We start from the raw sequence: 115343 nt of genomic DNA, 5'->3' as shown, positions 1-115343 counted from the left end.
CAGGCACTGGCACTGGTCAACGGCGCCCTCGCCGTCGTACAGCCGATCTTCGTCCTGGAGCTTCCCTTCGCCCTGCTGATCGGCGGCCTGGTGCTGCGCCGGCGGGTGACCCGGCGCGGCTGGACGGCGGTGGCGTGCATCGCCGCCGGGCTGGGCGTCGCCCTGGGCGCGGCGGCCCCCTCGCCCGGCACCGACCAGCCCTCCGCGGGCGGCTGGGCGATGGCCGTCGCCGGCTGCGTCGGCGTCATGGCGGTCGCCGTCCGGATCGCGCTGCGCTGGCCCGCCGGACGGGCCCGCGCGGCCTGCTTCGGCAGCGCCGCGGCCATCGGCTACGCGCTCACCGCGGCCCTGATCAAGGACGCCACCCACGCCTGGCAGACCGGCGGAGTCACCGGCTTCTTCCTCGCCTGGCAGACCTACGCCTTCGCCGCCGCCGGGGTCTGCGCGCTGTTCCTGCTGCAGAACGCCGTCCAGTCCGGCCCCCTGGTCGCCTCCCAGCCCGCCCTCACCCTCGGCGACGCGCTGGTCAGCCTCACCCTGGGCGTCACCCTGTACGCGGAGCAGATCCGCACCGGCTGGTGGCTGGTCCCCGAGATCGCCGGGGCCGGCCTGATCCTGTACGGGGCGGTCCTGCTGGCCCGCATCCCCCTCGCCCAGACCCTGGTCGCCGTACCTCCGGCCCACCGCCGCGGCCGGACCTGATCCGCCCCGCCGTCCCGGGGTCCCGCTTCCTCCCCAAGCCCCGGCCCCGGGGACTCGCTAGCCTGGAGGGGCACAGGGGGGTGGCCAGGCCGACAGCCCGAGGAGGCTGACGTGGCTGAAGCGACGACCGACACCGGAGCGGCGAAGGGGCCGCGCCGCGGTCCCGGTGCCCCCGGCCCCCGCGGCACCCCCACCCCCCGCTATCTGCCGATCGCCGAACACGGCCTGATCGGCGACCTGCGCAGCGCGGCCCTGGTCGGCACTAACGGCACCATCGACTGGTACTGCTGCGCACGCTTCGACGCGCCCAGCGTCTTCGCCTCGATCCTCGACGCGGACCGCGGCGGGTGCTTCGAACTGGCCGCGGACGTCCCCACCCGCACGAAGCAGTTCTACTTCCCCGACACCAATGTGCTCATCACCCGCTTCTTCGCGGAGGACGGGGTCGGTGAGATCCAGGACTTCATGCCGGTCGTCGACGACTCGCGCGAGGCCGACCGGCACCGGCTGATCCGCCGGGTGGTGTGCGTACGCGGAACACTGCCCTTCCGCGCGCGCGTCGCCCCCCGCTTCGAGTACGGCAGCGTGCCGCACACCGTGCACGCCTACGACGGCCAGGCGGTCTTCGAGTCGGCCTCCCTCCACCTCGCGCTGACCTCCACGGTGCCCTTCGAGGTCGCGGGCCCCGACGTGTGGTCCCTGTTCAAACTTCACGAGGGCGAGGCCGCCGTCTTCACCATCGACCGGATCGGCGGCGACGTGGGCCCCCGGTTCTGCGCCGTGGCCGAGGCGGAGCGCGAGTTCAACGCGACCGTGCGCTACTGGCGGCACTGGTTGTCCCAGTCGCGCTACCGCGGCCGCTGGCGGGAGATGGTGCACCGCTCCGCCCTGACCCTGAAACTGCTCACCTACGCCCCGACCGGCGCCATCATCGCCGCGCCGACCACCAGCCTGCCCGAGCAGATCGGCGGCGAACGCAACTGGGACTACCGCTACGTGTGGGTCCGCGACGCCGCGTTCTGCGTCTACGCGCTGCTCAGGCTCGGGTTCATCGACGAGGCCGAGTCCTTCATGGGCTTCCTCACCGAGAACGTCGGCCTCGAATCGGTGCGGGCCTCCCAGGCCGAGGGCCCCCTGCAGATCATGTACGGCATCGACGGCCGCCTCGACCTGTCCGAACGTGAACTGCCCCACCTGGAGGGCTACCGCGGATCGGCCCCCGTACGCGTCGGCAACGCCGCCGTCGGCCAGTTGCAACTGGACATCTACGGGGCACTGCTCGACTCGTTCTACCTCTACGACAAGTGGGGCAAGCCCATCTCCAGCGGGCACTGGGACAGCATCTGCGAACTCGTGGACTGGGTGTGCGACCACTGGGACCAGCCCGACGAGGGGGTGTGGGAGACCCGCGGCGGACGCAAACCGTTCCTGTACTCGCGGCTGATGTGCTGGGTGGCGATCGAACGGGCGATGCGGCTGGCCCAGCACCGCGGCCTGCCCAGCGACATGGTGCGCTGGGGCAGGGCGCGGGACGCGATCTACCGGCGGATCATGAGCCACGGCTGGTCCGCCGAACGTCACGCCTTCGTCCAGTACGAGAACAGCTCCATCCTCGACGCGTCGCTGCTGATGATGCCGCTGGCGAAGTTCATCTCCCCGACCGACCCGAAGTGGCTCGCCACCTTGGACGCGCTGGGCGAGGACCTGGTGTCCGACTCGCTGGTCTACCGCTACGACCCCCAGGCCAGCCCCGACGGCCTCCAGGGCGAGGAGGGCACGTTCTCGATCTGCTCGTTCTGGTACGTCGAGGCGCTCACCCGCGCGGGCCGGCTGGACGAGGCCCGGCTCGCGTTCGAGAAGATGCTCACCTACGCCAACCACCTCGGCCTGTACGCGGAGGAGATCGGCCACACGGGCGAACAGCAGGGGAACTTCCCCCAGGCGTTCACCCACCTCGCCCTGATCAGCGCGGCCTTCAACCTCGACCGCAGACTCGGCTAGCAGCCGGTCCCCTCTCCCGGCCCTCTCCCGGTCCGCCGCCACGACCGCCACGCCCTTGGGCCGGGGCGCGGGCCGGGCGGGATCTCAGCGTGCGCCCGGCAGCCCGTCGATCATCAGGCCGATGGTGAAGTCGAAGCGGTCGTGCACGCTCCCGGCGGTGAGCTCGGCGGCGTAGCGCTTGGTCCGCGGGAAGGTGTCGTCCGGCAGGGCGGCGAACCGGCGCAGCAGTTCGTCGCGGCTGACGACCCACTCGTCGTCGCCGCGCCCCAGCCGGCTGTTCACCAGGGAGACCTCCAGGCTGTAGGCGTTGACGTACAGCGACAGCGAGTCGAGCGCCCAGGCCGCGACCTGCGGGGCGATGCCCCCGGCGAGCAGGAGGGCGAGCATGCCCTCGGCGACCCGCAGCGTCTCCAGATGGGAGGGGGCCGCCGCGATGGCCGCCCGGGAGATGCCCGGGAAGCGCAGGTACTGGTCGCGCAGCTGGGTGCAGACATCGGTGAGCTGCTGCCGCCACAGCGCGGGGTCCGGCTCGGGCAGCTCGATCTCGGCGCACAGCCGGCCGATGAGCAGCTCGTCCAGGTCCTCCTTGTTGACCACGTGGGCGTAGAGCGAGGACGGTCCCGTCTCCAGCGCGGTGGCCACCCGCCGCATCGTCAGGGCGTCGTACCCCTCCGCCTCCACGATGGCGAACGCGGTGCTGATGATGGCGTCGACCGTGATCGGCTTCTTGCGCCCGCCGGACGGTCCGCGCCGGGCCGCGGGTGCGCTCGAACCGGTGCCGAGCTGGTGCCGCGCCGCGCGCCGCTGTTCCGGGGTCGGTGACATACGGGCAGTCTAACCACAATCGGCGAACAGTGTTCCACGCAACTCCGAACAGTGTTCGTATTGTTCAGAACGGCGATCTAATGTAGAACGGTGTTCGTGTCCATCGACCAGCGCTCCTCCCAAGCGCCTCCCACCAGCACACCGCCGTCGCGGACCGCGTGGCTCGTCCTGACCGTCGTGGTCATGGCCGACGTCATGGATCTGATCGACTCCAGCATCGCGAGCCTCGCCGGCCCGTCCATCCACGCCGACCTCGGCGGCGGCCAGGTCACCGTCCAGTGGGTGGTGAGCGCCTACACCGCCGCCTTCGCGCTCGGTCTCGTCACCTCGGGACGGCTCGGGGACCTGCTCGGGCGGCGCCGGCTCTTCCTGCTCGGCATGGCCGGCTTCACCCTGACCTCACTGGCCTGCGGTCTCGCCCCCGACCCGCTCTTCCTGATAGTCGCCCGCACCCTGCAGGGCCTGTGCGGGTCGGTGATGATCCCGCAGGGCCTGGCCCTGGTGAAGGTCGTCTTCCCGCCCCAGCACCTGCGCAGGGCGCTGACCCCGGTCGGCCCGCTGATGGGTCTGACCATGGTCGGCGGGCCCGTCCTGGCGGGCTGGCTGCTCCACCTGGACCTCTTCGGCAGCCAGTGGCGCTCCATCTTCCTGATCAACGTGCCGCTCGGTGTCGTGGCCGGCGCCCTCGCCCGGCGGGTCCTGCCGCACCACGGCGGCGAGGACCCCACCGCCCGCCTCGACCTCACCGGCGTCGGCCTGCTCACCGCGGCCTCGGCCCTGCTGATCGTCCCGCTCATCCAGGGACGCGACCTCGGCTGGCCCGTCTGGACCTACGTCATGACGGCCGCCTCCGTCGTCCTGCTCGCCCTGTTCGTTCTCTCCCAGCGGCGCAGCCGCCACCCTGTCATCGCGCCCTCGCTGTTCCGCAGGCGCAGCTTCGTCGTCGGCCTGGTGATCGTGGCCGGGTTCTACGCGTCACTGAGCGCGTTCGTCCTCGTCATCAACCTGCTGCTGCAGCAGGGCCTGCACTGGACGCCGCTGCACACCGGCCTGACCCTGATCCCCTGGGCCCTCGGCACGGCCGTCGCCGTCCTGCTCGCGGGCGCCGTGCTCACCGAGAAGCTGGGACGCGCGACCCTGCACCTGGGGCTGGCCGTCGCCGTCGTGGGCCTGCTGGCCCTGTGCTGGTCCCTCGACCGCTTCGGGACCGGCATCACCGTCTGGAAGCTGGCGCCCGCGCTGCTGTGCACCGGTTTCGGCTCCGGCCTGGTGTTCGTCCCGCTGGTCGACTTCATCATCGGCGACGCCACCGCCGAGGAGGTCGGCACCGGCGCGGGCCTGCTCAACGCCGTCCAGCAGTTCGCCGGCGCCCTCGGCGTCGCCGCCCTCGGCACGGTCTTCTTCGCCCGGGCCGGGCACCCGTCCCCGTCCTCCTGCCTCGCCGCCGCCGAACTCGTCCTCGCCGTCGCCGCGGGCCTGAACCTCCTGACACTGCTGCTGGTGGGCCTGCTGCCCAGGCGCGCCCAACAGGCCCATTGAGCCCCATCCTGACCCAGGGCCGCCCACGCCCCTGACTCCGGGGCGCCCCATCCTGCTTCCGCGCGCCCGCTCCTGCCCCGGGCGGCGCCCCTCGCGTCCGGGTCCGGGGGGGCAGCCCCCGGGCGGCGACCGTCACGCTCGGCGCCGGGCAGGGGGCAGCCCCGGGCGGCGGACCGTCCCGGACCGTGCCCGGGGCGCGGCGGGCAACCTCACACCCCGGTCTGTGACCCACGTCCTGTCGCCGTCGCGACGGCGGCCCTTACGTTTGACCGCCACGCGCCTGCTCCTCCGGTGCGCGAGCGCCCGTGACCTGGCCGGGCACGGCCACGGCGGGTACCTGCGAAGGACGGTCACCATGCCCAGCGAACTCTCACCCGTCATCAGCGCCTCCGCGCGCTGGCTGCTGTCGGCGTTCCCGCCGGCGGCCGGCTCGCTGAACCATGCCCTGGCCGAGGCCCAGGCGCAGCACGCGGTCACCATCGCCGCCGCGCTGCGCTACCCCACCCCGCTGGACGCCGAACTGCTCGGCCTGCTCGGCCCCGGCGGTTCGGGCCGCCTGGACTACGTGACCGGCGCCGACGCGCCCCCGCCGGCCGGAGCCGACCACCTCTGGCGCACCTGGGTCGACGAGACCGTCGTCAGCTGGGCGGCCTGCCTGCTGGCCGACGCCGATCTCGCCGCCGTCGCGACGGCCTGCCTGGCCGCCACCCACCACGGCACCCGCGGCATCGGCAGCGCACGCCGTCTCACCGTGCCCAGCCCCCGCGACCACCGGGCGGCACCCCTGCTGCGGCACCCGGACCTCCTGGACCCGATCGCCGACCTGCACCGCGGGACCCTGCTCGGCCTGCTGGTCACCACTCCCGCGGCCGGCGCGCCCGGCCCGAGGTAGACCGTCCCGGCCGCACCCGCCGCGGTCAGGGCGCCTTGAACAGGCCGGGGAAGCGGGGCGCGAGCCAGGGCCTGCGGCCCCAGACGGTGATGCCGCCCCGCCCCAGGGCGTTCCACTGGCCCCGCCGGCCGAGCGCCATCAGCAGGAAGGTGACCGGTTCGGTCAGGATGGTGCAGTCCGGCCGGGCCGGCGGCCGCGGGTCGACCCGCACGGCACCGTCGGCCACCGTCACCCCGAACCGGCCGCCGCCCCGCAGCCGGATCGTGTAGCGCGCGCTCAGCCCGGCGGCCCGGGCCGGGTCGGTCACCCGCGGCATGGCCGTGAGCAGGAACGGCACGGTCAGTCCGACCCGGGCACGGTCGATCATGTGCGGCCGGCCCAGCGCGCGGGCCAGGTCGTACCCGTGGCCCAGCATGTGGGTCAGCAGATAGGAGCCCAGCACGTCGGCGGTCATCGGGCCCAGCGGAGTGAGGAGCGTTCCCCGCGCGGCGGCACCCGTGTCCCACGCCTTCAGGTACGCCTCGGCCTGTGTCTCGATCATCTCGGCCAGCGGCTGTGCCCGGCGCTCGCCGAACGCGGCGAGTGCCCGCTCGTTGGCCGCGGCCAGGCTCTGCGGTGTCCCGTCCCCGTAAGCGCGCGGCTGTCCCGCCGCGAGCTGGGCCATCAGTTCGTTGGCCTGTGCCAGATGCGCGGCCGCCTCCCCGACGCTCCACCGCGACCCGGGTACCGCGCGCTCCATGTCCGCGTCCCGGCTCAGCAGCGCGGCGATCTCCCGGGCGGTTTCACGGACGGCCGCCTCCAGCCCCTCGGGCAGAGCGCCCCGTACGTCCTGCCCGGCCACCGATTCCACGCCTCGCCCACCCCAGATCCCGTGTCCCACACCGGACACAGGACGGCCCGGTGGTCCGGCGGGCGGGATGCCTGCCGGACGACCGGGGTACAGAAGACCAGGTGAAGCGGCCCGCGACAACCCCTCCCGGGCGCGGCCACCGCCGCCGTCAGTTCGACAAGGGGTAGGTGGCCGTCTGTCCGTATCCGGCGGGCTCGGTGTCGGTGTACAGGAGCGTCAGCCGGGTGTAGTGCGTGGACTGGGGGTTGTTCTTCGAGGCTTGCGGGCGGTCGAGCCGCACGGTGACGGGGTAGTCACGGAAGGTTCCCGCGGCGCAGTACGGCTTGCAGTCGTTGACCATGTTGATGCCGGTGGCCACCGCGGAGTTGGCGCCCCAGCGCGACCACTGCAGCGAGGTGAGACGGCTGTTGCCGTCACCGCAGGCGAGCACGAAGTCGCCGGGCTCGACCTGCGGCTGCGAGAAGCAGTCGAGGACGACAGTCCGCGTCGGCACCTGGCGGGGCGCCGACTCCTGCGCGACGGTGTGCGCGGACCGCGGCGACGCCACGGGAGCGGCGTCCGCCGTTCCCATGACCGTGGCCAGCGATACCGCGGCACAGAACGTGACTGCCGCCCTGACGGTGAGTTTTCGCATGTCCGCTCCCGGCCGCGTTCTCCTTGGATTCACTGGCCCCCGCACTGGTCCGGCCGGTCCGCCGGGGCCCCGCCTGACGGCGGACGACGGCCGACTGCCTTCCCACACGGAGGTTGGCTCCTCCCACCGACGCTACGACCCCACCGGGAGATCCACCACTCGCACGGACCACCACCAGGCGTGGAACGGTTCGCCCCGCGCACCGGCCCCCGCCACGGCGCCGCGGGACACCCCGCGACGGCCACGGCGGGGATGATGGCCGGCATGCACATCCGTATCGACGCCGTCGACCTGCCGGGCCGCACCTGCCCGGCACCCGCAGACGCCGCGTTCCCCGCGTACCGCAACATCCATGTCGCCGTGCAACGCCGTGACCGGCCCGCCGAACTCCTCGACCCGCAGCCCGGTGACGCCCCGTCCGCGACCTGGACCCTGCCGTGCACGGCGACCGCCTCGCCGGCCGGCACCCATGTCCAAGGCCCCTACGTCCAGGACCGCCTGGGCCGCCGGTTCGTCTACCTGTCGTGGGGCACCGTCGACGAGCCGGGCGTCTTCACGATGTTCCGCCGCGCCAAGCTGATGCTCGACGCCGTACCCCCGGAGGTGCTCGCGGCCGCCGCGCGCGAAGGCCTCCTCGTCGGACGCCTCGGCCTCAGCGACGCGCACGGCCACCCCTTGTGCGCACGTGTCGAACCTCCGCACATCACCTGGACCGCCGGCCCCGCCCAACCCGCGGAAGAAGAGCGGCACATGAGGGCCCCGGGCGCCACGACCGGGTGACGGCGCCGCCGCGGCGGCACCGGAGGCAGCGGCCCGCTCATGACATGGGTGTCGACGGGTCCGGGCCCGGCGCGGGCAGGACGATGCCGACCGGCGCGGACCGGCCGCGCGGGCAGGGCTGCGCATGCCTTCGTGTCAGTCGGTGGCCGGGGTCTTCTGCTCCGCGGCGGGCTGCTTCGCGGAGCCGTCGACCGCACCGGTCCCGGCCGCCGTGTAGTACACCGACGTGCCCTGCTTGCTGCGCTGGGCGCGGCCCTTGGCGACCAGCCCCTCCACCGTGGTGCGCACGACCGTGGCCTTGATGCCGCGCTCGGGGTGGGACTCGGAGAGCGTGGTGGTGATCTCCGCGGCGGACCGCGGCTCGGACTGCCGGCTCAGGTGGTCGTGGATGAGCTCGACCAGGGTGGGCTTGCCCGCGGCTTCCGGCGCCTTCGCGGCGGCCTTCGGTGTCGCGGCCTTGGCCGGGGTGGCCTTGGACGAGGCGGCCTTCACCGGGGTCGCCTTGGACGAAGCCGCCTTGGCCGGGGCGTCCTTGACCGGGGTGGCCTTGGCCGAGACGGTCTTGGCCGGGGCGGTCTTGGTGGACGCCGCCTTGGCGGGGGCGGCCTTGGCCGGTGCGGCCTGCTGCTTGGCGGGCTTGGCCTTGGACTTGGGCCCGGCGGTGGTCTGCCGCGGCACCGAGGGCACCGCCGCGGCGGGCCCGGCCGCCTTCTCCCCGGCGCCGGGCGCGTCGTCACCCAGGGTCCGCTGCAGGTTGACCAGCAGGGCCTGGTCGCGCCGCAGCGCCTCCAACAGCTCCTGCAAAGACGTCACCTCGGCGCTGATACGTTCCTGTTCCTTGGTGTTGCGCTCGAGGTCCGCGGTGAGCTGGGCCGAGTACTGCGACTGAAGTCCGGTGGTCTCCGAGTGGACTTGGGCCATGACAGTTCCTTCTTTCCGTGATGTCTGAATCGGTCCTGAGGGCGGATGGTACCTGCATCATCTGGCCATGATCCTGTGCGTGTTCGGGCTCCCACGCACCGGCCGCCTTCCAAGGATGCCTGCTCGGGGCCCACATGACATCAAGGACGACCACATGTGAGTGGCACCACCGGCCCACATCGAAGGTGTCTCATTCCCCTCATCAGTACGAGACATCCCCCGCGGAACCAGCCCCGCGCGGACCATGGCCGATACCGGCCGCAGCGATGTGCGGCAGGCGGACACACCAATTCCCCTCCGTTCCGGGGCCGCTGAGATCGGCCACGTCGTAGGAGGCACAGTCCCAGACAACAGGGCACGACAACGGGGAGAACAGCGGAACTCACCCGAACGGCACCCCGCCCGTGGACCGGCCCGCCGAGGTCACCCGCCGCCGCGACCCACCACCGTCCCCGCCGCGACCCACCACCGTCCCGGCCGCGCCCGTCACACGGCGGACTGAAAACCGGCGCCCCACACCTGCCGCAGTGTGTCGCAGACCTCACCCACGGAGGCTCCGCACGCCAGCGCCCGCTTCATCGGGTGCAGGACGTTGTCACCGCCCTCCGCCGCCTTGCGCACCGCGATGAGCGCGTCGTCGACCCGGTCCGCGCACCGCCATGCGCGCAGTTTGGCCAGCCGCTCGGTCTGCCGCTGTTCGGCGACCGGGTCGAGCCGGACCGTCTCGTACGGCCCGTCCCCCTCGAGGCGGCGCCGGCCATGGTGGGCGACGCGCTCGATCTCGTCCTTCTGGAAGCCCTGGCCGAGGGCGGCGACCGCACCGCCCAGCTCCTCCACCCGCAGCATCAGTTCCAGCGCCGCGGCCTCCACGGCCTCGACGGTCCTCGCCCCGGCCCGGCCGCCCGCGATCGCGCGCACGCCGGGAGCGGGCCCGTACCCGAGTCCGCCGCCGAGCACCGCGGCCAGACCCCGCACGGCCCTGCGCACCGGCATGCGCGACGAGGGACCGCGCGCCCCGAACCGCTCACCCAGCACCCGCGACCAGAGGCGCCGGGCCGCACGCAGGACGGCGAGCTCCTCCAGGAGCGTGGCCCGCGCGCCGAAGAGGAACGACAGCCGCGGCGCGAAGTCGTCCACGTCCATCCCGTACGCGACCGCCGTCCGCACGTACTCGACACCCTCGGCGAGAGTGAAGGCGACCTCCTGGGCGGGCGTGGCTCCCGCCTCCGCCAGCGCGCGCCCCGAGACGGAGAGCGTGTGCCACCCGGGCAACTGCGCACGGCAGTAGGCGAAAAGGTCCCCGGCCAGCCGCAGTGAGGCCTCCGGCGGGAAGACATGCCGGTCCCGCACGGCGTACTCCGTCACCACGTCGTGGTGGAGTGTGCCGGTCAACCGGTCGGCGCGCAGGCCCTGTTCCTCGGCGACCAGCTGGTACAGCAGCAGGAGCACGGCGGCCGGCGCGCCGGCCGCCATCGACGTCGACACCCGCTCCAGGGGGACCCCGGTGAACAGCACCCGCATGTCGTCGAGGGAGTCGACCGCCACGCCCGCCCGGCCGACCTCCCCGCTCGCGAGCGGGGAGTCCGAGTCCAGCCCCAGCCGCGTGGGTACGTCGAAGACGACCGACAGCTCCGTCGTGCCGTGCGCGACCAGCCGCCGGAAGTAGGCGTTGGACTCACCCGCGCCACGCAGACCGGCGGACCGCTGCGTCGTCCAGGGGCAGACGGTGAACATCGATGTGCGTCCCTCCGAAAGGCCCGTCGTACCGCGGGAGCGCCGCGGGTCGTCATGGTGGGGGCAGCGGCTAAAGCCGGGGCAGGGCGCCCGCCACCGCGAGGACCTGCCGAAACCCGCCGACGGCGTGACAGGGACGGCATCCCGGTACTTCCTGCCGTGCAGTCACTGGCCATCGCGCGCCGGACTCGTGCGGGGCATATGCGTTCCTAGACTGCGGGAACGTGGAGGGAATGCGACCGGGAGGGCGGGCCCATGATGCTCCTGCACCGCGACGACGAACGCGCACGACTCGACAAGGCACTGCGCGCCTGCAGCGACGGCACCGCCCAGCTGGTGCTGGTGGAGGGGGCGCCCGGCTGCGGCAAGACACGGTTCCTGCAGTACGCCGCCGACCTCGCCGCCGGCCGCGGACTCACCGTGCTGCGCGCCGCCGCCGACCCCGGCGCCCGCCGCGAGGACCACGCCCTGCTGCGCCGCCTCGCCGCCTGCCTCACCGGGGACCTGCCCCGGACCCCGCCCGCACCGGACGAGACGGCGGCCGGCTTCGCCGCCCTGCTGCGTACCGCCTGCGCGAACGGCCCGGTCCTCCTGTGCGTCGACGACCTGCAACACGCCGACCGCGCCTCGCTCGCCGAACTGCTGCGCCTCACCCACACCCTGCACGAGGCGCCCCTGCTGACGGTGCTCGCCCAGTCCCCGTACCACCGCACGGACGGATTCGGCCTGCACACCGAACTCCTGCGCCACCAGGGCTTCGTCCGCATCCCGCTGGGCCGCCTGGACGCCGCGGGCACCGCCGAACTGGCCCGCTTCTGGGGCACCCCGGTACCCGACGACGCCATCACCTCCCTGCACGCGCTCAGCGGCGGCAACCCCCTGCTGATCCGCGCCCTGCTGGCCGAGACGGACACCCCCGCCGGCCGGCCCGGCTGGCCGGAGCCCGAACCCGGCGGCCCCTTCACCGAGGCGTTCGCGACCTGCGTGCAGCGCTGCGGCCCCGCCGCCCGCCGGCTGGCCGCCGCCCTCGCCGTGCTGGGCCCGCAGGCCGACGCGCAGCGCGCGGCCCGGCTCGCCCGGCTCGGCACCGACGCCGCCGCCCGCGCGGGCAACGCCCTGGACGCCGCCGGACTCGTCACCGGCGCCCGGCTGCGCCACCCCGCGGCCGAGTCCGCGGTCCTGGGCATGCTCTCCTCCGAACAACGCCGGTCGATGCACCGCAACGCCGCCCGCGTCCTGCACCACGCCCTGGCCGAACCCGTCCTGGTGGCAGGCCAGTTACTCGCCGCCGGCACCGCCACGCACACCTGGGAGATCCAGGCCCTGCGGGACGCGGCCCGCCAGGAGCCCTTCTCGCCCGCCGACCCGGACGGCGCACCGACCTTCCTGCGCCTGGCCCGCTCCGGCTGCCCCGACGAACCCACCCGCCTGCGCATCACCCTGCAACTCGCGGCGCACACCTGGCGCCTGCACCCGGCCGCGGCCCACCACCTCCTCGACGAACCGCAGACCGCCCTGCGCGCAGGACAGCTGTCCTGCGCCGACGCGGGATGGCTGGCCCGGCTGCTGGCGGCCCAGGGCCGCATCGAGGAGGCCGACGAGGTCCTGGCCCGGGCGGCCGGGGACGTCCGCCCGCCGCGCGACAGCGTGCCCAGCCGGCCCCACGCCCAGTGCCCGGTCACCCACGAACGCCCCACCGCACCGGTCACCCGCGCCGCCGCACTGTGGCTGAGCGTGGGCGCCCGCGAGGACGTACCGGCCGCCGAACGGCTGCTGAGCGACACCCCCCTGACCCCGGCCACCTACGAGTCCCTGGCGCGGGCCCTGCGCACCCTGGTCCAGCACCGGCCGCAGCGGGCCGTGACCTGGTGCGGCCGGCTCGGCGAGGAGATCTCCGCCCGCAACGCGCCCGGCTGGCAGGCCGCCTTCGCCACCGCGCACGCCGAGTCCTTGCTGCGGCTCGGCGACCTCGCCGGTGCCCGGCGGGAGGCGACAGGCGCCCTCGAACACCTCGCCGGCCGCGGCGGCCCCTTCCTCCTCGCCCCGCTCGCCCTGCTGGTTCAGGCCCTCACCGAGCAGGGCGAGTACGCCACGGCCGCCCTGCACCTGCACCCCACCCTGCCCGGCGAGCCGTACTCCACCGTGCACGCCCTCGCCTTCCTGCGCGCCCGCGGGCGCCACCACCTGGCCACCGGACGCCCCCAGGCGGCCCTGGAGGAGTTCCTGGAAGCGGGCCGCGCCGCCGGCCGCTGGGCGACCGACCAGCCCGAACTGCTGCCCTGGCGCACCGACGCGGCGGAGGCCCTGCTCCTGCTCGGGCGCCTCGGCGAGGCACAGGCCCTGGTCGCCGACCAGCTCGCCCTGCCCGCGGCCACCGGGGCGCGGGTGCGCGGGGTGACCCTGCGCCTCAGCGCGGCCACCGCCGAGCCCCGGCGCCGTGTCGAACTGCTGGGCAACGCGGTCGACGAACTCCGCGACTACGGGGACCGCCTCGAACTCGCCCGCGCCCTGGCCGACCTGGGCAGCGCGCTGCGGCTCAACGGCGAGGGGGCCCGGGCGGGGACGATCACCCGGCGGGCCTGGCAACTGGCGGGTGACTGCGGCGCGGTGCCGCTGCGCGAGCGGATACGGCCCGTCGACGGACCGGAGCGTGCCGAGCGTCCCGTCCGCAGCCGGGACGCCGCCCGGCTGAGCGGTTCGGAGGAACGGGTGGCCGCCCTCGCCGCCCAGGGGCACACCAACCGGGAGATCGCGGTCAAGCTCTTCGTCAGCCCCAGCACGGTCGAGCGCCACCTCACCTGCGTCTACCGCAAGCTCGGCATCTCCCGCCGCCAGGACCTGCCCTCGGACCTGCGCACCCGGACGTTCGAACAGGCCGGTCACTGAAGAGGCCCGCACGGGCCCGGTGACGGCACGGCCGCCGGGCACACGCATCCGCCCGCCGGACACACATCGACCGGGCACACGGCCTGCGGACACGTTGCCCGGGCACACGGCCTGCGGACACGTTGCCCGGGCACATGGCTCCCGGACACATGGCATCCGGGCACACATCGCGGGGGCGCACCCGACCGGCACCCATCCGCGGGCCGCACACTCACCGGGCCACACGGCCACACGGCCGCGGGTCACATGGCCGCAGGGTCACAGGCCAGCGGGCGGCACGCCGACGACCCGAACTCGCCTCCGGTGAAGCGCAGTTCGAGGTACCCGCGGCGGAACACCCGCGCACCCCGGAGGAGGAACCCGGGGCGGGACGGAACGGCCGTGCGGGAGCGGACATATGGGGGGCGGACACACGGGGACATGGGCACGGGGGGAGAGGACACAGGAGGAACGGACACAGGGGAGTGGACACCGTAGGAGAGCGGACCGGGCTCATCCTGGGGCAGGAGATCCTCGACGGTCCGCCGCACACCGTGGCCGCGTGTCCACCGCCTCCGGCACGGCACGGTACCGCCGCGGGGGTGCGATGTTCCCGGGTTCCTGGCCGGTGACGGCCAGGAACCCGGCGGGAGCATCCAGCTCATGGGGGGGGGCAGGCTGGACCAGGCGGTTCGGTCGCGCTACGGCTGTTCGGTCGGGCTACTTGATGAACTCCGGCGGCACACGCGGCGGCCAGTGTCCCACCGTCAGCATGCCCAGGGAGTGGGCGCGGGCGACGAGGGCGGCCCGGTTGGGAGCCTTGAGCTTCCGCAGCATGAGACCGACGTGGTACTCGACGCCCTGCCGGCTGAGGTAGAGGCGCGCGGCGAGCTGCACGGTGGAGGCTCCGGCGGCGACACCCTCCAGGACCTGCGCGTCCAGCTTGCTCAGCAGCCGCTCGGGGGAGTGGACGGCCGGCTCCTCGGCGGCCGCGCCCTCCTGGTCCGGGCGTACTTGGACAACGATGCCGGCGAGCCCGCCGGTGGTGTCGTGGACCGCGATTCCGGTGAGACCGGCGGAGAACACACGTCCCGAGTCACCGAGTCCGATCATCCGCTCGTCGAAGCGGTTGCACCGGCCTTCCGACAGGCGCGTGAAGTGCCGGTCGAGATAGGACGGGGAGCTCGGGTGGAGCAGTTCGTACAGGCTGCGGCCGCAGGTGTCGGCCGAGGTACGTCCGAACCGGCGGGAGAAGTCGGGCTCGGCCGCGACGATGCGCCGTTCGGGATTGAGGTGGGCGGTGTAGGTGCGCCGGCCGGCCGCGGACGCCGAACGGGCGGCGTAGGCGTACCGGTGTCCGGCCGCGGGGTGCGAGGTGGTCGACCGGTCGTTGGTGAGCTGGACATCCGTGATGCTAGTGGTCATGACGAGATACCGGCTTTCTGTATCCAAGTGCGGGACAGCGCATGCCTCGTTGCACGGCCGGCTTTCACACAACGCCGGGCGATCGCCGGGAATCCGTGCGCGGCGGTTGGGGCGTGGGGATCCCGTCCGCGCCGCCGCCGACGTGCTCGTGATCCCCTCGGCGTGCGGGCGGTCGTGCCGCGATCCCCGTGAGCTCCGCGATCTCCTCGATCGGCTGGATCTCTTCGTTTCCTCCTGAACGGGAAGTGACCTGTCCTACTGCACCACCGGCCGCTTGCGCCTGTGTTGTGTGCGGCATGGGGGATCTCTGTGGCAGCCCGGCGGGGGCCCGCCGGAGGCCGCGGAGGAGGGCTCGCGAGGCCGGTTCTGTGCGCTCGGCCGTGCGCTCGGCGGGCCGGGGCGCCGGGCGCCGTGTCCCGGGGTGCGTCGCCGGCCGTCACCCCGGGCGGGGCGGAGCAGAGGGAACATCAAAGGGCCGCGAAGTCCCGCGAAGTCCCGCGAAGCGGCGCGCGCCCGCGTCACGGGGAAGGCCGTCGTTCCTGACCGGCAGGGATCAGCTGGCCGGGTCCGACCGCGGCGCGGCTTCCGCGTCGGACGTCGCCCTGGCCGGGGAAGCCGGCACACCGGCAGCACGCCGGCCCGGCGGCACCCGGACCTCAAGACCGATTGTGCCGCTTCCCGCGCTTGTCGGGACCGGGTCGTGTGTCGCGAACGCCCCGGCCGCCGGTCCCGCGGGGGTTCCGATTCGTATCAGTCGAGGGCGTGGCTGCGGCCGGTCTGCAGGATTTCGTCGGAGAGCTCGGGTTCGACGTGGTGTACGGCGCGGGCGAGCATCAGCGCGCCGACCATTTCGCTGAGCAGGCGGATGGCTCTGAGGCGGGCCTCGGCCGGGTCGGGCTCGTGGCCTTTGTCCTCGGCTTCGCGCAGGAGCTCGGAGGTGAAGCCGGTGAGGTATCCCTCGACGCCTTCGGCGTACGCGCTCTGCACGGCTTCGCTGTGCCGTCCGGCGTCGGTGGCCAGGGAGACGGAGGGGCAGCCGCCGTCCGGGTCGTCGCGGTGCGCGGCGGACAGATAGTCGGCCACGACCCGCTCCAGCGGAGAGCCGGCCTGGCCCGGACCGTCCTCGATCGCCTGGGCCAGGACCCCGAGCGAGATGGCGTAGGAGGCGCTGCACACCTCCACGGCCAGGTCGTTCTTGGAGGCGAAGTGGTTGTAGAAGCCGCCGTGGGTGAGTCCGGCTTCCTTCATCAGCTCGGCGATGCCGACCGCGTCGATGCCCTGTGAGCGGAACATGCGGCTCGCCGCTTCGAGGATGTTCTGCCGGTTGCGGGCCTTGTCCTGCTTGGTGATCCGCGGCATGGCCGTCCTCTCGCACGCTCTCGATTTGACCTTTTTAAGGATGTCTATCATCATAGCAAGAGTTCTAATGACGCCCATCATTAATACTTCGCGGAAGGGGAGCGCCATGCGCGCCATCGCCTACGACCGGCACGGCCGAGCCGGGCAGGTACTGCGCCTGAGCGAGCAGCCGGCCCCGGCGGGGCCCGCGGCCGGGCAGGTGCGGGTGCGGGTGCTGTCCCGGCCGGTCCACCCCGGCGACCTGGCGGGAGTGGAGGGCTTTCCGGGCGCGCCGCGGCAGCGGTTCGCCACGCCACGGATTCCCGGCTTGGAGGGAATGGGCGTCATCGAGACCGTCGGCGACGGTGTGCGGGAGCTGCGCGCCGGTCAGCGGGTGGCGTTCTTCCCGGTGCCGGGCGCGTGGAGCGAACTCGTCACGGCGCCGGCCGATCTCGTGGTGCCGGTTCCCGAGGGCGTCGGCGACGAGACCGCGGCTTTGATGCTGGTCAACCCGCTGACCCTGCTCTCCTTGCTGCGGGCGGTCGAGGACGCCCAGCACGGCCAGGCCGGTCCGGTGGTGCAGACGGCCGCCGGTTCGTCGGTGGGAAAGCTGGTCGGCGCCGCGGCACTCAGGCACGGCATCCCGCTGGTCAACCTGGTACGCAGCGCCACGGGGGCGCAGGCCCTGCGGCAGCGCTTCCCCGGACTGCCGACCATCTCCACGGCAGACGCGGACTGGCGCACTCAGGTCAAGGACGCGACCGGCGGCCGGGGCGCCCAGGTCGTACTGGACGCGGTGGGCGGATCCCTGACCGGTGAGCTGGCCGGACTGCTCACCGACGGCGGAACACTGATCGCCTATGGAGGCCTCGGTTCCGGCAGCACGCCGCTGGAGTCGCTCGCGCTGACCCCGCGGGCCCTGACCGTACGGGGCACGTCCGTCCTCCAGTGGATGACCACCCGCACGCCCGAGGAACGGGCCGAGGACGTCGCCTTCGCCGCCCTTCTGGCCGCGACCGCCCCGGAACTCTTCGAGGTCGCCGCCGGCTACGACCTCGCCGACTTCGCGCAGGCCGTCGACCATGCCCGCCGCCCCGGCAAGAGCGGAACCGTCCTGCTCACCAGCCCCGCACCCTGAACCCCACGAAGGACACCGCCATGAAGATCGGAACCCTCGGCGCCGGAACCGTCGCCCGGGCCATCGCCCGCCACGCCGTGGCCCACGGCCACCAGGTCGTACTGAGCAACAGCCGCGGCCCCGCCTCCCTGGCCGGCCTCGCCGACGAACTCGGACCGCTCGCCCACGCCGGCACCACGGAGGAAGCCGCCGCGGCGGAACTCGTCGTGCTCGCGGTCGGCTGGCCCCAGATCCCGGACGCGGTAACCGGCCTGCCACCCTTCGACGGGCGCGTCGTCATCGACACCACCAACCAGTTCGCCTCCCCGCCGCCGCCCATGAAGATCGCCGACCTGGGCGAGCTGACCGGCAGCGAACACGTCGCCTCACTGCTGCCCGGAGCCCGCGTCGTCAAGGCGTTCAACACCCTCTACGGCCAGTACATCGCCGCCGACCCGCGCCACCGGGCCGGACGCCAGGTGCTGTTCCTCGCCGGTGACGACGCCGGCGCCAAGACCACCGTCAAGGACCTCACCGCCGCCTTCGGTTTCGCCCCCGTGGACCTCGGCTCCCTGCGCGAGGGCGGACGTCTCATGCAACTCGGCGGCCCGCTCTCCGGCCTCCACGCCCTCAAACAGGACTGAGCCGGGCCCTCGCCCGTTCCTCGCTCTCCTCCTCATCCACCCCCCAGCTCAAGGAAGTTGCTCATGACCACCACCCAGCCCCTGCTGCAGCCCGTCCGTCTCGGCGCTCTGGAACTCGCCAACAGCGTCGTCATGGCCCCCATGACCCGCGCCCGAGCCCAGAACGCCGAGCTGGCACCCACAGACCTGCACGCGACCTACTACGCGCAGCGCGCCGGCGCCGGCCTGATCGTCACCGAGGGAACCTGGGTCAACGCCGACGGGGTCGGTATGATCCACGTGCCCGGCATCTACACCGACACGCAGACCGCCGGCTGGGCGAAGGTCACCGAAGCCGTCCACGAGGCCGGCGGGCGGATCGTCTCCCAGTTCGGCCACCTCGGCGCGGCCTCCCACCCCGACCACCTCGGCGGCCGCGTGCCCGCCGGACCCTCGGCCGTCAACCCCGGCGAGAAGTCCTTCACCCCCTCCGGCCCGAAGGACACCGTCACCCCGCGCGCCTACACCGCCGCCGAGATCGCCGCCACCGTCGCCGACTACCGCCGCGCGGCCGAGAACGCCCGCCGCGCCGGCTTCGACGGCGTGGAAATCCACGCCCAGCAGTCCCACCTGATCCCGCAGTTTCTCAACCCGCGTCTCAACCAGCGCACCGACGCCTACGGAGGCAGCAGCGAGAAGCGGGCCCAGTTCCTCCTCGACATCCTCGACGCCGTCGGTGACGTGTGGGGCAGCGACCGCGTCAGTGTGAAGATGTCCCCGACCTGGGACAACGGAGGCACGTTCATCGCGGACGAGGAGGCACTCGCCGACTACGACCAGCTGCTCAAGAAGCTCAACGACAGCAACCTGGCCTACCTGCACCTCCTGGGCACCCCCGGCACCATCGAGGAGCGCGTCGCCCTCTTCTCCCGCTACCGCGCCCACTACCAGGGCAACATCGTCGCCAACCTCGGCTTCACCCAGGCCCTCGGCAACGAGATCCTCGACCACGGGATCGTCAACGCGGTCTCCTTCGCCGAACCCTTCATCGCCAACCCCGACCTGGTCGAGCGCTTCGCGCAGGGCCACCCGCTGGCCGACAGCGACCGGGACACCTACTACGCCGGTCAGGCCGAGGGCTACACCGACTACCCCGCCTTCACCGCCAACTGAGCGAAAGAAGACCTCCGTGAGCGGCAACGTCCGGGCATGAGGACCGGCCTCACGGAACTCGCGCAGCCGGCGGTGGACGCTCTGTGCCGTCATGCGTCAACCGTGGACTCCGGGCCGTCGGTCCTGACCGGCAGGGATCAGACGGCCGGGTCCGACCGCGGCGCGGCTTCCGCGTCGGACGTGAACGTGATGCCGAGCCGGCAGTCCAGCGCGGAGGCGATGCGCTCCAGCAGCGCCAGAGTGGGCTGGTCCCGCCCGGATTCGATACGGGAGATCGCCGCTTGGCCGGTGCCGGCGAGCTCGGCCAGGCGTGCCTGGGACATGCTTCGCTGCCGGCGCCAGAAGCGCACCAGGTCCGCGGCGTCGCTCATCGTCCGGTGTCCGGGCTGTAGCGCGGCAGAACTGCCGTGTCGATCTTCCAGGCGCCGACCGTGATCGCCTCCGGGAACGTGTAGTGCTGCCTGTTGTCGTAGGAGGCCACGCCGGCCCGCCGCACGGGCGCCCAGTGGTGGACAGCGCTTCCGTCCCGAGGGTCGACGATGAGGTAGTGCGGCACCCCCATGGCCGGATAGTCGCGCAGTTTGCCCTCATAGTCATTGCTGGGGTTGGAACGGGAGACGATCTCGATCACCAGGTGGCAGCGGCGGGGATCGATCGCGTCGCTGTCGGCGGTGGCCTCTTCCTCGTCGACCACGACAAGGTCCGGGACGCGCAGGATGCCGAGTGCGGCGTCCTCCATGTCGGTTTCGAGCATGAGGACCAGGTCCGGGTCCAGCTGTGGGTCCAATTGGACACGCAAACGGTGAGCGACCAGCTGATGCTGCTTCTTGGGACTCATCATCATGAGCAGCTGGCCGTGACTGATCTCCGGCCAGGCCAGTGGCTCGGGCTTGTCGAAGGCCTCACGGAACTCTCGCAGGTGGTGGTAGATGCTCTGTTCCGTCATCCATCAACCGTACATGATGAAATCGTCATGTACGGCGTGACTCCAGGCCGCCGGTCCCGTCCCGGACCGGCGCGTGCGGGGTGGCGGGTGCGCTCAGTTGGCGCAGGGGGCCAGGCGCCACACTCCGGGGCGTACCTCCGACCAGCCGGCGGGGCGGTGGCCCTGGCCCTGGACACGGTCGAGCCAGCGCCGCGCGTAGGACTCCAGGCGCGGGTCGCGCAGGGTCGTCGCAAGGCCCAGGCAGTCGGCGAAGTGCGCCTCGGCCGCGTGCGCCCCGACGTTCTCCAGGGCCAGCAGGCCCAGTACCCGGTGGGCCTCGTAGCGGCCCCGGGGGTCGTCGGCCACCGCGTCGAGCGCGGGGGACAGCAGGGCCGCGGCCTCCTCCAGGCCGCCCGCGTCGAGCTGCAGGTCGGCCAGGCCGACCAGGGCCCGGCCGCGTTCGGTGGCGGCCGCGGCCGCGTCGGCCGTCAGCAGTGCCCGCTCGTAGAACTCGCCGGCTTCGGTGAGCTGCCGCCGCTGCCAGGCCAGGTCGCCCAGCGAGCGCAGCAGCCGGGCCTCGGCGCCGAGGTCCTCCTGGTGGCGCGCCGCCTCCAGCGCCAGGGCGTGGCAGGTCTCCCAGGTGTCCCAGGCCGCCCGGGCCTCCAGGAAACCGGTCATGGCGTCGGCGAGTTCCACCGTCTGCGCCCACAGGCCCGCCGCGTGACACCGTCGTACGACGTCCACCAGTCCGTCCTGCCGGCGGCTGAACAGCTCCAGCGGATGGATCCCGCACTTCTCGGTGCGGCCGTCGGCGTCGCGCAGCTGTCCGGTGAACTCCTTCGCCAGTCTGGCGGTGGCCGCCCGCGCCTCCGCGGCCGGGCTCTCCGAGGCCAGGCACTCCAGGGCCAGCAGCCGCCACAGCGGATGCATCCGGTGGTGCGTGCCGTGTTCCGGGCCGCCCGCCACCCGGCGCAGCAGCTGCGCGGCGACCAGGGCGTTCAGCAGCTCACCGGTCTTGGCCACGTCCTCCCCGAGGACCGCGGCGGCCGTGCGGGTGTCGAAGGGGCCCACGGGCACGAGCCCCAGCAGGCGGAAGGCGCGCCGCAGCACCGGTTCCGTCTCCTCGTAGCAGGAGCGCAGCCGGTCGTGGAAACCCGGTGCGGCGGCGCTCAGTTCGGCCAGCCGCCGCTGTTCGCCGCGCAGCCGGGCGGCCAGCATCTCCGGGCCCCAGTTGGGGCGGGAGGCCAGCCGTGCCGCGGCGGCCCGCAGGGCCAGCGGCAGTCCCTCGCACAGTGCGGCGATCTCCCGGACCGGTGTCTCGCCGCCGTGCTGCGGGATCAGCCGGCCGGCCGCCGCGGTGAACAGCCGGCGGGCCTCGTCCTGGGGCAGGACGTCCAGTTCCAGCACCCGGTCGGTCACCCCCTCCGGCACCCGCCGGCAGGTGACCAGCGCGGTGCTGCCCGCCGTGGCCGGCAGCAACGCCCGTATGCGGTCGAGGGATTCGGCGCCGTCCAGGATGAGCAGGATCCGCCGGTCGGCGGTCAGCCGGTCCAGGACGCGGCGCAGTCCGGCGACGTCGGCGGGCAGCGGCTTGTCCACCCCGAGCCGCTGCAGCAGGCGGGTCAGCAGTTCGGCCGGGTCGGCCGGGCGCGGACCGCCCAGTTCGAGGAAGACCCGGCCGTCGGGGAAGAGGTCGCCCAGCTCGTGGCCGGCCGCGACGGCCAGCGCCGTCTTGCCGACCCCGGCCGCGCCGGCGACGGCCGCGCAGCCGCCGGCCGGGATGTCGCGCAACAGGGCGCCCAGCCGGTCCAGTTCGTCGGAGCGGCCGACGAACACCGGGTCGCGCGGGGGCAGCCGGTCCGGTGTCCGGCCGGGCAGCGGGACCTGCCCGAGGTGGGTCTCCGGCGGGGTCGCGGGCCCGGTGTCCTGCGGCGCGCTCTCCTCGGCGGCCCGGGGCAGCGGCGCGGGGTGCAGCAGTTCCGTGTCGCCCGACAGGATCCGCTGGTGGAGCAGTTGCAGCGGCTGACCCGGTTCGATGGCGAGTTCCGCGACGAGAGTCTGGCGCAGCTGCGCGAAGATCCTTAACGCCTCCGCCTGCCGCCCGGCCCGGTACAGGGCCGTCATCAGCAGCATGTGGAACTCCTCGCGCATCGGCATCTCGGCCACGGCGGAGTGGAGTTCACCGATCAGCCGCTGATGGTGACCGAGCCGCAGCTCGGCACGCATGCGCTGCTCCAGGGCGGCGGCGCGGACCTCGGCCAGCCGCACCGCGGTCCGCGCCAGCAGCGCGCCGTGCGGGGTGTCGGAGGCCAGCGGGGCACGCCACAGCTGCAGCGCGCGGCGCTGCAGGTCCGCGGCGGCGGCGTGGTCGCCGCGCTGCAGTGCCTTCTGGCCGTTGTGGTGCAGTTCCTCGAACACCGTCAGATCCAGCTGCGCGGGATCCAGGTGCAGCGCGTACCCGGGCGGACGGGTGACCAGCGCGTCCCGCCCGTACTCCGGGTCGGCGGTGTGCAGCAGCTTGCGCAGCTGCGAGACGTAGACCTGCAGGGTGGTCGTCGCGGTGCGCGGCGGGTGCTCGCCCCACAACTCGTCGATGAGACTGTCCACCGAGACGATCTCGTTCGCCCTGACCAGCAACGTCGCGAGCACCGCACGGATCTTGGCCGCCCGGGGCCGGACCGGTTCGGCCGCCGCGGACGAGGTGATCTCCAGCGGACCCAGAATCCGAAAACGCATGTTCCCACCCTCTTCTCCCCGTCGCACGGGCCGGCGGGACCGGACGGCCGACGCGCGCCGGAGCCGCTCGTCGTCCCCGCGCTCCGCGGAACTCCGACGACAGACCGTGCTGCCCCAATGTAGGCGTCGGCCACACCCCAGAATCGGACAGGCGTACCCCTGAATTCCGTGAGGGGGCGGTGTATCGCAAGCGGCGCTTTAGCCCGTGATCTCACGATGAGCTTGCTCGGCGGCAGAGGGGCGTCCTGTGCCCCGCTTCGTATGCGCCATGAGGGGGCTGACGTTGACCGCTGCATTCACCACCTTCACCCAGCTGATGCGGGAACGGGTCGCCGCGCTCGGCGACGCGGACGCCCAGGTGTTCCTGCGGGACGTCAGCGAAGCCGAACACCTCACCTACTCCACTCTCGACCGCCGCGCCCGCGCCCTGGCGGTACGGCTGCACGAACTCGGCTCCCAGGGCCGGCCCGTGCTGCTCCTGTACCCACCCGGCCCGGAATTCCTCGTCGCGTTCACGGGCTGCCTGTACGCCGGCGCGATCGCCGTGCCCGCCCCGCTCCCCGGCGACCGGGGCGAACGGCTGCAGCGGGTCTCCGGCATCCTGCGGGACACCGCGGCCACGCTGGTGCTGACCGACTCCGAGCACGCGGCGGACACCTCCTTGTGGCTGGCCGTGACCGGCCGAGGAGAAACGGTTTGCCTGGCCACCGACCTCGACGACACCACGTCCGCCGACGCCTGGCGCGCCCCCCGCGTCGGCCCCGACGACATCGCCTTCCTGCAGTACACCTCCGGCTCCACCAGCAAACCGCGCGGCGTCATGGTCAGCCACCGCAACCTGATGGCCAACCAGCAGGCGCTGCAGCACCTGCTGGGCACCACCGCCGACGACCGCTTCGCCAACTGGCTGCCGCACTACCACGACATGGGCCTCATCGCCCATGTGCTGCACCCCCTGTGGCTGGGCACCCTGAGCGTCCAGCTCTCCCCGGTCTCCTTCATCAAACGGCCCGTCAGCTGGCTGCGCGCGATCGGCGAGTACGGTCTGACCGTGAGCGGCGGCCCGAACTTCTGCTACGACCTGTGCACCCGCCGGGTCACCGACGCCCACCTCGCCGAACTCGACCTGTCCAGCTGGCGCCTGGCCCTGTGCGGCGCCGAACCCGTCCGCGCGCAGACCCTGGACGCCTTCGCCCGCCGCTTCGCCTCCGCCGGCCTGCGCGCCGCGAGTCTCTACCCCGGCTACGGGCTCGCCGAGACCACCCTGGTGGTCTCCGGCGGCCGGCCGGGCGTCCCGGCCCGCCGGCTGACCGTGGACGCGACCGCCCTGGAACAGGACGAACTGCGGGCCCCGGCCGAGGGCGCGCCCACCCGCACCCTGGTCGGCTCGGGCAAGGCCCACGACTTCGACCTGCGGGTCGTCGACCCGCTGGCGGGCGTGGAACTGCCCCCCGGACGCGTCGGGGAGATCTGGCTGCGCGGCGACAGCGTCGCCCAGGGCTACTGGCGCCAGCCCCTGGAGACCGACGAGACCTTCCACGCCACACTGGAAGGCGCCCCCGAGGACAGTCCCGGCGACTTCCTGCGCACCGGTGACCTGGGCGCCGTCCACGACGGCGAGCTCTACATCACCGGGCGTTTGAAGGAAGTCATCATCCTCAACGGGCGCAACATCTACCCTCAGGACGTGGAGTGGGCGATCCGGGAGACCGGCCCCGCCCTCGCGGCCGGTCACGGCGCGGTCTTCACCGTCGGAGCGGACCGGGAGCAGCTCGTAGTGATCCACGAGGCACGCCTTCCCCGGGCGGACACCGACCGCCTGCGGGAACTGGCCTGCGGCATCCAGACACTCGTCGGACAGGACTTCGACGTCCCCGCCGGCAACGTCGTCCTGGTACGCCCCGGCACCGTGCGCCGCACCACCAGCGGCAAGATCCAGCGCACCCTGATGCGCTCCCTGTTCCTGCGCGGCGAGATCACCCCGCTCCACGACGTCCTCGACCCGGCCGTCCGCGCCCTGATCACACCCTCCGAGGTGCCCAGCGGCGAGAGCGCCCCCACCATGGTGCGGAGCAGCTAGTGGTGACCTCCGCGCTGCTGACCCAGCCGCCGCTGCACGAGGGCCTGCCCCCGAGCGGGGCCCCGGCCCGTGTCGCCCGGCTGGAAGCGCTGCTGGGCGACCCCGCCGACCCGGCCAACCCGGTCGGCTACCGGGCCCTGCTGCACGCCGACCGGCGGGCCGCGCTGTCCGCCGACGCCGAGGGGCTGCTCGACGACTTCGGCATGAGCCACGAGTTCGTGCCGACCGAACTGGGCGGCCGCTTCGACTCCGCCGAGACCCTGCTGCGGGTGATGCGCGCGGTCTTCCGCCGCGACGTCGCCCTCGGCGCCGGCTACGGCATGACCACCTTCATGGCCGCGTCCGACGTGTGGATGCAGGGCAGCGCCGCCCAGCGGACCTGGCTGGCGGACCTGCTGCTGTCCGGCTCCAAGGCGGCCATCGCCCAGCACGAGACCGCCCACACCAACGACTTCGTCCGCAGCGGGGTACGCGCCGAGGTGCACGCCGACGGCCTGTCGGTCACCGGCGTCAAACCGGTCATCAACAACCTGCACCGCGCCGACGCCCTGGTGCTGTTCTGCCGCACCGAACCGCAGCCGGGCACCACGGGCGCCCACTCGGTGCTCCTGCTCGACCCGCACACCCTGCCCGCCGACCGCTACCGCGTCACCCGCCGCCCCGCCACCCTGGGCCTGCGCGGCTGCTTCTTCGCCGGGGTCGAACTCGACGACTGCGCCGTCCCCCACGACAGCCTGCTGGGACCCCTGGGCGGGGGAGTGGTGACCGCCCTGCGCTCCTTCCAGGTCAGCCGCACCCTCATGGCCTCCATGGTGTCCGCGGCGGTGGAGACCGGCCTGCGCACCGCCGTCCTGGTCGACCGCAGCCAGCGGCCCGGCCGCACCGGACTCGACCCCACCGACCCCCAGCACACCGCCGGCACCCTCGCCGGGGCCTTCGTCAACCTGCTGCTCTACGACTGCCTGGCCGTGGTCGCCACCCGGGCGCTGCACCTGCTGCCCGCCGAGACCAGCATCTACTCCGCGGCGGTCAAACTGCTGCTGCCCCAGGTGCTCAGCGACACCATGTACGACCTGGCGACCGTGCTCGGCTCGCAGATCTACACCCGCGAGGGCACCGTCGGCATCTTCCAGAAACACATCCGCGACGTGCCGGTGGTCAGCCTCGGACACGCCGGCACCGCCGCCTGCCAGGCCACGATCATCCCGCAGCTCAGATCCCTCGCCGAGAAGTCCTGGTTCACCAGCGCCGAGGCACCCGCCTCCCTGTTCCACCCCGGCGCCCCGCTGCCGCCCTTCGACTACGGGCAACTGTCGCTGGCCTGCGGCCGCGACAGCGTCAGCGCCTCCCTGCTGGCCACCGCCGCGTCCGTGCCCGGCTCCACCGCCGTCGAGCGCACGCTGCGCCATCTGGCCGGCCAGATGAGCGCCGAACTGCACGAACTGCGCAGCCGGGTCCTGGCGCTGCCGCCCCCCGACGCCGCCCACCCGGTGGGCCCGGCCTGGTTCGCCCTGACCGACCGCTACGTGCTGGTGCTCGCCGCCGCCTGCGTCCTGGGCGTGTGGCACCACAACCGGGGCGGCCCCGACCCCTTCCTCGCCGACCCGGCGTGGGCCGCCGCCGCCCTGCACCGCATCGCCCGGCGGCTGGGCATCCCCGCCTCCGACCTGCCCGCCGAGTGCACCGCCCGGGTCCACCGGGAGGTCCTGGCCCGCTACGGCGACCGGCGCGGCTTCGACCTGCACAACACACCGATTCCGGGCTGAGCACGGGCCCGTATCAGGACAAGGAGCCTTCAGGGATGACTCCCTCCCCGCCGTGGCACACCGAGGCCCCGCTCCACGAGTGGCTGATCACGCACCTGGCGGTCTACCTGGACCGGCTGCCCGAGAACATCGAGGCGACGGTGCCCCTGGCCGAGTACGGCATGGACTCCGTGTGCGCGCTCAGCCTGTGCGGCGACATCGAGGACGACTTCGGCATCGTCGTCGAACCCTCGCTCGTCTGGGACCATCCGACCGTCGCCCACCTGACGGCCCATCTGACGGCGCGCGGCGCGGACCCCGACCGGTGGCAACGGTGAACGCCGTCGCCGTGGTCGGTCTGGACTGCGTCTTTCCCGCCGCCCACGGCGTCGAGGCCTACTGGGACCTGCTGATGCGCGGCGGCGACGCGATCGGCCCGCTGCCCGAGGACCGCCGCGGCCCCGGCTTCGACGACACCGTCCAGGGCGGCTTCGTCGACACCGTCACCACCTTCGACAACGACTTCTTCACCATCGCGCCCCGCGAGGCGGCCGCCATGGACCCGCAGCAGCGGCTCCTGCTGCAGTGCGCCTGGCGGGCCCTGGAGGACTCCGGCCGCGCCCCGTCCGCACTCGCCGGCAGCGACGCCGGTGTCTTCGTCGGGGTGATGGGCAGCGAGTGGGCCCAGCTCCACATGGGCGACTACGCGCGGGTCACCCCGCAACTGGGCGCCGGCAGCAGCGCGGGCATGACGGCCAACCGGATCTCCTACCACCTCGACCTCAAGGGCCCCAGCCTCGCGGTCGACACCGCCTGCTCCTCGTCCCTGGTCGCCGTGCACCTCGCCGTCAACTCACTGCTGTCCGGGGAGTGCTCCACCGCGCTCGCCGCCGGCGTCAACATCGTGCTCACCCCCGCACTGGGCATGGTCTACCAGCAGATGGGACTCAAGGCGCCCGACGGACGCTGCAAGCCCTTCAGCCTCGACTCCGACGGCATCGGCCGCAGCGACGGCGTCGGCGTGGTGGTCCTGCGCCGCCTCCAGGACGCCCTCGACGACCACCAGCGCGTCTACGCCGTCATCCGCGGCACCGCCGTCAACCAGGACGGCCGCAGCAACGGCGTCAGCGCACCCAGCCGCTGGTCCCAGCAGGCCGTGGTGGCCGCCGCCTACCGCAGGGCCGGCGTCGACGCCGACCAGGTCCGCTTCATCGAGGCACACGGCACCGGCACCTCGCTCGGCGACATCATCGAGTGCGCGGCCCTCGGCGAGGTGCACGCGGTGCCCCGCGACGAACCCTGCGCGATCGGCTCGGTCAAGGGCAACATCGGGCACACCGAAGGAGCCGCCGGCATCGCCGGCCTCATCAAGACCGCCCTCGCCCTGCACCACCGCATCGTGCCCGCCAGCCGCTTCGCCACCCGCGAGAACCCCCAACTGCGCCTCGCCGAACGGGGACTGAGCCTGCTCAAGGCCCCCTTGCGGCTGCCGGCCGAAGAAGTGGTCGCCGCCGTCAGCAGCTTCGGCATGGGCGGCACCAACGCCCACGCCGTCCTGGCCTCCGCACCCCGCACCCCCGTCACCGCCGTGCGCGGACCGGCCACCGCCGGGGCGTTCACCCTCTCCGCCGACACCCCCGAGGCCCTGCGCCGCAACCTCACCGCCCAGGCCGAAGCGCTCGCCCGCCGTCCGCGCGGCGACGCCGCCTCGGTGTGCTGGACCAGCAACCAGGTCAAGACCGGCCTGCCCTACCGGGCCGTGTTCACCGCCCGCGACACGGCCGAACTCGCCGACTCCCTCCGTGCGGCCGCCGCCGACGAACACACCCTGGCCCGCGTCACCGACCGCGCCCTGCGCCCGCCCGCCGTCGCCTTCCTCTACCCCGGACAGGGCTGCCAGGAGCCCGGCATGACGGCCGCCCTCTACCGCGAATCCGTCCTCTACCGGCGCCATCTCGACGAGGCCGACGACGCGCTGCGCCCCCACACCGGCGGCTCGGTACGGGACCTGATCCTCGCCGACGACCCCGCGATCCACCACGCCCGCTGGGCCCAGCCCGCCCTGTTCGCGGTCGCCCACGCCCTCACCCGGACCCTGGCCGAGCTGGGCGTGGTGCCCGACGCCGTCCTCGGCCACGGCACCGGCGAAATCGCCGCCGCGGTGGCCGCGGGCATGCTCACCCTGCCGGACGCCGCACGCCTGGTCGCCGCCCACGCCACCGCCGCCCACGACCTGCCCGACGGCGGCATGCTGAGCGTGCGCGCCACCCCGGAGGAACTCGCCGACCTCCTCGCCGCCCGCCCCGGCCTGTTCCTCGCCGCCGTCAACGGCCCGCACGACACCGTCGTCTCCGGCACCGCCGACGTCCTGCGGCAGGCCGCCGCCGACCTGGCCGCCCGCGGCCTGAACACCCGCCGCCTCCCGGTCCCGCACGCCGCCCAGGGCTCCGCGGACACCGACCTGCAGGCCCGGATCGCCGCCCTGGCCGGCCCGGTCACGGCCGGCCCCGCCAGAATCGCCCTGGCCTCGGCCCGCCACGGCCGGATGCTGCGCGACGAGATCCCGGACACCGCGTACTGGGCGGACCTGGCCGTGACACCGGTCCGCTTCGCCGACGCACTGTCCGCCCTGATGACCGAGGCCGCCCCGACCTGCCTGGTCGAACTCGGCCCGGCCGCCCACCTGCTGAACCTCGTCCGGCAGGGCGACCTGCCCACCGGCATCCGGCTGCTGCACCCCGCCCCCGGCCGGGCCGCCACCTTCACCGACCTGGCCGAGACCGTGGGCGGCCTCTACCTCAGCGGCGTCGAACCCTGCTGGGACGCCCTCTACGAGCCCGCCCACCGCCGCACCGAACGCCTCGCCCCCTACGTCTTCTCCGCCGCACACCGCTTCGGACAGACCACCGCCCACCCCGCCCCGCCGCCCACCGCCCCGGACACCACCCACCGGCCGGCGGCCCACGGCCCGGACCGCCCACCGCACCCCGAGGACCCCGGCACCCCGCCGGGCACCCGGCCCGATTCCGCGCTCAGCGCGGTCATCGACGCCGTCGTCGAGGTCGGCGCCTACGCACCCGAACAGGTCAACGCCGAGGCCCGGCTCTACGAGGACCTCGGCTTCGACTCGGTGATGATCATGCAGTTGAAGAACCGCATCGAACAACAACTCCCGCGGGGCGCCGACATCACCGTGCCGCAACTGCTGCCCGCGCTGAAGTCCGTGGGCACCCTCGCCGCCTTCGTACGCGAACTGACCAGCACGGGGGCCACGCCATGACAGCGCGCACCGCACTCATGCACATCGCCGGCACGGGCAGCGCACTGCCCGCCGAACCCGTCGACAACGCGGCACTGAGCCGCGCCTTCGGGATCAGCGAGGAGTGGATCGACCTCTTCGTCGGCACCGGCACCCGCCACTTCGGCTGGGACCTGGCGACCGGAAAGATCACCCACACCCTCGGCGACCTGTGCGCCGAGTCCGCGGCCCGGGCCCTGGCCGCCGCCGGACTGGCCGCCGCCGACCTCGACTTCCTGGTGCTGTCCACCGCCACCCCCGACACCCTGCTGCCCACCACCGCCAACGAGACCGCCGACCGGCTCGGCCTCAACCACCTGCCCACCTACCAGCTCCAGGCCGGCTGCTCGGGCGCCGTCCAGGCCCTCGACGTCGCCCGCGCCCTGCTCGCCGGCGGCCACCGCACCGGCCTCGTCGTCTCCGGCGACGTCACCGCCCGCTTCCTCCAGGCCGGCCGGGACGCCACCACCCTCGCCGGCCAGGAACTCGTCAACTACGTCCTGTTCGGCGACGGAGCCGCCGCCGCGGTCGTCACCACGCACCCGCACGGCGACGCCCTGGCCGTACACGGCCTGCTGCACCGCTTCGCGGGACAGGGACGCCCGCCGGGACAGGTCGTGGGCTGGCGCGGGATCACCGAACCCGACCCCGACCGCCAGATGCTCTTCGAGGACTACAAGACCATCGAGGAGGAGGTACCCGCCCTCGCCGGCGAGATCGTGTGGGAACTGCTCAGCACCGCGGGCTGGACCCCGCAGCAGGTCGACGCCGTCCTGCCGCCCCAGCTGTCGGGACACATGACCGACCGGATCGTCGCCGGCCTCGGCCTGCCGCCCGGCTGCCGCGAGGTCTCCTGCGTACGCGACACCGGCAACACCGGCAACGCCCTGCCCCTGCTCCAGCTCGACCGGCTCATGGACCGGCTGGCCCCCGGGGAACGCGCCCTGTCCGTGGTCGTCGAGTCCAGCAAATGGATCAAGGCGGGGCTGGCACTGCGACGGCCCGCCGCCGGCCCCGGGGAAGAAGGGCCCGCCCGATGACCACCGCCCTGGACGAACTGCGCACCCTGCACCGCACCGGCCGGCTGGCCGCGGCCTACCCCGACGTCGCCCCCCTGCTGACCGCCGTCACCGACGCCGCGGACCGCACCGAGGAACAGACCGCCGACGAACTGACCCGCTGCGGAAGCCTGCTGACCCGGCTGAGCCCCGACGACGTCCTCGCCCACCATCCGCACACCCCCGTGCCGACCGTGGCCGTCACCGGGCACTCCGCCACCGCCCAGCTCACCGACCCGCTGACGGCCGAACTCGCCCGGCACGGCCTGCTCGGCCGCCTCGTCACCGGCGACCACGGCGCCTACCTGCGCGACCTCACCGACGAACACAGCGAACTGCGCTCCCACAGACCGGAACTGACGATCTGTGTACTGGGACCCGAAGCCGTCCTGGAACAGCTCGTGACGCCCTGGAGCGTCGACGACGCCGAACAGGCCTGCGCCCGGCTCCTGGACCAGCTGCGCGCCGTCGCCGACGCCCACACCGCACACGGCACCGGAGCCCTGGTCCTCAACACCCTCCCGCTGCCCCGCGCCGCCACCCACCAGATCATCGACCAGCGACAGCGCGCCCTGCTCGGCGCGGTGTGGCGGGAGTTCAACGCCCGCCTGCTGCGGCTGCCCGGCGACCACCCCGCCCTGGCCGTCGTCGACCTCGACCCGCTCATCGCCGCCACCGGACCGGCCACCGACGCCCGGCTAGCCCTCTACACCCGCAGCGCCTTCAGCGCCGCCCTCTTCGCCGCCCTGGCCCGCGAGGCCGTGCACGTGCTGCGCGCCCGGCGCGGCATGACGAAGAAATGCCTGGTCCTCGACCTCGACCACACCCTGTGGGACGGGGTGCTGAGCGAGGACGGACCGGACGGCATCACCTGCGGGCCCACCCCCCGGGGCGAGCCGTACGCCGCGCTCCAACGGGTCGTCAAGCAACTCGCCGCCCAGGGCGTCCTGCTCGCCGTCAGCAGCAAGAACGACCCAGGCCCGGTCCGGGACGTCCTCGCCCACCACCCCGAGATGACCCTGCGCGCCGAGGACTTCGTCAGCGTGCAGGCCGGCTGGGACCCCAAGGACACCGCCCTGCGCACCATCGCCGGCCGGCTGGGCATCGCCACCGACGCCCTGGTGTTCGCCGACGACAACCCCGCCGAACGCGCCCTGGTCCGCCACCGCCTGCCCGACACCCCCGTCGTCCCGCTGGGCACCGAACCGGCCTGGCACGTCACCCGGCTGCTGGCCGACGGCTGGTTCGACACCCCGCACGTGACCGACGAGGACCGCGGCCGGGCCGCCCAGTACCGGGGCGCCGACGCCCGGGCCCGGCTGCGCGGCGCGACCGGCTCGCACGAGGAGTACCTGCGCGAACTGGGCATCGTCGTCAGCATCGCCCCGCCCCGCCCCCACGAACTACCGCGGCTGTCCCAACTCTCGCTGCGCACCAACCAGTTCAACCTCACCGGCGAACGCCTCCCGCCCGAGCAGCTGTGCACCGGGGGCCGCCGCCCGCTGACGGTGCGCGTGAGCGACCGGTACGGCGACAGCGGCCTGGTCGGCGCGATCTTCACCCGCCGCGCCCCGGACGGCCTGACGATCGACAACATGCTGCTCAGCTGCCGGGTACTGGCCCGCGACATCGAACACGGCTGCCTGGCCGCGGTCCTCGCCCACGCCCGCGACCTGGGCCTGCCCGCGGTCCGCGCCCGCTACCGCGCCACCCGCGGCAACGGACGGGCGAGCGGCTTCTACCCCTCACTCGGCTTCGTGCCCGACACCCCCGGCGACAGCGCGGAGACACTGTTCCGGCACGACCTGAAGGACATCCCCGCCCCGCCCGGCCACCTGAGTGTGCGGGCCGACTTCGAAGGAGACGCCGATGAGTCGTGACAGCACGGCCGGCCTCGCCGGCTTCCTCGAAGCGGTGCGCGACGGCCTGGGCCTGGACCTGACCGAGGAACAGGCCGCGGCCGACTTCGACCAGCTGCCCGACTGGGACTCGGTCCACCTGCTGCGCCTGCTGATGCTCCTGGAACGCGAGACGGGCCGCAGCGTCCCGGTCAGCCGCCTGCTCGAAGCCCGTAGCATGCGCGAGATCCACTCACTGGTCACCACCGAGGGGAGGGACACCCGATGAACGCCGTCGGCGGGGGCCTGATCGGTGTGACAGCCGAGGACAGCGACTGGGCGGCGGTCCGCGAGGACCTGCGGCGCTACGGCACGGCGGTGGTCCACGGCCGGCTCGCCGACTGGCGGCCGCGGGCACCGGACGGCCCCGCCCTGCGCGCGGTGCTGGGCCGCGACTGGTCGCGCTACCGCGACATCGGACACCCGGACATCCAGAGCCGGTACGCGGCGTCACGGCGGCTGCTCAAACACGCCGCCGCGGCCGCCCTGCGGGCCGAGGCGATCGACCTGGAACTGGCCTACGGGCCGACCGGACGCCCCTACCTGCGCGGCTGCGACCAGATCGACATCAGCCTCAGCCACACCGACGACCTGCTGCTGGTCGGCCTGACCAGCAGCGGCCTGATCGGGGTGGACGCGGAACGCGCCGACCGCAGCATCTACGCCCGCGGCCTGGCCCGGCTCATCTGCACCCCCGACGAGCAGCGCATGCTGTCGAGGCTGCCGGAGCCGGAACGCAACCCGAGCCTGGTCCGGCTGTGGACGCTCAAGGAGGCCTACAGCAAGGCGATCGGCCAGGGCATGCAGTTCCGCTTCAACGAGTTCGGCTTCGGCCCGCAGAGTAGGCCCGTGCAGCTGAACCGGCCCGACGGCACGGCCGGAGCGGGTGACGAGTGGACCCTGCGCACCCTCGTCCTCAACAGCGGCGGCACCGAGTTCGTGGTGAGCATCGCGGTCTACGATGCCGGCATGGGCCGCACCCTGGACACGGAGATCACCACGATGCTCGACGCCGAGGCCGTCGCGGCGATCCAGGAGGCACTGGACGCCGAGCAGGAGGAGTGGTCACAGATCCTCGACGACTGACACCGCCGCCTCCGTCACCGCCCTCCCCGCCTGGGTCAGGGCGAGCGTCATCGCCACCAGCGGCCGCCCCAGCGCGTCCTGCCGGACCGACTGCGCCACCGCCACGCACCGCAGCGGCAGATCGGGCTCCGCGTGGCCCCGGAAATGCGTGTGCATGGCCACGGGCGCACAGTGCCGCGGGTCCAGGCCGTGCAGCCGGTGCGCGGTCAACAGCGCCGTCTGGCGCAGCACTTCGAGCAGCAGCGCGGATGAGGTCACCCGGTCCGGGCGGACCGCGCCGGCCCGCCAGGTGTCGGGCGCGAGCACCGCGGCCGACAGCCGCTGCCCGTTGACGGTCACCGGGGGGCGCAGCAGGACGTTGGCGGCGCTGGCGCGCCCCACGTCCGCGGGAGCGGGCCCCGGTGACCTGCTGGTGGTGTCGGTGGTGTCGTCGTGCCCGGGATGCTGCTGCCCGGCCGTGGCGAGGACGGTGTGACGGGAGTGCTCGCGATGGCTGCGGTGCGCCATCGGGGCGAGGAAGAGCAGATTGGCCGACCCGGTGCCCGCCGCGACCCCGTCGATCTCCAGGCGCGCGTCGAACTCCAGGGCCCGCGGGACGCCGGAGATCACCTTGTCCGGCCGCACCCGCATGGTCGTCGTCAGTGTGCCGGGTCCCGCGTGCCGGCGCCAGGCGCTGACCTCGTCCATCTCCAGGCCGAACCGGTAGAAGATCGGCACCCGGTCGGCCGCGACCCCGAAGTGGGCCTGGCCGATCCCGCCGCTGACCTGGCGGACCATCGCCATGGCCGCCTGCAGGTCGTGGAAGCGGTCGTGCCCGTCGTTGAACAGCGGGTGCGAGGTGGGCAGTTCACCGGTCAGGACGAACTCCTGCGACCGGTCGTCGGGGCTGTCGGGCGTCTGGGGGCCGAAGCACTGCGGCCGGTGCACCAGATGGCGGCTGCCGTGTCCGTACCCCGGCGGCGCGGGCCGGGAAGTCTCCAACGCCTCACACTCCTCGGCGGTGTCCTGGCTCGATGTGACTGGTCGTACCAGCCTGCCGGGGAGCGGGGCGGTAAGGCCACTTGCGTCCGGTGACAGGTTGTGGCCTGGCAGGCAGTGCCGGCCGGTCTACTGGAGGTCGGGCAGTCCCGTCAGCGCGATGTGCACCCCGGCCTGGAAGCGGCTGTTGGCGTCGACGCTCAGCATGATCTGGGAGATGTAGCGGCGGCAGGTGCGCACCGACATGCCCAGCCTGCGGGCCACCAGCTCGTCCTTGTAGCCCTGCGCCATGAGCCGGATGATCGACCGCTTCAGGTCGTCGGTGATCTCGCTGCTGTCCTCGGCCCCGGGCACGAACTGGGTGGCCCCGGACCACAGATGCTCGTAGACCCGGCAGATGAAGGCCACCAGGGTCGGCTCGCGCACCACCACCGCCCCGGGGGCCCGGCCGCCCACGTGCTGCTCGGGAAGGAAGGCCACCTCCCGGTCGTAGATGACGATCCGGTCGATCAGCTCGTCGGTGGTGCGCACCTCGGCGCCGTGCTCGGTGATCGCCCGCACATAGGAGGCGGTGGCCAGGTCGCTGCGCGCGGTGTGCTGGTAGAGGTGACGTATCTGCACCCCGCGTCTGAGCCGTTCCAGGGTTCTGGGCCGGGCGTTGGCCAGCAGGCTGGAGGGGCGGGCACCGCCGGGCTGGGCGCTGAGCATCTCGGTGCGGCAGCGCTCGCCCTGCTCGTCCAGCACGGCCTGCAGCGCGTTGATGTCGCTGATCACGTCGAAGGCCTCGGCCTGGTTGCGCTGCTGGCGGCTCTCGAAGTAGGTCGCGCGCAGCGCGCCCATCTGGTCACGTATCTCGGTGACCTCCCGCTGCAGGTCGCGTATGCGGCCCTCGGCCGGCCCCACGAGGTCGGCCACCGCAGTGTCGGGGCTCACCGGGACCAGCAGGTCCGGCTCGCCGGGCAGCGGGCGCAGCAGGCTGAGCGCCGTCAGGCGCTCCTCGACTTGTGCCACCTTTTCCAGGGAGACGCCGAGGGCGGTCGCCATCTCCTCACGGACAAAGCGGCCCAGCAGGACTGCATTGCGGTACGCCTTCGCTTCTGCGTCATCCAGCATGGCGAAAGCGCCTGCAGGGAGAGAGCTTTCAGGCACTGGAGGCTCGCATTCCCGCGCGACGGAACTTCTTGTCAGGCAACTTTACGACACCAGGAATGGGTTGGGCGGAGAACCCGGGTCGGCGAGTCTTGCTGCTGCACGGCCAACTGTCGAACTTGGGGGTAGCTATGAGCAAGCTTGTACTGCGAATCACGACCGCTGGACTTCTGGCCACTGCCGGATTCATCGGCGCACTCGGCGCCAACATTACGGTTCCCGCGATTGCGCACGGCCAGGTGGCCGTGTCGACACCTTCGTCGCATTCCGTGCACGCGGCGCCGCTCGGGGACGACCAGTGGGGCTGATGGACCAGCTGTGACGCGGGCGGGCCGGTGCTTCCCGGGCCGCCCGTCGGCATGTCCGCAAAGCGGGCTTTGCTCATGTTTCCACCCGACGGGCCCGACCTGACCAGCCGGCCCGTCGAACCGGCAGCCGGCCGGTCGGCCCGACCGGTCGGACGGCCCGCCGCGGAAACCGGCGGGCCGTCCTGCTGTACGGGGTCCGCCGGGCCGGCGGACGGATCCCGGGCGGCCGCGGCGGCCCGCGCGGACCCGCGCCCCGGCCCCGTGGGGCGCGGCGCGGGAGCGGGTGCGATGACGGGCGGCGGCCGCCGTGGCGGGACTCCTCGCGGCGCGGCCCGGGGGAGCCGGGCCGCTCCCGCCGGACGGCCGGGCTCCCGCGGGGCGCCCGGGCGCGTCGCGGCCGCCCGGCGGGGGTGTGCGGCCCGGGGTATACGGTCCGGGACGGCGTAAGGCCTGTTCGGTGGCACGGACAGCGGTCGGCGCCGGTCCGGCGGGGCCCGGCGCGAGGGGGCCGCGGGGTCCCGGCGGCGCCTGGCCGGATCAGGGGCCTGCCGCACCCGGCCGCGGGCCCGTGGGGCGCGGCGGCCGGGGCCCCGGGGCGCGTCCTCTTCGTGGCCGACACTCTGCCCGTAAGGGCCTGGACGCGGCGCCCGCTCCTGTGCATGACGGCGGCCCGCGGACCTGGCGGAAAGGTCCGTACCGGGCGGTCGGTCGGTCTGGGGCGGCGGGGTGCGTGCAGGGTGGCCTTGTGCGCGGCGCGGCCGGCACCGGCCCGCCCGGCGGGGCCCCGCCGGGTCCGGCGCCGCCCGGCGTCGGGGGAGAAGGACCCTCTGACACCGCTCCGGACCTGCGCGTTCGCCCCGGGAGCGGTGTCCGGGCGCCGGCCCCGGCCGGGTCTTTGTGGCCGCAAAGGTGCCCGTAGCGGGCGTACCGGGTCCGCTTCCCGGCGGTTTTGCCTCAGGCACCGGCCAACGGCAGAACCGTCCGCGCGGACGGACCCCCGTGCCACCGTCCGTTCACCCGGAACCGGGAGGGTGCCCTCCGGGTGCGGGTGAACGGACGGTGGCCGGCCGCCGCGCGGCGGGCCCGCATTCCTCGTCCGGTGGCGGAAACCCGGCCGCCGGAATACTGAGCCGGAAGACGACCTCGGCCCGTGATCTCACCCCGAGCTTCTTGAATATGCGGCCGAGATGAGTTTCCACGGTCTTGATGCTGATGTTCATGCGGGCCGCGATCTGTTTATTCGTGAGACCCGGGCCTATCAGCATCGCGATTTCCTTCTCGCGCGTGCTGAGCGGAATTCCGAAATCGTTCTCCGGATTGCGTTCGGGTCCTCTTTCGATGAATTCGAGGAGATCTTGAGCGGTGGCCGCGGAATCGTAGGCGGTGAGCCGGTCGAATTCCGCGGCGGCGAAACGGGCGTGCCGGGCGGCGGCGGCCGGTTCACCGGAATGCAGGCAGGCCAGTGCCAGCCCCAGCGCGAAGGGGCCGAGCAAATGCCCCTGCCCGTGGTGCAGGGCGAGGTCGAAACCGTGCCGGAAGAACTGCCGGGCCCGCCGGGCGTCGCCGTCCGCCACGGCCTCGCCCAGCCAGCGCCACGCCTCCACGACCGGAGCGGCCTCCTCCGGTCCGAGCCCGGACAGCAGCGGTCCGGCCTCCCCGGCCGCCTCCAGAGCCGCCTCCCGCGCCCCCTGCGCCGCGTGCGCGGCGGCCAGCAGCGCCAGCGCGTGGCTGTACGCGGCCACGTCGCTCTGCGGCGCGCAGCGCACCGCGCGGCGGGCGGCGCCGAGCGCGGCCCCCCGGGCCGGCCGCCCCGACTCCAGCAGCAGCGCGGCCAGTTCGGCCTGCGCCGCCGGAACGGCGGCCCGGTCACCGGCGGACACCGCGCGCAGCACCCGTCTCGCCTGCGGGCGGGCCCCCAGCAGCCGCAGCGCCCGGGCCCGCCACACCGCGGCCTCGGTCCACACCGTGGTGTCGGTGCGTTCGGTGCGTTCGGTGCGTTCGGTGCGTTCGGTGGTGGCGGGAGGCGGGGCGGCCTCCCGCCGTGGCCACAGCCGCGCGTACTCGGTCAGCGCCTGGGCCGGCCGCCCGCACAGCACCAGGGCCTGGCAGCGCAGCAGATGCGGGCCGGGCGGGGCGCCGGGCCGTTCCGCCGCCCGGCGGGCGGCCCGCTCCGCGCGGGCCGGCTGGGTGAACACCGTGGTGCGCGCGCAGCTCTCCAGCAGGGCCGCCTGCGCGGCCGTGGGCGGCCCGGCGGTCTCCAGCAGCGCGAGGACCGCGCCGCCGGTGTCGTCTCCGGCGTCCGGTGCGGCGAGCGCCCGCTCCCGGGCCGCGCGCCGCTGCGCGGCCCCCGCGGCCTGGTGCACCAGGGCCCGGGCCGCGGGCCGGCGGAAGCGGGACCACCCCGCCCGCGGGTCCGGCACGAGGATGCCCTCGCTGTGCAGTTCGTCCACCGCGCGCAGGGCCAGGCCGAGGGGCAGCGGCGCCGTGTGCGCCACCGTCTCCACGGTGAAGGGGTCGCCCGCGGCGGCGGCCGCGTCCGCGGCCAGCCGGGCGAGCGGGGACAGCGCGCCCAGGTCCAGCGCCGGGGCGGACGGCGCCAAGGGGGAGGGCCCGCAGGCCAGTTCGAGACTGCTGTGGGGGACTCCCGCGGCGTCGGGCGGCTCACCGTCGGACAGCGCCCGCAGCAGCCCCGGCACCCCCTCCGCGTCCCGCAGGACCAGCTCCCGGTGGAGCGGGGCGAGCCCCTCGGGCAGCAGCGCCGCGGCCGCCTCGCGCGCCAGCGGCCGCAGCGGGATGTGGCGCACCGCGCCGTCGGGGTGGGCGAGCGAGGCCAGCCGTCCGGCGCCCGGCCCGCTGCCGCGGTGCACGAGCACCGTCAGCACGGGTGCGTCGGGCGGGTGGCGCAGCAGGTGTTCGGCGAACTCCGCCACCTCCCACCCCGCGCGGTGCGCGTCGTCCAGCACCAGCAGGAGCCCGCGCCGGCCGGCCAGTTCCTCCAGCACGGCACGCAACGCCCGCGCGACCGCGTGGACATCGGCCTCCGGCGGGCCGTGCGGGACGGAGCCGCCCAGGGCGGGGAAGACCTGGGCCAGCACGCGCAGCCGGGCCGGACCCAGCCGTTCCAGGACGGCGGGGTCCGCCGCGGCGAGCTGGTCGTCGAGCGCGTCCACCAGCGCGTGGAAGGGACGTCCGGTCCCGTCCCTGGCGGCCCGGCCGCACGCCACGGCCCACCCCCGGTGTGCGGCGGCCCGGGCCAGGCGGAGCGCCAGACGGGTCTTGCCGACCCATGGTTCGCCGCTCAGCCGGACGAACCCGGCCGACCCGTGAGCATGATCCAACTCCTCCGTCAGAAGGGCCAGTTCATGTGCGTGGACACCCTGCCCGGGCGCACCGGCCCGCCCGTGCGGCACAGGGCCTCCCTCGTCGCTGCGGCTGAGGGGCAGGCTGGCGCAACGTCAGGCCCGTTCCCAGGGGTTGCTGCTGGCCGGTGCCTGCATGGCAGGAAGTGCAGGTGGGGCTGGGTGCGGGCGGGGACGGTGTCAGGGAATTCCCTGACAGGTGGCCAAGCGGTCGAATGCGCGGTGCGGTGACAAGAAGAGAGGAAAGCGGTCACAAATTGACGTTCGCGTTGCAGGATTCAACTGTCTTTCGAGCGAGTCTCCAGCGCGTCTCAAGTTTGCGCGGCTCTTCCCCGGATATGCGCGAACCAGGCTTTCACACATGGACGTTGGGGGCCGTGCGGAGGCCCGTGACAACGTTGGCCCCCCGCGGGGGCCAAACACCGGCCGTGTCCGGCCCGCGGCGTCGGCGGCCGGACGCGTTCTCGCCCATTCGACGTGCGCCGGGAGAAGCGGCGGCGGCCCGTGGCGCGTGCGCCGTATTCGGTCGGGTTATGCCTACGGGCCCGCTGTGGCCGCCGACTTCACAACCTCGCCCGGACCGCGCGCACCGCACCCCGGTGACACCTTCACGTCACCTTCACCCTTCCTCCCGTCCGTGAGGTGACCGGACGGGTGCGGCCGTCCTCGCGCCCGGCGCGGAGGGGCTCGCGGGGGCGCACCCGGCCGGTGCGCGGGGCACCGGCCGGCCGTCGCCGGCCCGGCCGCCGTGCCCGCGCCGGCCGCCGTGCCCGCGCCGGGCGGCGGGGCCGCGGGCCGGGAGTTTGCTCGACGGCGTGGCGCCCAGGAACACCTGGGCGGCCCGCGCCGGGCACGGGCCGCCGGCCGGGAGAGCGGATACCGAGGTGAGGTCCGTGAGGGGCGGCCCCGAAGGGGGCCGGGACACCCTCCGCGCCCCGGGCGCGGGAGGTTTGCGGAGGTGACGCCGGGCGGGGGGCGGATGCCGCCCGCGCCCGCGGGCGCCCGTTTGCGGCCGCCCGTACGCGCGCCGGTGCCCGACGGCCCCCGACGGGCGCCCGGCCCGGCGGCCGGACGCCCCGCAGGCGAACCCGACACCGATCACACGTAACCGAATAATCATCTCGAAGTTACATATGTGGCGCGAAAGATCCGAATTAAACGACCGTTAAGTCTGTCGTGCCTCGGACCGGCTCCGGCCGGGTGATCAGCGCGAGAAGATCTTCCGGAAGGTGCCCGAGCGGTACAGCGAGATCTGCGTGACGATCTGGAGCACGATCCAGGTCACCGCGTACAGGGCCGCGTCCAGCGCGGGCACGCTGTCGACCGGCAGGGTGTAAGCCATGATCAGGCGCGCCAGGGCGTCCACGAGCAGCCCCAGACCCCACAGGACGGTCACGGCACGCCACACACGGCGGAACGCGACATCCCGCTCCCACAGGCTCTCCAGCCGTTCGGTCCGGCCGGGCAGCAGCGCCTTGAGGGCCTGGTACGTGAAGGGCCGGGCGGTGAAGAGGGTGACCAGCAGCCACACCCCGGCCAGCGCCGTGAACAGACTGTTGCGGGCGAGCACGATGCGCGGACTGGCGGTCGCCACCGAAGCGAGGGCACTCACGGCGAGCAGCGTGAGGGTGAAGACACCGAGGGCGTCGACCTTGCGGTGCCGCACCGCAAGGTACAGCGTGTGCAGGGCGGGCGCCGATCCGCTCACCAGCAGCGAGGTGATCTCGTCGGCGCCCAGGTCGCGCAGCACGTAGTAGAGGCCGGCCGGCAGGACGATGTCGCAGACCACGGTCGCGAGGAAGCCCCACGCCCCGGCCGGGGACCGGGGGGACGCGGCGGTCTCCGGCGCGTCCCCGGCGGGCGGGGGCGGCGGACTGTCGTAGGCGGGACCGGGAGAGGTGGGGGGAGCCATGACGGACACTCCTCTGGTGCGGCCGGCTTCCGGGCCGGCCATTGGGCTGGGCAGGACGGTCTTCGGGGTGGCATGCCACGCTCGTCGGCTTCCGGGCCCTCCCCCCTGTGATGGTCTGCCCGGCAGTGGACCACGGGTGCGCGCGGGGGGAGGGCGATTTCCGGTCGTCGTGCACGGCGGGACGTCAGGACCGGGCAGCGGCGCTCACCTGCCGCCGGAGGGTCTGTCCCGGTCCTCCCGGCCGTCACCCACGGGCACCCGCACGGCCACCTTGTTCACCAGGTCGACCAGATCCATGCCCGCCACCACGGCCCGGCGCCACTCGGCCTCCTCCGCGCCGCCCGCCTCGCCCCGCCGGACCGCCGCCGCGAACTCCGCGAGACAGCGGTGCAGTTGGTCGGCGGCCGGCAGCGTGAACCGCTCCTCGTGGTCCTGCTCCTCCAGCACGAGCACCGGCTGGTGCGCGGGCGGCGGCGTGAAGGCCCGCGTCACCGACAGACGCGCCGCGTCACCCCACAGCGAGTACGTCGACGTGTACGCGTGCTCGAAACCGAACGTCACGTCCGCGAGGACACCGGACGGCGACACCAGCAGCGCCTGACCCGACAGGTCCAGCCCGTCCGGCCGGGTACGCAGCACCGCCCCGGCCACCTGGAGCCCCTTGCCCAGCAGCAGTTGGGCGGCGCGCAGCGGATACACCCCCACGTCCAGCAGCGCCCCGCCCCCCATGTCGGGCACGTAGCGGATGTCGTCGGCGGGCAGCGGAGGAATGCAGAAGGCCGCGTGCATCGCGCTCAGCCGGCCCAGCCGGCCACGGCGCACCAGATCCGCGGCGAAGTCGTGCTGCGGGTGGTGCAGGAACATGAAGTTCTCACGCAGGACCAGCCCGCGCTCCCGCGCCAGGTCGGCCAGCTCGCGGGCCTCGTGGGCGTTGACCCCGACCGGCTTCTCGACCAGCACGTGCTTGCCCGCCCGCAGGGCCCGCGCCGCCCAGGTGTGGTGCAGCGCGGTCGGCGTGGAGATGTACACCGCCTCCACGTCCGGACGCTCCAGCAGCGACGCGGGATCCGCCTCCGCCGCACAGCCGAACTGCTCCGCGAACACCGCCGTCTTCTGCGCCGACCGGCCCGCGACGGCGACGAGTTCCACCTCCGGCGCGGCCACCGCGCTCGGCAGCGCGCGACGGCGCGCGATCGACGAGGTCCCCAGCGCGCCCAGCCGCAGCGGCCGGTCCGTACCGCCGCTCACAGCGACCTCAGCGCCGCGACCAGCGTCCTCGCCTGCACGTTCAAGTGATGGCTGTACCGCAGCAGTTCATCCAGCTGACCAGGCGTCAGCCAGCGGAACTCGTCCGACACGGCGGGGAAGTCGCTCTCCGTCTCGATGATCATGTAGTGGCTCTGCGCGTTCCGGAACCGGCCGCCCTCCTCGGACAGCACCACGTCGTAACGGGCACGGTCGCGGCGCGCCAGCGCCTGCGCGAGATACGGCGGCCGGTCCGACTCGGGCAGATGCTCGTAGTTCTCCGGCACGCACTGCACGGTCGGACCCAGCTCCACCACATCGAGGAAACCCGGTTCGGCACGGGCCCGCAGCAGGGCGTGCAGCACCCCGTCGATCCGCTTCACGAACAGCGCCGCCACCCCCATGCCCCGGGGCTCCAGCAGCGGCTGCGACCAGGCGGGCACCTCACGCCCGCGGGAGGACACGTCCACCGCGACGACATCGAAGTACAGGCCGTTGCAGTGCGTCACCGCGTGCTGCGTCCGCAGCCAGCCCTGCGCCTGCGCCAGCGGGATCGGCGCCGCGCTCACCTCGTGCTCCGCACGCCGCCGGGTGATCCAGGTCCGGACCTCCCGGCCGGTGTGCAGCGACCAGCCGGCGTCCTCGACCAGGTTCTCCTCGCCGCCACGCCAGTCCGGCAGGCAGGACAGCACCGTACGGGCGTCCATGTTCACCAGGTTGTCGTGGCCCAGCAGCAGGTTGACCTGACCCAGCGTCAGCCAGGCGAAGTCCTCGCCGGCCTCCACCTCCGGGCCCACCTCCACGACCATGTTCCGGTTGCGCTTGTGCAGGAACCACGACCCCTGCTCCGACTGCAGGACGTCTGCGACCACCTGCCCCGGCCCGGGCCTGCGGAAGACATCCATGTACGGCACCGCCGAACCACCGTGCACACCTGTGTAGTTGCTCTTCGTCGCCTGCACGGTCGGCGACAACTGCACGCCGTTCACGTTGCCCGGCTCCGACTTCGCCTGCATCAGCAGATGCGGAATGCCGTCGAAGTCCCGCAGCGCGATGCCCAGGATCCCGATCTCCGGCTGGTGGATGATCGGCTGCGACCACGTCCGCACCGGCCCGAAGTCCGAGCGCACCGCGAGCCCCAGCACCGAGAAGAACCGCCCGCTGTCATGACGCAGATCGCCGGTCCGCTGGTCGAAACGCCAGCCGCGCAGAGCCGCGAACGGCACCCGCTCGACATGCTGCTGCTGCGCACGCTGCCGCTCGTCGATCCAGGCGAACACCTCCGCATTGCTCATCACCCCGCCCTCGACCACCGCCGCCGACGCCGCCAGCCGGGACACGAGGGGAGGGTCCACGGCACGTGACGGCAACACCAGGTTCATCGCGGTCATGGATGCGCCTCTTCTCCTTCAAGGGGTACAGCGATCGGCCCGCGCGCACGACGCGGTCGGCACCCGGGCACAGGCCTCGCGGCAGTCGGCTGCCGCCCCTTGAGCGTGCCGTCCGCAGTTCGGGCAGACGCCTAGACTTGACCCCTTGCCCGGACCCTCCCTCCCTCGCTATGGGGACAGGTCCCAGAGCCCGCGAACGGCACGTCCCGGGCACCCGGGCACCGCTTAGGAATTCCCCTAGAGCACCTGGCAGGAGCGTCGAGCGCGCCGGACACCGTGCAACCGTGAGGGCTGCCCCGACCCCGTCGCCTTGGTGTTTGGAGTGCCATCCATGAACGAGCCGGTACCCGCGGACGCCCGGACCACCGTTTCGGCCCACGAACCCGTGGCCGTGGTCGGCCTTGCGTGCCGGCTGCCCGGCGCGAACGGACCGGACGCCTACTGGAGGCTGCTCACGGAGGGCCGCAGCGCCATCACCGACGCCCCCGCGGACCGTCGCACCGGCGCACCGCACGACGACGCCTTCACCACCGGCCGGGGCACCACGATCCCCTACCGCGGCGGCTTCATCGACGCCCCCGCCGACTTCGACGCGGACTTCTTCGGCATCTCACCCCGTGAGGCCGAAGCCATGGACCCGCAGGCCCGGCTCGTCCTCGAACTGGGCTGGGAGGCACTGGAACACGCCGCGCTCCCGGTGACCGGCCTGCCGCACGCCACCGGCGTCTTCGTCGGCGCCGACGTCTCCGACTACGCCGCCCTCGTCCACCGGCAGGGCCCCGAAGCCGTCGGCCACCACACCGCCACCGGCCTCAACCGCGGCCTCATCGCGGGCCGCCTCTCCTACGCCCTCGGCGTCAGCGGCCCCAGCCTCACCGTCGACAGCGCCCAGTCGTCCTCCCTCGTCGCCGTCCAGCTCGCCTGCGACAGCCTCCGCTCCGGCGACTGCGAACTCGCCCTCGCCGGCGGCGTCCACCTCAACCTCACCCCCGACAGCACCCTGACCCTCGCCGAGTTCGGCGGCCTCAGCCCGGACGGCCTGTGCCACACCTTCGACGCCCGCGCCAACGGATTCGTCCGCGGCGAGGGCGCCGCCTTCGTCGTCCTCAAGCCCCTCGCCCGGGCCCTGGCCGACGGCGACCGCGTCCACGCAGTCATCCGCGGCGGAGCCGTCAACAACGACGGCACCGGCGCCACCCTCACCACCCCCGACGCCGCCGCCCAGGAAGCCGCCATCCGCAGCGCCTGCGCCCGCGCCGGCGTCGCCCCGGCCGGCATCGACTACGTCGAACTGCACGGCACCGGCACCCGGGTCGGCGACCCCGTGGAAGCCGCCGCGCTCGGCGCCGCCATCGGCACCGACCCCGACCGCCGCACCCCCCTGGCCGTCGGCTCCGTCAAGACCAACATCGGCCACCTGGAAGGCGCCGCCGGCATCGCGGGACTGCTCAAGACGGTCCTCTGCCTCGCCCACGGCCGGCTCGTCCCGAGCCTCAACCACACCACGCCCAACCCGGCCATCGACCTCGACGGACTCGGCCTGCGCGTCCAGCTGGAAACCACCGAGTGGACCACACCGGACCCCGGCCGGCCGCTGCGCGCGGGCGTCTCCTCCTTCGGCATGGGCGGCACCAACGCCCACCTCGTCCTCGAACAGGCACCCCCGACCACCCCGCCCGCACCCCGGCCAGCCGACACCGCACGGCCCGCCGGCGCCGAACCCCCCGTGGTGCCCTGGCTGCTGTCCGCCCGCAGCCCCGAGGCCCTGCACGCCCAGACCGCACGACTCGCCGCCCACCCCGCCGCCCAGGCCGACCCCGTCGACACCGGCTGGTCCCTGCTCACCACCCGCACCCCCCTCGCGTACCGGGCCGTCGGCGCCGCCACCGACTCCGCCGGCATCCTGCGCCACCTCACCGCCGCCATCCCCCCGGGCCCCGCGGGCGGACACATCGACCGGCCCGTCTTCGTCTTCCCCGGCCAGGGCAGCCAGTGGGCCGCCATGGCGGACGAACTCATGACCACCGCACCCGCCTTCGCCGACCGGATCGCCGAGTGCGAGGCCGCCCTCGCCCCGCACGTCGACTGGTCACTCTCCGCCGTCCTGCGCGGCGACCCCAGCGCACCCTCGCTGGACCGCTCCGACGTCGAAGTCGTCCAGCCCGTCCTGTGGGCCGTCATGGTGTCCCTGGCCGCCCTGTGGCAGGCCCACGGCGTACGACCTGCGGCGGTCGTCGGACACTCCCAGGGCGAGATCGCCGCCGCCTGCGTCGCCGGCGCGCTGAGCCTGGAGGACGGCGCCCTGGCCGTCGCCCAGCGCAGCAAGGCACTCATCGCGCTCAAAGGCCTCAGCGGCATGATGTCCGTGGCCCTCCCCGAGCCCCAGGCACGCACCCTCATCGCCGCCTGGGACGGCCGCGTCGCCGTCGCCGCCGTCAACGGCCCCTCCTCGGTCGTCGTCTCCGGCGACACCACCGCCCTCGACGAACTGACCGCCGAGGCCGAACACCAAGGCGTACGCGTACGCCGCATCGACGTCGACTACGCCTCCCACTCCGCGCACGTCGAAGCCGTCCAGGACGAGGTCCTGCGCCTCCTCGCCCCGCTCACCCCCCGCACGCCCGAGATCCCCTTCCTGTCCACGGTCACCGGCGACTGGCTGCGCGACGCCCGCACCGACGCCGCCTACTGGTACGCCAACCTGCGCCGGCCCGTCCTCCTGGAACCCGCCGTACGGGCCCTGGCCGCCGCCGGACACACCGTCTTCGTCGAGGTCAGCCCGCACCCCGTGCTGACCACCCCGGTCCGCGAGACCGCCGAGGCCGCGGCCGCCCACCCCGAACACACCGTCGTCACCGGCACCCTGCGGCGCAACGACGGCGGCCTCACCCGCTTCTACACCTCGCTCGGAGAACTCTGGACACGCGGCGCCGACGTCGACTGGACCCCGGCCTTCGCCGCCCACCGGCCCCGCACGGTCGACCTGCCCACCTACGCCTTCCAGCGCCGCCGCCACTGGATCGACACCACCCCCGGCACCCCCGCACACCCCCACACCGTCCCCGCCGCCCCCGCGCACCGCCCCCCGGCACCCGCCACCCCCACCGGCACCGGCACCGGCGACAGCCTCCGACTCGTCCGGGAGAGCGCGGCCCTCATCCTCGGCCACACCGACGCCGACGCCATCGACCCCGCACGCTCGTTCAAGGACCTCGGCTTCGACTCGGTCACCGTCGTCGAACTGTGCGACCGCCTCAACCGCGCCGCCGGCCTGCGCCTGCCCGCCACCGTCGTCTACGAACACCCCACCCCCGCCCGCCTCGCCCGCCACCTCGACACCGCACACGACACCACCGCGACCGAGGCGGCCGCGCCCGTGGCGCGGGGCGCGGCGAACGACGAACCCATCGCGATCGTGTCGATCGGCTGCCGGTATCCCGGCGGGGTGCGCTCGCCCGAGGACCTGTGGCGGCTGGTGCGTGAGGAGGCCGACGTCATCTCGGGGTTCCCCACGGACCGTGGCTGGGACCTCGACGCGCTCTACGACCCGGATCCCGACCGCAGCGGCACCAGCTACGTCCGCGAAGGCGGATTCCTGCACGACGCCGCCGAGTTCGACGCCGGATTCTTCGGGATCTCCCCGCGTGAAGCCCTCGCGATGGACCCGCAGCAGCGCCTCCTGCTGGAGACCACCTGGGAGGCACTGGAGCGCGCCGGCATCGACCCGCACCGACTGCAGTCCACCCCCACCGGCGTCTTCATCGGAGCCACCGCCCCCGAGTACGGCCCACGCCTGCACGAAGCGCTCGAAGCGGTCGAGGGCCACGTCCTGACCGGCACCACGGCGAGCGTCGCCTCCGGCCGCATCGCCTACACCCTGGGCCTCGAAGGCCCCGCCGTCACCGTCGACACCGCCTGCTCCTCCTCCCTGGTCGCCCTCCACATGGCCGTCCAGTCCCTGCGCTCCGGAGAGTGCTCCCTCGCCTTCGCCGGCGGCGCCACCGTCATGGGCGCCCCGGGCATGTTCGTGGAGTTCAGCCGCCAGCGCGGCCTCGCGGCCGACGGACGCTGCAAGCCGTTCGCGGAAGGCGCCGACGGCACGGCCTGGGCCGAAGGCGTGGGGGTCCTGCTCCTGGAGCGGCTCTCGGACGCCCGCCGCAACGGCCACGAGGTCCTCGCGGTCGTCCGTGGCTCGGCGATCAACCAGGACGGTGCGTCCAACGGTCTGACCGCCCCCAACGGCCTCTCCCAGCAGCGTGTCATCCGCGCCGCCCTCGCCAACGCGGGCCTGTCGGCCGTCGACGTCGACGCGGTGGAGGCGCACGGTACGGGCACCAAGCTCGGTGACCCGATCGAGGCGCAGGCGCTGCTGGCCACCTACGGGCAGGACCGGGACGCGGACCGGCCGCTGTGGCTGGGCTCGGTGAAGTCCAACATCGGTCACAGTCAGGCGGCTTCGGGTGTGGCCGGGGTCATCAAGATGGTGCAGGCGATGCGGCACGGTGTGCTGCCCAGGTCCCTGCACGCAGACGAGGTGTCGTCGTTCGTGGACTGGTCGGCCGGCGCGGTCGAGGTCCTCTCCGAGGCCCGGCCCTGGGCGGGGGACGACCGCCCCCGACGGGCCGGCGTCTCCTCGTTCGGCGTGAGCGGCACCAACGCCCACGTCATCATCGAACAGCCCGCACCCGGGCAGCACGAGTCCGGGCGCCCCGAACCCGACCCGTCCGCGTCCGAGTCGACCGTCCCCGACGAGCCCGCGTCCGAGGCGTCCGGCCCGGCGGCCGCCGAGCCCGCTGCCGAGCCCGCCGACGTCGTGGTCCCCCTGCTGGTCTCGGCCCGCTCTGAGAAGGCGCTCGACGACCAGACCGAGCGCCTTGTCTCCCACCTCCGGGAGACGGACGCGCACCCCGTCGATGTGGCCTGGACCCTGTTCAATCACCGTTCCGTGTTCGAGAACCGGGCGGTGCTGATCGGCGAGGAGGTCGTCGCCTCCGGTGCCGCTGGGTCCGCCGCCACACCGCCGTCCGCCGTCTTCGTGTTCCCGGGTCAGGGTGCGCAGTGGGTGGGGATGGCGGTGGAACTCCTGGACTCTTCACCGGTGTTCGCGGCTCGTTTCGGTGAGTGCGCGGCGGCGCTGGACGGGTTGGTGGAGTGGTCGTTGATGGATGTGGTCCGGGGCGCGGAAGGCGCTCCCGGGCTGGACCGGGTGGATGTGGTGCAGCCTGTGCTGTGGGCGGTGATGGTGTCGCTGGCGGCGTTGTGGGAGTCGTTCGGTGTGCGTCCGTCCGCGGTGGTGGGTCATTCGCAGGGTGAGATCGCGGCCGCGGTCGTTGCGGGTGCGTTGAGCCTGCAGGACGGTGCGCGGGTGGCGGCGTTGCGCTCTCGTGCGATCACCGCGCTGGCGGGTGAGGGCGGGATGGTGTCGGTGGCGCTCTCGCGGGAGCGGGCCGAGGAACTGATCGCGGCCTGGGAGGGCCGTATCTCGGTCGCGGCGGTCAACGGGCCGACCTCGGTGGTGGTTTCCGGCGACGCGGACGCCCTGGATGAGCTCGTGGAGCAGGCCGGTGTTCAGGAGGTGCGGGTGCGTCGGGTCGAGGTGGACTACGCCTCGCACTCCGCGCACGTCGAGCGGATCAGGGATGAGCTGTTGGAGGTTCTTGCTCCGGTCGTTCCGCGTGAGCCGGGGGTGCCGTTCTTCTCGACGGTGACGGGGGAGTGGATCGAGTCCGCGCAGACGGATGCCGACTACTGGTACACGAACCTGCGTCAGACCGTCCAGCTGGAGCCCGCTGTCCGGGCGCTGGTCGCGTCGGGTCATGGTGCGTTCCTGGAGATGAGCCCGCACCCGGTGCTGACCGTTCCGGTGGGGGAGACGGTGGAGGCGGCCGGTGTCGAGGCCGTGGTCACCGGTACTTTGCGCCGCGGTCAGGGCGGTCTGGCCCGTTTCTACACCTCCCTCGGTGAGGCCTGGACACGCGGTGTCACCGTCGACTGGGCCCAGGCGTTCGCCGAACAGCGTCCGCAGCGCGTCGAGTTGCCCACCTACGCCTTCCAGCGCCAGCGGTTCTGGCTGGAGTTGCCGAAGGCGTCAGCCGCGGCGGATCCGGTGGACGAGGCGTTCTGGAAGAGTGTCGAGGACGGTGACCTGGAAGGGTTCGCCCGTACGCTCGGCATAGAGGACCAGGAGTCGCTGGGCGCGGTCGTGCCCGCCCTGTCCTCCTGGCGCCGCGGCCGCCGCGAGCGTTCCACCCTCGACAGCTGGCGCTACCGCATCGTCTGGCGGCCGCTGTCCATCCAGGCGCCCACCGGCGCGCACGCCGACGGCAGTTGGCTGCTCGTCGTCCCGGAGACGTTCGACGACGCCCCGCTCTTCCGGGCCGTCCTCGGCGCCCTCACCGAACGGACGGACGGCGTCAGCGTTTTGACCGTCGGTACCGCGGACTCCGAGCGGCAGCGACTGGCGGAACGCCTGCGGGCCGAGGCCGAGAACCGTACCTTCGGCGGCGTCCTCTCCCTGACCGGCCTCGACGAACTGCCGCACCCCGAGCACGCGTCCGTACCCCGTGGCCTGGCCGTGAGCCTGACCCTCGTGCAGGCGCTCGGCGACGCGGAGATCCAGGCACCCCTGTGGTGCCTCACCCGCGGTGCCGTCGCCACCGCCGACGACCGGGCACCCGCCGCACCCGTACAGGCAGGTGTCTGGGGACTCGGCCGCGTCGCCGCCCTCGAACACCCCAAGCGCTGGGGCGGTCTGATCGACCTCCCCGAGGCGGCCGACGAGTCCACCCTGAAGCTGCTCGTCCACCTCCTCGCCGGACAGGGCACCGAGGACCAGATCGCCGTCCGCGCCAGCAAGGCCTACGGCCGTCGGCTCATCCGCGCCCCGTACGGCCAGGCACCCGCCACCCGGTCCTGGAAGCCGAGCGACACCGTCCTCGTCACGGGCGGCACCGGCGCCCTCGGTGTCCGTATGGCGCGCTGGCTCGCCGGCCAGGGCGCCGCCCGTCTCGTCCTGACCGGACGCCGCGGCGCCGACACACCGGGCATGGACGAGGTCCGCCGGGAACTCGAGGAACAGGGCACCTCGGTCAGCGTCGTCGCCTGCGACATGGCCGACCCCGGCTCCGTCACCGCGCTGGTCCGGCACCTGGAGCAGGAGGACGTACCGCCCGTCCGCACGGTCGTGCACGCCGCGGGCATCAGTGCCCTGGGATCCCTCGACGACGCGGGGATCACCGACCTGGTGTCGACCCTGTCCGGCAAGGTCCTCGGCGCCGACCACCTCGACGCCGCACTCGACCCGGCCGCACTCGACGCCGTCGTCTACTTCTCCTCCATCTCCGGCACATGGGGCGTCGCCGACCACGGCGCCTACGCCGCCGCCAACGCCATCCTCGACGCACGCGCCGAGCAGCGCCGCGCGGACGGCGTGCCCGTCCTCTCGGTCGCCTGGGGCCCCTGGGCGGGCGGCGGCATGATCGCCGAGAACCTTCAGGACACCCTCCGCCGCCGCGGTGTGCCCGTCATCGATCCGGACACCGCCGTCACCGGTCTCCAGCAGGCCCTGGACCACGACGAGACACTCATCGCGCTCGCCGACGTGGACTGGCGCCGCTTCGCCGGGGTGTTCACCTCGGTCCGGCGCAGTGACCTCCTCGCCGAACTGCCCGAGGCACAGGCCGCCGACGACGAGAACCCGGCACCCGGAACCGACCCCACGCCGCTCCAGCACCTGGCGCCGCTCGACCCGGCCCGCCGCCGCACGGCCCTGCTGGACCTGGTCAGCCGACAGGTCGCCACCGTCCTCGGCCACGACAGCGCGGAGGACATCGACACCGAACTCGCCTTCAAGGACCTCGGCTTCGACTCGCTCACCGCCGTCGAACTGCGCAACCGCCTCGGCCGGACCACCGGACTGCGGCTGCCCACCACCGTCGTCTTCGACCACCCCAGCATCTCGGCACTGGCCGACCTCATCGACGCACAGGCCTTCGGCTCCCGGCAGGACCCCGCCGAGGCGGCCGCACCGGTGGCGCGGGGCGCGGTGGACGGCGACCCGATCGCGATCGTGTCGATGGGGTGCCGGTATCCCGGCGGGGTGCGTTCGCCCGAGGACCTGTGGCGAGTGGTGCGTGAGGAGGCCGACGTCATCTCGGGGTTCCCCACGGACCGTGGCTGGGACCTCGACGCGCTCTACGACCCGGATCCCGACCGCAGCGGCACCAGCTACGTCCGTGAGAGCGGATTCCTGCACGACGCCGCCGAGTTCGACGCCGGATTCTTCGGGATCTCCCCGCGTGAAGCCCTCGCGATGGACCCGCAGCAGCGCCTCCTGCTGGAGACCACCTGGGAGACGCTGGAACGCGCCGGCATCGACCCGCGGGCACTGCGCGGCAGCAGCACCGGCGTCTACCTGGGCCTGACCGACCAGGAGTACGCCGCCCAACTGCGCGCGGCCGCGGGGGAGGCCGAGGGATACCTGGCCACCGGAGCGGCGGCGAGCGTCGCCTCCGGCCGCGTCGCCTACACCCTGGGCCTGGAAGGCCCCGCCGTCACGGTCGACACCGCCTGCTCCTCCTCCCTGGTCGCCCTCCACATGGCCGTCCAGTCCCTGCGCTCCGGAGAGTGCTCCCTCGCCCTCGCGGGAGCCGTCACCGTGATGTCCGGGCCCGGCCCCTTCGTCGCCTTCAGCAGGCAGCGGGCCCTGTCCCCGGACGGTCGCTGCAAGCCCTTCTCCGCCGAGGCGGACGGCTTCGCCCTGTCCGAGGGCGCGGGCGTCCTGCTCCTGGAGCGCCTGTCCGACGCCCGCCGCAACGGCCACGAGGTCCTCGCGGTCGTCCGCGGCTCGGCGATCAACCAGGACGGTGCGTCCAACGGTCTGACCGCCCCCAACGGCCCCTCCCAGCAACGAGTGATCCAGGCGGCCCTGGCCAACGCGGGCCTCGCCGCCCAGGACATCGACGTCGTCGAGGCGCACGGTACGGGCACGAAGCTCGGTGACCCGATCGAGGCGCAGGCGCTGCTGGCCACCTACGGGCAGGACCGGGACGCGGACCGGCCGCTGTGGCTGGGCTCCGTGAAGTCCAACATCGGTCACAGTCAGGCGGCTTCGGGTGTGGCCGGGGTCATCAAGATGGTGCAGGCGATGCGGCACGGTGTGCTGCCCAGGTCCCTGCACGCCGACGAGGTGTCACCGTTCGTGGACTGGTCCGCCGGCGCGGTGGAAGTCCTTTCCCAGGCCCGGCCCTGGACCGGCGACGAGCACCCCCGACGGGCCGGCGTCTCCTCCTTCGGCATCAGCGGCACCAACGCCCACGTCATCATCGAACAGCCCGCACCCGTACCCGCCGAGCCCGCCCCCACCGACCTTCCCGACCCCACGGGCGTGACCGTCCCCCTGCTGGTCTCGACCCGCTCCGAGAAGGCGCTCGACCAGCAGACGAAGCGACTCCTGGCCCATCTGCGCGACACCGACCCGGGCGAGACGGGCACACGCCCCGTCGACGTGGCCTGGACCCTGTTCAACCACCGTTCCATGTTCGAGAACCGGGCGGTGCTGATCGGCGAGGACGTCGTCGCCTCCGGTGCCGCAGGGTCCGCCGCCACACCGCCGTCCGCCGTCTTCGTGTTCCCGGGTCAGGGTGCGCAGTGGGTGGGGATGGCCGTGGAACTCCTGGACTCTTCACCGGTGTTCGCGGCTCGTTTCGGTGAGTGCGCGGCGGCGCTGGACGGGTTGGTGGAGTGGTCGTTGATGGATGTGGTCCGGGGTGCGGAAGGCGCTCCCGGGCTGGACCGGGTGGATGTGGTGCAGCCTGTGCTGTGGGCGGTGATGGTGTCGCTGGCGGCGTTGTGGGAGTCGTTCGGTGTGCGTCCGTCCGCGGTGGTGGGTCATTCGCAGGGTGAGATCGCGGCCGCGGTCGTTGCGGGTGCGTTGAGCCTGCAGGACGGTGCGCGGGTGGCGGCGTTGCGCTCTCGTGCGATCACCGCGCTGGCGGGTCAGGGCGGGATGGTGTCGGTCGCGCTCTCGCGGGAGCGGGCCGAGGAGTTCATCGCGGCCTGGGAGGGCCGTATCTCGGTCGCGGCGGTCAACGGGCCGACCTCGGTGGTGGTTTCCGGTGACGCGGACGCCCTGGATGAGCTCGTGGAGCAGGCGGGCGGGCAGGAGGTGCGGGTGCGTCGGGTCGAGGTCGACTACGCCTCGCACTCCGCGCACGTCGAGCGGATCAGGGATGAGCTGTTGGAGGTTCTTGCTCCGGTCGTTCCGCGTGAGCCGGGGGTGCCGTTCTTCTCGACGGTGACGGGGGAGTGGATCGAGTCCGCGCAGACGGATGCCGACTACTGGTACACGAACCTGCGTCAGACCGTCCAGCTGGAGCCCGCTGTCCGGGCGCTGGTCGCGTCGGGTCATGGTGCGTTCTTGGAGATGAGCCCGCATCCGGTGCTGACTGTTCCGGTGGGGGAGACGGTGGAGGCGGCCGGGAGCGAGGCCGTGGTCACCGGTACTCTGCGCCGCGGTCAGGGCGGACTCGCCCGTTTCTACACCTCCCTCGGCGAGGCGTGGACACGCGGCGTCGCCGTCGACTGGGCACCGGCCTTCACCCCCTACACGCCCCGCCGGGTCGAACTGCCCACCTACGCCTTCCAACGCGACCGCTACTGGCTGGAGTTGCCGAAAGCGTCAGCCGCGGCGGATCCGGTGGACGAGGCGTTCTGGAAGAGTGTCGAGGACGGTGACCTGGAAGGGTTCGCCCGTACGCTCGGCATAGAGGACCAGGAGTCGCTGGGCGCGGTCGTGCCCGCCCTGTCCTCCTGGCGCCGCGGCCGCCGCGAGCGTTCCACCCTCGACAGCTGGCGCTACCGCATCGCCTGGCGGCCCAGGCCCGCGCAGGCCGCACCCGCACCGGGGGCACCCGCCCCGGCCCTCGACGGCACCTGGCTCGTCGCCGTCCCCGAGAGCCACCAGGACGACACTCTCGTCACGGCCGCCCTCGACGCCCTGCACACCGCCGGCGCCCGGACCGTCCGGCTGACCGTGCCCGACTCCGCCCAGCGCGGCGAACTGGCCGGACGACTGCTCGCGGACCTGCCCGCGGACGTGACACCGGACGGCGTCCTGTCCCTGCTCGCCGTCAACACCCGTGCGAGCGACCACAGTCCGGGCGTCTCGTACGGACTGCTCGGATCGATGGCACTCGTCCAGGCCCTCGACGACGCCGCGATACCCGGCCGGCTGTGGTGCCTCACCCGCGGCGCGGTCTCGACCGGCGAAGGCGACCACGCCCCCGATCCGGCACAAGCGGCCGTATGGGGACTCGCCCGGGTGATCGGCCTCGACGCCCCCGATCGCTGCGGCGGCCTCGTCGACCTGCCCGCCGGTGACACGGAGTCCGCCGTACACCTCGCGCTCGCCCTGCTCACCCCGCAGACCGGGGAGGACGGCGGCCGAGAGACCGAGTTCGCGGTGCGCGGGGGAGGGGTCAGCGTCCGCCGTATGATCCGCACACCGCTCCCCACGTCCGCGCGCGACGACGACACCTGGCGACCGCGCGGCACGGTCCTCGTCACCGGTGGAACGGGAGCCCTCGGCTCCCAGGTCGCCCGGTCCCTGGCCGAGGGCGGCGCCGAACACCTCATCCTGACCAGCCGGCGCGGCCCCGATGCCCCCGGCGCAAGCGAACTGTGCGACGAACTCACCGCCCTCGGCTGCCGCGTGACCGTCGCCGCCTGCGACGTCGCCGACCGCGAGGCACTCGCCGCCCTGCTCGCCCAGGTGCCCGACACCGCGCCCCTCACCGCGGTCGTCCACACGGCGGGCGCGGTCGAGACGGCACGGCCGCTGGGCGACCTCGCACCCGAGGACGCCGTCGCCGTGATGCACGCCAAGGTCCTCGGCGCGCAGAACCTCCACGAACTGCTGAGCGGCCACCCCCTGGACGCCTTCGTCCTGTTCTCCTCCGGCGCCGGCGTCTGGGGCAACGGAGGACAGGCCCCCTACGCCGCCGCCAACGCCCACCTCGACGCCCTCGCCGAACAGCGCCGCGCCCGAGGACTGCCCGCCACCTCGATCGCCTGGGGAGCCTGGGCGGGCGGCGGCATGGTCGACGAAGAGGTCGGGGAGCAACTGCTGCGCCGCGGCGTCCCGGCGATGGCCCCCGAACTCGCGGTCCGCGCCCTGGCCGGGGCGGCCACCGGCCGGGAGAGCACCCTCGTGGTCGCCGACATTCGCTGGGACCGCTTCCTGCCCGCCTACTGCGCCCACGGACACCGGCCGCTCATCGACGAGGTGCCCGAGGTACGCGAACTCCTCGCCGCACGCGACGCCGCACGCCCCGACACCCAGGACGACGGAGCCGACGCGGCCACCGCCCTGCTGGCCGAACTGGCCGCGCTGCCCGAGGCCAAACGCCGACGCCGGCTCGTCGACCTGATCCGTACCCACGTGGGCGCGGTCCTGGGACACGGCCCGTCCGGCACCGTCAAACCCGGACGCGCCTTCCGCGACATGGGATTCGACTCCCTGACCGCGGTGGAACTGCGCAACCGGCTCAGCGGGGTCTTCGGCACCCGCCTCTCGGCGACCATCGTCTTCGACCACCCGACGCCGAACGCCCTCGCCGACCACCTGGAAGCGGAACTGCTGCCGGAGGCGAGCGGACCGGCCACCGATCTGCCCGCCGGTCTGCAACAGCTCGAAGCCGCCTACCGGCAGGCGTCCGACCCCGCCGCACGACAGGCACTCACCGCATCACTGCGCACACTGCTGGACACCTGGGCCGCATCCGAAGAGCCGGAAGAGGCGACGGTCGACGAGGAACTGCTCGCCGCCTCCGACGAGGACATGTTCGACCTGATCGACAGGGAACTCGGGATCTCCTGAGCGGAACCCCGTCATGGCTCCCGATTCTCGAAGGGCTGACTTTTTGCCATGGACAACAACGAGGACAAGCTCCGCGACTACCTCAAGCGGGTCACCACGGACCTGCGGCAGACGCGCCGCAGGCTCGCCGAGTTCGAGACCCGCGAGCACGAGCCCGTTGCCATCGTGGCGACCGCCTGCCGCCTGCCAGGCGGAGTCCGCACCCCGGAGGACCTCTGGACGGTGGTGAGCGAGGGCACCGACACCGTCGCCGCCATGCCCACCGACCGCGGCTGGGACCTCGACGCGCTCTACGACCCGGACCCCGACCGGACCGGCACCAGCTACGTCCGTGAGGGCGCCTTCCTCTACGACGCCGCCGAGTTCGACGCCGGGTTCTTCGGGATCTCCCCGCGCGAGGCCCTGGCCATGGACCCGCAGCAGCGCCTCCTGCTGGAGACCACCTGGGAGCTGTTCGAACGGGCCGGCATCGACCCCAACACCCTGCGCGGCAGCAGCACCGGCGTCTTCATCGGCTCCAGCAACCAGGGCTACGCCGTCGACGGCAGCAACGCCCCCGACGACGTCGAGGGCCACCTGCTGACCGGCGGCTCCGCGGCCGTCCTCTCCGGCCGCCTCTCCTACAGCTTCGGCTTCGAGGGACCCGCGGTCAGCCTGGACACCATGTGCTCGTCGTCCCTCGTGGCCCTCCACCTCGCCATGCAGGCCCTGCGCACCGGCGAGTGCTCCATGGCCGTCACCGGCGGCGCCACCGTCATGGCCACCACCCGCAACTTCGTGGAGTTCAGCCGCCAGCGCGGCCTGGCCACGGACGGCCGGTGCAAGCCGTTCGCGGAAGGCGCCGACGGCACGGGCTGGGGCGAGGGCGTGGGCGTCCTGCTCCTGGAGCGGCTCTCCGACGCCCGCCGCAACGGCCACCAGATCCTCGCCGTCGTCCGCGGCTCGGCCATCAACCAGGACGGCGCCTCCAACGGCCTCACCGCCCCCAACGGCCCCTCCCAGCAGCGCGTCATCCGCGCCGCCCTCGCCAACGCCGACCTCACCCCGCAGGACGTCGACGCCATCGAGGCCCACGGCACCGGCACCAAACTCGGCGACCCCATCGAGGCCCAGGCACTCCTCGCCACCTACGGCAAGGACCGGCCCGCCGACCAGCCACTGTGGCTCGGCTCGGTGAAGTCCAACATCGGCCACACCCAGGCCGCCTCCGGCGTCGCCGCCGTGATCAAGACGGTCGAGTCCCTCCGCCGCGGCATCCTCCCCAAGAGCCTGCACGTCGACGAGCCCACCTCCCACGTCGACTGGTCCGCCGAGACGCTGAAACTCCTGACGGAGGCGGTCGACTGGCCCGAGACCGGCCGGCCCCGCCGCGCCGGTGTCTCCTCCTTCGGCGGCAGCGGCACCAACGCCCACGTCCTCCTCGAACAGGCACCCCAGGACGAGGAACCGGAGGAGACCGACACCGCCGGACCCGCCCCCCTCACCACCCCCACCGCCCTTCCCTGGCTGCTGTCCGCCCGCTCCGAGAAGGCCCTCAAGGCCCAGGCCGAACGACTCGTGGCCGCCGTCGAAAACGGCGGCACCGACGCCGTCGACATCGCCCACTCCCTGGCCACCGGCCGCGCCGCGCTGGAGGAACGCGCCACCGTCGTCGGCGCCGACCGCGCCGAACTCCTCACCGCACTGCGCGCCGTCGCACGCGGCGAACAGCCCCCCACCGTGGCGCGCGGCCTCGCCGACAACCCCGGCGAGGACATCGACACCGTCTTCGTGTTCCCGGGTCAGGGTGCGCAGTGGGTGGGGATGGCGGTGGAACTCCTGGACTCTTCGCCGGTGTTCGCGGCTCGTTTCGGTGAGTGCGCGGCGGCGTTGGGCGAGTTCGTGGACTTCGATCTGCTCGAGGTGGTGCGTGAGGGCCGTCCGCTGGACCGGGTGGATGTGGTGCAGCCTGTGCTGTGGGCGGTGATGGTGTCGCTGGCGGCGTTGTGGGAGTCGTTCGGTGTGCGTCCGTCCGCGGTGGTGGGTCATTCGCAGGGTGAGATCGCCGCGGCGGTGGTTGCGGGTGCGTTGAGCCTGCAGGACGGTGCGCGGGTGGCGGCGTTGCGCTCTCGTGCGATCACCGCGCTGGCCGGTCAGGGCGGGATGGTGTCGGTCGCGCTCTCACGGGAGCGGGCCGAGGAGCTGATCTCCGCCTGGGAGGGCCGTATCTCCGTCGCGGCGGTCAACGGCCCGACCTCGGTCGTGGTTTCCGGTGACGCGGACGCCCTGGATGAGCTCGTGGAGCGGGCGGGCGGGCAGGAGGTGCGGGTGCGTCGGGTCGAGGTCGATTACGCCTCGCATTCCGCGCACGTCGAGCGGATCAGGGATGAGCTGTTGGAGGTTCTTGCTCCGGTCGTTCCGCGTGAGCCGGGGGTGCCGTTCTTCTCGACGGTGACGGGGGAGTGGATCGAGTCCGCGCAGACGGATGCCGACTACTGGTACACGAACCTGCGTCAGACCGTCCAGCTGGAGCCCGCTGTGCGGGCGCTGGTCGCGTCGGGTCATGGTGCGTTCCTGGAGATGAGCCCGCACCCTGTCCTGACTGTTCCGGTGGGGGAGACGGTGGAGGCGGCCGGGAGCGAGGCCGTGGTCACCGGCACCCTGCGCCGCGGTCAGGGCGGTCTGGCCCGTTTCTACACCTCCCTCGGCGAGGCCTGGACACGCGGCGTCACCGTCGACTGGACCCAGGCGTTCGCCGAACAGCGGCCGCAGCGCGTCGAGTTGCCGACCTACGCTTTCCAGCGTCAGCGGTTCTGGCTGGAGTTGCCGAAGGCGTCAGCCGCGGCGGATCCGGTGGACGAGGCGTTCTGGAAGAGTGTCGAGGACGGTGACCTGGAAGGGTTCGCCCGTACGCTCGGGATCGAGGACCGGGAGTCGTTGGGGTCGGTCGTGCCGGCTCTGTCGTCGTGGCGCAAGGGGCGGCAGGCCCGTTCCACCCTCGACAGCTGGCGCTACCGCATCGTCTGGCGGCCCCGGCCCGAATCCGACACGCCCGCCCCGGCCCTCGACGGCACCTGGCTCGTCGTCGTCCCCGAGACCCACCAGGACGCCGCGATCGTCCAGACCGTCACCCGCCTCCTCGTCGAGGCCGGCGCCGCGACCGTCCCCCTGGTGATGCACGAGACGGACCTCGACCGGACCGCCGTCGCCGAACAGCTCACCGACATCGTCGCCGCCGACGCCACCACCCCCGTACGCGGCGTGGTCTCCCTGCTCGCCCTCGACGAGCGCCCCGCCCCCGGACACGCCGGACCCACCGTCGGCCTCACCCAGTCGGTCGCCCTCCTCCAGGGCCTCCTCGACGCCGGGACCGACACCCGGCTGTGGCTGCTGACCACCGAGTCCGCCACCACCGGCATCGCCGGCGACACCGTGACACACCCGCTCCAGGCAGCCGTCTGGGGCCTCGGCCGGGTCACCGCCCTCGAACAGCCCAAACTGTGGGGCGCCCTCCTCGACCTGCCCGCCGAACTCGACGCGCGCACCGGAGCGGCACTCGTGGAGACCCTCGCCGCCGCCGGCGACGAGGACCAGATCGCCCTGCGTCCCTCCGGCACCTACATCCGCCGCCTGGTCCGCGCACCGCTCTCCGGCCGCCGGGCCGCCCGGACGTGGACCACCAGCGGCAGCGCCCTGGTCACCGGCGGCACCGGAGGCCTCGGCGGCCACGCCGCGCGCCTCCTCGCCCGCAGCGGCGCCGAGCACCTGGTCCTCACCAGCCGGCACGGCCTCGACGCCCCCGGCGCAAGCGAACTGTCCGACGAACTCACCGCCCTCGGCTGCCGCGTGACCATCGCCGCCTGCGACGTCGCCGACCGCGAGGCACTGACCCGGCTCGTGGCACAGGTCGAGGCCGAAGGCCCCGCCATCCGCACCGTCGTCCACACCGCGGGCGTCGGCCTGCTGGCACCGCTCGCCGAGACGGACCTCGACTTCTTCGCCGAAGGCCTGCGCGCCAAGGTCCTCGGAGCGGCCAACCTCGACGCCGTCTTCGACCACGACCGGCTCGACGCGTTCGTGCTGTACTCCTCCGTCGCGGGCACCTGGGGCAGCGGCGACCACGGCGCCTACTCCGCCGGCAACGCCTACGTCGACGCCCTCGCGGACCACCGCCGCGCCCGCGGCCTGACCGGCACGTCCCTGGCATGGGGCATCTGGAGCCCCGAAGGCGGCGGCATGGCCGTCAACATCGTCCGCGAACAGCTGCGTTGGCGCGGCATCCCCTTCATGGACGCCCAACTCGCCGTCCAGGGACTGCAACAGGCACTCGACCACGACGACACCTTCCTCGCCGTCGCCGACATCGACTGGGAGCGCTTCGTCCCGGTCTTCACCGCCGCGCACCCGCGACCGCTCCTGCACGAGGTGCCCGAGGTCGCCGAGGCGATGAAGGCCGACGAGGCCGTCGTCGCCGGCGCGGTCAGCCGCGCCGACACGCTCCGCGCGGAACTGGCCCAGATGTCCGGATCCGAACGCGACCGCGTGCTGTTCGAACTGGTCCGCACCGAGGTCGCCGGAGTCCTCGGCCACGCGGACAGCGCCGAGGTCGCCGTCACCCGCGCCTTCCGCGAGATGGGCTTCGACTCCCTCACCGCGGTCGAACTCCGCAACCGCCTCAACGCCGCCACCGGCCTCGGCCTCCCGGCGACGATCGTCTTCGACCACCCCAACGTCCGCGACCTCGTCCGCTTCCTGCGCACGAACCTCGTCCCCGACACCCTCGCCGAGGACACCGCGCCGGCGGCCGCCGCCACCTCCGTGGCCGCCGCCCCCGACGACGAGCCCATCGCCATCGTCTCCATGAGCTGCCGCTTCCCCGGCGGCGTCACCACCCCCGACGAACTGTGGAACCTCGTCCTGGACGAGACCGACGCGGTGTCCACCCTGCCCACCGACCGCGGCTGGGACGTCGAGAACCTCTACGACCCCGACCCGGACCGGGCCGGTACGACCTACGCCCGTGAGGGCGGATTCCTGCACGACGCCGCCGAGTTCGACGCCGCGTTCTTCGGGATCTCGCCTCGCGAGGCGACCGCCATGGACCCGCAGCAGCGCCTCCTGCTGGAGACCGCCTGGGAGGCACTGGAGCGGGCCGGTATCGCCCCCGACAGCCTCCACGGCAGCCCCACCGGCGTCTTCGTCGGCGCCTCCCACCAGGGATACGGGTCACGCTCCGAGGTACCGGAAGGCCTCGAGGGCCACCTCATCACCGGGACCGTCACCAGCATCGCCTCCGGCCGCATCTCCTACACCCTGGGCCTGGAGGGCCCGGCCGTCACCATGGACACCGGCTGCTCCTCCGCCCTGGTCGCCCTGCACCTCGCCCTGCAGGCGCTGCGCTCCGGAGAGTGCTCCCTCGCGCTCACCGGTGGCGCCGCCGTCATGGGCGAGCCCATCGGCCTCGTCGGCTTCAGCCGGCAGCGCGGGCTCGCGGTGGACGGCCGCTGCAAGCCCTTCTCCTCCGAGGCCGACGGCATGGGCATGGCCGAGGGCGTCGGCATGGTGCTCCTGGAGCGGCTCTCGGACGCCCGCCGCAACGGCCACGAGGTCCTCGCGGTCGTCCGTGGCTCGGCGATCAACCAGGACGGTGCGTCCAACGGTCTGACCGCCCCCAACGGCCTCTCCCAGCAGCGTGTCATCCGCGCCGCCCTCGCCAACGCGGGCCTGTCGGCCGTCGACGTCGACGCGGTGGAGGCGCACGGCACGGGCACCAAGCTCGGCGACCCGATCGAGGCCCAGGCGCTGCTGGCCACCTACGGCAAGGACCGGCCCGCCGACCAGCCGCTGTGGCTCGGCTCGGTGAAGTCCAACATCGGCCACACCCAGGCCGCCTCCGGCATGGCCGGGGTCATCAAGATGGTGCAGGCGATGCGGCACGGTGTGCTGCCCAAATCCCTGCACGCAGACGAGGTGTCGTCGTTCGTGGACTGGTCGGCCGGCGCGGTCGAGGTCCTCTCCGAGGCCCGGCCCTGGACGGAGAACGGCCACCCCCGACGGGCCGGCATCTCCTCGTTCGGCGTGAGCGGCACCAACGCGCACATCATCATCGAACAGCCCGCACCCGAACGGCCCGAGCTCGAACCGTCCGCGACCGAGCGGCCCGGACTCGAACCGTCCCTGCCCGAACCGGCCACGTCCGGGCGGCCCGGGGCGGCAGCCACCGAGCCCGCTCCCCGGACGGACGGCCCCGTCGTCCCGTGGCTCGTCACGGCCCGCTCCGAGAAGGCCCTCAAGGCCCAGGCCGAACGCCTCGTGGCCGCCGTCGGAGCCGGTGACGCCGCCGCCGTCGACATCGCCCACTCCCTGGCCACCGGCCGCGCCGCGCTGGAGGAGCGGGTCGTCGTCGTCGGCGCCGACCGCGCCGAACTGCTGACCTCCCTCACCTCGTTCACCGACGGCGAGGCGACCCCCGCCCTCGTCCGCGGCACCACCCAACGCGTCGGCGAGGACATCGACACCGTCTTCGTGTTCCCGGGTCAGGGTGCGCAGTGGGTGGGGATGGCGGTGGAACTCCTGCATTCCTCCACGGTGTTCGCGGCTCGCTTCGGTGAGTGCGCGGCGGCGCTGGACGGGTTGGTGGAGTGGTCGTTGATGGATGTGGTCCGGGGCGCGGAAGGCGCTCCCGGGCTGGACCGGGTGGATGTGGTGCAGCCCGTGCTGTGGGCGGTGATGGTGTCGCTGGCGGCGTTGTGGGAGTCGTTCGGTGTGCGTCCGTCCGCGGTGGTGGGTCATTCGCAGGGTGAGATCGCGGCCGCGGTCGTTGCGGGTGCGTTGTCGTTGCAGGACGGTGCGCGGGTGGCGGCGTTGCGCTCTCGTGCGATCACCGCGCTGGCCGGTCAGGGCGGGATGGTGTCGGTCGCGCTCTCGCGGGAGCGGGCCGAGGAGTTCATCGCGGCCTGGGAGGGCCGTATCTCGGTCGCGGCGGTCAACGGCCCGACCTCGGTCGTGGTCTCCGGCGACGCGGACGCCCTGTATGAGCTGGTCGAGCGGGCGGGCGGGCAGGAGGTGCGGGTGCGTCGGGTCGAGGTCGATTACGCCTCGCATTCCGCGCACGTCGAGCGGATCAGGGACGAACTCCTGGAGGTTCTTGCTCCGGTCGTTCCGCGTGAGCCGGGGGTGCCGTTCTTCTCGACGGTGACGGGGGAGTGGATCGAGTCCGCGCAGACGGATGCCGACTACTGGTACACGAACCTGCGTCAGACCGTCCAGCTGGAGCCCGCTGTGCGGGCGCTGGTCGCGTCGGGTCATGGTGCGTTCCTGGAGATGAGCCCGCACCCGGTGCTGACCGTTCCCGTCGCGGAGACGGTGGAGGCGGCCGGTGCCGAGGCCGTGGTCACCGGCACCCTGCGCCGCGGTCAGGGCGGACTCGCCCGCTTCTACACCTCCCTCGGCGAGGCCTGGACACGCGGCGTCACCGTCGACTGGACCCAGGCGTTCGCCGAACAGCGTCCGCAGCGCGTCGAGTTGCCCACCTACGCCTTCCAGCGCCAGCACTACTGGCTGGACGCGCCCGAGCCGGCCGGACCCTTCGCCGGCCCCGTCATGTTCGGCGGGGTCGACCTGGCCGACGACGGGTTCTGGGCGTCGGTCGAGGACGGCGACGTCGAAAGCCTCGCCCGCACCCTCGGCATCGAGGACCAGGAGTCCCTGGGCGCGGTCGTGCCCGCCCTGTCCTCCTGGCGCCGCGGCCACCGCGAGCGTTCCACCCTCGACAGCTGGCGCTACCGCATCGCCTGGCGGCCCAAGCCCGAACAGAACACGCCCCTCACCCTCGACGGCACCTGGCTCCTCGTCGTCCCCGAGGGACAGGAGAACAGCGACTTCGTACGCGGTGTGACCTCGTCGGTGGCCGAGCGGGCGGACGGCGGCCTGCGCACCCTCGTCATCGGAGCCCGGGAGGCCGAACGCGACCGGCTCGCCGACCTGCTGAAGCAGGAGGCGGCCCACGGCCCCGTGCACGGCATCCTGTCCCTGCTGGCCCTCGACGAACGTCCCTGGGCCGACGAATGCGCCCTGACCACCGGGCTCGTCCTGATGACCACCCTCGTCCAGGCGCTCGGCGACGCGTCCTTCGACGCACCCCTGTGGTGCGCCACCAGCGGCGCGGTCTCCGTGCACCGCAACGACACCCTGGACCACCCGCTGCAGGCCATGGCCTGGGGCCTCGGCCGGATCGCCTCCATGGAGTACCCGCAGCGCTGGGGCGGCCTGATCGACCTGCCGCAGACCCTGGACGACCGGGCCGGCCGGCGGCTCGCCGCCGCCCTGTCCGGATCCCTCGACGAGGACCACGTCGCCCTGCGCCCCTCCGGCCTGTTCGCCCGCCGCCTCGTGCGCGCCGGCGACGGCCCCCGCCCGGCCGGACCCGCCTGGTCGCCCAGCGGCACCGTCCTGGTCACCGGCGGCACCGGCGGCCTCGGCCGCCACGTCGCCCACTGGCTGGCCCGCGGCGGCGCGGAACACCTGGTCCTGGTCAGCCGGCACGGGCCCGAGGCCCCCGGCGCCGCCGAACTCGTCGCCGAACTCGCCCAGTCGGGCACCCCGGCCACCGTCGTCGCCTGCGATGTCGCCGACCGTGACGCCGTCCGCCGGCTGATCGACGACCTGCCCGGCGGCGGCCCCCTGACCGCTGTCGTGCACACCGCCGGGATCATCGACGACGGTGTCATCGACGGCCTCACCCCGCAGCGCGCCCACGGCGTCCTGCGGCCGAAGGTGGACGCCGCGCTGGCCCTGCACGAGGCGACCCGCCACCTCGACCTGACCGCGTTCGTCCTGTTCTCCTCCATGGCCGGCACCCTCGGACGCGCCGGGCAGGGCAGCTACGCCGCCGCCAACGCCTTCCTCGACGCGTTCGCCGCCCAGCGGCGCGCCGAGGGCCTGCCCGCGACGTCCATGGCCTGGGGCACCTGGGCCGGCGGCGGCATGGTCAGCGACGAGGTCGCCCAGCGACTGCGCCGCGACGGCGTGCCGCCCATGGAACCCGAACTCGCCGTGTCCGCCCTGCAGCAGGCACTCGACCAGGACGAGGAGTTCCTCGTCGTCGCCGACGTCGACTGGAAACTGGTCACCGCCCGCGCCTTCGCCGCACTGCGCGACTTCCCCGAGGCCCGCGCCGCCGCCACCGACGGCGAACACACCGAGAAGGACACCGCCGCACAGGACGGCCCGCCGCTGCCGGCCCGGCTGCGCGGCCTCACCCCCGCCGAGCGGCGCGCCGCGCTCCTCACCGAGATCCGCCGCCAGGCCGCGGCCGTCCTCGGACACACCGACATCGACTCCGTGCCCGAGGGCCGGGCCTTCCGCGACCTCGGCTTCGACTCGCTGACCGCCGTCGAACTGCGCAACCGGCTCGCCGAGGCGACCGGGCTGCGGCTGCCCGTCACCATGGCCTTCGACCACCCCTCGGCCGCGGCGCTCGCCGCCCACCTCGACACCGAACTGTTCACCGACGACCACGGCACCGCCGTGGACACCACCACGACGGACCGGCTCCCGGCACCGGCCGACGACCCGATCGTCATTGTCGGCATGGGCTGCCGCTTCCCCGGCGGCGTCACCACGCCCGAGGAACTGTGGAACCTCGTCACCGACGGCACCGACGCCATCGGCGAGTTCCCCGACAACCGCGGCTGGGACGTCGACAACCTCTACGACCCCGACCCCGACAAGCCCGGCCACTCCTACGCCCGGCACGGCGGATTCCTCTACGACGCCGACCGGTTCGACCCCGCCTTCTTCGGGATCTCACCCCGTGAGGCGGTGGCCGTCGACCCGCAGCACCGGCTGCTGCTGGAGACCTCCTGGGAAGCGCTGGAGCGGGCCGGGATCGACCCCGAACTCGTCCGCGGCACCCAGACCGGCGTGTTCATCGGCTCCAACTACAACGACTACGGCACCCGGGCCCGCCAGGCACCCGAGGGCCTGGAGGGCTACCTGGCCACCGGCAGCGCGAGCAGCGTCGCCTCCGGCCGCATCGCCTACACCTTCGGCCTGGAAGGCCCGGCGGTCACCGTCGACACCGCCTGCTCCTCCTCCCTGGTGGCCCTGCACCTCGCCGTGCAGGCCCTGAAGTCGGGGGAGTGCGGCCTCGCCCTCGCCGGCGGTGTCACCGTGATCTCCACACCGGACACCTTCATCGAGTTCAGCCGGCAGCGCGCCCTGTCGCCCGACGGCCGCTGCAAGGCCTTCTCCGCCGACGCCGACGGCGCGGGCTGGGCCGAGGGCGTCGGCCTGCTGCTCCTGGAGCGGCTCTCCGACGCCCGCCGCAACGGCCACACCGTCCTCGCGACCGTGGCCGGCACCGCCGTCAACCAGGACGGCGCCTCCAACGGGCTCACCGCCCCCAACGGCCCCGCGCAGCAGCGCGTCATCCGCCAGGCCCTCGCCTCCGCCGGACTCACCCCGGCCGACGTCGACGCCGTCGAGGCGCACGGCACCGGCACCAAACTCGGCGACCCCATCGAGGCCCAGGCCCTGCTCGCGGCGTACGGGCAGGACCGGCCCGCCGACCGGCCGCTGTGGCTCGGCGCGCTGAAGTCCAACATCGGCCACACCCAGGCCGCTTCGGGTGTCGCCGGCATCATCAAGATGGTGATGGCGATGCGGCACGGCATCCTGCCCCGCACCCTGCACGCCGAGACCCCCTCCCCGCACATCGACTGGGCCTCGGGCGCGGTCCGCCTGCTCGACCGGGAACGCGACTGGGACCGGGGCGACGCCCCGCGGCGCGCCGGTGTCTCCTCCTTCGGCGTCAGCGGAACCAACGCCCACGTCATCCTCCAGGAACCCGAGCCCACCGACCAGGCCCTCCCCGCGGCCGCCCGGACCACCGCCGACCACACCGACCGCACCGCAGCCACCGGCAGCGACGGCGGCCCGGCGAACGGCACACCCGCACCGGCCTCCACCACGACGGCGACGGTGACATCAACGTCCGCGGCGCCCGTCGTGCCGTGGCTGCTGTCGGCCCGCGGCACCGCCGCCCTGCGCGAGCAGGCCCGCCGCCTGCTCGACCACCTCGCCCCGCCCCACGACGCACGCCCGGCCGACATCGCGCTGTCCCTGGCCCGCGGACGGACCGCCTTCGAGGACCGCGCCGCGGTCGTCACCGACGATCCGGCGTCCTTCACCGAGGCCCTGACCGCACTCGCCGAGGGCCGCGAACACCCGCTCCTGAGCGTGGACCGGGCCCGCACCGGCAAGGTGGCGTTCCTCTTCTCCGGACAGGGCGCGCAGCAGCCCGGCACCGGACGCGAGCTCTACGCCCGCCACGACGCCTTCGCCGACGCCCTGGACGCGGTCTGCGCCCACATGGACCGCCACCTCGAACACCCCCTGCGCGACATCCTGTTCGCACCGGCCGGTACCCCCGAGGCCGCACTCCTCGACCGGACCGCCTACACCCAGGCAGGCCTGTTCGCCGTCGAGGTCGCCCTGTTCCGGCTCGTGGAGAGCACCGGCCTCAGGCCCGACGCCGTACTCGGCCACTCCGTCGGCGAGATCGCCGCCGCGCACGTCGCCGGAGTCCTCACCCTGGAGGACGCCTGCCTGCTGGTCGCCACCCGCGGCCGGCTCATGCAGGCCCTCCCGGAGGGCGGCGCCATGATCTCCGTACAGGCATCCGAGCAGGAGGTACGGGACCTGCTCACCGGCCACGAGGGCCGGGCCGCGATCGCCGCCCTCAACAGCCCCCTGGCCACCGTCGTCTCCGGGGACGAGGACGCGGTGCGCGCCGTCGCCGACGCACTCGCCGCCCAGGGCCGCAAGACCCGGCGCCTGAACGTCAGCCACGCCTTCCACTCGCCCCGCATGGACGCCATGCTCGACGAGTTCACCGCCCTCACCGCCCACCTCCCGCACCGCGCACCGGACCTGCCCGTGATCTCCGCCGTCACCGGCGCCCCCTACGGAGCACAGGAGATCGCCGACCCCGCCCACTGGGGACGCCAGGTCCGCGAGGCCGTCCGGTTCAGCGACGGCATACGCACCCTGGAGGAACAGGGCATCACCACCTACGTCGAGATCGGCCCCGGCGCCGTACTGACCGCCCTGGCCGGCGACTGCGTCACCGGCGACGCCACCCTCGTCCCGCTGCTGCGCCGCGACACCGACGAGAACGAGTCCTTCACCACCGCGCTCGCCCGCCTGCACGTCCGCGGCCACGCACCCGACTGGTCCACCCTGCTCGCCCCGCTGGGCGCACACCGGGTCGACCTGCCGACCTACCCCTTCCAGCGCGGCCGGTACTGGCTCCAGGCCACCCCCAGCACCCGCGACGTCGCCCACACCGGACTGGAGGCCGCCGGACACCCGCTGCTCGACATCGCCGTACCGCTGGCCGGCTCGGACGGCGTCCTGCTCACCGGCACCGTGTCCGTGGAACGCCAGCCCTGGCTGCGCGACCACGCACTCGGCGACAGCGTCCTCTTCCCGGGCACCGCGTTCCTCGAACTCGCCCTGCAGGCCTGCGAACGGGCCGGAGCAGCCCAGGTCACCGACCTCACCCTGGAGACCCCCCTCGTCCTGCCCCGCACCGGCGCCCTCCAGCTCCAGGTCACCGTCGCCCCCTCCGACGGCTCCGGAACCCGCGCCCTGACCGTCCACGCCCGGCCCCTGGACACCCGCGGCGACACCGACCTGCCCTGGGTCCGGCACGCCGGAGGCACCCTCGGCGACGAACCGGCCGGCCCGCCCGAGCACCCCGGCACCGCCCCCTGGCCGCCCGCCGGCGCCGAACCCCTCGACGTGTCCGGCCTGTACACCCGCATCGCCGAGAACGGCTTCCACTACGGCCCCGCCTTCCGCGGCCTGCGCGCCGCCTGGCGCCTGGGCGACGAGGTGTACGCGGAGATCGCCCCGCAGGACGGCACCGCCCCCGAACGCGCCGGGGACTTCACCGTCCACCCCGCGCTCCTGGACGCCGCCCTGCACACCGTGGCACTCGTCGCCGACGCCGACGGACCCACCGTCGTCCCGTTCACCTTCACCGGCGTGTCGGTGACCGCCGCCGGACCCGCCGCGCTGCGCGTACGCCTCACCCCGCGCGGAGACCACCAGTACGCCGTCCACGTCGCCGACGCCACCGGCGCACCCGTCGCCGGCATCACCGGACTCGTGCTGCGCCCCGTCGACAGCACCCGCCCGGCCCGGCCCGCCGGGACCGCCGGCCTCTACCGGGTGCGGTGGACACCCGCCGGCACGGACACCGGCACCGCCCCGGCACCGGCCCTGGTCGACGCCGACACCGACCTGAACGACTGGGCCGCCCGCCACACCGGCCCGGTCAGCCGCCACGACAGCCTCGACGCCCTGCGCGCCGAGATCGCCGCCGGCGCCCCGCTGCCCCCGGCGGTCCTGGTCGCCCTGCCCACGACCACCGGCGCCCCGGACCTCGCCGACGCCGTCCGCGAGACCACGCACCGAGCCCTCGAACTGGCCGGCGCCTGGCTGCGGGAGGAGACGTTCGCCCCGGCACGGCTGGTGTTCACCACCCGCCACGCCGTGACGACCGACACCGGCGACGCCGCGGCCACCGACCCGGCGCAGGCCGCCGTATGGGGCCTGATCCGCGCCGCCAAGGCCGAGAACCCGGGCCGCTTCGGCCTCCTCGACCACGACGGCACCCCCGCCTCCCTGGACCTGCTGCCCGCGGTCCTGGCCGGCGGCGAAGCGGAGACGGCCCTGCGCGACGGCATCGCGCTCGCCCCGCGCCTGACCCGCGCCCAGGACCTCACGGACCCCGGCGCCACTACCGGCACCGGGCCGCTCACCGGCATCGACCCGTCCGGCACGGTCCTGGTCACCGGGGCGTCCGGAGTGCTCGCCCGGCAGGTCGCCCGCCACCTCGCCACCACCCACGCCGTCACCTCCCTCGTCCTGGCCAGCCGGCGAGGCGCCGAGGCCGAGGGCATGGACGCACTCGCCGAGGAACTGCGCGGCCACGGCGCCCGGGTGACCGTCGCCGCCTGCGACGTCGCCGACCGCGACGCCCTCGCCGCACTCCTGGCCGGCCTCCCCGCCGACCGCCCGCTGACCGCCGTCGTCCACACCGCCGGAGTCCTCGACGACGGCGTGGTCGAAGCACTCACCCCCCAGCGGATGGACACCGTCCTGCGGGCCAAGGCCGACGCCGCGGCACACCTCGACGGCCTCACCCGCCACGCCCGGCCGGTCACCCTCGTCCTGTTCTCCTCGCTCGCCGGCACCTTCGGCGGCGTCGGCCAGGGCAACTACTCGGCCGCCAACGCCTTCCTCGACGCCCTCGCCGCCCGGCGCGCCGCCGAGGGACACCCGGCGCTCTCCCTGGCCTGGGGACTGTGGGCCGAACGCAGCGGCATGACCGGCAAACTCGGCGAGGCCGACCTGCGCCGGGTGCGACGCGGAGGCGTCCAGCCCATGGACACCGCCGAAGCCCTCGCCCTGCTCGACACCGCCCTCGACGCACCGGACGTCTTCCTCGCGCCCGCCGCCCTCGACCCGGCCGCCCTGCGCGCCTCCGACGGATCCGTACCGCACCTGCTGCGCGACCTCGTCCGGGCCCGCACCCCACGCCCGGCCCGCGCGAGCGGCACGGCCGCCGACACCCGGGCCCCGGAGAGCGCCGACGGTCTGCAAGAACGCCTCGCGGCCCTGCCCGCCGCCGAGCGCCACGGCGCCCTGCTGCAGGCGGTACTCGCCCAGGCGGCCCTCGTCCTGGGCTACGACTCGGCCGACCCCATCGACCCCGAACGGGGCTTCCTGCAGGTCGGTTTCGACTCCCTGACCGCCGTCGAACTGCGCAACCGGCTCGGCGCCGTCACCGGCGTCCGCCTCCCCGCCACCCTGCTGTTCGACTACCCCACCCCCGCGGGACTCGCCGAGCACCTGCTGACCCGGATGGCCCCCGCACCCGCCCCCGCGGCGAACGGCACGGCCCCCGCCACCGGCGACTCCGTGCTGGCCCGACTCGACCACATGGAAGGAGAGTTCCAGCAGGTACTGGCCGAGGCCGGACCCTACGACGAACTCCACGACGGACTCCGCAGCCGGCTCCAGCGGCTGCTCGCCCAACTCGACGCCGCCGCACCCGCGGCGCACCAGGCGGCCGGCACCGGCCACCCGGACGAGGTGTCGGACGACGAACTGCGCCGGTTCCTGGAGACCGAACTCGGCGGCGCATGAACCACGGAGGCGGCCGTCCGGCAAGGACGGCCGCCCCCACCCCACCCGGCCGCGTGGACGCCCCGGCGACCACCGGCCGATCAGCCACTCGTCACCTGGATGGAACTGTGAAGGCTCTCGTGCTCGCGGGGGGATCCGGTACGCGACTGCGGCCGATCACCCACACGTCCAGCAAGCAACTGGTGCCGGTCGCCAACAAACCGATCCTCTTCTACGGCCTCGAAGCCATCGCCGAAGCAGGCATCACCGAAGTCGGCATCATCGTCGGGAACACCGCCGAGGAGATCGAGGCCGCCGTCGGCGACGGCTCCGCCTTCGGCCTGGACATCACCTACATACCGCAGGGCGACCCCCTCGGACTCGCCCACGCCGTCCTCATCGCCCGCCCCTTCCTCGGCGACGACGACTTCGTCATGTACCTCGGCGACAACTTCGTCCTCGACGGCATCACCGACGTCGTCGACGAGTTCCGCAAGGACCGCTGCGACGCGCAGATCCTCCTCACCCGCGTCCCCGACCCCACCGCCTTCGGCGTCGCCGTCATCGACGACAGCGGCAACGTCATCGACCTGGAGGAGAAGCCCAAGCACCCCAGGAGCGACCTCGCCGTCGCCGGCGTCTACCTCTTCACCCCCCACATCCACGACGCCGTCCGCGCCATCTCCCCCTCCCCGCGCGGCGAACTGGAGATCACCGACGCCCTGCGCTGGCTGGTCGAGCAGCGGTTCGCCGTGCGCTCCACCGTGATCACCGGGTACTGGAAGGACACCGGCAACGTCAACGACATGCTGGAGGTCAACCGCACCCTCCTGGAACGCCTGGAGACCCGCATCGACGGTCACGTCGACGAGGCCAGCGAGATCATCGGACGCGTCCGCATCGAGGCCGGCACCGTGGTGCGCAACTCACGCATCGTCGGCCCCGCCGTCATCGGCGCCGGCAGCGTCATCACCGACTCCTACATCGGCCCCTCCACCTCCGTCGCCGAGAACTGCCGCATCACCGCCAGCGAGATCGAGTTCTCCATCGTGCTGCGCGACTCCTCCTTCGACCGCATCCGCCGCGTCGAGGCCTCCCTCATCGGCCGCAACGTCCAAGTCACCCTCGCCCCACGCCTGCCCGCCGCCCACCGGTTCGTGATCGGCGACCACGGCCGCGTGCAGATCCCGTCATGACCCCCGTACGGCTGCTCGTGGTGACCGCCGTCACCGCGGAACGCGAAGCCGCCGCCCGGGGCCTGGAACCCGCCGCACCCCCCGCCGAACACGCCCTGCCCGGCCACGTCCTGCGACGCACCGGCGACGGCACCGCCCCCGGCCCGCTCCGCGCCGACCTGCTCGCCGGGGGCGTCGGGCCGGCCGCCGCCGCGGCCGCCACCGGCGCCGCCCTCACCGCGGCGGCCCTGCGCGACGAGCCCTACCACCTCGTCGTCGCGGCCGGCATCGGCGGAGGCTTCGCCCCCCACGCACCGGTCGGCGCCGCCGTCGTCGCCGACCGCATCGTCGCCGCCGACCTCGGCGCCGACTCCCCGGACGGCTTCCTCCCCGTCGACACCCTCGGTTTCGGCAGGACCACCCACACCTGCCCGCCCCGTCTCGCCGCCGCCGCGGCCCGCGCCCTCGGCGCCGCCCACGCCCCCGTCCTGACCGTCTCCACCGCCACCGGCACCGCCGCCCGCGCCCGCGCCCTCGCACACGCCCACCCCGACGCGGGCGCCGAGGCCATGGAGGGATTCGGCGTCGCCGAAGCGGCCGCCGCGCACGGCATCCCCGTACTGGAGATCCGCACCGTCTCCAACGCCGTCGGCCCCCGCGACCGTGCGGCCTGGCGCATCGGCGAGGCCCTCGCCGCCCTCCAGGAGGCCTTCGCCGCCCTGCGCACCGTCCTGGAGAAGGGCCCCCCACCCCCGTACACCTGAGCGGACACGGCCGGCGCGACGCGGCGGGGCCGGGCGACCACGTCGCCCGGCCCCGCCGCTTCGCCGTGTCCACCGCCACGTCCCCGGCCTGCGGTGATGATTTCCAAGGGTTTCCCCAGACAACCCGGCCGGGGCCACGGAAACCGTCCACCCCCGGGACATGCTGTCCAAGCCGCACCAGGCGCGACCCTTTCTCACCACAACAGCATGGGGGCAGTCCATGACAACTGAAGCGCGGCTTCGGGACTACCTCAAACGACTCACCGTCGATCTTCATGAGACCCGGCTCAAGCTCCGCCAGTTGGAGACCAAGGACGACGAACCCGTCGCCATCGTCGGCATGAGCTGCCGTCTGCCCGGCGGTGTCCGGTCGCCCGAGGACTTCTGGGACCTGCTCGTGTCCGGGACGGACGCGGTGACCGACTGGCCCGCCGACCGCGGCTGGGACCTCGACACCGACGCCACCGGCGGCGCCCGCCGCCAGGGCGGCTTCGTCTTCGACGCCGACCGCTTCGACCCCGCCTTCTTCGGCATCTCGCCCCGCGAAGCCCTCGCCATGGACCCCCAGCAGCGCGTGCTCCTGGAAGCGACCTGGGAGGCCTTCGAACGCGCGGGCATCGACCCCGCCGGGCTGCGCGGCAGCCGCTGCGGAGTCTTCGTCGGATGCAGCGACCAGGGCTACAGCAGCGGACTGCGGGAAGTCCCCGACGACGTCCGCGGCCACCTGCTGACCGGCACCTCCATGTCCGTCGTCTCCGGCCGCGTCGCCTACACCCTCGGCCTCGAAGGCCCCGCGATCACCGTCGACACCGCCTGCTCCTCCTCCCTGGTCGCCCTCCACCTGGCCGCCCAGTCCCTGCGCTCCGGCGAGTGCTCCCTCGCCGCCGTCGGCGGCGTCACCGTCATGTCGAGCCCCGGCGCCTTCATCGAGTTCGGCCAGCAGGGAGGCCTCGCCTCCGACGGCCGCTGCAAGGCGTTCTCCGAGGACGCGGACGGCACCGGCTGGGCCGAGGGCGTCGGCGTCGTCGTCGTCGAGCGGCTGTCGGACGCCCGCCGCAACGGCCACCGGATCCTCGCCGTCGTCCGCGGCTCCGCCGTCAACCAGGACGGCGCCTCCAACGGACTGACCGCCCCCAACGGCCCCTCCCAGCAGCGCGTCATCCTCGCCGCCCTCGCCAACGCGGGCATACCCGCCACCGAGATCGACGCCGTCGAGGCCCACGGCACCGGCACCGCGCTCGGCGACCCCATCGAGGCCCAGGCGCTGCTCGCCACCTACGGCCAGGGCCGCGACGCCGACCACCCCCTGTGGCTCGGCTCGGTGAAGTCCAACATCGGCCACACCCAGGCCGCCGCGGGCGTCGTCGGCGTCATCAAGACGGTCCTGTCGATCCGCCACGGCGTCCTCCCGCCCACCCTCCACGTCGACAACCCCTCCTCCCACGTCGACTGGAACGCCGGCAACGTCAGGCTCCTGGCCGAATCCGTCGACTGGCCGCACGCCGACCGGCCCCGCCGCGGCGCCGTCTCCGCCTTCGGCGTCTCCGGCACCAACGCCCACGCCGTCATCGAGCAGGCCCCCGCCGGCGAACCGGCCACCGAGCCTCCCGCCCGCGCCGCCCTGCCCCTGCTGCCCTGGGTCCTCTCGGCCCGCGACCCGCACACCCTGCGCGAACAGGCCGCCCGCCTGAGCGCCCACCTCACCGAGCACCCCGACACCGACCCCTACGACCTCGCCTGGTCCCTCGCCGCCACCCGCGCCGCACTCCCCGAACGCGCCGCGCTCCTGGGCACCGGCCTCACCGACCTGCTCACCGGCCTCGCCGCCCTCGCCGAGGACCGCAGCACCGACCGCGTCCTCACCGGTTCGACGAAGGGCGAGGGCAAACTCGCCTTCCTCTTCTCCGGCCAGGGCGCGCAACGGCTGGGTATGGGCCGGGAGTTGTACGACGCGTATCCGGTGTTCGCGGAGGCCTTCGATGCGGTGTGCGCGCACCTCGACGAGGGGCTGCGGGGGGTGGTGTTCGGTGAGGACGCCGATCTCCTGAATCAGACCGCCTGGACGCAGCCCGCGCTGTTCGCGGTCGAGGTGGCGTTGTTCCGGTTGGTGGAGTCGTGGGGGATGAGCCCGGACTTCCTGGTCGGCCATTCGGTGGGTGAGCTGGCGGCCGCGCACGTGGCGGGGGTGTTCTCCCTGGAGGATGCGTGCCGTCTGGTGTCGGCGCGCGGCCGGCTGATGCAGGAACTCCCGGCCGGTGGTGCGATGTTCGCGCTGGAGGCGGCGGAGGACGAGGTCCTCCCGCTGCTGACGGAGGGGGTGTCGGTCGCGGCCGTGAACGGCCCGCGGTCGGTGGTGATCTCGGGTGTCGAGGCGGTCGCGGAGGCCGTCGCGCAGCAGATCGCCGCGCTGGGCCGCCGCACCTCGCGGCTGCGGGTCTCGCACGCTTTCCACTCGCCGTTGATGGAGCCGATGCTGGTGGAGTTCCGTGCGGTCGCCGAGAGCGTGACCTACGAAGAGCCGCGTCTGGCGGTCGTGTCGAACCTGACCGGACAGGTCGCCGGAACAGGGGAGTTGGAGTCACCCGAGTACTGGGTGCGGCACGTCCGCGAGGCGGTGCGGTTCGCCGACGGGATCTCCTGGCTGGCCGCGAACGGGGTGACCCGGTTCGTGGAGCTCGGCCCGGACGGCACCCTCACCGCCCTCGCCCAGTCCATCCTGCCCGACAGCCAGGACACGCTCTTCGTCCCCACCCTCCGCAAGGAACGCGACGAGGCCGAGACCCTGACGTCCGCCGTCAGCCTCCTCCACGTACACGGCCGCACCCCCGAGTGGACCTCCCTCCTGCCCGGCGCCGGACACGTCGACCTGCCCACCTACGCCTTCCGCCGCGACCGCTACTGGCTCGAACGCTCCTACCGGCCCGACGGCGCCGCCGCGCCCACCGCCGAAGGCGACCACCGCCACCAGGTGACCTGGCGCCCCGTCACCGGCCTGCCCACCGAAGCACGCCTGACCGGCCGCTGGCTGCTCGTCACCCCGGCCACCCCCGGCGACGACGGCCGGCACGACCCCCTCACCGAGGCCCTGGCCGCACGCGCCGCCGACCTCGTCACCGTGCCCTGCCCCGCCGACGCCGACCGCGCGACGCTCGCCGGCCTGCTGACCTCGGCAGCCGACGGCACCCCGGTCGACGGCGTCGTGTCGGCCCTGGCCCTCACCCCGGCCGAGCGCACCGGAACACCGGACGCCGTCCTGGCCACCACCCTCCTCGTCCAGGCACTCGGCGACACCGACATCACCGCCCCCCTGTGGACCCTCACCCGGGAAGCGGTCACCACCGGCCGCGGCGACACGCCCCCGCGCCTCGACCAGGCCGCCGTCTGGGGACTGGGCCGTGTGGCCGCGCTCGAACACCCCGACCGCTGGGGCGGTCTCATCGACCTCCCGCAGGAACTCGACCGCCGCGCGGCCTCCCGACTGGCCGCCCTGCTCTCCGGCGGCGGCGCCGACGAGGACCAGGTCGCCGTCCGCGCCGCGGGCGTCCTCGCCCGCCGCCTGGTCCCGGCCCCGGCCCTGGACGAACCCGCCACCTGGACCCCCGCCGGTACGGTCCTGGTCACCGGCGGCACCGGCGCGCTCGGCGCCCGGGTGGCCCGCTGGGCCGCCGAACACGGCGCCACCCGTCTCGTCCTCACGAGCAGGCGCGGAGCCCAGGCACCCGGTGCCGCCGAACTGGAGGCCGAACTCTCCGCCCTGGGCGCCGAAGTCTCCCTCCTCGCCTGCGACATGACGGACCGTGACGCCGTACGGCAGCTGCTGGACGACCACCCCGTGGACGCCGTCGTGCACACCGCCGGAGTCCTCGACGACGGGGTCCTCGACCGGCTTACTTCCGAGCAGTTCGACACGGTCGTACGCTCCAAGGTCGCCGCCGCCCTCCACCTGGACGAACTGACCCGCGAGCGCGACCTCTCGGCGTTCGTCCTCTTCTCCTCCTTCGCCGGCACCGTCGGCTCCGCGGGCCAGGCCAACTACGCCGCGGCCAACGCCATGCTGGACGCGCTCGCCGAACGCCGCCGCGCGCAGGGCCTCTCCGCCACGTCCATCGCCTGGGGCCCCTGGGCCGGCGGCGGCATGGCCGCCGACGCCTCCGCCGAGGACCGGCAGCGCCGCGGAGGCGTCAACCTCCTGGACCCGGCCACCGGACTCGACGCCCTCGCCGTCTGCGCCGCCGCACCGGCCCCGGTCACCTTCGTCGCCGACCTCGACTGGACCCTGTTCGGCCCCGCCTTCACCGCCGTCCGCACCAGCCCGCTCCTCGCCGAACTGTATGCCGCCCCCAAGCACACGGCCGGACCGTCCGCCCCCGCCACCGCCCTGCGCGAACGCCTCACCGGCCTGACCGCACCGGCCCGGCGCGCCGAACTCCTCGACACGGTCCGCACCCGCGCGGCCGCCGTACTCGGCCACTCCGGCCCGGAAGCGGTCCCGGCGGACCGTGCCTTCCGCGAACTGGGCGTGGACTCGCTCATCGCGGTGGAACTGCGCAACGTCCTGGGCGCGGAGTGCGGGGTACGGCTGCCCGCCACGGTGGTCTTCGACTACCCGACCCCCTCGGCCCTGGCGGACTTCCTCCACGGCGAACTGGGCGGCGCCGTCGCGGAGACACCGGGCGCCCCCACCGCGACCGGGGCCGACCTGTCCGCCGACCCCGTCGTGATCGTCGCGATGGCCTGCCGCTTCCCCGGCGGAGTCGACTCCCCCGAAACACTGTGGAACCTGCTGTCCGAGGAACGCGACGGCATCGTCGACTTCCCCCGCGACCGCGGCTGGGACCTCGACGCCCTCCACACACCCGACGGCCCCTACACCAGCCACACCCACCGCGGCGGCTTCCTGTCGGGTGTGGGTTCGTTCGACGCGGGTTTCTTCGGGATCTCGCCGCGTGAGGCCCTGGCGATGGATCCGCAGCAGCGTCTGCTGCTGGAGACGTCGTGGGAGGCCGTCGAGCGGGCCGGCATCGACCCCCGTACCCTGCGCGGTTCGCGGACCGGCGTGTTCGCCGGGACGAACGGCCAGGACTACCCGGCCCTGCTCGCCTCCTCGGGCGGCGACTTCGGCGGCTATGTGGGCACCGGCAACGCCGCGAGCGTCTTCTCCGGCCGGGTCTCCTACGTCCTGGGCCTCGAAGGCCCTGCGGTCACCGTCGACACCGCCTGCTCCTCCTCACTCGTCGCCCTGCACCTGGCCGCGCAGGCCCTGCGCTCGGGGGAGTGCGACCTCGCGCTGGCCGGCGGCGTCACCGTCATGTCCACCCCCGGTGCCTTCATCGAGTTCAGCCGCCAAGGCGGCCTCGCGGGCGACGGCCTGTGCAAGGCGTTCGCGGAGGGTGCGGACGGTACGGGCTGGGGTGAGGGCGTCGGCGTCCTGCTCGTGGAACGGCTCTCGGACGCCCGCGCGAACGGCCACCCGGTGTTGGCGGTGGTGCGTGGTTCGGCGGTGAACCAGGACGGCGCTTCGAACGGCCTGACCGCACCGAACGGTCCGTCCCAACAGCGTGTCATCCGTGCGGCGTTGGCGAGTGCGGGCCTTACGCCGTCGGAGGTGGACGCGGTGGAGGCGCACGGCACCGGTACCTCGCTCGGTGACCCGATCGAGGCGCAGGCGCTGCTGGCCACGTACGGCAGGGACCGTGACGTTGAGCGGCCGTTGTGGCTGGGGTCGGTGAAGTCGAACATCGGTCACACGCAGGCGGCTGCGGGTGTGGCGGGTGTGATCAAGATGGTGGAGGCGATACGTCACGGCGTGCTGCCGGCCACCCTCCACGTCGACGAACCGTCCTCACACGTCGACTGGGACACCGGTGACGTACGACTCCTGGCCGGGGCGGTGGACTGGCCGGACACCGACCGCCCGCGCCGGGCGGGTGTGTCCTCGTTCGGACTGAGCGGCACCAACGCGCACGTCGTCCTCGAACAGGTCCGGGAGCCCGCCGAGGACACGGACGCCGTGACCTCTCCGGCCGTGCCCGTCCTGCCGTGGGTGGTCTCCGGACAAGGTGCCGACGCGCTGCGGGACCAGGCCGAAAGGCTTCTGGCCCATCTCGGTGCACAGCCCGGCCTCGACCCCGTGGATGTGGGTTTGTCGCTGGTGCGGACCCGGTCGGTGTTCGAGAACCGTGCGGTGGTCCGGGGCGGCGACCGTGAGGAACTCCTCGCGGGTCTTGCCGCCCTCGCCCGCGGCGAGAACCTGCCCTCCGTGGCCCAGGGCCTGGCGACCGAGGGCAAGCTCGCCTTCCTCTTCTCCGGCCAGGGCGCCCAACGCCTCGGTATGGGCCGTGAGTTGTACGACGCGTATCCGGTGTTCGCGGAGGCCTTCGACGCGGTGTGCGCGCACCTCGACGAGGGGCTGCGGGAGGTGGTGTCCGGTGAGGACGCCGATCTGCTGAACGAGACGGGGTGGACGCAGCCCGCGCTGTTCGCGGTCGAGGTGGCGCTGTTCCGGCTGGTGGAGTCGTGGGGTGTGCGTCCCGACTTCCTGGTCGGCCACTCGGTGGGTGAACTGGCCGCCGCGCACGTGGCGGGGGTGTTCTCCCTGGAGGACGCCTGCCGTCTGGTGTCGGCGCGCGGTCGGCTGATGCAGGAACTCCCGGCCGGTGGTGCGATGTTCGCGCTGGAGGCGGCGGAGGACGAAGTCCTCCCGCTGCTGGCGGGCTGGGAGGCGGAGGTGTCGGTCGCGGCCGTGAACGGCCCGCGGTCGGTGGTCGTCTCGGGTGTCGAGGCGGTCGCGGAGGCCGTCGCCCAGCAGGTCGCCGCGCTGGGCCGCCGCACCTCGCGGCTGCGGGTCTCGCACGCTTTCCACTCGCCGTTGATGGAACCGATGCTGGTGGAGTTCCGTGCGGTCGCCGAGAGCGTGACCTACGAACTGCCGCGTCTGGCGGTCGTGTCGAACCTGACCGGGCAGGTCGCGGATGCGGGGGAGTTGGGCTCGCCCGAGTACTGGGTGCGGCATGTCCGTGAGGCGGTGCGGTTCGCCGACGGGATCTCCTGGCTGGCCGTGAACGGGGTGACCCGGTTCGTGGAGCTCGGCCCGGACGGCACGCTCACCGCCCTCGCTCAGTCCGCTGTCCCGGGGGATGAAGGCAAGCTGTTCGTGTCGGTGTTGCGCAAGGACCGGCCCGAGGCGGATGCCGTCGTGGCGGCGGTCTCGCGGGCGTTCACGCACGGAGTGGCTGTCGACTGGCCCGCTCTGCTGGCCGGTTCCGGCGCACGAGCGGTCCAGTTGCCCACCTACGCCTTCCAGCACGAGTGGTACTGGCCCGAGCCCGCCGCTGACGCCACACCCGTGGCGGCCGACCCGCTGGACGCGAGCTTCTGGGCGGCCGTGGAGCGCGGCGACGCCCACCACCTCGCCGAGGTCCTCGGCGTCGAGGAGAACGAACTCGACTCGGTCGTACCGGCGTTGTCCGCCTGGCGGCAGGGTGCGGCCGAGCGGTCGCGGGTGGACGGCTGGCGCTACCGGATCGACTGGCAGCCCTTCACCGCACCGTCGCCCGCCGCCCCGGACACCGGACGCAGGCTCCTGCTCCAGCCCGCCGGCGAGGACGAGGACACGCTCGCGGGGATCGAGGAGATCCTCCCCGGCGTGGAGCGCGTGACGTACGACCCGCGGGCGGACCGTGCCGCGCTGGCCGGCGTCCTGTCCGGCCTGTCCGGCACGGCGGAGAGCGAACCGGTCGCGGGCGTCCTGGCGTCCCCGTCCGACCCGGCTTCCCTGCTGATCCTCGTCCAGGCGCTGGGCGACGCGGGAGTGACCGCGCCGCTGTGGCTGCTGACCCACGGCGCCGTCACCGTCGGCGCCCCGTCCGAAGGCGTCGTCGATCCGGCGGCCGCCGCCCTGTGGGGCTTCGGCCGGGTCGCCACCCTGGAACACCCCGACCGGTGGGGCGGCCTCGTCGACCTGCCGGCCCGCCCCGACCGTCGCGCCCTGGCCGCGCTGGCCTCCGTCGTCACCGACCGGGGCGAGGACCAGGTCGCCGTCCGCGGTGCGACCGCCTACGCACGGCGCCTCACCCGCGCCGCCGCGCCGTCCGACACCAGCGGGCGATGGAACGCGCCCCGCCGGGTGCTGCTCACCGGCGGCACCGGAGCGCTCGGCACGCGGGTGGCGCACTGGCTCGTCGGACGGGGCACGGAGGAGCTCATCCTCACCGGCCGTCGTGGGATCGACGCTCCCGGTGCGGCCGATCTGGTGCGTGACCTGGAGGGGCTGGGTGCGCGGGTCGTGGTGGAGGCGTGCGACACGTCCGACGCGGTCGCGGTCGGGGACCTGCTGTCCCGGCATCCGGTCGACGGTGTGTTCCACGCGGCGGGTGTCCTGGACGACGATCTGATCGAGCGGCTGACTCCGGAGCGGGTGGCCGCGGTGCTGGCCGCCAAGGCGGTGGGCGCCGATCATCTCGACGCGCTGACACGGGACATGGACCTGAAGGCGTTCGTGGTGTTCTCCTCGATCGCCGGTGTGTGGGGCAGCGGCGGCCAGTCGGCGTATGCCGCGGCCAACGCCCACCTCGACGCCCTCGTGGAGCGGCGCCGGTCCCGGGGTCTCGCGGGTACGGCGGTGGCCTGGGGGCCGTGGGGCGAGAGCGGCATGGCCGCCGACGCCGACGCCCAGGACCTGCTGCGCCGCCGCGGACTGCGCCCGCTGGAGCCCGACGCGGGCCTGCGCGCCCTCTCCCGTGCCCTCGAACTCGGCGACACCGCCGTGGTCGTGGCCGACGTGGACTGGGACCGCTTCGCCCCCGCCTTCACGACCGGCCGCCCCAGCCCCCTGCTGTCCGCACTGCCGGAGGTCTCCGACGCACTGCGCGGCACCGGCCCCGCCGCGGACACCACGAGCGTCGGCGCCGCCCTCCGCGAACGGCTCGCCCCGCTGTCCGCCGAGGACCGCGACACCGCCCTCCTGGACCTGGTCCGCGACCGCGCCGCCGCCGTGCTCGCCCACACCGACACCGCGGCCGTCGCCCCCGGACGGAGCTTCCGCGAACTGGGCTTCGACTCCCTGACCGCGGTCGAACTGCGCAACGAACTCACCGGCGCCACCGGGGTGCCGCTGCCCTCCACCCTCGTCTTCGACCACCCGACCCCGCTGGCCGTCGCCGCCCGGCTGCGCGACGAACTCTTCGGCACCGACCCCGGCGACGACAGTCCCACCGGGCCCACGACGGCCACCGACACCGACCCCGTCGTCATCGTCGGCATGGGCTGCCGCCTGCCGGGCGGTGTGGCCGGCCCCGAGGAGCTGTGGCGGATCGTCTCCGGCGGCCTCGACACCGTCTCCGGGTTCCCCGAGGACCGCGGCTGGGACCTGGAGACCCTGCTCGCCGCCAGCGACACCCGCTCGGGCGGCTTCCTGCGGGAGGCCGCCGGCTTCGACGCCCCGTTCTTCGGCATCAGCCCCCGCGAGGCCCTCGCGATCGACCCCCAGCAGCGCCTGATCCTGGAGACGTCCTGGGAGGCCCTGGAGCGCGGCGGCATCGACCCGACCGCCCTCAAGGGCAGCCGGACCGGCGTCTTCGTCGGCGCCGGAAGCTCCGGCTACGGATCGGGCCTGACCGAGGTCCCCGAAGGCCTCGGCGGACATCTGCTGACCGGCGGCGCCGGAAGCGTCGTCTCCGGCCGCGTCGCCTACACGCTCGGCCTCGAAGGCCCCGCGGTCACCGTCGACACCGCCTGCTCCTCGTCCCTGGTCGCCCTGCACCTCGCCGTGCAGTCCCTGCGCACCGGCGAGTGCGACCTCGCGCTGGCCGGCGGTGTCACCGTCATGGCGAACCCCGGCGCCTTCGTAGAGTTCAGCCTCCAAGGCGGCCTCGCACCCGACGGCCGCTGCAAGGCGTTCGCCGACGGCGCCGACGGGACGGGCTGGTCCGAAGGGGTCGGCGTGCTCGTCGTCGAGCGCCTGTCCGACGCCCGGCGCAACGGCCACACCGTCCTCGCCGTCGTCCGCGGCACCGCCGTCAACCAGGACGGCGCCTCCAACGGCCTGACCGCCCCCAACGGCCCCTCCCAGCAGCGCGTCATCCGCGCCGCCCTCGCCGCCGCGGGCCTGGCCCCCGCGGACGTCGACGCCGTCGAGGCGCACGGCACCGGCACCGTCCTCGGTGACCCCATCGAGGCGCAGGCCCTGCTCGCCACGTACGGCAAGGACCGGCCCGCCGACCAGCCGCTGTGGCTCGGCTCGGTGAAGTCCAACATCGGCCACACCCAGGCCGCCGCCGGAGCCGCCGGCATCATCAAGATGGTCCTCGCCCTCGACCGGGGCGTCCTCCCGCAGACCCTGCACGCCGACGCGCCCTCCTCACGCGTCGACTGGAGCACCGGCGACGTCCGCCTGCTCACCGAAGCGCGGGACTGGCCCGACACCGGACGCCCGCGCCGGGCCGGCGTCTCCGCCTTCGGCGTGTCCGGCACCAACGCCCACGTCGTGATCGAACAGGCCCCCGGGCAGGCCGCCAGCCCCGCCGTCCCGGCCCGCCGGCCCGCCGGCGACGCGGTGACCCCGTGGATCGTGTCCGCCCGCGGCGCCGCCGCCCTGCGCGAGCAGGCCGCCCGCCTGCTCGCCCACGCCGAGGAGCACCCCGGACTCGACACCGCCGACATCGCCCACGCGCTGGTCACGACCCGGCCCGGCTTCGAACACCGGGCCGTGGTCCGCGGCAGCGGACGCGATGAACTCCTGCGCGGCCTCGCCGCCGTCGCCGCCGGCGAACCCTCCCCGGACGCCGTCACCGGCGACACCCTGACCGAGGGGACCACCGCGTTCCTCTTCGCCGGCCAGGGCACCCAGCGGCCCGGCACGGGCCGCGGACTCTACGACGCCTTCCCTGTCTACGCGGACGCCTTCGACGCCGTGTGCGGCCACTTCGAAGGCCGGCTGGAGCAGCCGCTGCGCGAGGCCGTCCTCGGTGACGACGGCACCCTCCTCGACCGCACCGAGTACGCGCAGCCCGCCCTGTTCGCCGTCGAGGTCGCGCTGTACCGGCTGGTCGAGTCCTGGGGCGTACGGCCCCACCACCTCCTGGGCCACTCCATCGGTGAACTGGCCGCCGCCCACGTCGCCGGCGTCCTCACGCTGCCCGACGCGTGCCGGCTCGTCGCCGCCCGGGGCCGGCTCATGCAGGCCCTCCCGGAAGGCGGCGCCATGATCGCGCTGCAGGCCACCGAGGAAGAGGTCCTGCCCCTGCTGGCCGGCCGGGAGGACGAGATCGGCCTCGCCGCCCTCAACGGACCCCGGTCCGTGGTCGTCGCCGGCGACGAACCCGCCGTGCTCGCGGTGGCCGCGCACTTCGCGGGCGAGGGACGCAAGACCACCCGGCTGCGCGTCAGCCACGCCTTCCACTCGCCGCGCATGGAACCGATGCTGGCCGACTTCCGGGCCGTCGCCGAGAGCATCACCTACAGCGAGCCGCGCATCCCGGTCGTCTCCGACCTCACCGGCAGGCCGGCCGAGGCCGGGGAACTGACCACGCCCGAGTACTGGGTGCGCCACGTCCGGCACGCGGTCCGCTTCGCCGACGGGATGGCCTGGCTGGAACGCAGCGGTGTCGAGCACTGCCTCGAACTCGGCCCCGACGCCACCCTCAGCACCCTCGCCCAGGGCTGCTTCGAGACTCACGGTCACCTCACCGTGCCCGCGCTGCGCGCCGACCGCCCCGAACCGGCCACCCTCCTCGCCGCCGTGGGCGCCCTGTTCACCCGCGGTGTCCCGGTCGACTGGCAGTCCTGCCTGGACGCGGTCGCCCCCGGCGGCCGGCCCGTACCCCTGCCCACCTACGCCTTCCAGCACCGCACCTTCTGGCTCGACGTACCCACCGCCTCCGGCGACCCGGCCGCGGCCGGACTCCTCGACGCGCGCCACCCGATGCTGACCGCCGTCGTCCCGCCCGCCGAGGGCGCGACCGTCGTCCTGACCGGACGCCTGTCGGCCCACGCGCAGCCCTGGCTCGCCGCCCACCGCGTCAACGGCTCCGTCGTGGTGCCGAGCACCGCCTTCCTCGAACTCGCCCTGCGCGCCGGTGCCCACACCGGCTGCGGGCACGTACGCGAACTCGTCCTGGAATCCCCGCTCGTCCTGCCCGGACAGGGCCGCGTCCACCTCCAGATCCGGGTCGACGGACCCGACGCGCTGGGCTCCCGCGCCTTCGCCGTGTACGGCCGGCCCGAAAACACCCACGACACCCACGACACCGGCAACGTCAACGGCGCGGACGGCCCCTGGACCCGGCACGCCGGCGGTCTCCTGAGCGACCGGGAGCCCGAACGCACCGCCACGGACACGGAGTTCGACTTCACCGCCTGGCCGCCCCAGGACGCCGAACCCCTCGACACCGACGGCGTCTACGAACGGCTCGCCACCGCCGGACTCGACTACGGACCCGTCTTCCAGGGCCTGCGGGCCGCCTGGAGCCACGACGGGGACGTGTACGCCGAGGTCGCCCTCCCCGAAGGCACCGCGCAGGAGGCCGGACGCTTCGACCTGCACCCGGCCCTCCTGGACGCCGCCCTGCACCCGCTCGCCCTGGGCGTCTTCGACGGATTCGGGGACGGCCGCGTCCTGTTCTCCCTGGCCGGCGCCTCGCTCCAGGCCACCGGCGCCACCACGCTGCGCGTACGCCTCTCCCGCAGCGGCCCCGACACCCTGGCCCTGGAGGCCGCCGACGCGATCGGCGAAAGCGTCCTCGCCGTCTCCTCCCTGCTGATGCGGCCCCTCGACCCGCAGCGCACGAGCACCCCCGCCGCCCCCGACGCCACCGGCCGGCCCGCCTCCGTACCCGCCCGGGCCGCCGCCCGCCGCACCGCGGCCCGCGCCCAGCAGCCCGGAAGCCTGCTGGAACGGCTGGCGAACCGGCCCCCGGCCGAACGCGCCCGCGTCCTGCTCGCCACCGTCCGCACCCAGGTCGCCGCCATCCTCGGCTACGAGGGCCCCACCGACATCGAGCCGGCCCACTCCTTCTCCTCCCTCGGATTCACCTCCCTGACCTCCGTCGAACTGCGCGACGCGCTCAGCACCGCGCTCGGCGTGGCCCTCCCGGCCACCCTCGTCTTCGACCACCCCACCCCGCACGCGCTCGCCCACCACCTCGACGCCGACCTGTTCGGCACCGCCGGCCACGACGGCGACCACACCCGCCGCCCGGCCGCCACCGACGACGACCCGATCGTCATCGTCGGCATGGCCTGCCGTTACCCCGGCGGCGTCCGCAGCCCCGAGGACCTGTGGGACCTCGTCGTGGCCGGCGCCGACGGCATCTCGCCGCTGCCCGGCGACCGCAACTGGAGCCCGGAGACCCTCTACCACCCCGACCCCGACCATCCGGGCACCGTCTACACCCGCGAGGGCGGGTTCCTCCACGACGCCAGCCGGTTCGACCCCGCGTTCTTCGGCATCAGCCCCCGCGAGGCCCTCGCCATGGACCCCCAGCAGCGCCTGCTGCTGGAGACGTCCTGGGAGGCACTGGAACGCGCCGGCATCGACCCGACCACCGCACGCGGCAGCCGCACCGGCGTCTTCGCCGGCGTCACCTACCAGGACTACGTCACGATCCTGGCCGCCGCCGACGACAACGTCGAGGGCTACGTCGGCACCGGCAACTCGCCCAGCGTGCTCTCCGGCCGCATCGCCTACACCCTCGGCCTGGAAGGCCCCGCGGTCTCCGTCGACACCGCCTGCTCCTCCAGCCTCGTCGCCCTCCACCTCGCCTCCCAGGCACTGCGCCAGGGCGAATGCACCCTCGCGCTGGCCGGCGGCGTCACCGTGATGTCCACCCCCGGCTCCCTCATCGAGTTCAGCCGCCAGCGGGCGCTCGCCCCGGACGGCCGCTGCAAGCCGTTCTCCGCGGACGCCGACGGCGCCAGCTGGGCCGAAGGCGTCGGCATGGTCGTCCTCGAACGGCTCTCCGACGCCCGCCGCAACCACCACCCCGTCCTGTCCGTGCTGCGCGGCAGCGCCCTCAACCAGGACGGCGCCTCCAACGGACTGACCGCCCCCAGCGGCCCCTCCCAGCAGCGGGTCATCCGCCAGGCCCTGGCCGGCGCCGGCCTGACCCCCACCGAGGTCGACGCGGTCGAGGCGCACGGCACCGGCACCACCCTCGGCGACCCCATCGAGGCCCAGGCCCTCATCGCGGTCTACGGCCAGGACCGGCCCGAGGACCGGCCCCTGTGGCTGGGCTCCCTGAAGTCCAACATCGGCCACAGCCAGGCCGCCGCCGGCGTCGGCGGCATCATCAAGATGGTCATGGCCATCCGCGAGGGCGTCCTGCCCCGCACCCTGTACGCCGACAACCCCACCCCGCACGTCGACTGGACCGCGGGCGACGTCCGCCTGCTCACCGAGGCGCGGGACTGGCCCGAGACCGGACGCCCGCGCCGCGCCGGTGTCTCCTCGTTCGGCATGAGCGGCACCAACGCCCACGTCATCGTCGAACAGGCCCCCGCCGCCGAGCCGGCCACCGCCCCGCCCGCCACCCCGGACCCCGCGGTCCTCACCGGCGCCCTGCCCGTCGTACCGACCCTGCTGTCCGGCCGCACCGAAGCCGCCCTGCGCAGCCAGGCCGCACGCCTGCGCACCCACCTGCTCGCCCGTCCCGACACCCCGCTCACCGACCTCGCCTACTCCCAGGCCACCACCCGCCCGGCCTTCGAGCACCGGGCAGCCGTCCTCGCCACCGGACGCGACACCCTCGACGAGGCGCTCGCCGCCCTCGCCGCGGGCGCCCCCGTCGCCGGACCCGGCGTCGTCTCCGGCACCGCGCCCACCGCCGCCGACCCCGTCCTGGTCTTCCCCGGACAGGGCGCGCAGTGGACCGGCATGGCACGCGAACTCCTCACCGGATCACCCCTGTTCGCCGCGGTCGTCGCCGACTGCGAACGCGCCCTCGCCCCCTACGCCGACTGGTCGCTGACCGCGGTCCTGCGCGGCGACGAGGACGCGGCCGACATCGGCCGGGTCGACGTCGTCCAGCCCGCCCTGTGGGCCGTCATGGTCGGCCTCGCCGCCCTGTGGCGCTCCCTCGGCATCACCCCCGCCGCCGTCGTCGGCCACTCGCAGGGCGAGATCGCCGCCGCCTGCGTCGCCGGCGCCCTGTCCCTCGACGACGGCGCCCGGATCGTCGCCCTGCGCAGCCGGGCCATCGTCGCCATCGCCGGCACCGGCGGCATGATGTCCGTACCGCTGGGCGCCGACGAGACCCGCGCCCGGATGAGCCCGTGGGCCGACCGCCTCGCCGTCGCCGCCGTCAACGGACCGGCCTCGGTGGTGGTCTCCGGCGAAGCCGCCGCGCTCGACGAACTGTTCACCGCCCTCACCGAGGACGGCGTACGCGCCCGCAAGGTCGCCGTCGACTACGGCTCCCACTCCCCGCAGGTCGAAGCCATTCGCGAAACCGTCCTCGACGCCCTCGCCGGCATCGAGCCGCGGGACGCCGAGATCCCCTTCCGCTCCTCCCTCACCGGCCAGTGGCAGGACACCACCACCCTCGACCCCACGTACTGGTACACCAACCTGCGCGAGACCGTCCGCTTCGAGGAGGCCGTCCGCGGCCTGATCGCCGAAGGGCACCGCACCTTCATCGAGGTCAGCCCGCACCCCGTGCTCGCCGTCGGGCTGCGCGAGACCCTGGAGGACGCCGGCGTCGAAGGCGCCGCGCTCGGCTCCCTGCGCCGCGACAAGGGCGGCCTCGGCCAGTTCCTCACCGCGGCCGCCGAAGCCCACGTGAGCGGCGTCGCCCTCGACTGGACGGCCGTGTTCGCCGCCACCGGCGCCCACCGCGTCGACGTACCGACCTACCCCTTCCAGCAGCAGCGGTACTGGCCGCACATACCGGAACAGGACACCTCCGAGCCCCTCGGCGGCGCCGCCACGGACACCGTCGAGTCCCGGTTCTGGGAGACCGTCGACCAAGGCGACCCGGACGCCCTCGCCGACGCCCTCGACCTGCCCGCCGACGCCCCGCTCAGCGCCTTCCTGCCGGCCCTGTCCAGCTGGCGCCGCACCAGCCGCGAACGCTCCACCACGGACTCCTGGCGCTACGGCGTCGGATGGTCCCCGCTCACCGGCGACGCCGCCGGCGCCCTGTCCGGCACCTGGCTCCTCGTCGCCCCCGCCGACCCGGACGGCACCCACGCCGCCCTCGTCGCCGACGCCCACCGCGCCCTGACCGGCGGCGGCGCCCGCGACACCCGCGTGGTCACCGTCCCCGACGACGCCACCGACCGCACCGCCCTCGCCGCCCTCCTGACGGCCGCCCTCACCACCGAGGACACCACCCCCGCCGTGGCGGGCGTCCTGTCCCTGCTCGCCCTCGACGAACGCCCCCACCCCGGCCACCCGGCGCTCCCGCACGGCCTCGCCGGCACCGTCGCCCTCCTCCAGGCCCTCGGTGACACCGGCACCGACGCACCGCTGTGGTGCGCCACCCGCGGCGCCGTCGCCGTCGGCGCCTCCGAGACCGTCACCAGCCCCGCCCAGGCGCTCGTCTGGGGCCTCGGCAGGGTCGCCGCCCTGGAACACTCCGAGCGCTGGGGCGGCCTCGTCGACCTGCCCGCCGCACTCGACGGCCGGGCCGGCACCCGCCTGTGCGCCGTCCTCGCCGCCCCCGGCGACGAGGACCAGATCGCGATCCGGCCCTCCGGCTCCTTCGGACGCCGCCTGGTCCACGCCGCGGCCCCCCTCGCCGACACCGCGACCTGGCACCCGCGCGGCACCGTCCTGGTCACCGGCGGCACCGGCGCCCTCGGCGGGCACCTCGCCCGCTGGCTCGTCGGACGCGGCGCCACCCGCCTGATCCTGGCCGGCCGGCGCGGCGCCGACGCCCCCGGCGCGAGCGGACTGCGCGACGAACTCACCGCCCTCGGCGCCGACATCACCCTCGCCGCCTGCGACGTCGCCGACCGGGACGCCCTGGAGGACCTGCTCCGCTCGATCCCCGCCGACCACCCGCTGGACGCCGTCTTCCACGCCGCCGGCACCCTCGACGACACCGTCGTCGACTCCCTGACCCCCGACCGCATGGACCCCGTCCTGCGCGGCAAGGCCACCGCCGCCCTGCACCTCCACGAACTCACCCGGGACCTGGACCTGTCGGCCTTCGTCCTGTTCTCCTCCTCCTCCGGCGTCCTCGGCGGCGCGGGCCTGGGCAACTACGCCCCCGGCAACGCCTACCTCGACGCCCTCGCCCAGCACCGCCGCTCCCAGGGACTGCCCGCCACCGCCGTCGCCTGGGGCCTGTGGGCCGACGGCGGCATGGTCGGCGACGCCGCGGGCGACCGCATGCGCCGCTACGGCGTCCACCCCATGGACACCAAGTCCGCCTGCGACGCGCTCGGCCGGGCCCTGGACGCCGACGACACCGCCGTCGTCGTCACCGACCTGCGCTGGGACACCTACGCGCTCGCCTTCACCGGACCGCGCCCCAGCCACCTCCTCGACGAACTGCCCGCCGCCCGCCGCGCCCTGGACGCCGCCCGCACCCAGCAGGCCGGGAACCCCGCCGCGGACACCTCCTCCCTCCAGGCCCACCTGGCCCAACTGCCCGCCTACGACCGGGCCGGCGCCGTCCTCGACGTCGTCCGCTCCTACGTCGCGGGCGTCCTCGGCTACCCCTCCGCCGAGGCCGTCGAACCCGGCCGCCCCTTCACCGACCTCGGCATCGACTCCCTCAGCGCCGTCGAACTGCGCAACGGCATGAACCGCATCACCGGCCTGCGCCTGCCGGCCACCCTCGTCTTCGACCACCCCACCTGCGACGCCCTCGCAGGCCACCTCCTGAGCGAGCTGGCCGGCGCCGAACAGCCCGGCACCACGGCCCCCGCGCCCGTCACGGCGCCGCGCGACGACGAACCGATCGCGATCGTCGCCATGGGCTGCCGCTTCCCGGGCGACGTCAGCACCCCCGAACAGCTGTGGGCCATGCTCCTCGACGGCCAGGAGGGACTCGTCCCCTTCCCCGAGGACCGCGGCTGGGACCTCGACGCGCTCTACGACCCCGAGCCCGGGAAACCCGGCAGCGTCTACACCCGCACCGGCGGCTTCCTCCACGACGCCAGCGGCTTCGACCCCGCGTTCTTCAACATCTCACCGCGCGAGGCCGTCGCCATGGACCCCCAGCAGCGCCTGCTGCTGGAGATGACGTGGGAGACCTTCGAACGGGCCGGCATCGACCCCAGGACCCTCAAGGGCAGCCGCACCGGCGTCTTCGCCGGCACCAACGGCCAGGACTACACCGGCATGCTGGCCGCCTCCCGCGAGGACTTCGAGGGCTACATGCTGACCGGCAACGCCGCCAGCGTCGTCTCCGGCCGGCTCTCCTACACCTTCGGCCTGGAAGGCCCCGCGGTCACCGTCGACACCGCCTGCTCGGCCTCCCTGGTCGCCCTGCACCTGGCCGTGCGCTCCCTGCGCTCCGGCGAGTGCGACCTCGCGCTCGCCGGAGGCGTCACCGTGATGGCCTCACCCGGACTGTTCGTCGACTTCAGCCGGCAGCGCGGCCTGTCCCAGGACGGCCGCTGCAAGGCGTTCGCGGACGCCGCCGACGGCACCGGGTTCTCCGAGGGCGGCGGCATGCTCCTGGTCGAGCGCCTGTCCGACGCCCGCCGCAACAACCACCCCGTCCTCGCCGTCGTCCGCGGCTCCGCCGTCAACCAGGACGGCGCCTCCAACGGCCTGAGCGCCCCGAACGGCCCCGCCCAGCAGCGCGTCATCCGCGCCGCGCTCGCCGACGCCGGAGTCCCGGCCACCGAGGTCGACGCGGTCGAGGCGCACGGCACCGGCACCACCCTCGGCGACCCGATCGAGGCGCAGGCCGTCCTCGCCACCTACGGCCAGGACCGGCCCGCCGACCGGCCGCTGTGGCTCGGCTCGGTCAAGTCCAACATCGGCCACACCCAGGCCGGCGCCGGCGTCGCCGGGATCATCAAGATGGTCCTGGCACTGAACAACGGCGTCCTGCCCGCCACCCTCCACGTCGACCGGCCCTCCACCCACGTCGACTGGACGGAAGGCGACGTCCGGCTGCTGACCGAGCCCGTCACCTGGCCCGAGACGAGCCGCCCGCGCCGCGCGGGCGTCTCCTCCTTCGGCATCAGCGGCACCAACGCCCACGTCATCCTCGAAGCCGCCACCGACGAGGCACCCGACCCCGCCCCGACCACCCCGGCCCCCGCCCCCGACACCACCGCACCGGCCCCCGCCACCGAATCCGCCGACGGCGCGGTCCCGTGGATCGTGACCGCGCGCAGCCGCACCGCCCTGCGCGCCCAGGCGGACCGGCTCCTCACCCACCTCACCGACCACCCCGGCACGAACCCCGCCGACGTGGGCCTGTCCCTGGCCGCGCACCGCTCGGTCTTCGAACACCGCGCGGTCGTCCTCGGCGAGGACCACGACACCCTCCTCCAGGGCCTGCGCGCCCTGGCCGACGACGAACCGAACCCCTCCACCGTGACCGGCTCCGCCCGCGGCGAGGGCAAGCTCGCCTTCCTCTTCTCCGGCCAGGGCGCCCAACGCCTCGGTATGGGCCGTGAGTTGTACGACGCGTATCCCGTGTTCGCGGAGGCCTTCGAAGCGGTGGCCGCCCACCTCGACGAGGGGCTGCGGGGGGTGGTGTCCGGTGAGGACGCCGACCTGCTGAACGAGACGGGGTGGACGCAGCCCGCGCTGTTCGCGGTCGAGGTGGCGCTCTTCCGGCTGGTGGAGTCGTGGGGGATGAGCCCCGACTTCCTCGTCGGCCACTCGGTGGGCGAGCTGGCCGCCGCGCACGTGGCCGGGGTCTTCTCCCTGGAGGACGCCTGCCGTCTGGTGTCGGCGCGCGGCCGCCTCATGCAGGAACTCCCCGCCGGTGGTGCGATGTTCGCACTGGAAGCGGCGGAGGGCGAAGTGCTCCCGCTGCTGGACGGCCGGGAGACGGAGGTGTCCGTCGCGGCCGTCAACGGCCCCCGCTCGGTGGTCGTCTCCGGTGTCGAAGCGGTCGCGGAGGCCGTCGCCCAGCAGATCGCCGCGCTGGGCCGCCGCACCTCCCGGCTCCGCGTCTCGCACGCCTTCCACTCGCCGCTGATGGAACCGATGCTGGCCGAGTTCCGTACGGTCGCCGAGAGCGTGACGTACACGCCGCCCCGCATGGCGGTCGTCTCGAACGTCACCGGACAGGCCGCGGGCGTCGGGGAGTTGGAGTCGCCCGAGTACTGGGTGCGGCACGTGCGGGAGGCCGTACGGTTCGCCGACGGGATCGCCTGGCTCGAAGGACGCGGCGTACGCCGGTTCGTCGAACTCGGCCCCGACGGCACCCTCACCGCGCTCGCCCAGTCCAGCGTCTCCGGCGACGAGGACCTGCTGTTCGTCCCCGTCCTGCGCAAGGACCGCGAAGAGCGCGAAGCGCTGCTGGCCGGCCTGGCCCAGGCCTTCACCAGGGGCGTCGACGTCGAGTGGGCCCGCGTCTTCGACGCCACCGGCGCACGGCCCACGCCCCTGCCGACGTACGCCTTCCAGCGGCAGCGGTTCTGGCCCGGACCGCCCGTCCTGCTGGGCGACGTCGGCTCCGCGGGCCTGGACTCCGCCGCGCACCCGCTGCTCGGCGCGGCGGTCGAACTCGCCGGCGGCGACGCCCGCCTCTTCACCGGACGCCTGTCGCTGCGCGGCCAGACCTGGCTCGCGGACCACGCGCTCACCAGCACCGCCCTGTTCCCGGCGACCGGCTTCCTCGACCTGGCCCTGCACGCCGCCGAACACGTCGGCTGCGACCGGGTGGAGGAACTGACGATCCTCACCCCGCTCACCCTCCCGGACAGCGGCGCCCTGCACGTACAACTGCACGTGGAGGCCGCCGACACGAACGGCGCCCGCACCCTGACCGTGCACTCCCGCACCGAGGACGCCGACCCCGAGACGCCGTGGACACTGCACGCCTCCGGCCTGCTCACCGCCGACGGCGGCGTGACGGAACCCGACGCCGCCTACGACTTCACCGCCTGGCCGCCCCAGGACGCCGACGAGGTACCGCTCGACGGCTTCTACGAGCGGTTCGCCGAACGGGGCCACCTGTACGGTCCGCTCTTCCAGGGACTGAAGTCGGTGTGGACCCGCGGCGAGGAGGTCTTCGCCGAGGTCGCGCTGCCCGAGGGCGCCGACCCGTCCGCCGACGCGTTCGACCTGCACCCCGCCCTGCTCGACGCCGCCCTGCACGCCGTGATGTTCGTGCCCATGAAGGACGCGGGCCGGCTGCCGTTCTCCTGGAACGACGTCCGCCTGGAGGCCGCGGGCGCCGACGCCCTGCGGGTCCGCATGGTGCAGACGGGCCCGGAGTCCATCGGCCTGGCCCTCGCCGACACCACCGGACGCCCCGTCGCCACCGTCGGCTCGCTCACCCTGCGCGAACTCGCCGGAGACCTCGCGGGCGCCACCATCGGCGCACCGCGCCAGGAAGGCCTGTACGAGCTGGACTGGACGCCGGTACCCGCCGGCACCCGGACGCCCGGCACGGACTGGACCCTGGTCGGCGGCGGCGAAGCCCGGCCGCTGGCCGCGGAACTGGAACGGGCCGGCTCCCGGGTACGGGCCTTCCCCGACCTGACCGCGCTCGCCGCCTCGGACCTGGAGATCCCCGAGACCGTCCTGCTGATCCTGCCCGACCCCGACCCCGACCCCGACAGCGAGACCGGCAGCGAGACCGGCACCGGGGGACTGGCCGCCGCCGCACGCGCCACCGCGCAGACGACGCTGCGGCTCGTGCAGCAGTGGCTCGACGAACCCCGCTTCGCCCACGCCCGGCTCGCGGTCGTCACCCGCGACGCCATGCGCGTCACCACCCGGCCCGCCGACCCGGCCCGCGCCACCGCCTGGGGCCTGGTCCGCTCGGCCCGCTCCGAGAACCCCGGCCGGTTCGTCCTCGCCGACCTCGACACCGCCCCCGCCTCGGCGGCCGCGCTGCCCGCCGCCCTCGCCTCCGGCCACCTCGAACTGGCCGTCAGGGAAGGGACGGTGACCACACCGAAGATCATTCCCCTCGCCGCGCAGCGCGCGCTCGCCGAGCCCGCGGACACCGCCGCCTGGCGGCTCGCCGTCGAGGAACGGGGAACCCTGGAGAGCCTGCGGCTCACCCCGTGCCCCGAGGTCACCGAACCCCTCGCACCGCGCGAGGTCCGCATCTCGATGCGCGCCGCCGGCGTCAACTTCCGCGACGTCCTCACCGCGCTGGGCATGTACCCCGGCGACGCCACGGCGATCGGCCTGGAAGGCGCCGGCGTGATCACCGAGACCGGCGCCGACGTCACCTCGCTCGCCGTCGGCGACCGGGTGATGGGCATGTTCGCCGGAGCCTTCGGCCCCGTCGCCGTCGCCGACGAGCGGATGGTCGCCCGCATCCCGCGCGGCTGGACCTTCGCCCAGGCCGCCACCGCGCCCATCGTCTACCTGACCGCCTACTACGGCCTCGTCGACCTCGGCGGGCTCCGCCCCGGCCAGTCGGTCCTCGTGCACGCCGCCGCCGGGGGAGTGGGCACGGCCGCCGTACGGCTCGCCCGCCACCTGGGCGCCGAGGTGTTCGGCACCGCGAGCCCCGGCAAGTGGGACGCGCTGCGCGCCGCGGGCCTCGACGACGCCCACCTCGCCTCCTCCCGCGACCTCGGCTTCGAGAAACTGTTCCTGGAGACCACCGAGGGCCGCGGCGTGGACGTCGTACTGGACTCCCTGGCACGGGAGTTCGTCGACGCCTCGCTGCGGCTGCTGCCGCGCGGCGGACACTTCCTGGAGATGGGCAAGACCGACGTCCGGGACCCGCGGCAGGTCGCCGAGGACCAGCCGGGCGTCGTCTACCGCGCCTTCGACCTCGTCGAGGCCGGACCCGACCGCATCGGGGAGATGCTGCGCGAGCTGGTGGCCCTCTTCGAGGAAGGGGTGCTGCCGCCGCTGCCCATGACCACGTTCGACGTACGCCGGGCCCCCGACGCGTTCCGCTTCCTCAGCCAGGCACGCCACATCGGCAAGGTCGTCCTGACCCTGCCCACCGCCCCCGACCCCGACGGCACGGTCCTGCTCACCGGCGGCACCGGCGGACTGGGCCGCATCACGGCCCGCCACCTGGTCGCCCACCACGGCCTGCGCCATCTCGTGCTGGCCGGCCGGCAGGGACCCGACGCGCCCGGCGCGGCCGAACTGCGCGAGGAACTGACCGCCCTGGGAGCCGACGTCGCCATCGTCGCCTGCGACACCGGAGACCGCGCCGCACTGGCCGGCCTCCTCGCCTCGCTGCCCCCGGCCCACCCGCTGACCGCGGTGATCCACACCGCGGGCGTCCTGGCGGACGGCGTCATCTCCTCGATGACACCGGAGCGCATCGACCGCTCGATGCGGCCCAAGGCCGACGCCGTCACCAACCTGCACGAACTCACCCGTGACCTGGACCTGGCGCGGTTCGTGGTCTTCTCGTCCGTCGCCGGCACGTTCGGCGGCGCCGGACAGGCCAACTACTCGGCCGCCAACGCCTTCCTCGACGCCCTCGCCCACCACCGGCGCGACCTGGGCCTGCCCGCCACCTCCCTCGCCTGGGGCACCTGGCTGCCCGACGCGGGCATGACCGGTGAACTCGGCCAGGCCGACCGCGAACGCCACGCCAGGACCGGCATGGTCCCGCTCGACGCGGAACTGGGCATGCGCCTGCTCGACGCCGGCCCCGCCACCGACCGCGCGGTGCTGCTGCCCATGGACCTCGACCACGCCTCCCTGCGCGAACACGCCGACGTACTGCCCCCGTTGCTGCGCGCCATGGTCAAGGCGCCCGCCCGGCGCCGGGCCGAGACGTCCGCCGCCGCGGCCGGCGGCACCCGGACCCTCGCGGAGCGGCTGGCCCCGCTGTCCGCCGCCGACCGCGAGCAACTGCTCCTCGACGCGGTCGCCGAGCAGGCCGCGGCCGTCCTCGGCCACTCCTCGGCCGCCGAGATCGAACCCGAACAGTCCTTCAAGGAACTCGGCTTCGACTCACTGACCGCGGTCGAACTGCGCAACCGCCTCAACGCCGTCACCGGCCTGCGGCTGTCGGCGACCCTCGTCTTCGACTACCCGACCCCCGCCGTCCAGGTCCGCCATCTGCTGACCCAGCTCGACCTGCCCGACCCGCCCGGCGGCGCGCAGGCCCTGCTGGGCGAACTCGACCGCCTGGACGCCGCGTTGAACGGCACCGACCTGGACGACACCGAGGTCCGCTCCCGGGTCACCGACCGGCTGCGGGACCTGCTGGCCCGCTGGTCGGGCGCACCGGTGACGGTCAACGGCACCGGGGAGCCGGACGCCGGGGACGGCGAACTGGAATCGGTCGAGACCGCCGACGATCTGTTCGACCTCATCGACAGGGAGCTGGGAACGACGTGACCACGGCAGCGGACGCCCGCACCGCGGCGGCACCCACCGCCGCGGACCATCCCCCGACCGGAGCCGACCGCTTGGCTCCGGCCCTGGACCTCCCCACTTTGGCACTGGCTCCCGCGCGGCGGACACGGTCCGGCCCGGGTCAAGGAAGTGAGACACGTGGCTGACGACGGCAAGTACGTCGAGTACCTCAAGCGGGTGACGGCGGAGCTGCGCCAGACCCGCCGGCAGCTCCACGAGGTGGAGGAGAAGCAGCGCGAGCCCATCGCCATCGTCTCGATGAGCTGCCGCTTCCCCGGCGCGGTGGCCACCCCCGAGGACCTGTGGCGGCTCGTCGACGAGGACGGCGACGCCATCGGCCCGCTGCCCGCCGACCGCGGCTGGGACATCGAGGACCGCTTCGACCCCGACCCCGACAAACCGGGCACCTTCTCCACCCGCGAGGGCGGCTTCCTCGGCGACGCCGCCGCGTTCGACGCCGGGTTCTTCGGCATGAGCCCGCGCGAGGCCCTCGCCACCGACCCCCAGCAGCGGCTGCTGCTGCAGGCGTCCTGGGAACTCCTGGAGCGGGCCGGCATCCCGCCCGCCACCCTCCGCTCCAGCGCCACCGGCGTCTTCGTCGGCGCCGCCACCTCCGGCTACGGCCAGGGCCCCGTGGAGGTCCCCGAGGACGTCCACGGACTGATGCTCGCGGGCAACGCCACCTCCGTCGCCTCCGGCCGCATCTCCTACGTCCTGGGACTGGAGGGCCCCACCGTCACCGTCGACACCGCCTGCTCCTCCTCCCTGGTCGCCCTCCACTGGGCCGTTCAGGCACTGCGGTCGGGCGAGTGCGACCTCGCCCTGGCCGGCGGCGTCGCCGTCATGGCCACCCCCGGACTGCTCTTCGAGTTCAGCCGGCAGCGCGGCCTCGCCGCCGACGGCCGCTGCAAGGCGTTCTCCGACGACGCCGACGGCACCGGATGGTCCGAGGGCGTCGGCCTGCTCCTGGTGGAGCGCCTCTCCGACGCCCGCCGCAACGGCCACCCCGTCCTCGCCGTCGTCCGCGGCTCGGCCGTCAACTCCGACGGCGCCTCCAACGGCCTCACCGCCCCCAACGGCCCCGCCCAGCAGCGCGTCATCGAACAGGCCCTGGCCAACGCCGGCCTGAGCGCCGCCGACATCGACGCCGTCGACGCCCACGGCACCGGCACCTCCCTGGGCGACCCGATCGAGGCCCAGGCCCTGCTGGCCACCTACGGCGGCGCCAAGGACGCCGAGCGTCCGCTGCTGCTCGGCTCCCTGAAGTCCAACCTCGGCCACACCCAGGCCGCCGCCGGCGTCGCCAGCGTCATCAAGATGGTCATGGCGCTGCGCCACGGCCGCCTCCCGCGCACCCTGCACGTCTCCGAGCCCTCGACCCACGTCGACTGGTCCGCGGGCCACGTCCGCCTGCTCACCGAGCCCGCCGACTGGCCCGACACCGGGGACCGGCCGCGCCGCGCCGCCGTGTCGTCCTTCGGCATCAGCGGCACCAACGCCCACACCATCCTGGAGGCCGCGCCCGCCGAGCACCCCGCCGGCGACGCCGCCGCGCAGGACGCCCCCGGCACGGCCCCCGCCGCCCGGCCGGCCCAGGACACCACGGCACCCGGCACCACGGCACCCGACGGCGCCGCACCCGACGGCAGCCCGGCCGTACCGCCGTCCCCGGTCGTGCCGTGGATCGTCTCCGCGCGCGGCGCCGCCGCCCTGCGCGGCCAGGCCGCCCGGCTCCTGGACCGCGTCACCGGCGAGGACGACCACGCGTCCCCCGGCATCGCCCACGCGCTCCTCACCACCCGCCAGCTGTTCGAACACCGTGCCGTCGTCCTCGCCGACGACCACGCCGCCGCGCTGCGCGGCCTGGCCCGGCTCGCCGACGACAACCCCGACACGCCCGACGCCCCGCACGTCGTCACCGGCCGCGTCCTGCGCGGCGCCACCGCCTTCCTCTTCTCCGGACAGGGATCCCAGCGCACCGGCATGGGACGCGAGCTGTACGCGGCGTTCCCCGCCTTCGCCGCGGCCTTCGACGCGGTCTGCGCCCACCTCGACACCGCCCTGGGCCGCTCGCTGAAGAGCATCGTCCTCGACGGCGCCGAGGGCCCCGACGCCCTGGACGGCACCGACCTCACCCAGCCCGCGCTGTTCGCCCTCGAAGTGGCCCTGTTCCGGCTGCTGGAGTCCTGGGGCGTCAGGCCCAAGTACCTCGTCGGACACTCCCTGGGCGAACTGTCCGCCGCGCACGCCGCGGGCGTCTGGTCGCTGGCCGACGCCTGCCGGCTGGTCGCGGCCCGCGGCCGCATCATGCAGGCGCTCCCGCCGGGCGGCGCCATGATCTCCGTCGAGGCGACCGAGGACGAGGTCACCCCGCTGCTCGCCGCCCACGGCGGCGCCGTGAGCATCGCCGCCCTCAACGGCCCCCGCTCCACGGTGATCTCCGGCGACGAGAACGCCGTCGAAGAGGTCGCCGCCCAGCTGGAGGCCCGGCAGCGGCGCACCCGGCGCCTGCGCGTCGGCCACGCCTTCCACAGCGCCCGCATGGACGCGGCCCTCGACGAGTTCCGCGCCGTCGCCGAGAGCGTCACCTACCACGCGCCGCGCATCACCGTCGTCTCCAACCTGACCGGCCGGCCGGCCACCGCCGACGAACTGGGCTCGCCCGACTACTGGGTGCGCCACCTGCGCCGGCCCGTGCGCTTCGCCGACGGCATCGACTGGCTCGCCGGACACGGCGTCAGCCGGTTCGTCGAGCTCGGACCCGACGCCACCCTCACCGCGCTCGCCCGCGCCTGCCTGCCCGACGACACCACCGAACGCGTCTGCCTCGCCTCCCTGCGCAAGGACCGGCCCGAGGCCCCCGCACTGCTGGCGGCCGTGGCCGGACTCTTCACGCACGGCGCCGCCGTGGACTGGCAGCGCCTGCTGCCCGCGCCCGGCACCGCCCGCGTCGACCTGCCCACCTACGCCTTCCAGCGCGACGACTACTGGCTGCGCATGAGCGCCCGCGGCGCCGGCGACCTCTCCGGCGCGGGACTCGGCAGCGCCGGACACCCGCTGCTGAGCGCCGTCGTCCGCGTCGCCGACGACGGCCGGGTCCTGCTCACCGGCCTGCTCTCGGCACGCTCCCAGCCCTGGCTCGCCGACCACCGGGTCTCCGGCGCCGTCCTGCTGCCGGGCACCGCCTTCGCCGAACTCGCCCTGCGCGCGGGCGACGAGGCCGGCTGCGACCTGCTGGAGGAACTGACCCTCGAAGCCCCGCTCGTCCTCGCGGAGAAGGACACCGCGCAGCTCCAGCTCGTCCTCGGCGCCCCCGACGACACCGGCCGCCGCCAACTGGCCGTCTACGCACGCCTCGAGACCGCCGCGGACGACACCGGCACCGAGTGGACCCGCCACGCCTCCGCGGTCCTGGCCCCCCAGACCGCCGGGAGCACCGACGCCGCCTTCGACCTGACGGCCTGGCCGCCGCCCGGCGCCCGCCCCGTCCCCCTCGACGGCTTCTACGCCGCCCTCGCCGACACCGGCTACCAGTACGGGCCCGTCTTCCAGGGCCTGCGGGCCGCCTGGCGCGCCGACGGGGCGTGGTACGCCGAGGTCGCGCTGCCCGAGGACCAGCACAAGGACGCGGCCCGCTACGGACTGCACCCCGCGCTGCTGGACGCCGCCCTGCACGCCCAGCTCACCGCACCCGCGGGGGAGGAGGGCGGCCCCGCCGGGGTCGGCCTGCCGTTCTCGTGGAGCGGGGTGCGCCTGCACGCGGTCGGAGCCACCAGCCTGCGGGTACGGATCGAACCGTCCGGCGCGAGCGGGGTCGCCCTGCGCATCGCCGACGCCGAGGGCCGCCCCGTCGCCACCGTCGACACCCTCGTCTCCCGGCCCGTCTCCGCCGACAGCCTGCGCGGCGCCGCCGCCCCGGCCGCCGCCGGAGCCCTGTACCGGGTCACCTGGAGCCCCGCCGGGAGCGCCCCGGCCGCACCCCCGGCCGGCCGCTGGTACGTCGCCGGGACGGACGGGGACACCGGCCTCGACGCCGCCTGGCCCCGCGTGTCCGGCCCCGGCGAACTCCCCGAGGACGCCGAGACGGTGCTGCTGCCCTGCCCCGCCGGTGACGACCCCGCCACCGTCGCCGCGGACCTCCTGCGGACCCTGCAGACCTGGCTCGCCGACGCCCGCACGGCCGGCGCCCGCCTCGTCGTCCTCACCCGCGGGGCGATCGCCGCCCGCGACGGCGAGGACGTGCCCGCCGTCGCGGCGGCCGCCGCCTGGGGCCTGGTCCGCTCCGCCCAGAGCGAGAACCCCGGACGCCTCGTCCTGCTCGACACCGACCCCGACACCGACCCCGGCACCACGCCCTCCGTCCTCGCCGCCGCCCTCGCCACCGGCGAACCCCAACTCGCCCTGCGCGACGGCCTGCCGCTCGCCCCCCGCCTCACCCGCGGGCCCACCGCCCGCCCCGCCGCGGACCCGGCCGACGGCCCCGGAGCCCCCTGGGACCCCGAAGGCACCGTCCTGATCACCGGCGGCACCGGCTACCTGGGCGCCCTCGTCGCCCGCCACCTCGTCACCCGGCACGCCGTACGCGGCCTCGTCCTCGTCTCCCGGCGCGGCGCCGACGCCCCGGGCGCGAGCGGTCTGGCGGCCGAACTCACCGCACAGGGCGCGCAGGTGACCGTCGAGGCCTGCGACACCGCCGACCCCGCCGCGCTCGCCGCCCTCCTCGCCCGGATCCCCGCCGAGCGCCCGCTGCGCGGCGTCGTGCACACCGCCGGTGTCCTCGACGACGGCGTCCTCGCCTCGCTCACCCCCGAGCGCCTCGGCGCCGTCCTGCGCGCCAAGGCGGCCTCCGCGCTCGCCCTGCACCACGCCACCCGCGACGCGGACCTGACGGCGTTCGTGCTGTTCTCCTCCGCCGCCGGCCTGCTCGGCGGCGCCGGACAGGCCAACTACGCGGCCGCCAACACCGTCCTGGACGCCCTCGCCCAGCACCGGCACGCCCAGGGCCTGCCCGCCACCTCCCTCGCCTGGACGCTGTGGGCCGGCGACGCCGGCATGACGGGCGGCCTCGACGAGGACGACATCCGGCGCATCGCCGCCTCCGGCCTGCCCGCGATCACCGCCGAACAGGGCCTGGACCTCCTCGACGCCGCCCTGACGGCCGGCGAGCCGCTGCTCGCCCCGCTGCGCCTGGACACCGCCGCGCTGCGCACCGCCGCCGGCGCCGGCCGGCTGCCCGTGCTGCTGCGCGGCCTGGTCCGCGCCCCGGCCCGGCGCACCGTCGAGGCCGGCACCGGCGACGCACCCCGGCTGACCGCACGGCTGGCCGGCCTGGAACCCGCGGAACAGGAACGGCTGCTCCTGGACCTGGTCCGCCGGCACGCCGCCACCGCCCTCGGCCACGACACGGCCGGCGCGGTCGGCGCCGACCAGTCCTTCCGCGACCTCGGCTTCGACTCCCTCACCTCCGTCGAGCTGCGCAACCGCCTCAACACCGAGACCGGTCTGCGGCTGCCGCCCACGCTCGTCTTCGACCACCCCCGGCCCGCCGCGCTCGCCCGCCACCTGCGCGAGGAACTCGGCGGCACCACCGTGCGCACGGAGACCGCCGCCGTGGCCGCCGCCGACGACGACCCCGTCGTCATCATCGGCATGGCCTGCCAGTACCCCGGCGGCGTCACCTCCCCCGAAGAGCTGTGGCGCTTCGTCGCCGAGGGCGGCGACGCGATCTCCGCGTTCCCCTCCGACCGCGGCTGGGACCTGGAACGCCTGCCCGGACTCCAGGCCGGATTCCTCTACGGGGCCACCCACTTCGACGCCTCCCTGTTCGGGATCTCCCCCCGCGAGGCCCTCGCCATGGACCCCCAGCAGCGCCTGCTGCTGGAGTCCTCCTGGGAGGTCTTCGAACGGGCCGGCATCGACCCGCTGTCCCTGCGCGGCAGCCGCACCGGCGTGTTCGTGGGCGCGATGGGCTCCGGATACGCCTCCGGCCTCGCCGACATCCCCGAGGGCATGGAGGGCTACATCGGCCTCGGCGTCTCCGGCAGCGTCATCTCCGGCCGCGTCGCCTACACCTTCGGCCTCGAAGGCCCCACCATGACCATCGACACGGCCTGCTCCTCGGCACTGGTCTCCCTGCACCTGGCCGCGCACGCGCTGCGCACCGGCGAGTGCGGCATGGCCCTGGCCGGCGGCGTCACCGTGATGGCCACCCCCGGCACCTACACCGAGTTCACCGCGCAGAACGGACTCGCCGCGGACGGCCGCTGCAAGGCGTTCGCCGCGTCCGCCGACGGCACCAGCTTCTCCGAGGGCGTCGGAGTCCTGCTCCTGGAACGGCTCTCCGACGCCCGCCGCAACCACCACCCCGTCCTCGCCGTGGTCCGCGGCTCGGCGACCAACCAGGACGGCGCCTCCAACGGACTGACCGCCCCCAACGGCCCCTCCCAGGAACGCGTCATCCGCCAGGCCCTCGCCGCCGCCGGCCTCACCGCGCGCGAGGTGGACGCCGTCGAGGCGCACGGCACCGGCACCACCCTCGGCGACCCCATCGAGGCACGCGCCCTGTTCGCCACCTACGGACAGGACCGCGAGGACGGCCGGCCCCTGCTGCTCGGCTCCGCCAAGTCCAACTTCGGCCACACCCAGGCCGCCGCCGGCGCCGCCGGAGTCATCAAGATGGTCATGGCCATGCGCCACGGCGAACTGCCCCGCACCCTCCACGTCGACGAGCCCTCCGAGCACATCGACTGGTCCAGCGGCGCCGTCGAACTGCTCACCGAGCCCCGCACCTGGCCGGCCGACACCGCACGGCCCCGCCGCGCCGGCGTCTCCTCCTTCGGCATCAGCGGCAGCAACGCGCACGTCATCCTGGAGGAACCGCCCGCGCCGCTGCCCGCCCCCGGCCGCCCCGAACCGGCCGCCCGGCCCCGCGCGTTCACCGTCTCCGGACACACCCCGGACGCCCTGCGCGCCCAGGCCGCCCGGCTGCGCAGCCACCTCCTCGCCCACCCCGGCACCGACCTGCGCGACCTCGCGCACACCCTGACCGCCGCCCGGCACACCCTCGGCCACCGCGCCGTCGCCGTCGCCGGCGACCACACGGAACTGCTCACCGCCCTCGCCGCCACCGCACAGGGCACCCACAGCCCCGACGTCGCCACCGGCACCGCCGGCACCGGCGGCGGGACCGCGTTCCTCTTCAGCGGCCAGGGCGCCCAGCGCCCCGGCATGGGCCAGGACCTCTACCGGGCCCACCCCGTGTACGCGGAGACCTTCGACACCGTCTGCGCCGAACTCGACCGCCACCTCGACGGCCCGCCGCTGCGCTCGGTCGTCTTCTGCGAGGAGGGCTCGCCCGAGGCCGACCTGCTCGGCCGGACCGCCTACACCCAGGCCGCGCTGTTCGCCGTCGGCACCGCCGCCCACGCCCTGGTCCACTCCTGGGGCGCCCGCCCCGACGCCCTGATGGGCCACTCCGTCGGCGAACTGACGGCCGCGCACGCCGCGGGCGTCCTCACCCTCGCCGACGCCTGCGCCCTGGTGGCCGCCCGCGGCCGGCTGATGCAGGCACTGCCCGAGGGCGGCGCGATGACCGCCGTCGAAGCCACCGAGGAAGAGGTACGCCAACTCCTCGACCAGAACGACCGGAGCGACCAGAACGGAGGCCGCGCCGGCATCGCCGCGCTCAACGGCCCCGCCTCGGTCGTGCTCTCCGGCGACGAGGACGAGGTGGAGCGGATCGCCGCCGTCCTCGCCGGGCGCGGACGCCGCACCCGGCGCCTGCGGGTCAGCCACGCCTTCCACTCCGCCCGCATGGACGCCATGCTCGACGAGTTCGAACAGGTCGCCGCACGCGTCACCTACGGCCCGCCCGCCCTGCCCGTGGTCTCCAACGTCACCGGACGCCTCGCCGAGGGCGACGACCTGCGCACCGCGGCCTACTGGCGCCGGCATGTGCGCGACGCGGTCCGCTTCTGCGACGGCGCGCGCGCCCTGGAGGCCCTCGGCGTCACCACGTACCTCGAACTGGGCCCCGACGCCACGCTGACCACGATGGCCCTCGACAGCGTCACCGACCCCACGACGGCCGCCGCCGCACCGCTGATGCGCCGCGAGGGCGACGAGCGCCGCGCCGCCCTGCTCGCCGCGGGCCTGCTGCACGCCCGCGGCGCCGAGCTGGACCCGGCCGCGCTGCACGACCCCGACGCGCTCCGCGGCGAACTGCCCACCTACGCCTTCCAGCGCGAGCGCTACTGGCTCCAGTCCTCCGCGCAGCCCGCCGGGGCCGCCGAACCGGCCGACTCCGGTGAGGAGAGCCGGTTCTGGGACTTCGTCGAACAGGCCGGCCCGCAGGACCTCGCCGACCGCCTCGGCCTGGACACCGACGCACCGCTCAGCGCGGTCCTGCCCGCGATCTCCTCCCTGCGCCGCGAGCGCCGGCAGACGTCCCGGGCACAGGGCTGGGAGCACCGCGTCGTGTGGAAGCCGGCCGTCGAGGAGGCCGCCGCCCTCACCGGCACCTGGCTGCTGCCCGTCCCCGCCGGCCACGCGGACGGCGCCTGGGCCGCCTCGGTCGCCGCCGCGCTCGGCGCGCACGGCGCCCACGTGGTGAGCGTGCCCGTCGACTGCGCGTCCGCCGACCGCGTCACCCTGGCCGCCCGGCTGAGCGACGCCCTCGCGACGACGGACGGCGGGAGCCTCGGCGGCGTCCTGTCCCTGCTCGCCGCCGACACCCGGCCGCTGCCGGACCACCCCTCCACCCCGAGCGGCCTCGCCGCCACCGCCGCGCTCGTCCAGGCATTCTCCGACAGTTCCGACACCCTGGACGGCCCGGACGGCGCGGGCACCGCACCCCTGTGGTGCCTGACCGCCGGCGCCGTCGGCATCCACGCCCAGGAAGCACCTGAAGCGCCCGAACAGGCCGCCGTCTGGGGCCTCGGCCGCACCGCGGCCCTCGAACACCCGCAGAGCTGGGGCGGACTCGTCGACCTCCCCGGCACCACCGGCACCCCGATCGCCGAGGACATCGGCCGCCGGCTGAGCGCCGTCCTGACCGGCCGCGACGGGGAGGACCAGGTCGCGGTCCGCGGCTCCGGCACCTTTCTGCGCCGGCTGGAGCGGATCCCGGCCGGCTCCGAACCCGCCGCCGCCCCCGCCTGGCACGGCACCGTCCTGCTGACCGGCGCCACCGGCGCCCTCGGCGTGCACACCGCCGCGTGGCTCGCCGCGCAGGGCGCCGCACGGATACTCGCCGTCAGCCGCTCCGGCGCCGGCGCCGAGGGCGCGGCCCGGCTGAAGGCCGCGCTGGAGGGCACCGGCACCGAACTGGAGATCGCCGCCTGCGACGTCGCCGACCGCGACGCGCTCGCCGCGCTCCTGGCCCGGCACCCCGTGGACGCCGTGATCCACACCGCGGGCGTCCTCGACGACCGGCTCATCGACACCCTGTCGCCCGAGAGCCTGGAGACCGTGCTGCGCCCCAAGCTGGCCGCCGCCCGCAACCTGCACGACCTCACCCGCGACCGGGACCTGTCCGCCTTCGTGCTGTACTCGTCCGTCTCCGGCACCCTCGGCACCCTCGGCCAGGCCAACTACGCCGCCGCCAACGCCTGTCTGGACACCCTCGCGCAGCAGCGCCGCGCCGCGGGACTGCCCGGCACCTCGCTGGCCTGGGGGCCGTGGGCCGGCGGCGGCATGGCCGCGCAGAACACCGGGGCCGAGGAACGCATGCGGCGCAGCGGCATGAACCCGCTGGACCCGGAGCACGCCCCGGCCGCCCTGGGCCGGGCCGTGGCCCGCCCGGACGCGGCCGTGACCGTCGCCGACGTCCATTGGACACGTTTCGCGCCCGGCTTCACCTCGGCCCGGCGCAGCCCGCTCCTGTCCGACCTGCCGGAGCTCCGCGACCTCGCGGCCGCCCGCCCGGCGGCCCCGGGCGGGGACGCCGCCGCCACCACCCTGCGCGCCCGGCTGGCCGAGCAGTCCGCCGCCGAGCAGGAGCGCACGCTCCTGGCCCTGGTCCGCGGCCAGGCCGCCGGCGTCCTCGGCCACGCCTCCACCGACAAGGTCGGCGCCGCCCAGGCGTTCAACGCCCTCGGCTTCGACTCCCTGACCGCCGTCGAACTGCGCAACCGGCTCGGCACCGCCACCGGCCTGGCCCTGCCCGCCACGCTCCTGTTCGACCAGCCCAACGCGACGGCCCTCGCCGGATACCTGCGCGGCCGGCTCACCGAGGGCATGGACGGCGCGGGCCGGGCGCTCGCCGAACTCGACCGCCTGGAGACCGCGTTGACGGACCTCGCGGACGACGACACGCGACGGGACCGGATCGGCGCCCGGCTGCGCTCCCTGCTGGCCCGCTGGGACGGCCCGGACCGCGGCCCGGTCCTCACGGCACCGGCGACCGACGACGTCAGCGACCGGATCAACTCCGCAGCGGCGGACGAGATCTTCGACTTCATCGAGAACGATCTTGGAATCTCCTGAGGCCGCCGCGACGGCCGGCCAGGGCGACGACACGCGACACGGGACTGGGGAACGGGTGAACACGCATGAGCGATGAGGAGAAGCTCCTCGGCTACCTGAGGAAGGTCACAGCCGATCTCCACCAGACGCGGCAACGGCTGAGCGAGGCCGAGGCCCGCAACCGGGAACCCGTCGCGATCGTCGCCATGGGCTGCCGGTTCCCCGGCGGCGTGAGCGACCCCGAGGCGCTGTGGCGGCTGCTGGACTCCGGCGACGACGCCATGACCGAATGGCCCGTCGACCGCGGCTGGGACACCGATTCGCTGTACGACCCCGAGCCCGGCACCCCCGGCCGCAGCTACACCCGGACCGGCGGATTCATCGACCGCGTCGCGGACTTCGACGCCGGCTTCTTCGGCGTCTCGCCCCGCGAGGCCGTCGGCACCGACCCGCAGCAGCGCCTTCTGCTGGAGATCTGCTGGGAGGCGCTGGAACGCGCGGGCATCGACCCGGCCGCCCTGCGCGGCAGCCGCACCGGCGTCTTCGCGGGCACCAACCTGCAGGACTACACCACCCTGCTCAGCCTCTCCGACAACGCGGGCGACGACGGCGTCGGCAACTCCGCGAGCGTCCTGTCCGGCCGCGTCTCCTACACCCTCGGCCTGGAGGGCCCCGCGGTGTCCCTCGACACCGCCTGCTCGTCCTCCCTGGTCACCCTGCACCTGGCCGTACAGGCGCTGCGCAGCGGCGAGTGCGACCTCGCGCTCGCCGGCGGCGTCACCGTCATGTCGACGCCCACCGTCTTCCTGGAGTTCAGCCGGCAGCGCGGCCTCGCCGCCGACGGCCGCTGCAAGGCCTTCGCGGACGCCGCCGACGGCACCGCCTGGGGCGAGGGCGCCGGCGTCCTCGTCGTCGAGCGGCTGTCCGACGCCCGCCGCAACAACCACCCCGTCCTCGCCGTCGTCCGCGGCTCCGCCGTCAACCAGGACGGCGCCTCCAACGGACTGACCGCCCCCAACGGCCCCTCCCAGGAACGCGTCATCTGGCAGGCGCTCACCTCCGCGGGCCTCGCCCCGGCCGACGTCGACGCCGTCGAGGCCCACGGCACCGGCACCCGCCTCGGCGACCCGATCGAGGCGCAGGCCCTGCTGGCCACCTACGGCCAGGACCGGCCCGCCGACCGGCCGCTGCTGCTCGGCTCGGTCAAGTCCCACATCGGCCACACCCAGGCCGCCGCCGGTGTCGCCGGTGTCATCAAGATGGTCCTCGCCCTGCGCGAGCGGCAGCTGCCCGCCACCCTCCACGTCGACCAGCCCTCCACCCACGTCGACTGGACCGCCGGACACGTCGAACTGCTCACCGAGGCCCGGCCCTGGCCCGCCGCCGACCGGCCGCTGCGCTGCGGCGTCTCCTCGTTCGGCGTCAGCGGCACCAACGCCCACGTCATCCTCGAACAGCCCCCGGCCGAACCGGAGACCGCACCGCCCGCCGCCGGCACCGACGCACCGCCGGCCGCCGCGCCCGCCGGCCCCTTCGCCTTCCCGGTGTCCGCCCGCACCAGCACCGCGCTGCGCGCCCAGGCCCGGCGCCTGCACGACCACCTGACCGCGGGCAAGGGCCCCGCCCCGCACCCCGCCGACCTCGCCCGGGCCCTGACCCGCACCCGCTCCGCTCTGGAACACCGCGCCGTCGTCGTCGCCCGCGACACCGGCGAACTCCTTACCGGCCTCGCCGCCGTCGCCGCGGACACCCCCGCGCCCTGCGTGGTCAGGGGCGTCGCCGACACCGAGGGCGGACCCGTCTTCGTCTTCCCCGGACACGGCCCGCAGTGGCCCGGCATGGCCACCGAACTCCTCGACACCGACGAGCTGTTCCGCACCCACTTCACCGAAGTCGCCACCGCTGTCGAGGAGTACACCGACTGGAAGGTGCTGGACGTGCTGCGCGAGGCCGACGGCGCCCCGCCGCTGGACCGCCTCGACATCGTCCAGCCCGTCCTGTTCGTGGTCTGCGTCGCGCTCGCCCGGCTGTGGCGGTCCCACGGCGTGCGGCCCGTCGCCGTCGTCGGCCAGAGCCAGGGCGAGATCGCCGCCGCGCACGTCGCCGGCGCCCTCACCCTCGCCGACGCCGCCCGGATCGTCGTCACCCGGGGCCGCGCGCTCGCCCCGCTCGCCGGCCGCGGCGGCATGCTCTCCGTACCGCTGCCGCTCGCCGAGGTCGAACACCGCCTGGCCCGCTGGGAGGGACGGATCGCCGTGGGCTCGCTCAGCGGCCCCCGCGCGGTCGTCGTCTCCGGCGACACACAGGCGCTCGACGCCCTGCAGACCGAACTCGCCGACGAGGGCGTACGGTCCCGCCGCGTCGCCATCGGCTACGCCTCGCACTCCGCGCAGATCGAGGAGGTGCGCGACGACCTGCTCGCCGCGTTCGCACCGGTCGCCGCCCGCCCGGCCGACGTGCCCTTCCACTCCACGGTCACCGGCGGCCGGATCGAGGACACCACCACGCTCGACGCGGACTACTGGTACCGCAACGTCCGCCGGACCGTCCGCCTCGGGGACGCCGTCGAGTCCCTCGCCGCCGCGGGCCACCGCGTCTTCGTCGAGGTCGGCCCCCACCCCGTGGTGACCACCGTCCTCGGCGACGTCCTGGACGAGGCCGGCGCCGCCGACAGCGTGGTCGTCGCCACTCTGCGCCGCGGCGACGGCGGCCCCGTCCGCTTCCTGCTCTCGCTCGCCGAACTCCACGTACAGGGCTGCGCCGGGCTCCCCACCGCCGACGACACCCCGGCCCACCGCGTCGAGCTGCCCACCTACGCCTTCCAACGACGCCGCTACTGGCCCGAGTTCACCCGGGCCGCGGCCGCCGGCACCGCACCGGGCACCACCGACGCACCGTTCTGGGAAGCCGTCGAGCAGGGCGACGTCACCACCCTCACCGCCGCCCTCGACCTCGACGAGACCGCCGTCTCCCGGCTCGTCCCGGCGCTCGCGCACTACCGCCGGCACAGCACCGAGACCGCCGTCGCCGACTCCTGGCGCTACCGCATCGCCTGGCAGCCCGTCGAGGACGGACCCGCCGCCGCCCTCACCGGCCCCTGGGCCCTCGTCGTCCCCCTGGGCCGCGAGGACGGCCCCGAGGCCACCGCCCTGACCGCCGCCCTGCGGCGCGCGGGCGCCACCCCGGTGACCGTCCCCGTCGACTGCGCCGCCGGCCGGACCGCCGTCGCCGCCGCCCTGTCGGCCGCCCTCACCGGGAGCACCGGCCCCACCGCGGCGAACGGTGCCGCGCAGGTTGCCGGAGTCGTCTCGCTGCTCGCCCTCGACGAGGACCCGCTGCCCGCGCTGCCCGCCCTGCCGAGCGGATTCGCCGCGACCGTCACCCTCGTCCAGGCACTGCAGGACCTCGGCACCGACGCCCCCGTGTGGTTCACCACGCGCGGCGCCGTCGCGACCGGCGCCCACAGCGCCCCGCAGGCGCCCGCCCAGTCGACGGTCTGGGGCTTCGGACGGGTCGTCGCCCTCGAACAGGCCGACCTGTGGGGCGGTCTCGTCGACCTGCCCGCCACCCTCGACGAGCGGGCCGCCGACCGGTTCACCGCCGTACTGGCCGGCCGCGACCACGAGGACCAGGTCGCGATCCGCGCCACCGGCGTCCTCGGCCGCCGTCTGCTGCGCGCGGCCACCGGCGCCCTGCCGACCGGCCGCCGCTGGCAGCCCGACGGCACGATCCTGGTCACCGGCGGCACCGGCGCCCTCGGCCGGCACGTCGCCCGCTGGCTCGCCCGCTCCGGCGCCCGCGACCTGCTGCTGGTCAGCCGCTCCGGCCCGGACGCGCCCGGCGCCGCCGAGTTCGCCGCCGAACTCGCCGCCCTCGGCGCCCGCGCCGACCTCGCCCGCTGCGACCTCGCCGACCCCGACGACGTCGCCCGGCTGCTCGCCGCGATACCCGACGAGCGGCCCCTGACCGCCGTGTTCCACACGGCCGCCGTCCTCGACGACGGCGTCATCGGCTCCCTCACCCCCGAACGCCTCGCCGACGTGCTGCGCGTGAAGGTGGGCGGCGCCCTCAACCTCGACGCCGCCACCGCCGGCCTCGACCTGTCGGCCTTCGTCCTGTTCTCCTCGTCCTCCGGCGTCTTCGGCAGCCCCGGACACGGCAACTACGCCCCCGGCAACGCCCACCTCGACGCCCTCGCCGAGGACCGCCGCGCCCGCGGACTGCCCGCGACCGCCGTCGCCTGGAGCGGCTGGGCCGACGGCGGCATGGCCTCCGGCACCGTCGGTGAACGCCTGGAACGCCACGGCGTGCGCCTCATGGACCCCGAGACGGCCGTCACCGCGCTGCAGCACGCCCTCGACCACGACGACACCACCCTCGTCGTCACCGACATCGACTGGGAGGTGTTCGGCGCCGAACTCGCCAAGGGCCGCCCGCGCCGCCTCTACGCCGCCCTGCCCGAAGCCCGGCAGGCCCTGGCCGGCGCCCGCGGCACCGCGGCGGAACCCGCGCCGGGGGAGGGGACCGGCCTCGCCGGACAGCTCGCCCGGCTCGGCGACACCGACCGCCGCGCCGCGCTGCTCGACCTCGTCCGCGCCCACATCGCCTACGTGCTCAACCACCCGAGCCCCGACGAGGTCGAACCCACCCGGGCCTTCCGGGAACTCGGCTTCGACTCCCTGACCGCCGTCGAACTGCGCAACGCCCTCAACACGGCCACCGGCCTGCGGCTGCCGACCAGCCTCGTCTACGACTACCCGACGCCCGCCGCGCTCGCCGACCACCTCGGCGCCGAGCTGGCCCCCGCGCACTCCCCGGCCCCCGTCGCGGACACGGCGCCCGGCGCCCGGCGCGCGGACACCGACGACGACCCGATCGCCATCATCGGCATGGCCTGCCGGTTCCCCGGCGACGTCGGCACACCCGAGGAGTTCTGGCGGCTGCTGGCCGCCGGCACCGACGCGATCACCCCCTTCCCCGACGACCGCGACTGGGACCTCGACGCACTCCACGACCCCGAGGCGGGACACCACGGCGTCTCCACCCGGGCGGGCGGCTTCCTCACCGGGTTCGCCGACTTCGACCCGGCGTTCTTCACCATCTCCCCGCGCGAAGCCGCCGCGATGGACCCGCAGCAGCGGCACCTGCTGGAGATGTCCTGGGAGGCGTTCGAGCGGGCCGGCATCGAACCGAGGACCCTGCGCGGCAGCCGTACCGGTGTCTTCGCCGGCACCAACTACCAGGACTACTCCTCCCGGCCGCTCGCCCTCGACGAGGACGCCGGCGCCCACCTCGGCACCGGCAACTCGGCGAGCGTCCTGTCCGGCCGCATCTCCTACACCTTCGGCCTGGAAGGGCCCGCGGTCACCGTCGACACCGCCTGCTCCTCCTCCCTGGTCGCCCTGCACCTGGCCGTGCGCTCCCTGCGCTCCGGCGAGAGCGACCTCGCGCTCGCCGGAGGCGTCACCGTGATGTCCACCCCCGGACTGTTCCTCGACTTCAGCCGGCAGCGGGGCCTCGCGGCGGACGGCCGCTGCAAGTCCTTCGCGGACGCCGCCGACGGCACCGGCTTCTCCGAGGGCGGCGGCATGCTCCTGGTCGAGCGCCTGTCCGACGCCCGCCGCAACAACCACCCCGTCCTCGCCGTCGTCCGCGGCTCCGCCGTCAACCAGGACGGCGCCTCCAACGGGCTCACCGCCCCCAACGGCCCCTCCCAGCAACGGGTCATCCGCGCCGCGCTCGCCGACGCGGGCCTCGGCACCGCGGACGTCGACGTCCTGGAGGCGCACGGCACGGGAACCATGCTCGGCGACCCGATCGAGGCGCAGGCCGTCCTCGCCACCTACGGACAGGACCGGCCCGC

General features: G+C 74.3%; 40 protein-coding genes and 1 pseudogene (2 of these 41 cut by a window edge). 25 read left to right on the top strand and 16 right to left on the bottom strand.

Features of this window, described 5'->3' with window-relative positions; translation table 11 throughout:
- Positions 1 to 702 carry the 3' portion of a DMT family transporter gene (locus OG776_RS00585; protein WP_329323619.1) on the top strand. The gene continues 186 nt to the left of window position 1, outside the view, so 702 of the gene's 888 nt are visible here — the last part of the coding sequence; its start codon lies beyond the left edge, outside the window; it ends in the stop codon at positions 700 to 702.
- A 111-nt stretch (positions 703 to 813) separates the two neighbouring features.
- The gene (locus OG776_RS00580; protein WP_443077155.1) at positions 814 to 2703 is read left to right on the top strand and encodes a glycoside hydrolase family 15 protein; all 1890 of its coding nucleotides are present in this window, start codon (positions 814 to 816) and stop codon (positions 2701 to 2703) included.
- Positions 2704 to 2787: 84 nt separating this feature from the next.
- Here OG776_RS00580 and OG776_RS00575 read toward each other — a convergent pair whose 3' ends face one another.
- Complete coding sequence (locus OG776_RS00575; RefSeq protein WP_329318088.1) at positions 2788 to 3528, bottom strand: TetR/AcrR family transcriptional regulator; 741 nt, start codon at positions 3526 to 3528, stop codon at positions 2788 to 2790.
- A 96-nt stretch (positions 3529 to 3624) separates the two neighbouring features.
- Here OG776_RS00575 and OG776_RS00570 point away from each other — a divergent pair, with 96 nt between their 5' ends.
- Complete coding sequence (locus OG776_RS00570; protein ID WP_261995029.1) at positions 3625 to 5067, top strand: DHA2 family efflux MFS transporter permease subunit; 1443 nt, start codon at positions 3625 to 3627, stop codon at positions 5065 to 5067.
- A gap of 355 nt (positions 5068 to 5422) precedes the next feature.
- Positions 5423 to 5959 (top strand): hypothetical protein, encoded by a 537-nt coding sequence (locus OG776_RS00565; protein ID WP_329318085.1) that lies wholly within the window; start codon positions 5423 to 5425, stop codon positions 5957 to 5959.
- A gap of 25 nt (positions 5960 to 5984) precedes the next feature.
- Here OG776_RS00565 and OG776_RS00560 read toward each other — a convergent pair whose 3' ends face one another.
- Both OG776_RS00560 and OG776_RS00555 read right to left on the bottom strand, forming a co-directional pair.
- Complete coding sequence (locus OG776_RS00560) at positions 5985 to 6809, bottom strand: maleylpyruvate isomerase family mycothiol-dependent enzyme (RefSeq protein ID WP_329318083.1); 825 nt, start codon at positions 6807 to 6809, stop codon at positions 5985 to 5987.
- A gap of 148 nt (positions 6810 to 6957) precedes the next feature.
- A complete protein-coding gene (locus tag OG776_RS00555) occupies positions 6958 to 7443 on the bottom strand; it encodes a hypothetical protein (RefSeq protein ID WP_148014256.1) in 486 nt (161 codons plus the stop codon).
- A 252-nt stretch (positions 7444 to 7695) separates the two neighbouring features.
- On the opposite strand from OG776_RS00555, the gene OG776_RS00550 reads away from it, so the two are divergent.
- Complete coding sequence (locus OG776_RS00550) at positions 7696 to 8223, top strand: DUF5990 family protein (protein WP_329323618.1); 528 nt, start codon at positions 7696 to 7698, stop codon at positions 8221 to 8223.
- Between the two features lie 135 nt (positions 8224 to 8358).
- Here OG776_RS00550 and OG776_RS00545 read toward each other — a convergent pair whose 3' ends face one another.
- The gene (locus tag OG776_RS00545; RefSeq protein ID WP_329318081.1) at positions 8359 to 9144 is read right to left on the bottom strand and encodes a hypothetical protein; all 786 of its coding nucleotides are present in this window, start codon (positions 9142 to 9144) and stop codon (positions 8359 to 8361) included.
- A gap of 486 nt (positions 9145 to 9630) precedes the next feature.
- Positions 9631 to 11043, bottom strand: coding sequence for a methylmalonyl-CoA mutase family protein (locus OG776_RS00540; RefSeq protein WP_443077342.1), 1413 nt, complete (start codon positions 11041 to 11043; stop codon positions 9631 to 9633).
- Between the two features lie 90 nt (positions 11044 to 11133).
- Here OG776_RS00540 and OG776_RS00535 point away from each other — a divergent pair, with 90 nt between their 5' ends.
- On the top strand, positions 11134 to 13764 hold the full coding sequence (locus tag OG776_RS00535; protein WP_329318079.1) for a helix-turn-helix transcriptional regulator: 2631 nt from the start codon (positions 11134 to 11136) through the stop codon (positions 13762 to 13764).
- A 699-nt stretch (positions 13765 to 14463) separates the two neighbouring features.
- On the opposite strand, the gene OG776_RS00530 is transcribed toward OG776_RS00535, so the two are convergent.
- On the bottom strand, positions 14464 to 15168 hold the full coding sequence (locus OG776_RS00530) for a helix-turn-helix transcriptional regulator (RefSeq protein WP_148014252.1): 705 nt from the start codon (positions 15166 to 15168) through the stop codon (positions 14464 to 14466).
- Between the two features lie 750 nt (positions 15169 to 15918).
- A complete protein-coding gene (locus OG776_RS00525; RefSeq protein WP_148014278.1) occupies positions 15919 to 16527 on the bottom strand; it encodes a TetR/AcrR family transcriptional regulator in 609 nt (202 codons plus the stop codon).
- Positions 16528 to 16633: 106 nt separating this feature from the next.
- On the opposite strand from OG776_RS00525, the gene OG776_RS00520 reads away from it, so the two are divergent.
- The 3 genes from OG776_RS00520 (at position 16634) to OG776_RS00510 (ending at position 19419) form a co-directional block, all read left to right on the top strand.
- Entirely contained in the window at positions 16634 to 17644 is a 1011-nt protein-coding gene (locus OG776_RS00520) for an alcohol dehydrogenase catalytic domain-containing protein (protein WP_148014251.1), read from the top strand.
- Between the two features lie 20 nt (positions 17645 to 17664).
- On the top strand, positions 17665 to 18267 hold the full coding sequence (locus tag OG776_RS00515; RefSeq protein ID WP_148014250.1) for an NADPH-dependent F420 reductase: 603 nt from the start codon (positions 17665 to 17667) through the stop codon (positions 18265 to 18267).
- 63 nt (positions 18268 to 18330) lie between these two features.
- Complete coding sequence (locus OG776_RS00510; RefSeq protein WP_148014249.1) at positions 18331 to 19419, top strand: alkene reductase; 1089 nt, start codon at positions 18331 to 18333, stop codon at positions 19417 to 19419.
- A 137-nt stretch (positions 19420 to 19556) separates the two neighbouring features.
- Here the strand turns inward: OG776_RS00510 and OG776_RS00505 are convergent, their stop codons facing one another.
- From OG776_RS00505 to OG776_RS00495, 3 genes are all read right to left on the bottom strand, one after another.
- Positions 19557 to 19790, bottom strand: coding sequence for a helix-turn-helix domain-containing protein (locus OG776_RS00505; RefSeq protein WP_148014248.1), 234 nt, complete (start codon positions 19788 to 19790; stop codon positions 19557 to 19559).
- Complete coding sequence (locus OG776_RS00500; protein WP_148014247.1) at positions 19787 to 20365, bottom strand: Uma2 family endonuclease; 579 nt, start codon at positions 20363 to 20365, stop codon at positions 19787 to 19789. The genes OG776_RS00505 and OG776_RS00500 overlap by 4 nt, the downstream gene beginning before the upstream one ends.
- Positions 20366 to 20458: 93 nt before the next feature.
- Entirely contained in the window at positions 20459 to 23080 is a 2622-nt protein-coding gene (locus tag OG776_RS00495; protein ID WP_148014246.1) for an AfsR/SARP family transcriptional regulator, read from the bottom strand.
- A 283-nt stretch (positions 23081 to 23363) separates the two neighbouring features.
- On the opposite strand from OG776_RS00495, the gene OG776_RS00490 reads away from it, so the two are divergent.
- The 8 genes from OG776_RS00490 to OG776_RS00455 are packed head-to-tail and all read left to right on the top strand — an operon-like array spanning position 23364 to position 34245.
- Positions 23364 to 25160 carry a fatty acyl-AMP ligase gene (locus OG776_RS00490; RefSeq protein ID WP_329318072.1) on the top strand — a complete coding sequence of 599 codons (1797 nt, stop codon included), beginning with the start codon at positions 23364 to 23366 and terminating at the stop codon, positions 25158 to 25160.
- A 2-nt stretch (positions 25161 to 25162) separates the two neighbouring features.
- Positions 25163 to 26926 carry an acyl-CoA dehydrogenase gene (locus tag OG776_RS00485; RefSeq protein ID WP_329318070.1) on the top strand — a complete coding sequence of 588 codons (1764 nt, stop codon included), beginning with the start codon at positions 25163 to 25165 and terminating at the stop codon, positions 26924 to 26926.
- Positions 26927 to 26961: 35 nt separating this feature from the next.
- Positions 26962 to 27243, top strand: coding sequence for an acyl carrier protein (locus tag OG776_RS00480; protein WP_148014244.1), 282 nt, complete (start codon positions 26962 to 26964; stop codon positions 27241 to 27243).
- A complete protein-coding gene (locus OG776_RS00475) occupies positions 27231 to 30185 on the top strand; it encodes a type I polyketide synthase (protein ID WP_329318068.1) in 2955 nt (984 codons plus the stop codon). The genes OG776_RS00480 and OG776_RS00475 overlap by 13 nt, the downstream gene beginning before the upstream one ends.
- Positions 30182 to 31243 carry a 3-oxoacyl-[acyl-carrier-protein] synthase III C-terminal domain-containing protein gene (locus OG776_RS00470; protein ID WP_148015050.1) on the top strand — a complete coding sequence of 354 codons (1062 nt, stop codon included), beginning with the start codon at positions 30182 to 30184 and terminating at the stop codon, positions 31241 to 31243. Before OG776_RS00475 ends, OG776_RS00470 begins: the two co-directional genes overlap by 4 nt.
- The gene (locus tag OG776_RS00465; RefSeq protein ID WP_148015049.1) at positions 31240 to 33141 is read left to right on the top strand and encodes an HAD-IIIC family phosphatase; all 1902 of its coding nucleotides are present in this window, start codon (positions 31240 to 31242) and stop codon (positions 33139 to 33141) included. The genes OG776_RS00470 and OG776_RS00465 overlap by 4 nt, the downstream gene beginning before the upstream one ends.
- Positions 33131 to 33388 (top strand): acyl carrier protein, encoded by a 258-nt coding sequence (locus tag OG776_RS00460; protein WP_148015048.1) that lies wholly within the window; start codon positions 33131 to 33133, stop codon positions 33386 to 33388. The genes OG776_RS00465 and OG776_RS00460 overlap by 11 nt, the downstream gene beginning before the upstream one ends.
- Positions 33385 to 34245: a 4'-phosphopantetheinyl transferase family protein gene (locus OG776_RS00455; RefSeq protein ID WP_148015047.1), complete on the top strand. Its 861-nt coding sequence runs from the start codon at positions 33385 to 33387 to the stop codon at positions 34243 to 34245. The genes OG776_RS00460 and OG776_RS00455 overlap by 4 nt, the downstream gene beginning before the upstream one ends.
- Here OG776_RS00455 and OG776_RS00450 read toward each other — a convergent pair.
- Positions 34225 to 35226, bottom strand: a complete 1002-nt coding sequence (locus OG776_RS00450; RefSeq protein ID WP_148015046.1) for an AfsA-related hotdog domain-containing protein — start codon at positions 35224 to 35226, stop codon at positions 34225 to 34227. The genes OG776_RS00455 and OG776_RS00450 overlap by 21 nt on opposite strands.
- Before the next feature lie 126 nt (positions 35227 to 35352).
- Positions 35353 to 36336, bottom strand: a complete 984-nt coding sequence (locus OG776_RS00445; protein WP_148015045.1) for a hypothetical protein — start codon at positions 36334 to 36336, stop codon at positions 35353 to 35355.
- 167 nt (positions 36337 to 36503) lie between these two features.
- Between OG776_RS00445 and OG776_RS00440 the strand changes: the two genes are divergently transcribed.
- On the top strand, positions 36504 to 36680 hold the full coding sequence (locus OG776_RS00440) for a hypothetical protein (protein WP_187286144.1): 177 nt from the start codon (positions 36504 to 36506) through the stop codon (positions 36678 to 36680).
- A 1013-nt stretch (positions 36681 to 37693) separates the two neighbouring features.
- Here OG776_RS00440 and OG776_RS00435 read toward each other — a convergent pair.
- The 4 genes from OG776_RS00435 to OG776_RS00420 form a co-directional block, all read right to left on the bottom strand.
- A complete protein-coding gene (locus OG776_RS00435; protein WP_329318061.1) occupies positions 37694 to 40090 on the bottom strand; it encodes a helix-turn-helix transcriptional regulator in 2397 nt (798 codons plus the stop codon).
- Positions 40091 to 41243: 1153 nt separating this feature from the next.
- Positions 41244 to 41951: a VC0807 family protein gene (locus OG776_RS00430; protein WP_187286143.1), complete on the bottom strand. Its 708-nt coding sequence runs from the start codon at positions 41949 to 41951 to the stop codon at positions 41244 to 41246.
- Between the two features lie 204 nt (positions 41952 to 42155).
- On the bottom strand, positions 42156 to 43199 hold the full coding sequence (locus tag OG776_RS00425) for a Gfo/Idh/MocA family protein (RefSeq protein ID WP_261995130.1): 1044 nt from the start codon (positions 43197 to 43199) through the stop codon (positions 42156 to 42158).
- Positions 43196 to 44587 carry an NDP-hexose 2,3-dehydratase family protein gene (locus tag OG776_RS00420; protein WP_148015043.1) on the bottom strand — a complete coding sequence of 464 codons (1392 nt, stop codon included), beginning with the start codon at positions 44585 to 44587 and terminating at the stop codon, positions 43196 to 43198. Before OG776_RS00420 ends, OG776_RS00425 begins: the two co-directional genes overlap by 4 nt.
- A gap of 331 nt (positions 44588 to 44918) precedes the next feature.
- On the opposite strand from OG776_RS00420, the gene OG776_RS00415 reads away from it, so the two are divergent.
- From OG776_RS00415 to OG776_RS00385, 7 genes and pseudogenes are all read left to right on the top strand, one after another.
- Positions 44919 to 57464, top strand: a complete 12546-nt coding sequence (locus OG776_RS00415; RefSeq protein WP_329318056.1) for a type I polyketide synthase — start codon at positions 44919 to 44921, stop codon at positions 57462 to 57464.
- A gap of 48 nt (positions 57465 to 57512) precedes the next feature.
- Positions 57513 to 72665 (top strand): type I polyketide synthase, encoded by a 15153-nt coding sequence (locus OG776_RS00410; RefSeq protein ID WP_329318054.1) that lies wholly within the window; start codon positions 57513 to 57515, stop codon positions 72663 to 72665.
- A gap of 107 nt (positions 72666 to 72772) precedes the next feature.
- Positions 72773 to 73840, top strand: coding sequence for a glucose-1-phosphate thymidylyltransferase (locus OG776_RS00405; RefSeq protein WP_148009563.1), 1068 nt, complete (start codon positions 72773 to 72775; stop codon positions 73838 to 73840).
- Positions 73837 to 74583 carry a futalosine hydrolase gene (locus OG776_RS00400; protein WP_329323606.1) on the top strand — a complete coding sequence of 249 codons (747 nt, stop codon included), beginning with the start codon at positions 73837 to 73839 and terminating at the stop codon, positions 74581 to 74583. Before OG776_RS00405 ends, OG776_RS00400 begins: the two co-directional genes overlap by 4 nt.
- 220 nt (positions 74584 to 74803) lie before the next feature.
- Positions 74804 to 98998 (top strand): type I polyketide synthase, encoded by a 24195-nt coding sequence (locus tag OG776_RS00395; RefSeq protein ID WP_329326298.1) that lies wholly within the window; start codon positions 74804 to 74806, stop codon positions 98996 to 98998.
- 156 nt (positions 98999 to 99154) lie between these two features.
- Positions 99155 to 109501 (top strand): type I polyketide synthase, encoded by a 10347-nt coding sequence (locus tag OG776_RS00390; protein ID WP_329323607.1) that lies wholly within the window; start codon positions 99155 to 99157, stop codon positions 109499 to 109501.
- A gap of 92 nt (positions 109502 to 109593) precedes the next feature.
- Positions 109594 to 115343, top strand: a pseudogene (locus OG776_RS00385) (type I polyketide synthase); its annotated part runs 5215 nt beyond the window's last position; the annotation flags it as partial.

The organism is Streptomyces sp. NBC_01689, from assembly GCF_036250675.1.
Classification (GTDB): Bacteria; Actinomycetota; Actinomycetes; order Streptomycetales; family Streptomycetaceae; genus Streptomyces.
This window is presented reverse-complemented; position numbering and strand designations above follow the sequence as displayed.

Excerpts from the sequence above, each read along its gene's own strand:
- OG776_RS00520 (WP_148014251.1), top strand. The coding sequence starts at position 16,634 with ATGCGCGCCATCGCCTACGACCGGCACGGCCGAGCCGGGCAGGTACTG.
- OG776_RS00480 (WP_148014244.1), top strand. The coding sequence starts at position 26,962 with ATGACTCCCTCCCCGCCGTGGCACACCGAGGCCCCGCTCCACGAGTGG.
- OG776_RS00420 (WP_148015043.1), bottom strand. The coding sequence starts at position 44,587 with ATGACCGCGATGAACCTGGTGTTGCCGTCACGTGCCGTGGACCCTCCC.
- OG776_RS00455 (WP_148015047.1), top strand. The coding sequence starts at position 33,385 with ATGAACGCCGTCGGCGGGGGCCTGATCGGTGTGACAGCCGAGGACAGC.
- OG776_RS00575 (WP_329318088.1), bottom strand. The coding sequence starts at position 3,528 with ATGTCACCGACCCCGGAACAGCGGCGCGCGGCGCGGCACCAGCTCGGC.
- OG776_RS00410 (WP_329318054.1), top strand. The coding sequence starts at position 57,513 with ATGGACAACAACGAGGACAAGCTCCGCGACTACCTCAAGCGGGTCACC.
- OG776_RS00445 (WP_148015045.1), bottom strand. The coding sequence starts at position 36,336 with ATGCTGGATGACGCAGAAGCGAAGGCGTACCGCAATGCAGTCCTGCTG.
- OG776_RS00495 (WP_148014246.1), bottom strand. The coding sequence starts at position 23,080 with ATGCGTTTTCGGATTCTGGGTCCGCTGGAGATCACCTCGTCCGCGGCG.
- OG776_RS00465 (WP_148015049.1), top strand. The coding sequence starts at position 31,240 with ATGACCACCGCCCTGGACGAACTGCGCACCCTGCACCGCACCGGCCGG.
- OG776_RS00500 (WP_148014247.1), bottom strand. The coding sequence starts at position 20,365 with ATGACGGAACAGAGCATCTACCACCACCTGCGAGAGTTCCGTGAGGCC.
- OG776_RS00555 (WP_148014256.1), bottom strand. The coding sequence starts at position 7,443 with ATGCGAAAACTCACCGTCAGGGCGGCAGTCACGTTCTGTGCCGCGGTA.
- OG776_RS00395 (WP_329326298.1), top strand. The coding sequence starts at position 74,804 with ATGACAACTGAAGCGCGGCTTCGGGACTACCTCAAACGACTCACCGTC.
- OG776_RS00535 (WP_329318079.1), top strand. The coding sequence starts at position 11,134 with ATGATGCTCCTGCACCGCGACGACGAACGCGCACGACTCGACAAGGCA.
- OG776_RS00460 (WP_148015048.1), top strand. The coding sequence starts at position 33,131 with ATGAGTCGTGACAGCACGGCCGGCCTCGCCGGCTTCCTCGAAGCGGTG.
- OG776_RS00470 (WP_148015050.1), top strand. The coding sequence starts at position 30,182 with ATGACAGCGCGCACCGCACTCATGCACATCGCCGGCACGGGCAGCGCA.
- OG776_RS00510 (WP_148014249.1), top strand. The coding sequence starts at position 18,331 with ATGACCACCACCCAGCCCCTGCTGCAGCCCGTCCGTCTCGGCGCTCTG.
- OG776_RS00550 (WP_329323618.1), top strand. The coding sequence starts at position 7,696 with ATGATGGCCGGCATGCACATCCGTATCGACGCCGTCGACCTGCCGGGC.
- OG776_RS00515 (WP_148014250.1), top strand. The coding sequence starts at position 17,665 with ATGAAGATCGGAACCCTCGGCGCCGGAACCGTCGCCCGGGCCATCGCC.
- OG776_RS00400 (WP_329323606.1), top strand. The coding sequence starts at position 73,837 with ATGACCCCCGTACGGCTGCTCGTGGTGACCGCCGTCACCGCGGAACGC.
- OG776_RS00525 (WP_148014278.1), bottom strand. The coding sequence starts at position 16,527 with ATGCCGCGGATCACCAAGCAGGACAAGGCCCGCAACCGGCAGAACATC.
- OG776_RS00565 (WP_329318085.1), top strand. The coding sequence starts at position 5,423 with ATGCCCAGCGAACTCTCACCCGTCATCAGCGCCTCCGCGCGCTGGCTG.
- OG776_RS00430 (WP_187286143.1), bottom strand. The coding sequence starts at position 41,951 with ATGGCTCCCCCCACCTCTCCCGGTCCCGCCTACGACAGTCCGCCGCCC.
- OG776_RS00440 (WP_187286144.1), top strand. The coding sequence starts at position 36,504 with ATGAGCAAGCTTGTACTGCGAATCACGACCGCTGGACTTCTGGCCACT.
- OG776_RS00505 (WP_148014248.1), bottom strand. The coding sequence starts at position 19,790 with ATGAGCGACGCCGCGGACCTGGTGCGCTTCTGGCGCCGGCAGCGAAGC.
- OG776_RS00530 (WP_148014252.1), bottom strand. The coding sequence starts at position 15,168 with ATGACCACTAGCATCACGGATGTCCAGCTCACCAACGACCGGTCGACC.
- OG776_RS00415 (WP_329318056.1), top strand. The coding sequence starts at position 44,919 with ATGAACGAGCCGGTACCCGCGGACGCCCGGACCACCGTTTCGGCCCAC.
- OG776_RS00545 (WP_329318081.1), bottom strand. The coding sequence starts at position 9,144 with ATGGCCCAAGTCCACTCGGAGACCACCGGACTTCAGTCGCAGTACTCG.